109 protein-coding genes, 17 tRNA genes, 1 riboswitch and 1 other annotated feature (2 of these 128 cut by a window edge) are annotated in these 115343 nt (G+C 39.6%); of the genes, 28 read left to right on the top strand and 98 right to left on the bottom strand.

The annotated features are described in order from the left end of the window. Window positions 1-125: the final stretch of an aminopeptidase gene (locus A6754_RS06070; RefSeq protein ID WP_066442974.1), read on the top strand. The gene continues 991 nt to the left of window position 1, outside the view; the window shows 125 of its 1116 coding nt (coding positions 992-1116); the start codon falls outside the window, past its left edge; the stop codon is at window positions 123-125. Window positions 126-242: 117 nt separating this feature from the next. On the opposite strand, the gene murC is transcribed toward A6754_RS06070, so the two are convergent. The 5 genes from murC to A6754_RS06045 form a co-directional block, all read right to left on the bottom strand. Beyond that, window positions 243-1547: a UDP-N-acetylmuramate--L-alanine ligase gene (murC, locus tag A6754_RS06065; RefSeq protein ID WP_066442973.1), complete on the bottom strand. Its 1305-nt coding sequence runs from the start codon at window positions 1545-1547 to the stop codon at window positions 243-245. A 242-nt stretch (window positions 1548-1789) separates the two neighbouring features. Then, window positions 1790-2887: a nicotinate phosphoribosyltransferase gene (locus tag A6754_RS06060; RefSeq protein WP_066442972.1), complete on the bottom strand. Its 1098-nt coding sequence runs from the start codon at window positions 2885-2887 to the stop codon at window positions 1790-1792. 79 nt (window positions 2888-2966) lie between these two features. After that, window positions 2967-5534: a DNA translocase FtsK gene (locus A6754_RS06055; protein ID WP_066442971.1), complete on the bottom strand. Its 2568-nt coding sequence runs from the start codon at window positions 5532-5534 to the stop codon at window positions 2967-2969. 192 nt (window positions 5535-5726) lie between these two features. Further along, a complete protein-coding gene (locus A6754_RS06050) occupies window positions 5727-6530 on the bottom strand; it encodes a DUF1444 domain-containing protein (protein ID WP_066442970.1) in 804 nt (267 codons plus the stop codon). Between the two features lie 83 nt (window positions 6531-6613). Continuing rightward, window positions 6614-6931 (bottom strand): thioredoxin family protein, encoded by a 318-nt coding sequence (locus A6754_RS06045; RefSeq protein ID WP_066442969.1) that lies wholly within the window; start codon window positions 6929-6931, stop codon window positions 6614-6616. Window positions 6932-7249: 318 nt separating this feature from the next. Here A6754_RS06045 and A6754_RS06040 point away from each other — a divergent pair, with 318 nt between their 5' ends. Beyond that, on the top strand, window positions 7250-9328 hold the full coding sequence (locus A6754_RS06040; protein ID WP_066442968.1) for a methyl-accepting chemotaxis protein: 2079 nt from the start codon (window positions 7250-7252) through the stop codon (window positions 9326-9328). A 234-nt stretch (window positions 9329-9562) separates the two neighbouring features. On the opposite strand, the gene A6754_RS06035 is transcribed toward A6754_RS06040, so the two are convergent. Then, the gene (locus tag A6754_RS06035) at window positions 9563-10069 is read right to left on the bottom strand and encodes a hypothetical protein (protein WP_066442967.1); all 507 of its coding nucleotides are present in this window, start codon (window positions 10067-10069) and stop codon (window positions 9563-9565) included. 150 nt (window positions 10070-10219) lie between these two features. On the opposite strand from A6754_RS06035, the gene A6754_RS06030 reads away from it, so the two are divergent. Next, window positions 10220-10663 (top strand): YtoQ family protein, encoded by a 444-nt coding sequence (locus A6754_RS06030; RefSeq protein ID WP_066442966.1) that lies wholly within the window; start codon window positions 10220-10222, stop codon window positions 10661-10663. A gap of 47 nt (window positions 10664-10710) precedes the next feature. Here the strand turns inward: A6754_RS06030 and A6754_RS06025 are convergent, their stop codons facing one another. After that, window positions 10711-11229 (bottom strand): DUF84 family protein, encoded by a 519-nt coding sequence (locus tag A6754_RS06025; RefSeq protein ID WP_066442965.1) that lies wholly within the window; start codon window positions 11227-11229, stop codon window positions 10711-10713. Between the two features lie 59 nt (window positions 11230-11288). Beyond that, window positions 11289-12362: a M42 family metallopeptidase gene (locus A6754_RS06020; RefSeq protein WP_066442964.1), complete on the bottom strand. Its 1074-nt coding sequence runs from the start codon at window positions 12360-12362 to the stop codon at window positions 11289-11291. Between the two features lie 162 nt (window positions 12363-12524). On the opposite strand from A6754_RS06020, the gene A6754_RS06015 reads away from it, so the two are divergent. Continuing rightward, the gene (locus A6754_RS06015) at window positions 12525-12839 is read left to right on the top strand and encodes a PepSY domain-containing protein (protein ID WP_066442963.1); all 315 of its coding nucleotides are present in this window, start codon (window positions 12525-12527) and stop codon (window positions 12837-12839) included. Window positions 12840-13037: 198 nt separating this feature from the next. Here A6754_RS06015 and trmB read toward each other — a convergent pair whose 3' ends face one another. Beyond that, complete coding sequence (trmB, locus tag A6754_RS06010) at window positions 13038-13676, bottom strand: tRNA (guanosine(46)-N7)-methyltransferase TrmB (protein ID WP_066442962.1); 639 nt, start codon at window positions 13674-13676, stop codon at window positions 13038-13040. A gap of 208 nt (window positions 13677-13884) precedes the next feature. Here trmB and A6754_RS06005 point away from each other — a divergent pair, with 208 nt between their 5' ends. Further along, a complete protein-coding gene (locus tag A6754_RS06005) occupies window positions 13885-14163 on the top strand; it encodes a YtzH-like family protein (RefSeq protein WP_066442961.1) in 279 nt (92 codons plus the stop codon). On the opposite strand, the gene A6754_RS06000 is transcribed toward A6754_RS06005, so the two are convergent. From A6754_RS06000 to A6754_RS05945, 12 genes are all read right to left on the bottom strand, one after another. Further along, on the bottom strand, window positions 14160-14936 hold the full coding sequence (locus A6754_RS06000) for a phosphotransferase family protein (RefSeq protein WP_066442960.1): 777 nt from the start codon (window positions 14934-14936) through the stop codon (window positions 14160-14162). The genes A6754_RS06005 and A6754_RS06000 overlap by 4 nt on opposite strands. Before the next feature lie 259 nt (window positions 14937-15195). Continuing rightward, window positions 15196-17343 carry a type I pullulanase gene (pulA, locus tag A6754_RS05995; protein WP_066451416.1) on the bottom strand — a complete coding sequence of 716 codons (2148 nt, stop codon included), beginning with the start codon at window positions 17341-17343 and terminating at the stop codon, window positions 15196-15198. Continuing rightward, window positions 17340-18323, bottom strand: a complete 984-nt coding sequence (locus A6754_RS05990; protein WP_066442959.1) for a diacylglycerol/lipid kinase family protein — start codon at window positions 18321-18323, stop codon at window positions 17340-17342. Before A6754_RS05990 ends, pulA begins: the two co-directional genes overlap by 4 nt. Then, the gene (locus A6754_RS05985; RefSeq protein WP_066442958.1) at window positions 18316-19308 is read right to left on the bottom strand and encodes a hypothetical protein; all 993 of its coding nucleotides are present in this window, start codon (window positions 19306-19308) and stop codon (window positions 18316-18318) included. The genes A6754_RS05990 and A6754_RS05985 overlap by 8 nt, the downstream gene beginning before the upstream one ends. A gap of 106 nt (window positions 19309-19414) precedes the next feature. Further along, the gene (gene thpR / locus A6754_RS05980; protein ID WP_257297417.1) at window positions 19415-19966 is read right to left on the bottom strand and encodes an RNA 2',3'-cyclic phosphodiesterase; all 552 of its coding nucleotides are present in this window, start codon (window positions 19964-19966) and stop codon (window positions 19415-19417) included. Window positions 19967-20116: 150 nt separating this feature from the next. After that, complete coding sequence (dat, locus tag A6754_RS05975; RefSeq protein ID WP_066442957.1) at window positions 20117-20974, bottom strand: D-amino-acid transaminase; 858 nt, start codon at window positions 20972-20974, stop codon at window positions 20117-20119. Window positions 20975-21052: 78 nt separating this feature from the next. Then, a complete protein-coding gene (pepV, locus tag A6754_RS05970) occupies window positions 21053-22471 on the bottom strand; it encodes a dipeptidase PepV (RefSeq protein WP_066442956.1) in 1419 nt (472 codons plus the stop codon). A gap of 88 nt (window positions 22472-22559) precedes the next feature. Next, window positions 22560-23750, bottom strand: a complete 1191-nt coding sequence (locus tag A6754_RS05965; RefSeq protein WP_066442955.1) for an ABC transporter permease — start codon at window positions 23748-23750, stop codon at window positions 22560-22562. Beyond that, a complete protein-coding gene (locus A6754_RS05960) occupies window positions 23743-24456 on the bottom strand; it encodes an ABC transporter ATP-binding protein (RefSeq protein ID WP_066442954.1) in 714 nt (237 codons plus the stop codon). Before A6754_RS05960 ends, A6754_RS05965 begins: the two co-directional genes overlap by 8 nt. A 475-nt stretch (window positions 24457-24931) precedes the next feature. Beyond that, window positions 24932-26449 carry an osmoprotectant update ABC transporter permease/substrate-binding subunit OpuFB gene (gene opuFB, locus A6754_RS05955; protein WP_066442953.1) on the bottom strand — a complete coding sequence of 506 codons (1518 nt, stop codon included), beginning with the start codon at window positions 26447-26449 and terminating at the stop codon, window positions 24932-24934. Next, a complete protein-coding gene (locus A6754_RS05950) occupies window positions 26442-27398 on the bottom strand; it encodes an ABC transporter ATP-binding protein (protein ID WP_066442952.1) in 957 nt (318 codons plus the stop codon). Before A6754_RS05950 ends, opuFB begins: the two co-directional genes overlap by 8 nt. 403 nt (window positions 27399-27801) lie before the next feature. Then, window positions 27802-29109, bottom strand: coding sequence for a M48 family metallopeptidase (locus A6754_RS05945; RefSeq protein WP_066442951.1), 1308 nt, complete (start codon window positions 29107-29109; stop codon window positions 27802-27804). Window positions 29110-29521: 412 nt separating this feature from the next. On the opposite strand from A6754_RS05945, the gene A6754_RS05940 reads away from it, so the two are divergent. After that, window positions 29522-29743 (top strand): DeoR family transcriptional regulator, encoded by a 222-nt coding sequence (locus tag A6754_RS05940; RefSeq protein WP_066451410.1) that lies wholly within the window; start codon window positions 29522-29524, stop codon window positions 29741-29743. A 75-nt stretch (window positions 29744-29818) separates the two neighbouring features. Here the strand turns inward: A6754_RS05940 and A6754_RS05935 are convergent, their stop codons facing one another. Together A6754_RS05935 and A6754_RS05930 are read right to left on the bottom strand one after the other, a co-directional pair. After that, entirely contained in the window at window positions 29819-30535 is a 717-nt protein-coding gene (locus A6754_RS05935) for a pseudouridine synthase (protein WP_066442950.1), read from the bottom strand. Between the two features lie 22 nt (window positions 30536-30557). Continuing rightward, a complete protein-coding gene (locus A6754_RS05930) occupies window positions 30558-32171 on the bottom strand; it encodes a putative polysaccharide biosynthesis protein (RefSeq protein WP_066442949.1) in 1614 nt (537 codons plus the stop codon). Between the two features lie 345 nt (window positions 32172-32516). On the opposite strand from A6754_RS05930, the gene A6754_RS05925 reads away from it, so the two are divergent. Next, window positions 32517-33776: a BaiN/RdsA family NAD(P)/FAD-dependent oxidoreductase gene (locus A6754_RS05925; RefSeq protein ID WP_066442948.1), complete on the top strand. Its 1260-nt coding sequence runs from the start codon at window positions 32517-32519 to the stop codon at window positions 33774-33776. Window positions 33777-33812: 36 nt separating this feature from the next. On the opposite strand, the gene A6754_RS05920 is transcribed toward A6754_RS05925, so the two are convergent. From A6754_RS05920 to leuS, 3 genes are all read right to left on the bottom strand, one after another. Then, window positions 33813-33995, bottom strand: coding sequence for a sporulation protein Cse60 (locus A6754_RS05920; protein ID WP_066442947.1), 183 nt, complete (start codon window positions 33993-33995; stop codon window positions 33813-33815). Between the two features lie 230 nt (window positions 33996-34225). Next, complete coding sequence (locus tag A6754_RS05915; protein WP_066442946.1) at window positions 34226-34525, bottom strand: rhodanese-like domain-containing protein; 300 nt, start codon at window positions 34523-34525, stop codon at window positions 34226-34228. Between the two features lie 213 nt (window positions 34526-34738). Then, window positions 34739-37156, bottom strand: a complete 2418-nt coding sequence (leuS, locus tag A6754_RS05910) for a leucine--tRNA ligase (protein WP_066442945.1) — start codon at window positions 37154-37156, stop codon at window positions 34739-34741. A 192-nt stretch (window positions 37157-37348) separates the two neighbouring features. Continuing rightward, window positions 37349-37576 (bottom strand) — a binding site (T-box leader). A gap of 582 nt (window positions 37577-38158) precedes the next feature. Here leuS and A6754_RS05905 point away from each other — a divergent pair. Further along, window positions 38159-38503: a hypothetical protein gene (locus A6754_RS05905; RefSeq protein WP_066442944.1), complete on the top strand. Its 345-nt coding sequence runs from the start codon at window positions 38159-38161 to the stop codon at window positions 38501-38503. Between the two features lie 58 nt (window positions 38504-38561). On the opposite strand, the gene A6754_RS05900 is transcribed toward A6754_RS05905, so the two are convergent. The 18 genes from A6754_RS05900 to A6754_RS05815 form a co-directional block, all read right to left on the bottom strand. Beyond that, window positions 38562-39743, bottom strand: a complete 1182-nt coding sequence (locus A6754_RS05900; RefSeq protein ID WP_066442943.1) for an MDR family MFS transporter — start codon at window positions 39741-39743, stop codon at window positions 38562-38564. Window positions 39744-40863: 1120 nt separating this feature from the next. Beyond that, window positions 40864-42192: a 6-phospho-beta-glucosidase gene (locus A6754_RS05895; protein ID WP_066442942.1), complete on the bottom strand. Its 1329-nt coding sequence runs from the start codon at window positions 42190-42192 to the stop codon at window positions 40864-40866. Window positions 42193-42204: 12 nt separating this feature from the next. Beyond that, entirely contained in the window at window positions 42205-42516 is a 312-nt protein-coding gene (locus tag A6754_RS05890; protein ID WP_066442941.1) for a PTS sugar transporter subunit IIA, read from the bottom strand. Next, a complete protein-coding gene (locus A6754_RS05885; protein ID WP_082851621.1) occupies window positions 42504-43415 on the bottom strand; it encodes an ROK family protein in 912 nt (303 codons plus the stop codon). Before A6754_RS05885 ends, A6754_RS05890 begins: the two co-directional genes overlap by 13 nt. Window positions 43416-43429: 14 nt before the next feature. Next, a complete protein-coding gene (locus tag A6754_RS05880) occupies window positions 43430-43663 on the bottom strand; it encodes a hypothetical protein (RefSeq protein ID WP_066442940.1) in 234 nt (77 codons plus the stop codon). Between the two features lie 76 nt (window positions 43664-43739). Next, complete coding sequence (locus A6754_RS05875; RefSeq protein ID WP_066442939.1) at window positions 43740-45086, bottom strand: PTS sugar transporter subunit IIC; 1347 nt, start codon at window positions 45084-45086, stop codon at window positions 43740-43742. Window positions 45087-45109: 23 nt separating this feature from the next. Continuing rightward, window positions 45110-45418 (bottom strand): PTS sugar transporter subunit IIB, encoded by a 309-nt coding sequence (locus tag A6754_RS05870; protein ID WP_066442938.1) that lies wholly within the window; start codon window positions 45416-45418, stop codon window positions 45110-45112. Continuing rightward, window positions 45415-46890: a glycoside hydrolase family 1 protein gene (locus A6754_RS05865; protein WP_066442937.1), complete on the bottom strand. Its 1476-nt coding sequence runs from the start codon at window positions 46888-46890 to the stop codon at window positions 45415-45417. Before A6754_RS05865 ends, A6754_RS05870 begins: the two co-directional genes overlap by 4 nt. Window positions 46891-47013: 123 nt before the next feature. Continuing rightward, window positions 47014-47742: a MurR/RpiR family transcriptional regulator gene (locus A6754_RS05860; RefSeq protein WP_066442936.1), complete on the bottom strand. Its 729-nt coding sequence runs from the start codon at window positions 47740-47742 to the stop codon at window positions 47014-47016. A gap of 280 nt (window positions 47743-48022) precedes the next feature. After that, window positions 48023-48448 (bottom strand): cupin domain-containing protein, encoded by a 426-nt coding sequence (locus tag A6754_RS05855; protein ID WP_066442935.1) that lies wholly within the window; start codon window positions 48446-48448, stop codon window positions 48023-48025. 40 nt (window positions 48449-48488) lie between these two features. Next, a complete protein-coding gene (locus A6754_RS05850) occupies window positions 48489-49445 on the bottom strand; it encodes a sugar-binding transcriptional regulator (RefSeq protein WP_066442934.1) in 957 nt (318 codons plus the stop codon). 226 nt (window positions 49446-49671) lie between these two features. Further along, window positions 49672-51693: a transketolase gene (tkt, locus tag A6754_RS05845; RefSeq protein WP_066442933.1), complete on the bottom strand. Its 2022-nt coding sequence runs from the start codon at window positions 51691-51693 to the stop codon at window positions 49672-49674. Window positions 51694-51777: 84 nt separating this feature from the next. Next, entirely contained in the window at window positions 51778-52713 is a 936-nt protein-coding gene (locus tag A6754_RS05840) for a sugar-binding transcriptional regulator (protein WP_066442932.1), read from the bottom strand. A gap of 25 nt (window positions 52714-52738) precedes the next feature. After that, window positions 52739-53095, bottom strand: coding sequence for a PTS glucitol/sorbitol transporter subunit IIA (locus A6754_RS05835; protein ID WP_066442931.1), 357 nt, complete (start codon window positions 53093-53095; stop codon window positions 52739-52741). Between the two features lie 22 nt (window positions 53096-53117). Next, window positions 53118-54140 (bottom strand): PTS glucitol/sorbitol transporter subunit IIB, encoded by a 1023-nt coding sequence (srlE, locus tag A6754_RS05830; protein ID WP_066442930.1) that lies wholly within the window; start codon window positions 54138-54140, stop codon window positions 53118-53120. 30 nt (window positions 54141-54170) lie between these two features. Continuing rightward, complete coding sequence (gene srlA, locus A6754_RS05825) at window positions 54171-54686, bottom strand: PTS glucitol/sorbitol transporter subunit IIC (protein ID WP_066442929.1); 516 nt, start codon at window positions 54684-54686, stop codon at window positions 54171-54173. Window positions 54687-54777: 91 nt separating this feature from the next. Then, a complete protein-coding gene (locus A6754_RS05820) occupies window positions 54778-55212 on the bottom strand; it encodes a transcriptional regulator GutM (RefSeq protein ID WP_066442928.1) in 435 nt (144 codons plus the stop codon). Window positions 55213-55237: 25 nt separating this feature from the next. Further along, complete coding sequence (locus A6754_RS05815) at window positions 55238-56470, bottom strand: NAD(P)H-dependent oxidoreductase (protein WP_066442927.1); 1233 nt, start codon at window positions 56468-56470, stop codon at window positions 55238-55240. Between A6754_RS05815 and A6754_RS05810 the strand changes: the two genes are divergently transcribed. Further along, window positions 56469-56942, top strand: coding sequence for an NUDIX domain-containing protein (locus A6754_RS05810; RefSeq protein ID WP_066442926.1), 474 nt, complete (start codon window positions 56469-56471; stop codon window positions 56940-56942). The two genes, A6754_RS05815 and A6754_RS05810, sit on opposite strands and share 2 nt — an antisense overlap. Before the next feature lie 425 nt (window positions 56943-57367). On the opposite strand, the gene lpdA is transcribed toward A6754_RS05810, so the two are convergent. The 11 genes from lpdA to A6754_RS05755 all read right to left on the bottom strand — a co-directional run bounded on the left by lpdA (window position 57368) and on the right by A6754_RS05755 (window position 68158). Continuing rightward, window positions 57368-58744: a dihydrolipoyl dehydrogenase gene (lpdA, locus tag A6754_RS05805; protein ID WP_066442925.1), complete on the bottom strand. Its 1377-nt coding sequence runs from the start codon at window positions 58742-58744 to the stop codon at window positions 57368-57370. Between the two features lie 15 nt (window positions 58745-58759). After that, window positions 58760-60079 (bottom strand): dihydrolipoamide acetyltransferase family protein, encoded by a 1320-nt coding sequence (locus A6754_RS05800; protein ID WP_066442924.1) that lies wholly within the window; start codon window positions 60077-60079, stop codon window positions 58760-58762. 14 nt (window positions 60080-60093) lie between these two features. Beyond that, complete coding sequence (locus A6754_RS05795) at window positions 60094-61080, bottom strand: alpha-ketoacid dehydrogenase subunit beta (protein ID WP_066442923.1); 987 nt, start codon at window positions 61078-61080, stop codon at window positions 60094-60096. A 22-nt stretch (window positions 61081-61102) separates the two neighbouring features. Beyond that, on the bottom strand, window positions 61103-62086 hold the full coding sequence (gene pdhA, locus A6754_RS05790) for a pyruvate dehydrogenase (acetyl-transferring) E1 component subunit alpha (protein WP_066442922.1): 984 nt from the start codon (window positions 62084-62086) through the stop codon (window positions 61103-61105). A gap of 170 nt (window positions 62087-62256) precedes the next feature. After that, window positions 62257-62652, bottom strand: coding sequence for a transcriptional regulator GutM (locus A6754_RS05785; RefSeq protein ID WP_066442921.1), 396 nt, complete (start codon window positions 62650-62652; stop codon window positions 62257-62259). Between the two features lie 19 nt (window positions 62653-62671). Further along, window positions 62672-63676 (bottom strand): 2-hydroxyacid dehydrogenase, encoded by a 1005-nt coding sequence (locus A6754_RS05780; protein ID WP_066442920.1) that lies wholly within the window; start codon window positions 63674-63676, stop codon window positions 62672-62674. A gap of 33 nt (window positions 63677-63709) precedes the next feature. After that, a complete protein-coding gene (locus tag A6754_RS05775; RefSeq protein ID WP_066442919.1) occupies window positions 63710-64765 on the bottom strand; it encodes a zinc-dependent alcohol dehydrogenase in 1056 nt (351 codons plus the stop codon). Between the two features lie 69 nt (window positions 64766-64834). Then, window positions 64835-65845 (bottom strand): PTS glucitol/sorbitol transporter subunit IIB, encoded by a 1011-nt coding sequence (gene srlE, locus A6754_RS05770; protein WP_066442918.1) that lies wholly within the window; start codon window positions 65843-65845, stop codon window positions 64835-64837. 23 nt (window positions 65846-65868) lie between these two features. After that, window positions 65869-66408 carry a PTS glucitol/sorbitol transporter subunit IIC gene (gene srlA / locus A6754_RS05765; RefSeq protein WP_066442917.1) on the bottom strand — a complete coding sequence of 180 codons (540 nt, stop codon included), beginning with the start codon at window positions 66406-66408 and terminating at the stop codon, window positions 65869-65871. A gap of 23 nt (window positions 66409-66431) precedes the next feature. Then, window positions 66432-66791, bottom strand: coding sequence for a PTS glucitol/sorbitol transporter subunit IIA (locus A6754_RS05760; RefSeq protein ID WP_066442916.1), 360 nt, complete (start codon window positions 66789-66791; stop codon window positions 66432-66434). An 86-nt stretch (window positions 66792-66877) separates the two neighbouring features. Beyond that, window positions 66878-68158, bottom strand: a complete 1281-nt coding sequence (locus A6754_RS05755) for an NAD(P)H-dependent oxidoreductase (RefSeq protein ID WP_066442915.1) — start codon at window positions 68156-68158, stop codon at window positions 66878-66880. A gap of 186 nt (window positions 68159-68344) precedes the next feature. On the opposite strand from A6754_RS05755, the gene A6754_RS05750 reads away from it, so the two are divergent. Further along, on the top strand, window positions 68345-69292 hold the full coding sequence (locus tag A6754_RS05750) for a sugar-binding transcriptional regulator (protein ID WP_066442914.1): 948 nt from the start codon (window positions 68345-68347) through the stop codon (window positions 69290-69292). 72 nt (window positions 69293-69364) lie between these two features. Here A6754_RS05750 and A6754_RS05745 read toward each other — a convergent pair whose 3' ends face one another. The 3 genes from A6754_RS05745 to A6754_RS05735 all read right to left on the bottom strand — a co-directional run bounded on the left by A6754_RS05745 (window position 69365) and on the right by A6754_RS05735 (window position 70463). Beyond that, on the bottom strand, window positions 69365-69703 hold the full coding sequence (locus tag A6754_RS05745) for a hypothetical protein (protein ID WP_066442913.1): 339 nt from the start codon (window positions 69701-69703) through the stop codon (window positions 69365-69367). Between the two features lie 300 nt (window positions 69704-70003). Next, window positions 70004-70186, bottom strand: a complete 183-nt coding sequence (locus A6754_RS05740; protein WP_066442912.1) for a glycogen biosynthesis protein GlgD — start codon at window positions 70184-70186, stop codon at window positions 70004-70006. Window positions 70187-70199: 13 nt separating this feature from the next. After that, window positions 70200-70463 (bottom strand): YtzC family protein, encoded by a 264-nt coding sequence (locus A6754_RS05735; RefSeq protein WP_066442911.1) that lies wholly within the window; start codon window positions 70461-70463, stop codon window positions 70200-70202. Between the two features lie 357 nt (window positions 70464-70820). Between A6754_RS05735 and mnmL the strand changes: the two genes are divergently transcribed. Further along, on the top strand, window positions 70821-71786 hold the full coding sequence (gene mnmL, locus A6754_RS05730) for a tRNA modification radical SAM protein MnmL/YtqA (RefSeq protein ID WP_066442910.1): 966 nt from the start codon (window positions 70821-70823) through the stop codon (window positions 71784-71786). Continuing rightward, window positions 71783-72367: a tRNA 5-(aminomethyl)-2-thiouridylate-methyltransferase MnmM gene (gene mnmM, locus A6754_RS05725; protein WP_066442909.1), complete on the top strand. Its 585-nt coding sequence runs from the start codon at window positions 71783-71785 to the stop codon at window positions 72365-72367. Before mnmL ends, mnmM begins: the two co-directional genes overlap by 4 nt. Before the next feature lie 48 nt (window positions 72368-72415). Here mnmM and tbcS read toward each other — a convergent pair whose 3' ends face one another. Next, window positions 72416-73516 (bottom strand): tetraprenyl-beta-curcumene synthase, encoded by a 1101-nt coding sequence (gene tbcS, locus A6754_RS05720; protein ID WP_066442908.1) that lies wholly within the window; start codon window positions 73514-73516, stop codon window positions 72416-72418. A 22-nt stretch (window positions 73517-73538) separates the two neighbouring features. After that, the gene (locus A6754_RS05715; protein WP_066442907.1) at window positions 73539-74342 is read right to left on the bottom strand and encodes an alpha/beta hydrolase; all 804 of its coding nucleotides are present in this window, start codon (window positions 74340-74342) and stop codon (window positions 73539-73541) included. 162 nt (window positions 74343-74504) lie between these two features. On the opposite strand from A6754_RS05715, the gene A6754_RS05710 reads away from it, so the two are divergent. Continuing rightward, complete coding sequence (locus tag A6754_RS05710) at window positions 74505-75017, top strand: gamma carbonic anhydrase (protein ID WP_066442906.1); 513 nt, start codon at window positions 74505-74507, stop codon at window positions 75015-75017. Between the two features lie 236 nt (window positions 75018-75253). Further along, window positions 75254-76120, top strand: a complete 867-nt coding sequence (locus tag A6754_RS05705; protein ID WP_066442905.1) for a C39 family peptidase — start codon at window positions 75254-75256, stop codon at window positions 76118-76120. A 32-nt stretch (window positions 76121-76152) separates the two neighbouring features. Here A6754_RS05705 and asnB read toward each other — a convergent pair whose 3' ends face one another. The 3 genes from asnB to A6754_RS05690 form a co-directional block, all read right to left on the bottom strand. Further along, window positions 76153-78048 (bottom strand): asparagine synthase (glutamine-hydrolyzing), encoded by a 1896-nt coding sequence (gene asnB, locus A6754_RS05700; RefSeq protein ID WP_066442904.1) that lies wholly within the window; start codon window positions 78046-78048, stop codon window positions 76153-76155. Between the two features lie 781 nt (window positions 78049-78829). Beyond that, a complete protein-coding gene (gene metK / locus A6754_RS05695) occupies window positions 78830-80029 on the bottom strand; it encodes a methionine adenosyltransferase (protein WP_066442903.1) in 1200 nt (399 codons plus the stop codon). A 245-nt stretch (window positions 80030-80274) separates the two neighbouring features. After that, a riboswitch (SAM riboswitch) is annotated at window positions 80275-80391 on the bottom strand. Between the two features lie 98 nt (window positions 80392-80489). Further along, entirely contained in the window at window positions 80490-80864 is a 375-nt protein-coding gene (locus A6754_RS05690; protein ID WP_066442902.1) for a thiol-disulfide oxidoreductase DCC family protein, read from the bottom strand. A 214-nt stretch (window positions 80865-81078) separates the two neighbouring features. On the opposite strand from A6754_RS05690, the gene pckA reads away from it, so the two are divergent. After that, window positions 81079-82665 (top strand): phosphoenolpyruvate carboxykinase (ATP), encoded by a 1587-nt coding sequence (gene pckA, locus A6754_RS05685; RefSeq protein WP_066442901.1) that lies wholly within the window; start codon window positions 81079-81081, stop codon window positions 82663-82665. Between the two features lie 105 nt (window positions 82666-82770). On the opposite strand, the gene A6754_RS05680 is transcribed toward pckA, so the two are convergent. Together A6754_RS05680 and A6754_RS05675 are read right to left on the bottom strand one after the other, a co-directional pair. Continuing rightward, a complete protein-coding gene (locus A6754_RS05680; RefSeq protein WP_066442900.1) occupies window positions 82771-83013 on the bottom strand; it encodes a DUF2584 domain-containing protein in 243 nt (80 codons plus the stop codon). A gap of 39 nt (window positions 83014-83052) precedes the next feature. Continuing rightward, the gene (locus tag A6754_RS05675) at window positions 83053-83832 is read right to left on the bottom strand and encodes an alpha/beta hydrolase family protein (protein ID WP_066442899.1); all 780 of its coding nucleotides are present in this window, start codon (window positions 83830-83832) and stop codon (window positions 83053-83055) included. 123 nt (window positions 83833-83955) lie between these two features. Between A6754_RS05675 and A6754_RS05670 the strand changes: the two genes are divergently transcribed. The 3 genes from A6754_RS05670 (at window position 83956) to A6754_RS05660 (ending at window position 86727) form a co-directional block, all read left to right on the top strand. Beyond that, entirely contained in the window at window positions 83956-84951 is a 996-nt protein-coding gene (locus tag A6754_RS05670) for an ABC transporter substrate-binding protein (RefSeq protein WP_066442898.1), read from the top strand. Between the two features lie 212 nt (window positions 84952-85163). After that, window positions 85164-85943 (top strand): ABC transporter ATP-binding protein, encoded by a 780-nt coding sequence (locus A6754_RS05665; protein ID WP_066442897.1) that lies wholly within the window; start codon window positions 85164-85166, stop codon window positions 85941-85943. Further along, window positions 85921-86727 (top strand): ABC transporter permease, encoded by an 807-nt coding sequence (locus tag A6754_RS05660; RefSeq protein ID WP_066442896.1) that lies wholly within the window; start codon window positions 85921-85923, stop codon window positions 86725-86727. Before A6754_RS05665 ends, A6754_RS05660 begins: the two co-directional genes overlap by 23 nt. Before the next feature lie 113 nt (window positions 86728-86840). Here A6754_RS05660 and ytkD read toward each other — a convergent pair whose 3' ends face one another. Continuing rightward, the gene (gene ytkD / locus A6754_RS05655; RefSeq protein ID WP_066442895.1) at window positions 86841-87308 is read right to left on the bottom strand and encodes an RNA deprotection pyrophosphohydrolase; all 468 of its coding nucleotides are present in this window, start codon (window positions 87306-87308) and stop codon (window positions 86841-86843) included. Between the two features lie 199 nt (window positions 87309-87507). Here ytkD and A6754_RS05650 point away from each other — a divergent pair, with 199 nt between their 5' ends. Further along, on the top strand, window positions 87508-88362 hold the full coding sequence (locus A6754_RS05650; protein ID WP_367659852.1) for a DUF6612 family protein: 855 nt from the start codon (window positions 87508-87510) through the stop codon (window positions 88360-88362). 54 nt (window positions 88363-88416) lie between these two features. On the opposite strand, the gene A6754_RS05645 is transcribed toward A6754_RS05650, so the two are convergent. Further along, on the bottom strand, window positions 88417-88740 hold the full coding sequence (locus A6754_RS05645) for a hydrolase (RefSeq protein ID WP_066442894.1): 324 nt from the start codon (window positions 88738-88740) through the stop codon (window positions 88417-88419). 189 nt (window positions 88741-88929) lie between these two features. Between A6754_RS05645 and A6754_RS05640 the strand changes: the two genes are divergently transcribed. After that, window positions 88930-89187 (top strand): DUF6154 family protein, encoded by a 258-nt coding sequence (locus A6754_RS05640; RefSeq protein WP_066442893.1) that lies wholly within the window; start codon window positions 88930-88932, stop codon window positions 89185-89187. Window positions 89188-89375: 188 nt separating this feature from the next. Here the strand turns inward: A6754_RS05640 and A6754_RS05635 are convergent, their stop codons facing one another. After that, window positions 89376-89813: a Dps family protein gene (locus A6754_RS05635; protein ID WP_066442892.1), complete on the bottom strand. Its 438-nt coding sequence runs from the start codon at window positions 89811-89813 to the stop codon at window positions 89376-89378. Window positions 89814-89948: 135 nt separating this feature from the next. Here A6754_RS05635 and ytzI point away from each other — a divergent pair, with 135 nt between their 5' ends. Together ytzI and cls are read left to right on the top strand one after the other, a co-directional pair. Next, window positions 89949-90119: a YtzI protein gene (ytzI, locus tag A6754_RS22290; protein WP_082851616.1), complete on the top strand. Its 171-nt coding sequence runs from the start codon at window positions 89949-89951 to the stop codon at window positions 90117-90119. Between the two features lie 21 nt (window positions 90120-90140). Then, on the top strand, window positions 90141-91589 hold the full coding sequence (gene cls / locus A6754_RS05630; protein ID WP_066442891.1) for a cardiolipin synthase: 1449 nt from the start codon (window positions 90141-90143) through the stop codon (window positions 91587-91589). Window positions 91590-91662: 73 nt separating this feature from the next. Here cls and A6754_RS05625 read toward each other — a convergent pair whose 3' ends face one another. Further along, a complete protein-coding gene (locus A6754_RS05625) occupies window positions 91663-92136 on the bottom strand; it encodes an S-ribosylhomocysteine lyase (protein ID WP_066442890.1) in 474 nt (157 codons plus the stop codon). Window positions 92137-92328: 192 nt separating this feature from the next. Here A6754_RS05625 and yidD point away from each other — a divergent pair, with 192 nt between their 5' ends. Then, complete coding sequence (gene yidD, locus A6754_RS05620) at window positions 92329-92589, top strand: membrane protein insertion efficiency factor YidD (protein WP_066451402.1); 261 nt, start codon at window positions 92329-92331, stop codon at window positions 92587-92589. On the opposite strand, the gene A6754_RS05615 is transcribed toward yidD, so the two are convergent. Next, entirely contained in the window at window positions 92567-93130 is a 564-nt protein-coding gene (locus tag A6754_RS05615; protein WP_066442889.1) for a beta-class carbonic anhydrase, read from the bottom strand. The genes yidD and A6754_RS05615 overlap by 23 nt on opposite strands. Before the next feature lie 292 nt (window positions 93131-93422). On the opposite strand from A6754_RS05615, the gene A6754_RS05610 reads away from it, so the two are divergent. Both A6754_RS05610 and A6754_RS05605 read left to right on the top strand, forming a co-directional pair. Further along, entirely contained in the window at window positions 93423-94418 is a 996-nt protein-coding gene (locus A6754_RS05610; RefSeq protein ID WP_066442888.1) for a metal ABC transporter solute-binding protein, Zn/Mn family, read from the top strand. 468 nt (window positions 94419-94886) lie between these two features. Continuing rightward, window positions 94887-95528, top strand: coding sequence for a pentapeptide repeat-containing protein (locus A6754_RS05605; protein ID WP_066442887.1), 642 nt, complete (start codon window positions 94887-94889; stop codon window positions 95526-95528). 465 nt (window positions 95529-95993) lie between these two features. Here A6754_RS05605 and A6754_RS05600 read toward each other — a convergent pair whose 3' ends face one another. The 5 genes from A6754_RS05600 to A6754_RS05580 all read right to left on the bottom strand — a co-directional run bounded on the left by A6754_RS05600 (window position 95994) and on the right by A6754_RS05580 (window position 102437). Then, window positions 95994-97475: an o-succinylbenzoate--CoA ligase gene (locus A6754_RS05600; RefSeq protein ID WP_066442886.1), complete on the bottom strand. Its 1482-nt coding sequence runs from the start codon at window positions 97473-97475 to the stop codon at window positions 95994-95996. A 92-nt stretch (window positions 97476-97567) separates the two neighbouring features. Further along, window positions 97568-98389: a 1,4-dihydroxy-2-naphthoyl-CoA synthase gene (gene menB, locus A6754_RS05595; protein WP_066442885.1), complete on the bottom strand. Its 822-nt coding sequence runs from the start codon at window positions 98387-98389 to the stop codon at window positions 97568-97570. A 75-nt stretch (window positions 98390-98464) separates the two neighbouring features. Beyond that, on the bottom strand, window positions 98465-99283 hold the full coding sequence (menH, locus tag A6754_RS05590) for a 2-succinyl-6-hydroxy-2,4-cyclohexadiene-1-carboxylate synthase (RefSeq protein ID WP_066442884.1): 819 nt from the start codon (window positions 99281-99283) through the stop codon (window positions 98465-98467). Further along, window positions 99280-101034 (bottom strand): 2-succinyl-5-enolpyruvyl-6-hydroxy-3-cyclohexene-1-carboxylic-acid synthase, encoded by a 1755-nt coding sequence (gene menD, locus A6754_RS05585; protein WP_066442883.1) that lies wholly within the window; start codon window positions 101032-101034, stop codon window positions 99280-99282. Before menD ends, menH begins: the two co-directional genes overlap by 4 nt. Then, a complete protein-coding gene (locus A6754_RS05580) occupies window positions 101031-102437 on the bottom strand; it encodes an isochorismate synthase (RefSeq protein WP_066442882.1) in 1407 nt (468 codons plus the stop codon). Before A6754_RS05580 ends, menD begins: the two co-directional genes overlap by 4 nt. Window positions 102438-102831: 394 nt before the next feature. Here A6754_RS05580 and A6754_RS05575 point away from each other — a divergent pair, with 394 nt between their 5' ends. Together A6754_RS05575 and A6754_RS05570 are read left to right on the top strand one after the other, a co-directional pair. Further along, the gene (locus tag A6754_RS05575) at window positions 102832-103764 is read left to right on the top strand and encodes a 1,4-dihydroxy-2-naphthoate polyprenyltransferase (RefSeq protein ID WP_066442881.1); all 933 of its coding nucleotides are present in this window, start codon (window positions 102832-102834) and stop codon (window positions 103762-103764) included. 196 nt (window positions 103765-103960) lie between these two features. Next, on the top strand, window positions 103961-104719 hold the full coding sequence (locus A6754_RS05570) for a TraR/DksA C4-type zinc finger protein (RefSeq protein WP_066442880.1): 759 nt from the start codon (window positions 103961-103963) through the stop codon (window positions 104717-104719). Window positions 104720-104778: 59 nt separating this feature from the next. On the opposite strand, the gene A6754_RS05565 is transcribed toward A6754_RS05570, so the two are convergent. The 6 genes from A6754_RS05565 to glgB form a co-directional block, all read right to left on the bottom strand. Then, window positions 104779-104991, bottom strand: a complete 213-nt coding sequence (locus A6754_RS05565; RefSeq protein WP_066442879.1) for a hypothetical protein — start codon at window positions 104989-104991, stop codon at window positions 104779-104781. Window positions 104992-105255: 264 nt separating this feature from the next. Then, entirely contained in the window at window positions 105256-107664 is a 2409-nt protein-coding gene (locus A6754_RS05560) for a glycogen/starch/alpha-glucan phosphorylase (RefSeq protein WP_066442878.1), read from the bottom strand. Next, window positions 107654-109105, bottom strand: coding sequence for a glycogen synthase GlgA (glgA, locus tag A6754_RS05555; protein ID WP_066442877.1), 1452 nt, complete (start codon window positions 109103-109105; stop codon window positions 107654-107656). The genes A6754_RS05560 and glgA overlap by 11 nt, the downstream gene beginning before the upstream one ends. Further along, the gene (locus A6754_RS05550) at window positions 109102-110133 is read right to left on the bottom strand and encodes a GlgC family sugar phosphate nucleotidyltransferase (protein ID WP_156495707.1); all 1032 of its coding nucleotides are present in this window, start codon (window positions 110131-110133) and stop codon (window positions 109102-109104) included. The genes glgA and A6754_RS05550 overlap by 4 nt, the downstream gene beginning before the upstream one ends. A 35-nt stretch (window positions 110134-110168) precedes the next feature. Continuing rightward, window positions 110169-111308 carry a glucose-1-phosphate adenylyltransferase gene (locus A6754_RS05545; protein WP_066451397.1) on the bottom strand — a complete coding sequence of 380 codons (1140 nt, stop codon included), beginning with the start codon at window positions 111306-111308 and terminating at the stop codon, window positions 110169-110171. After that, window positions 111250-113187: a 1,4-alpha-glucan branching protein GlgB gene (gene glgB / locus A6754_RS05540; RefSeq protein WP_066442876.1), complete on the bottom strand. Its 1938-nt coding sequence runs from the start codon at window positions 113185-113187 to the stop codon at window positions 111250-111252. The genes A6754_RS05545 and glgB overlap by 59 nt, the downstream gene beginning before the upstream one ends. Before the next feature lie 252 nt (window positions 113188-113439). Here glgB and A6754_RS05535 point away from each other — a divergent pair, with 252 nt between their 5' ends. After that, complete coding sequence (locus tag A6754_RS05535; protein ID WP_066442875.1) at window positions 113440-113637, top strand: hypothetical protein; 198 nt, start codon at window positions 113440-113442, stop codon at window positions 113635-113637. A gap of 68 nt (window positions 113638-113705) precedes the next feature. On the opposite strand, the gene A6754_RS05530 is transcribed toward A6754_RS05535, so the two are convergent. The 17 genes from A6754_RS05530 to A6754_RS05450 form a co-directional block, all read right to left on the bottom strand. Continuing rightward, a tRNA-Glu gene (locus A6754_RS05530) sits at window positions 113706-113777 on the bottom strand. A gap of 4 nt (window positions 113778-113781) precedes the next feature. Beyond that, a tRNA-Ser gene (locus A6754_RS05525) sits at window positions 113782-113872 on the bottom strand. A gap of 3 nt (window positions 113873-113875) precedes the next feature. Continuing rightward, window positions 113876-113950: transfer RNA gene (locus tag A6754_RS05520), tRNA-Asn, on the bottom strand. 9 nt (window positions 113951-113959) lie between these two features. Next, window positions 113960-114036: transfer RNA gene (locus A6754_RS05515), tRNA-Ile, on the bottom strand. Window positions 114037-114043: 7 nt separating this feature from the next. Continuing rightward, window positions 114044-114117: transfer RNA gene (locus A6754_RS05510), tRNA-Gly, on the bottom strand. Window positions 114118-114135: 18 nt separating this feature from the next. Next, a tRNA-Phe gene (locus tag A6754_RS05505) sits at window positions 114136-114211 on the bottom strand. Between the two features lie 15 nt (window positions 114212-114226). Further along, window positions 114227-114303 (bottom strand) — tRNA-Asp (locus A6754_RS05500). Between the two features lie 3 nt (window positions 114304-114306). Continuing rightward, window positions 114307-114380: transfer RNA gene (locus tag A6754_RS05495), tRNA-Met, on the bottom strand. A gap of 178 nt (window positions 114381-114558) precedes the next feature. Beyond that, window positions 114559-114651: transfer RNA gene (locus tag A6754_RS05490), tRNA-Ser, on the bottom strand. Window positions 114652-114663: 12 nt separating this feature from the next. Next, a tRNA-Ile gene (locus A6754_RS05485) sits at window positions 114664-114740 on the bottom strand. A gap of 13 nt (window positions 114741-114753) precedes the next feature. Continuing rightward, a tRNA-Met gene (locus A6754_RS05480) sits at window positions 114754-114830 on the bottom strand. 24 nt (window positions 114831-114854) lie between these two features. Continuing rightward, window positions 114855-114930: transfer RNA gene (locus A6754_RS05475), tRNA-Ala, on the bottom strand. A gap of 19 nt (window positions 114931-114949) precedes the next feature. Beyond that, window positions 114950-115026: transfer RNA gene (locus A6754_RS05470), tRNA-Pro, on the bottom strand. A gap of 7 nt (window positions 115027-115033) precedes the next feature. Then, window positions 115034-115110 (bottom strand) — tRNA-Arg (locus A6754_RS05465). A 16-nt stretch (window positions 115111-115126) separates the two neighbouring features. Then, window positions 115127-115215: transfer RNA gene (locus tag A6754_RS05460), tRNA-Leu, on the bottom strand. A 7-nt stretch (window positions 115216-115222) separates the two neighbouring features. Then, window positions 115223-115297 (bottom strand) — tRNA-Gly (locus tag A6754_RS05455). A gap of 10 nt (window positions 115298-115307) precedes the next feature. Next, window positions 115308-115343, bottom strand: a tRNA-Leu gene (locus A6754_RS05450); it runs 49 nt beyond the window's last position.

Here is a 115343-nt window from a genome sequence, read left to right as displayed (position 1 = left end):
TGGTAAACATCCAGCGTCCAGACTACGGCGGTGGAGAAATTTACTTTGACGATGTTCTCATCCGAAAAGACGGCCGTTTTGTAATCCCTGAATTAGAATCTTTGAATCCGGAAAACTTAAAATAAGACATTCATTTCTATGATCGATCAAAAGCATAGTGCTAATGATTCTTCCCTAAAATGCAAAAAAGGATGCAGCCATTGGGCCAGCATCCTTTTTCATTGTATATACCTTGCTTACTATTAGTTCATTAATAATTGTTTCTCATAGGCAGCCTGGAATTTTTGAATATCCCCTGCTCCCATAAAAATGATGACACTATCTTCATGTTTCTTAAGAACAGCTGTATCTTCTTCAGTTAAAATTTCTGCATCTGAAATCTTCTCCTGGAGATCTTCAATGGAAAGCTTTCCATGATTTTCACGCGCAGAACCAAATATTTCACATAAATATACTTTATCTGCTGTATTTAAACTCTCAGCAAACTCAGATAAAAAGGTTTGCGTTCTAGTAAACGTATGCGGCTGAAAAACAGCAACAATTTCCTTTTCAGGGAATTTTTGTCTAGCAGCCTCTACTGTTACTTTTATTTCTGTTGGATGGTGTGCATAATCATCAATTATGACTTGAGACCCAATCTGCTTTTCAGAAAACCTTCTCTTTACTCCACCAAAAGATGAAAGCTGCTCCTGAATAATATCTGCATCAATTTCCTCATAATGGCAGACAGCAATTACACCAAGTGAATTCAATACATTATGATCTCCATATGCATTTATAGAAAAAGTATGATAGAACGTATTTCTGACAAAAACATCAAATGTCGTTCCTTCAGTAGATTTTACAATATTCCTGGCTTGGAAATCATTGTCCTCGCCAAAACCGTAAAATAATACCGGAACTTTCGCTTGAATTTTTTGCAGCTGCTCATCATCACCATATGCAAATATCCCTTTTTTCACTTGCCAGGACATTTCCTGAAAAGCTGAAAATACATCATCAATATTGGCAAAGTAATCGGGGTGATCAAAGTCAATATTTGTCATGATCGCATAGTCAGGAGAATACGAAAGGAAATGGCGTCTATATTCGCAAGCTTCAAATGCAAAATATTCAGCTTCTTCCTTCCCTCTTCCTGTTCCATCTCCAATTAAATAAGAAGTTGGTTTTGCCCCCTGCAGGACATGCGAAAGCAAGCCTGTAGTGGAGGTTTTGCCGTGCGCCCCTGTCACTGCAATGCTTGTAAAGTTTTGGAGAAAATCGCCAAGAAAACGGTGGTACCGAACAATCGGCAAGCCCAGCTTCATCGCTTCTTGAATTTCTTCATGTGTATCAGGAAAAGCATTTCCTGCAATTACAGTCATGCCTGGTTCAATATTTTCTTTTTGAAAAGGAAGAATTTTAATTCCAGCTTCCTCTAGTGCTGCTTGAGTAAAAAAACGTTTTTCATAATCGGAGCCTTGGACCTGTAAATTCATATCATGAAGCACTTGTGCAAGTGCGCTCATTCCAGATCCTTTAATCCCTACGAAATGGTAAATAGTCATATAAAGAACCTCCAACCATCGTATATCTGTAACACAGTATATGACATATATCTAGATTTGCTCATATCCTTTAAAGGACATGACTTAAACTTTTAAGAACATTACAGCATTAAAGTAAATTGTCAGTACATTTATCAGAATAGAGGGATAGTCTTTATCTACCCTCTATTCTGATCCGTGAACATAGTAATATGAAAATGCATTCATTCATTATATCATTAGTTGTTTTGAAAAACTATGCCCTATATTTCCTTCTCTAAACGAGGGTTTGGGCGATATCGCCGTCCGGCTTTTGCCACATGCTTCCCATCAATCATGACATTGTCGCCGGTAAAACCAATATTCACCTTTAATAAGCTGCTGCCGACACCATAAGTATCAACAGGAACTCCTTGCTTTTCAAACTCTAAAATACGGTCTTCATTAAAGCCACCGCTAACGACAATTTTCACATGCTGAAAGCCCTCATCATCCAATGCCTTCCTTAAGGCAAAGATCAATTCGGCATTAACTCCTCTAGGATCGAATGTTCCAAGCACATGCTGATTTCTCAGGAAATATTGATCAATCATCGTACGGGAGGTATCAACGCGGACTCCTTTTAAGTCCTTTCCAAACTCCCGTGCTACTTTTAACGAATCAGCAACTGCATCGTTATTATAATCAACCAATGCGATAAGATCATCATCAGGAAAAGTCTCTTTGTATGCTCTTGTAGCTGCAACTAGGTCTCCTTCAAATAGCTGGATTAAAGCATGCGGCATTGTCCCCATGCCCTGCTTGCCCCACCATTCATTCATCGCATGTGTTGCTTTTGCACTCGCACCGCCAATATGAGCGGCATAGCCATCGCCTGCTTGGGTCATGAAATGATCATCACGGTCTCCCATGAAAATAACTTCCTTCTGTTTACCGGATGCGCCGGCAGCTTTGACTACATTGTACACATTTGTAGCAACAGAAGTACGGCGTGCTAAAATCCCATCAATCAGACCTTCAAGATATCCAAAGGTTTTATAATTTCCTTTAATTGTTAACACCGTTTCAAACGGAGAAATCTTATCTCCATCTTTTAAAGAATATATTTCCAGTTCTTCAGGATTATCCGCAAATGTTTTAATTAGTGAGATAACCTCATCTGTACCGCAAAGAACCGCATGGTTTTTTTGAAAAAATTGCATCGTTACAATTTTTTCATAATGATATTTCTCTACAATTTGCTTTGTTTTTAAAAAGTAAACAGCCGAAAACCAGCCATCCCTGACACGCTCATCGAACTTAAACGTTTTATTTGTTAAACGGTTGATCTTGCCTTGCAACTTCAATTCAATTTCTTTCATTGTTAAAGCTCCTTAAGTCAATTCCACCTAAAATGTTATATTTATATTGTTTTCTAATGCAAATAAAGAATACCACGTATTAATTTATTGTACTAGCCTCTAAAATACTTTCAAGATCAGCTGCACTGATCAGTACATCTCTTGGCTTACTGCCGCGGTTCTCTGTAATATATCCTAATTGCTCCATCATGTCGATTAATCGGGCTGCCCTGCTGTAGCCGATTTTAAATCTCCTCTGCAGACTTGAAGTAGATGCAGATCCCTGGGCAACTATAAATTCACATGCGTCAAAGAAAAGCTCATCCTCTTCCTCAACAGCTTCTGCTTTTTTCAGCAATTCTTCCTGTTCGAACAAGTAATCCGGATCTCTTTCTTTTCTTACATGAGCCACAACCTCGTCAATTTCCTGATCCGATACAAAGGTTCCCTGCAGTCTGACAGGCTTTGAGGAGCCATTTTCCAAAAATAGCATATCTCCCCGTCCAAGCAGTTTCTCCGCTCCGCTAATATCAATAATCGTGCGGGAATCCACTTGAGAAGAAACAGAAAAAGCAACTCTTGTAGGGACATTCGCCTTTATCAATCCTGTTATAACATCCACAGATGGTCTTTGTGTGGCAATAATTAAATGAATTCCGCATGCTCTTGCTTTTTGCGCAATCCGGCAGATGGCTTCTTCCACATCAGCAGGAGACATCATCATTAAATCCGCAAGCTCATCAATCACAATCACGATATATGGGAGCTTATCCTTATATTGTTTGGCCTGCTCTGCAAGCTCATTAAATCGAGTGATATCACGGACACCAGTATGAGCAAAAAGTTCATAGCGGCGTTCCATTTCTTCCACAGCCCACTTTAAGGCAGCAGTGGCAGCTTTCACATCTGTAATGACTGGGCTGACAAGATGCGGAATTCGATTATATGGAGCAAGCTCTACCATTTTTGGATCTATAAGCAGTAATTTTAATTCATCTGGAGTTGACTTATATAAAAGGCTGATCAAAATCGTATTAATACAAACACTCTTCCCAGATCCTGTCGCACCAGCTATCAATCCATGCGGCATTTTCCGCAGATCCGTTACGATCGGATTTCCGGCAATATCGAGACCTAAGACTGCTGTCAGCGGAGATTTTGCCTCTTGAAAAACTGCACTGTTAATAATTTCACTGATAAAAACAGGACGGCTGGAATGATTCGGAACTTCGATGCCAATCGTGTGTTTTCCTGGAATTGGCGCTTCTATCCGAATATCCCTTGCTGCAAGACTTAATTTAATATCATCTGACAGATTCGTAATTTTATTTACTTTGACTCCAGGCTCAGGCTGCACTTCAAAACGTGTAACCGACGGCCCTTGAGTCACATTTACAACATGTGCACGCACATTAAAGTTAGAAAGTGTGGAATTCAAAAGCTCTTCCTGTTTAAAAAGCCATTCTGATGATTCTTCAGGAGCCACACCTGGGAGAAGCACATCCTTCGAAGGAAAAGCATAATAAGGCAATTCTTCGGCATCATCCAGCTGTTCCATTACCGGTTTAGGCGGATTATCAATCGTTTGCGCTGTTTGCGGTGCTGTATTAACAGCTCTTGGGACAATCTTTTGCTCCTGCTGATCAGCAGAGATCCTCTCTTTTTCTTCCTGAATCTTTGGCTCAGTATTCCCTCTAAATGGAACAGCAGACTGAGCTGCCTGCAGCTTTTGCCGATCCTTATTCAGCATGATGACATTAAACGGAATATGGCTGCGGGAATTTCTTGGTTTTTGCTCTGGTTCCACATTTAGCAAATCCTCTTCATGATTGCTTTCTGTGAGTTGTGGGGCCTCTGAATCTTCTTGTTTTTCTTGTGACGCCGCCTCTTCTAAAACAACTTCCTCGGAAAAAGGTTGCTCCTTCACTTCGATCTCACCTGGCTCGTCTATGTTTTCCTCAATGAGCATTGAATGCGAATTTGAAAGAGCCTCTGAGCTTACAGGCACATCCGTTACAGGTTCTATCTCTTCTTTATGTTCTTCTAAAATGGGGAGATCCATCTCTTTAGCTGCTGTATTTTCTTCATCATAATAGACTTTAGCAGGCTCTTCATTGCGTTTCACACTTTGAATAAGAGTGAGAGCACTTTCTAAGTGTGCCTCCTGCTTAGCTTGGTGTTCAAACTCATTAACTTTTAGCTCATCTAAGTTTGTTGTTATATCTTTTTTATCCATATTAATTTCAGAATTGCTCTTAAGTTCGAACTCTATTTGCTCTTTTACCGGGCGCTTAGCGAATCCATAGATTGGCGAAGGAATCTCTGTCGGATGAAATGGCCTCGTCATTTTAGCGGCAGCATTCCGTTCTGTTTTGACGCTTTCTTTCTGAACAGGATGTTTACGGTACGCTCTATTTGTTTCGTCTGTTTTTTTCTCTGGAGCCGTTTTGTGTATCTGTCTCTTTTCCTTCTGCTGTTTTGCTTCTTCATCTGGAATAAGCGGAAACCTGAATTTCCCTTTAGGATACTGATATAAAACCTTAGCATCTACATTTTTCCCATGATCCTTTTTCTGTTCCATATATGTGACCTTTTCAGGCTCAATCTGTTTTTGATCAACATCTTCCTCTTCTTGAAAAAATCCAAATATCTTTTTAAACCAACTCATATGTAACCATCTCTTTCTGCAAGTCTATCCTTCTTATTTTAGCAGTATTTTGGAGGAAGTGGGGATAAAAATCGATATTGGGTCTTTATGAGGTCTACCGATATGCAAAAAGTCTAATTTGTATCATCTAACTCAGACAAAATATGCCAAAAAATAGGCTGTCATCAGAAAGAGGACAGCCTAGAAATTCTTTTACTTTTTTGCGCGATTTTTTCCTAAAATAAAAATTGGTTCAAGCTCACCATCTTCATATAGAAATGATAGGGCGGTGATTGGCACACGGCCGCTCGCAAAGAAGCTCATAGTCATCTGTGCAAGGACGTCATAACCTGTATCATTTTTAATATCACAAATGATTAGGACATCCTGATGGGGAACAGCAATAGCCATTTTCCCATCGACCTTCTCTTCCATTTCTCTCAGAAACGATTCATTTAAGATCCTGCTGGCATCATATCCATCATTGCTATTTAGGAAATAAAAATCATTGCCTGCCACTTGATCCTTTTTAGCATTTACTGAAAGTGACCGGACATTGAATAGAGCAGTTTCCTTTATTCTTCCCCGATCCCAGCCTTCTTTTGACAGCAGCTCTTCATCAATCAGCCGATATGTGTTGCCCAGGTCTAAAGCATAATAAATCCTTGTCTCAGCCGTATGTTCATCTGTTAAAAAGGGAACGCCTTCTTTTGATTCTGATGGAAAGGAAGTAGAGCGTATGACTGGAAAAATATTGCGCTCATGACCTGATAAAACCGGCTCTCCTGTCATCGCCTCAAGTCCTTCTTCCACATAATAAACAACTTCATCAATGGCTTTTTCCTTTTGTTCCTGCCACTTAGCAATGATACCCGGCAGTGAGATCGTAATCCCTTTACCCGTTTCTTTATTGACAACACGAAGCTGATCTTTTTCACGATCAAAGCTAAACTCGCGATTGTCCTTTTCTAATCGATCCTGTAATGCCTTTTTCATTTTCTTGCTATCCATTTTCATCTGTTTCCCTCCTACTGGAGTATGTATTGACCTATACTTTAGAAAAAAACCTCCATCCATAGCATGGTGGAGGGTGAAATATCTTATTTACTTAAAGACTCAATAAATTTCTCAATTTCCTCTTGAGTCTTCCGATCTTTGCTGACAAATCGGCCAAGCTCATTTCCATCCTCAAAACCAATAAAGCTTGGAATCCCATAAACATCTAGCTGCACACATAAATCGATAAATTGATCACGATCTACGTAGACAAATGTATAATCAGCATACTTTTCTTCAACTTCAGGCATAAATGGATCTATAAATCGGCAATCGCCGCACCAGTCAGCTGAAAATAGAAAAATATGCTTGCCCTTTGCTTTTAACTCTTCAAACTGTTCCATAGACTCAAGTTTTTTCACTGTCTTCTCCTCCTGTACGTTAAACCTAATAGGATCATATCAATCTTCCCCTTAACAGTCCAATAAAATGCAAACAGAAGAGCTGAAGGTATTATTATGCTCACCTTTTAGTATAAATTACCTATTTTTTTCTGGAAACCCAGTCGAATTATGAAGAAAAATAGAATTTATCTAGGATAATTTATGTGTAATTGTATTGTTTTCCCAGGATCTAAGCACTATAATTAAATAAAAATTCAAATTATTTATATTTTTAGATTATTAAGTTCTAACCTGAAACTTAGGTTTTACAGCCAGACAATTTTAAGGGGGGATTTCATGAAGACCATACGAGCTAAATTAAGTTTTCTTCTGTATATGACCATTGGAGGGCTCGTTCTTCTATTAGCATTTATTATTCTTTTAAACACGGTTCAAGAAAGCAGCAGAGATCAGGAACAATTACTTCAAGAAACAGTCAGCAGCAGTAAGGAAATCAAGTACAATATGGCCATGACCAGAAAATATGAACAGCAATTTTTACGGGCACCAGACCAAAGCAGTGTTGACTTAGTAGCACAGACGATCGTTCGAGTGAAAGCCGAAGCAGAAAGACTTGGAAAGCTGCAGGATAACAAAGAAATTAAAGAACAGTTCGATTCTGTTGCCCTTATATCTGATACATATATGAAACTCTTCACTGAATTATCAGGCATGTATGAGCAAATTGGCTACAATAATCAGCATGGGTTAAAAGGTCAAATTGAAAGCAATGCCAAACAAATCACATCCCTGACACAATTCATGAATAACCCTGTAATTGATGAACAGCTGCTGCAAATGAGAATGTACGAAAAGCAATATTTAGCTGCAAGAGAGGAAGATTCATTCCAATCATTTTCAGAAACTGGCAGTAATCTGCAGTCTATTATTGATCGTGATGAGGATATTGAAGCAAGCTCAAAAGATTATTTAACAAGAAGATTATCGGATTATCAAAATGCCCTAACTACCATACACAGTTCCTACCAGCAAACGGGGGAATTTATTGCACAATTCGATGGACAAGCAAATGCAATTGAACAAGCGATTGCTGAAGCCGAACAAGCAGTCCTGTCCAATCAGCAGACTCTAGTTAGTGACATCAATAAACAAAATGAACTGATTAACTGGATCATTTACGGAATAAGCTTTGTCCTTGTTCTCGTATTAAGCCTAATTGGAATCTATTTGATGCGCAATATCACCAGTTCTATTTCTTCCTTGAAGGCAGGAGCAGAAAAAATCGGAAACGGGAACTTAGCCTATCGGGTTCCATTTAAGGGCAGCGATGAATTAAGCCTGCTCGCTCAAACCTTTAATGGCATGGCAGAAAAGGTGCAAAAATCCTTTTTTCAGATTCTTGATTCCTCTACACAGCTACAGGCGTCTTCCCAGCATCTAGCAGCCATTTCAGAGGAAACGACAGCACAGGCAAATGAGGTTGATAGCGCGATTAAACAAATTGCAATTGGAGCTGAGGAGCAATCCGTGCAGCTGGAGGACAGCAGAGCAGAAATTGAACGGGTTTCGTCCGCGATCAAACGAACTGAGAAATTAAGCTCCGAGATTTCAGCAGATGCTGATTTAACTGAAAAACAAGGCCAGCAAGGACTTCATACGGCAAGAGACTTACAGGAGGTTTCTGATCAATTTCTTCTTTTATCTAATCATTTAATTGAAAAAGTGGGCGAAGCATCTGCACACACATCTAATATTACATCCATTGTGGATACGATTCAGGATATTGCAGAAAGCACAAACCTATTAGCATTAAATGCTGCCATTGAGGCTGCCAGGGCAGGTGATTCAGGTAAAGGGTTTGCGGTGGTTGCTGCTGAAGTAAAAAAACTGGCTGAACGCTCTAAAACAGAGGCACAAACGATTCATCAGCTCATTATTTCCATGAATCAAAAAATGGATCAGCTGCTGCAGGAGTCTGAAAAATTTAATGATTATAAGACACGGCAAGGAGAAGCAGTTCAATCAACCAAAACGGCATTTGAATCCATCGTTTTGCATGTTCACTCGATAAGCGGGAAAACCAAGACGATTGAATCAGCCGTTAAGGAAGTACAAAATTCCAACCACCTTTTAACCAACCGGATAGAGGGAGTTTTCCTAGTATCACACACATCAGCTGCAACAGCTGAAGAAGTTGCTGCCTCAAGCGAAACCCAACTTGATGCCATTTCAAAAGTTAACCTTGCTGCAGTTGAACTTAGCCAAATCGCCAGCGATCTCCAGCAGGAAGTTAGTTTATTTAGTTTAGAGGAGTCAGCTGTGGAAGAGGCCGGTAAAAAAGAAAAGAAAAAACGTGGAGTTAGACTAAAATTTCCGAAATTAAAAATGAATGTGAAGTGGAGAATAAAAAAATAGCGATTTGTAATTGATCTCTCAAAATATAGTTTTAGCGTATTTTGGGGGATTTTTTTATGATTGTGTTTTAACTACCGAGCTGCGCCATTTCTCCTGAATTCGGTTGTTAAAACTCTTTTTTCACTACCCAACTCAGCCACTACGCTCGACTTCGGGCGTAATAACTCCAACACTATCTAAAAAAACACCCTTATGCCATTCAAACTGGACATAAGGGTGTTTCAGAAACACCTTTTATTTCACTGCAACGGATTGTGCAATTTCCATCATCGAAGAAGCCGTTTCAGACAGTTCACTTGTTTTTGCTTGGGTAGTAAGCTTTACACCGCCGATTCCTACCGTCATTTCATTTAGTTTCTCTTCAGCTTCTTTAATTAGTAAGAAACCAAAGCCGTCTTCTTTTTCAAACGTTTCATTGACTTCATAGTCACCTTGGTTAATTGTTGAATCATATACAACTTTACTGTCAGATGCTTCGTTTTGATTGTAAAAAAGAATATACGTTTTATTTCCATTGTTTAAAATGACATTGTTATCAGTTTCTTCTTCGATTTCATAGCCTTGAGGCAAGTAAAATGCAATATCTTCATTTTCATTGTTTGTATTTTCTGGTGATGTTTGAAAGGCGTCCTTAACTGCCTCAGTAATCGTACTTTTTTCTTCATTTAAAGAAGCGGAACAGCCGCTTATGAATAGGATACTGAGAAGTAAGAGCAAGGAACCGACCGAAATCTTCCTCATACTTTTTTCCTCCCTGTCAACATTTCAATTGTCCTATTCTATCATACATTTTCCAATATTCGTCTGACAACCCTTTAAAGAAAATTGGAGAGCGAATATATCGGCTGCCGAAGGAAAAAGTGGTAAGATGTTACAAAGGAGGTAGATCCCATGAAGCTTTCAATTTACTTAGCAGGGGAAATTCATTCTGACTGGAGAAAAGAGATCAAAGAAAAAGCGGAGGCATTAGAGCTTCCAGTTACATTTTATGGACCTATGGAAGACCATGACCGCTCTGATTATATTGGAGAGGAAATTCTGGGCACTCAGCCAAATGACATTCTTCGTGATGAAGCCGCATCAAGCATAAACAACTTGCGCACAGAGCTGTTATTACAAAAAAGCGACCTGGTAATTGCTTTGTTTGGCGAAAAATATAAGCAATGGAATACGGCTATGGATGCCAGCGCTGCCGTTTCACTTGGAAAGCCGCTCATTCTGATTCGCCCAGAATCATTGCATCATCCGCTTAAGGAATTATCCCAAAAAGCACATGTTACGGTAGAGCATGTAGATCAAGCTCTTCAAGTAGTTCAGTACGTATTTTCTAACTAATATAGAATCCGCAAGATTTACTTGCGGATTTCTTTCTGCTCTTTTAGCTAATCGGCCCGATTTCTGTATTCATATTGTCCAAGCAGCATGCAACAAATATGTGTAAACATATCAATCCGAGAAATGCGGCCTGAAGTAAAGATTCCTATAGCTCCATCTTTTTTCCGTACATTTTCCTTTTGGGCATACTCATCCATTACAGGACCCAGTTCCATACCTGCCCGCAGCTTTACAGCTATTTCTTCAGACAGCGGAATCCTTGCTCCTCCTGCAATAATAGGGGGCTGGCCTTCTTCATAAAGAGCTCCCCAATTGCAGAGATACAGACCATATTCTGTTTCGACAACTCCGCCCTCTAACCCAATGCCAATCTCTCCGCTGCCTTTTTGCATAGCATCGCGGGCACGGTTAATTGCACCGCTAATAGTCTCTTCATCAGAAAATGGCTGTTCGCTAACATTTGAAGCAGCATCAATGGAAAAAAGCTCTGCCGGATATTCTTGAAAAGCAGTTTCAGCCGCTAAAATTTTTGCTGGGTTTTTGCTGCCGATTATTATTTTTTTCATCTTCAAACCTCACTTAATATGTATAAATAAAGAGGCAGCCTAAGCTGCCTCAACAATCTTTAGCTATTTTGACGAATAGAGTCTACTGTCGCACGGTCACTTGCCTTCACTAGCTTTACAAGCAGTTCCTTCGCTGCAGCATAGTCATCGACATGGACAATGGATGCGTGTGTATGGATGTATCTTGAGCAGATTCCAATAACGCCGCTAGGAATTCCTTCATTCGAAACGTGGACACGTCCTGCATCTGTGCCGCCTTGAGAAACAAAGTACTGGTATGGAATGTTGTTTGTTTCTGCTGTGTCTAAAATGAATTCACGCATTCCGCGGTGAGTAACCATTGAACGGTCAAGAATTCGAAGCAATGCCCCTTTGCCAAGCTGGCCAAACTCATTTTTATTCCCTGACATATCATTGGCTGGACTTGCATCAAGCGCGAAGAAAATATCTGGTTTAATCATATTTGCTGCTGTTTGTGCACCTCTTAAGCCAACCTCTTCTTGAACAGTTGCTCCTGAATAAAGGATGTTTGGAAGCTTTTCATCCTTTACTTCTTCAAGAAGTTCAACTGCTAAGCCACAGCCATAGCGATTATCCCATGCTTTGGCTAAAATTTTCTTTTCATTTGCCATTGGAGTAAAGTCACATAATGGGACGATTTGCTGCCCTGGCTTGATGCCAAGTTCAATGGCATTTGCTTTGTCATCCGCACCGATATCAATCAGCATGTTTTTAATATCCATTGGCTTGCTGCGTTTTGCTTCATCAAGAAGGTGAGGCGGAATAGAGCCGATGACACCAATAATTGGACCGTTATCGGTAATGATTTGTACTCTTTGCGCCAGCAATACTTGGCTCCACCAGCCGCCTAATGTCTGAAAGCGCAGCATTCCATTTTCAGTAATGGAAGTGACCATAAAGCCAACCTCGTCCATATGACCGGCAACCATGACAGTTGGTCCATTGGCATCTCCGCGTTTTACACCAAAAATACTTCCTAAATGATCCTGTACAATCTCATCACTATTTTTGCTCAGCTGCTCACGCATAAATTTTCGAACAGCATGCTCATTTCCTGGAGCACCAGGAAGCTCTGTTAATGTTTTAAAAAGCTGCAATGTTTTTTCATTCATTTTTATTAGCTCCTTTATTTTGCACACTGCAAAAGAATGCATTATGTATAAATCCTATTTTACAGAACTTTCACAATGCTTGCCACCTTTTCAATTGATAGGTTTGTATCATTCGCTTTTTTTGATAAGATGAATATAGCAATTATCTTTGGAGGTGCTTTCATGAAATGGAGATCATTTTTACTTGGATTAGGAATCGGCCTTGTCAGCGGCTATGCAGCAAAAGAACTGCTGGCTGAAAAATCATTGCAGTCTGCTGATAAAGTATTGGATCATGCAAAAAGGCTGTTTAAAGAAGAAGGTCCAATCAGCGGTTCGTGGATACATATGAAAGCTGAGCCTTATGAAAAAGGACTGCTTCATTATGATGTATATAAGGGCGGTATTTCCAGACAGCAGGATGATGTCACTGAGCAATTTGAATTTATTGCAGACGCAAAAACAGGAACGATATTAGAAGTATTTAAGCTTGTATAATGAGTGCCGCGGCTGAATTTGCCGCGGTTTGTTGATTTTATAAGCTTCATCGATTTAAAAATTTTTAATTAAAACTCGTTTAATATTAAGGTGTACTAAAAGTCATTATTTTCGCCGTAAATATGATTTATTCAAGGCAATGTCAATTTATCTCCAAAAATAACCGGGACAAAAAAAACTTATCCAAAAAGGATAAGCTTATTGATAGCGAACCTCACAGCGATAAATTCTGCTGCCTTTATTTGAAAATTTTTCTTCATATTCTGTCATAATATTTCCTTCATAGTCGCTTTTATGCAGATCAAGACTTACATAAGTTAACAGCATTCCGTATTCTGAAAAGCTTGTTAAAGAGTACTCAAATAACCCTTGGTTATCTGTCTTGAAATGAATTTCTCCCTGATCAACGAGAATATTTTCATAAATCTGCAAAAAGCTTTTATAAGTTAGCCTTCTTTTAGCATGGCGTGATTTAGGCCATGGATCTGAGAAGTTTAAATATACGCGGTCAACATCACCTTTAGCAAAAAACTCTTCAAGGTCATTTGCGTTCACATTCATTAATTTAACATTCGGAATTTCTTCCTCAATAATGCGGTCCAGTGCTGTTACAATCACACTTTCTGCCAATTCAATGCCTATATAGTTTATATGAGGATTTGCCTTTGCCATTCCTGTTATAAATCTGCCTTTGCCTGTACCAATTTCGATATGCAGAGGCTGCTTCTGATCAAAAACAGTGTCCCAATTGCCTTTATGTTCTTGTGGCGAAGCGATCACATATTGTGGATATTCATTTAATTTATCTTTAGCCCAAGGCTTATTTCTTTGTCGCATACTGACACTCCTAAAAAATAATATCCTTCAAAACATATCATGCAGAACCTTTAAGCGCAACCCTTATAGAGTGTATTCAAGATTCTGCCACGTATAAATAAACAAGGGAATCACAACCTAGTTGTGATTCCCTTTTTCTCTGCTTTATAGAGCTTAGAAATAAACTATTCGCAAATGTAATCATTCTTAAGCAGAAAGGATGTCTGTTATGCCATTAAACCAGCAGGATCAGTTTTCATTATTAAAAGATATTTTAAGCAATCATCAAAATGATTGCTGCGGCTCTGTTGCAGAATGTGAACAGCTTGAACGATTAGTCAAATCTTTAATGGTTCAAACCAATTCAGATCGCCATATCCAGCCTGTTTTAGAAGAAATTTACCGCTATAGCCAAAATGGGATCGCTGCACCGGAATTAGATCAGCATATTGAATCTAATCAGCAGGAGCTCTCACAATGGGTGAGTGAAATCAATCAATATTCTTAGTCTAAAACAGCAGTAAGGAACTCTATCCACTTATCCATTTCAGAATAACGTTCCTTACTTTTGTGCCATTGTATAAAATGAAGCGTTTGAGCAATGACATACCACTTCATGCGCAGACGCAAATGATCCGTTAATTGTACACCATAACGCTGCACCCATTCTTCCCACTGGTCTTCAGGAATATACCAGTAAAGAAGCATGCCAAGATCAATGGCTGGATCTGCAATCATGGCACCATCCCAATCAATTAGATACAACTGGTTGTCCTCAGTCAGCAGCCAGTTGTTATGATTGACATCACAATGACAAACCGTTACCTCTTCACAATCAATTTGCTCAATGGATGAATGCAAAAATTGAAGGCCCTTTTGTACATGATCATGGTGCCTAAGTGAAGGATCTAACTGCGTATTAACCATATTTAATAAGCTTTCAGGCTGTAAAGGCGGTTTCCCGATCCTCATTAGCATAGCAAGCAGCGGCTTAGAGGAATGGATTTTGTTCAACAGCTTTGCCACTCGCTCATCATTCATGTCCGCTGCTTTCAGCTCTCTGCCATTCAGCCATTGCTGGGCTGTTACCACATCACCGTTTTCCATTCTCTTTGTCCAAACGAGCTTAGGGACAATACCCTCTGCAGATAATACAGCGAGAAAGGGGGAAGAATTTCTTTTCAGAAATAATCTTTGCTGTTCAAACTGAGCAAAATAAGCTTCGCCAGTTGCTCCCCCAGCGGGTACAATTTCCCATTCCTCTCCAAAAAAATGTTCCAAGATTGTTCACCTTCAATTTGCTATGCTTCAGCTTTACTCGATAGCTAAATTAGGCTTCAGCAGCTGAAGCCCAACGTTGCATGTATGCATTATTTTAATTTATTATTCAAGTTTTACTGCATTTGAACCATTAGGGCTTTGTAAAAGCTCCTTCAATTTTTCCAATAAAAAAAAGCTATTGATTCCATTTCAACAATAGCTATAATAGTAAATTTTATCTCTTTAGGGCTTTAGCCGTCAAGTCTATCTCCATAAGCTTTTATATTTCCTCCTGAATTAGAACGTACGTGCTGATAGGCTTCAATTTGAAATTTTCCGAAACAGCTTCAAGCTCATTTATTCCTGCATATTGATCGTTTGCGATTACAGACCACCTTCCTTCAGGAAGATCCGCAATACAAACATCATGAAAAGGATTGATGAACACCAGTATTTGGTTCCAGCTTCCAAACTCCTTTACTTCCTGCAGTGCAAAACCTAAAACAGGCTTCCGCTCTTCTAGAATACGGAGATGCTTTCGAATCCTCTCTGCCTCTCGGAAGCGAAATGCTCCGTGTTTTTTGCGGATTGAGAGAATTCCCTTAATGTAATCTACATGGTCAACATATTTTTCTTTTCTGCTCCAATCCATCTGATTAATATCATTTGAAGAACGGTAGCTATTTCCCACTCCTTGCTTTGTGCGGAAAAATTCCTGTCCGCTGTGAAGAAATGGAACACCTTGAGCCAAGATTGTCATCACGGTAGACAATCGATGGCGCAGCATTAATTCGTGTTCATCTTCATCCGGAAAACAGGCTGTGATCTTATCCCAGAGCGTATGATTATCATGTGCCTCCACATAGTTAATGGACTGTTCAGGAGAGAGGAATAATCCCTTCTCATCCAGCATTCCAATACTTCCGCAAATCACTTCCGCAGCATCCTGGTAATAACCTGCATTTCCTAAAGCAAAGCCTTTATCGTATAAATGAAATGTACTGCCTTTTATTCGATCCCTAAATCGATCATTAAAATGAGCAATTCCCGGCATCTTAGACTGATTCCGCATACTTGCTTTCTTCTCTGCCGGTATAGGAGTATTCAACTCCCACCCTTCTCCCAATAAAAGAACAGAAGAATCGTTTTCAACCGTTTTTTCTCTAATCAGGTTCATGGTTTCAACATCAAGGATTCCCATCAAATCAAAGCGAAAACCGTCAACATAATATTCTTTTTGCCAAAACAATACAGAATCGATAATGAATTTCCTTACCATTTTCCGCTCTGAGGCAATGTCGTTTCCGACCCCTGTTCCATTTGATGGCATACCGAAAGCATCATGCCGAAAAAAATAGCCGGGAACAATCTTTTCAAATGAAGAACTTTCCCGTTCGTATACATGATTGTAAACGACATCTGTTATAACCCTTAAACCTAAAGAATGGACAGTAGATATTAATTCCTTCAATTCTATAATTCGTGCGTAAGGATCTCCGGGATCAGTTGAATAGCTGCCGTCAGGTACATTAAAATGAAGGGGATTATAGCCCCAATTATATTCGTTATTACTCTTTACTTCATCTACACCTGCAAAATCATGAAAAGGAAGAAATTGAATATGAGTTACACCAAGATCAGCAGCATATGATAATCCTGTCAATCCTCCATCACTGCTTTTAGTGTTTATTTCACCCGCACCATTATATAAACCTTTTTGACTTACACCGCTATCATGATGGATCGTGAAATCACGAATATGTGTTTCGTAAATAATGGCATCTACAGGACTGCTTAACGCTGGCAGCTCTCTTTTCGTCATAGCTGTCTTTTTCAAATCAACAATCACACCATGCTCTCCGTTTGGCGTAAGCGCAACAGCATATGGATCCACAGACTCCTGCCAGCGTAAATTAACGCACACAAGATACGTATATTTTCTTCCTTCCAGGTCGCCATCGATTGTCAGCTCCCAAACTCCTTTATCTCCTCTTTTCATCAGCTCTTCTTGTGAATCACTGCCATCATCATTAATAAGTCTCAGTTTCACCTTCCCAGCTGTTGGAGCCCATAGAGCAAAAGACGTCTTTTCCTTTGCATAAGTAAAACCCAATTTGCACTCTGTATAAAATAATTCATCAAATTCCTCTGTGCGAATGACGGCACCTATTTGTAAATCAGTTTCATTTCCATGTTCATCTTCAATCCAATACTCCGATCCAATATCTATACTCTGATCCAGTCTGCAAGAATACTTTACATACTCCTCAATTGGCTCGCTGCCAAGCAATTCAAGCTGGACTCTTTCTTGATCTTTTTTGATGAAAAACGCAGCTGATTTTCCTTCATAATAATCATAAGGAAGCAGGATGGTTATTAAGCTGATTTCATCTAAATATGCTTCAAAATCTCTTTCAATCTTAATCAACACTGCCGAACCTCCTCTTTTTCCTTCTGATTAATTCCATTCAAAACTTGTACTTGCCGCGGCAAAAGAGCAACTGATATCGGGGTATTCCCGGCCGCCTCTCCATCTGCATGAACCGAAAGCTGGGAACGGGAGTCTAATTGAATCGACTTTCCCTTAAATATTTCAACACCTTTTATATGTACATGATTACCGGAAAAAACAGTTAGAAAAACAAATAAAAGCTTCAACCTGGACACATGATGAACAACGGTTATATCGAGCTTGCCATCTAGGGGAGAAGCCTTGGGCGCAATCTTCATACCTCCGCCGTAGTATGGCTGATTGGAAATCGCAACAAACCAAACGTTAGTATACTGATAGCGTTTACCGTCAATTGTTATATCTAATTCCGTTCTCTGGTATGTGAAAAGCCTTTTAAGCAATATCAATACATATGCCAGCTTGCCTAGTGAAAATACATTTAGCAGCTGTTTAAAAGGTGAATGGTTCGCCTCAAAAGCAACCTCCGCATCGAAACCGGCACCCATATTGTTAATAAAATAATTTGGTTCTTTATTGTTTTTTTCGTATATGACACCGATATCAACATATGTGCCTTTCTGATTTCTGATAGGCAATAACTCTTTTAAGGCTGTCATGGCATCACTGGAAACGTGAAAACCTTTTGAAAAGTCATTTCCTGACCCGCCTGGTATAAAGGCGATTTTTACATTCTTATATTTCACCGCGCCATTCATGACCTCGTGCATCGTACCATCACCGCCAACCACTGCAATGAGCACAGGTTTCCCCCGCTTCTGTTCTGCAATCTTCTTTGTCAGTTCGGCAGCATGGTTCTTTTCTTTTGTAAAATAAGCAATGTAAGAGACGTCTTCTGCTTTTAACTGTTCCTCAAGTTTTCTCCATATTTTAAGACAGCCCCCATTTTGCGCAGACGGATTCACGATACATATAAGCTGGTCAGTCTGCTCATTCATCCTGCTGCTCCCATTCCAGCCGTCGAATAGATGATGTTAGACAATATTGAAGCAGATGAGATGATGCTTTCATTTGAATATGCTTTAAAGGTGAACGCAGACCCCTCATACTCTGAAACCATTCTTCATATTTTCTTGATTCTATAAACTCAATATCGATTGGCGCTGCCGGGAAATCAATGTAACCATTTCTGCTGATGATTGCTTTTTTGATCGGCAATTCAATATCATGAAGTTTAAAAATTTGTTTAGCAATCTTTTCGGTCCGATTTAAGGCAAGCATCGGATTTAATATTTTCTTTTCGCCATTTTTACCGCGCTTTAGCCAAAAATGTTCCTGAGACCCCACAAACACTGTATTTTCCTCTTCTTCTAAGAAGCTGATGCACCATAATTCAGTCGGTGTGATGACCATCGTTTCTGTTTCGACCGGAGCATTTTTCAGCAGAAAAATCGGGCGGAATAAGACAAGAAAAGTGTCTGGAAAGCGCTGCAGAAAATACTTTAACTGTTCATTATAATAAAATGTTTTATCGACAAATGATTTTTCCATTAAGGTGGAACTCGCCCATTTCATTTGGAATCGAAAAATCTGATCGAGAAATTGCTGTTTTAAAAGTTCAAGTGAATGCGGTCTGCTGCTATAAGTAACACTGAATTCCAGCTGTTCAGCTTGGTCTTGATCTTGATTTTGCTTTTCGCCGCTTGATTCCGCAGCATGTACCTCCATCAATTCTTCCGCTTTGCGATCATTTTTAAAAAGCCCTTTCAGTTTCTGCAGAATCTGCTTTTCCTCTGCTTCAGGCGTCCAATTTTCTTCCAATAAAGCTCTTTCAAAGAAAGGTGATGGCTCATCTTTGTTTTCCCAGGCTGCCTGCAGTTTTTCCCATTGCTGCTTTTTGAGCCTGACATATCTGGAAGGATATAAATATATATTCTGCTCATATCTTGACACATAGTCTTGTAATTTAATTAATTGTCCCATTTCTGCCCCTGCCTTGTTTCTTTTATTCTTAGGCTATTTTTCGTTTTTTTAAATGCGCAAACTTACTGCATGGTATTCGCATAACTGCCTATATCTCATTATATATCTACCGTAACGGAAAAATGGCTATTCTTTCGTATTTTGGTGTTTGATGCATATTTGTTTTGTATAACACAACTTCCTTTGCCATAAACATCCATTCTTTAGGCTCAAGAAGTTCTTTTGAATAGGCTGACTGATCTTGCCATCTTCTTGCCACTGTTATATGGGGCTTGAACGGACGAGTCTCGAGCTGGAAGTCTGCTTTTAAACAAGCATCGTATACTCTCTTTCTCACCGTATGCAAGGGCGGGCTTTCTTTCAATCCCGCCCAAAATATGCGCGGAGAATCAGCTTGGCCAAATACACCAAGCTTATCTATATGTAATGAAAAAGACCCTATTTCTTCCTGCTGCAGAGAACTCCTCACTAGATCGATCGCTTCTGCCAGCATGTTTTGCTCCGCTCCGCCAAGAAAGGCAAGTGTAATATGATAGTCTTCCTGGTGAACCCATGTTTTAAATGGAAGGTTTACTTTATATGTTTCAAAATAACTCCACATTTCCCTTTTTAGATCTTCTGGCAAACTTAAAGCAAAGAAATAATGATCTCTTCCCACAAAATAACCTCCAAAATACATTTTTTTCATTTTAGCAGATGAAGGAGGCAGTTTCCAAAAAGGCTGGGTATTTTATTCTGTGCTGCTTATTACTACTTTCGGAAAGAATAAAAAAACTCCTCCTAGAATATCTAGAAGGAGTCTCTATCCTTACATAATCTTCCCGCACTGTTCTTCGATCTCTTGCTGGAACAGCTCTTGCAGTTTCTTTGTTACCGGTCCAGGCGCACCTGCTCCGACTGGCTTATCATTGATCTGAATGATCGGCATAATTTCAGCTGTGGTACTTGATAAAAACACTTCATCAGCCTCTGATAGGTCAGTAAGTGTGAAGGCTTCCTCTGCAAATGGAATCTGATTTCTTTCACACAGATCAAGAAATACTCTTCTTGTAATTCCATTTAGAATGAGATTTGTAGCAGGGTGTGTAAACACTTTGCCGTCCTTAACAATAGAAATGTTGGAGGCACTGCCTTCTGTCACCGTTTCGCCTCGGTGCTGAATGGCTTCAAAACAGCCTGCTGCAACTGCTTCCTGTTTAGCTAAAAGATTGCCAAGAAGATTTAAGCTTTTCACATCGCAAAGCAGCCAGCGAACATCTTCTTTTAATAGAGCTTTCACTCCGTTATCCATGTTTTCAGAAGGACGTCCGACATGTTTAATATTTGCGGTAAAACCCGGTACAATTGTTTCAGCGGGGAACGGATGATTCCTAGGTGAAACCCCTCTTGTGAACTGCATATAGATCGTTCCAAGTTTTAAATCATTCTTGATGATCAGCTCTGCAAGCTGTACTTTAAGTTCTTCAACGGAATAGGGAATCTTCAGACCAATTTTCTCTCCGCTCACATGGAGGCGTTCTAGATGTTCATCTGCCGTAAACATTTTTCCATTATATACGCGAATAACTTCATAAACACCGTCACCAAATTGAAAACCTCTGTCCTCAATATCTACTTTTGCTTGTGAACGTTCTACGAATTCTCCATTAACAATGACATATTCCATTTTTCCAGCACCCCTCACTAATAATTGCCAACACCCTTTAAAGCACTAAACTTTCTGCTATCTTAACAGCCTATTCTCTTATTTGGCAAGCTCAAAAATAGCATGAGCATAAATCGCGGCAGCCTTCACCAGATCCTCAATATACATATATTCATCCTTTTGATGGGCAATGTCTTCTCTTCCAGGGAAAAGCGGACCAAAGGCAACTCCAGATTTTAACGACCGTGCATATGTGCCGCCGCCGATTGAAAGCAGCTCCGGTTCTTCCCCTGTCTGTAATTGATACACCTTTTTGAGTGTTTGAATAAGAAAATCATCTTCAGCAACATGATGAGGTTTTGAATCTGAAAAATTTTCAATGGCAAACTGATTTTCTTCTAATAGCTGGTCCAGTTTTTCTTTTGTTTGATCCATCTCATTCGTAACAGGGTATCTAACAGTTAAACCAAGACGGCCGCCATCTTCTTTTGTATAAGAGAGTTTTCCAACATTAACGGTTAATTCGCCTGTGATATGATCCTCAAACGCAATTCCAAGCTTTTTCCCGCGTGAATCGCCGCAGAAATAGCGGTTTGTAAATGTAATAAAATGCTGAGATTCTGCATCAAGCTGAATACCCGCAAGGAAATTAGCCATCAGCAAGCCGGCATTCTTCCCATTTTCAGGCTCTAATCCATGAGCAGATACGCCTTGAAGTTCTAAAATTAACATTCCATTATCCATATAATATTTACCTTCTAGATCTCCATCCCGAAGAAAATCAGAGTACTTTTGCACAATCTCGGTTGGTTCAAAGTGGATCAGCAATGAAGCCTTCGCAAAATCAGGGACCATATTATATCTCAAGCCTGAATGAAAGCTGTTCACTTCTGCCTGAACATTTTCAGCTTCCTTCAGTTCCTTTTTCAGCTGCACAATATCGAAATCGGAGATCCCTTTCTCCGCATAAATGATTGGAAAATCAGCGTCTGGTGCAAATCCAAGTGTTGGCATTTCTTCATGCTTAAAATAATGATCCACACAGCGCCAATTGCTTTCTTCATCTGTGCCTATAATCATGCGAACTCTTTTGGAAAGAGGCAAGTCCAATTCCTTCACAATCTTCATCGCGTAATAAGCTGCCATTGTTGGTCCTTTATCGTCAATTGCTCCTCTGGCAAAAATTTTGCCATCACGAATTTCAGCTCCAAAAGGATCACTTGACCACCCATCACCTTCTGGAACAACATCCACATGACATAGAATTCCGACGATCTCTTCTCCTTCTCCAAACTCTAAATGGCCTGCCAGATTGCCGACATTTTTGGCTGTAAAGCCGTCCTTTTCACCAAGTGTCAGCATGAAATCCAGTGCCTCTTTTACCCCTTGTCCAAGCGGCGCATCTTTCGCTGCATTTTCTTCGTCCAGCACACTTTTAATTTGCAGAAGACCTTGTGTATCCTTAATCAGGCTTTCTTTTCGATTATTAACTTCCTTGTTCCAGTCAAGCACATTCATGATTCATCCTCCTCGAAATCTTTATATGTATTTTTTATAGGTTTTTCATTCTCATCACATTATAAAACAAAACGATGAAAATAGTTGATTATTGCATTTGATACAGTATAGAGAAAGAGGAATATATAAACAATCCCACTGAGGAGATTCCGATCAGCAGCAAAATCGCAATAAAGTATAAAATCAAAATCGTTCTTTTTCTTGCTTTAAAGTAATCATCAGCTTCTGTATATTTCTTTGTAATTGGATTAACCTGAAAGACTTTATCCCAAACAGACTGAAGCCATGTATACATCATGAACAAGTAAGCGAAAAAGATAATGGATTTAATCCACATCGGCGGTATAACAACTATAGCGGCCGCACCAACGGACGTCATCTGAAAATAACTGAGCCAATAAGAGAAATTACGTATAAATGCCTTTATAAATAGTTCTGTAAACCCATTTGCCTTTGTTCTCTTTTGGAACATCCTTTTCGATCTTCTAAATAAAAGAGGACGTTTCCTTTTTGTGATGACAGGCTTCTCTACATCCTGAGAAATGGTAAAAATCATATTTATACCTGAGTTTTTGCTGTCTTGTCCCATCTTGATGTCATGATCAATCGTTGAAATGCGCTGCAGCGCCCGATAGGAAACGATCACACTGCCAACCAGCAGGATAAAACTCAGACCAGCCAGTGCAAAATTCAACAGGTCTCCACCCACAAATAGAGAATAGGCACCCAGATGTATTCCGCCAAAAACAGCAAATAACCATATTCCTGTGAACATGCCGATCCAGCGGCTTTCTATCCTTTTCCAATAATATTTACAAATTAGGATCGTGGAGCGAAATGAAAATAAATAGAAGAATAATAAAAAAATTAGCCCGCTCCCAATATTAAATTTCAGAATAAGAATGGGTGAGAGAATAATCAGTATAGCAATTGTGCTCAAAGCCTCTGCTGCCAATGAATAACCATAGCCAAAAACTTTTACACCCAGAAAAAGCTTTCTTTTTTTCACTAAAAACAATTTATCTGCTTCTTCCACATATGTCTGAATATTGCCGTACCACGACAGCAGGAATAATCCGAAAAAGAAGATTGATAGAGGGAGAGGCTCTGCCCATGATGGCGTCTCCTGCCACCATGAAATAAATCTAAAAATACCAATAAGTATGGCTGGTATGATGATATAAACAACAACAGTCCAATCTGCCACAGTTCTCCAGACTTTGCGTTTGTATCGCTGGTTTTCCCTCAGTCTTCGAAGAAAAATACTGCTGCTATTCATTGGACTTACCCTCCGCTATTTGGTGAAAACAATCAAAGAGAGAAGCATTCGGCAAACTGCACTGCTCTCTTATGTCTGCCAATGTGCCTTCCGCCTGCAGCTGTCCTTCATGAATCATTAAGAAACGGTCACAAACCTTTTCTGCTGTATCCAAAACATGTGTTGACATTAAAATTCCCGCGCCTCTTTTTCTTTCTTCTTCGATCGATTCAAGAAAAAGTTTCATTGCATTAGGATCTAATCCGATAAATGGCTCATCAATAATATAAATATCCGGGTCTGTGATCATCGATAATACTAATATAGCTTTCTGCTGCATTCCCTTTGAATATTTTCCAGGAAATTCATGGGCATGCTCTGCTAATTTATATTGCTGCAGCAATTTATTCGCTTTCTCTTTATATGTGCGATCATCCAGTCCTTCTACTGCTGCAACAAAATCAAGGTGCTCCCATAATGTTAATTCATCGTAAAAAATGGGCCGCTCAGGAATGTAAGAATACGTTGCATTTTCTTTAAATAATATTTCTCCATCTTTATAGGGCAAGAGTCCAAGCAGTGTTTTAATGGTTGTACTTTTTCCAGCACCATTTGGTCCAATCAGTCCGATGAGCTCGCCCCTCCCGATTGCAAAGTCAATATCCTTTATTTTTGCTTCATCTTTTTCATAGCCAGCAGCTCTAATATTTACTTGTAATAGATTCATTCATTTCCCTCCCTATCATTTATACGAATTAGAAAAGAAATGGTTTTGGTAAATTTGTATTTTTTTGATAATGATATAAATAATTAACTGATTTCGCTTAGTATGCAGTCCGTTTCACATACACTGCCGAGTCTAGCTTTCCCAAGCTGAAAAACTGAGCCTTCTCGGCACGCCTACGGGTCTTACCCTTTCAACAAGACCGTGCCACCTGCGCTGCGGACTCTTGCTTTCCGAGGGGAGGAAGCTGAGCCTCCTCGGGACGCCTGCGGGGTCTCACCCTTTCCTCTATTTCCCTCCGGAGTCGAGATCCTCCGCTCCATTTCACTCATGTTAAAAAGATATATTTTAAAATAACAAAAAAACTGAATGATTAGAAAGATGAACTTCCTAACCATTCAGTTCTATGGTCGTGTTAAATACTTATGTCCATGCCACTTTAGTTCTCAAGATCTTGTCTGTTTCTTAATATAGCCTACTATTCCAACAATCCTTCACTTTTTAAGTAATCCTCAGCTACTTCCTCAGGGCTTTTGCCTTCCACATTCACTTGGTAGTTCATTTCGCGCATTTCAGCATCTGTGATTTTGCCAGCTAGTTTGTTTAATGCATCAACCACTTCGGGATAAGCTTCTGCTGTTTCCTCTCTCAATAGAGGTGCTCCCTGATAGGGTGGAAATAGTCCTTGATCATCTTCCAGCACTGTTAAACCATATTGCTCGAGTTCACTGTCTGTTGAATAGGCATCAACCATATTGATTTCTCCATTTTCAACAGCCTGATAACGAAGCTTCGGTTCCATTGTTATGACTTCTGGAAACTCGATGCCATATAGCTCCTGAATGCCCAGGTATCCATCCTCCCTGTCTGCAAACTCTAATGTGAAGCCTGGTTTAATCTGCTGCTGCACAGGAATGACATCTGAGATTGATGTGATTCCATATTGATCGCTCACCTCTTTGGGAACTGCCAGTGCATACGTATTGTTATAGCTCATTGGCTCTAATAAAGTCAGATTATATTGTTCCATCATGCCTTCTTTTGCCTGTTCATACACTTCTTCTCCATCTGTGCTCACTGCCGTTTCTTTCAGGAATTCTGCAATCGCTGTACCCGTAAATTCTGGATACACATCAATATCTCCCGATTGCAAGGCATTAAATACGAAAGAAGTTTTACCAAAACCAGGTTTTAACTCGACCTGGAGATCTGTTTCATCTTCAATCAGCAGCTTATACATATTTATAAGGATTTCTGGTTCAGCGCCAAGCTTCCCCGCGATTACAAGATCACTTTCTTCCTCAGCAAAAATTAGAGGTGAAAGAATAATTAACAGTGCTGCTGCAGCCATAATGGTAAAGGCAGTGACAGACTTTTTAAAGGATAATTGCTCAATTTTTTTCAAGATAAAATCAAAAAATAAAGCTAACAGTGCTGCTGGTACAGCACCTAAAATAATGAGCAGGATATTGTTTCGGTCAATTCCAAGCAGTATAAGATCTCCCAGACCTCCTGCACCAATTAAAGCAGCCAAAGTGGCTGTTCCAATAATCAGGACCATTGCCGTTCGAATTCCCGCCATTATAACCGGCATTGCAAGCGGCAGCTCAACTTTTCCAAGTCTTTGATATGTATTCATACCCATGGCACGTGCAGCTTCCAAAAGGGAAGGATCTACTTCTTTTAAGCCTGTATAGGTATTTCTTAGAATTGGCAGCAGTGCATATGCAACCAGTGCAATAATGGCAGGCACACGGCCGATGCCAAATAGCGGAATTAATAAACCAAGCAGAGCAAGCGATGGAATGGTCTGCAGAACTGCCGTTATCCCAATGATGCTTTCGGCAAGTCTCTCCTTCCGTGTTAAAAAGATTCCAATCGGAATTGCCAGCAATACTGCAAAAAAGAGCGCGATAAACGAAATTTGCATATGTTCAATCAGCGCTTGAAGAAGCTCTCCCCTTCGATCTGAAAATACATTCATAAAATCATTCACTTAAGCTTCCCCCTTTTACCGCAACACTCGCCAGGTAGGCAATAACTGCCTGCCGGTCAATGTAACCGAGTGCTTGATCATCTTCTATTATGACAACCTGCTCATCCTCTTTTAAGGTATGAAGAAGCTCTTGTATCGTAAATCCTGTATGTATTTTCCTAACAGTCGACAGCTCTATTTCTGGAGAAAGCGGTGATAGAAGCTCTTCCAAATTGATAGGAGTTTCATCATTACTTCTGCCAATAAAGCTTTTTACAAATTCATTTTGCGGTGCATTCAGAAGTTCTTCTGGTGTGCCGATCTGAACCATCTTCCCTTCATTCATAATACCGATGCGATCGCCAAGCTTCAGAGCTTCGGATATATCATGTGTAACAAAAACAATTGTTTTCTTTATCGCTTTTTTCAGCTCTAAGAGATCATCTTGAAGCTTTTCCCTGCTAATCGGATCCAGCGCACTGAAAGGCTCATCCATTAAGATCAGCTTCGGATCCGCTGCCAAAGCACGCGCCACCCCGATTCTCTGCTGTTGTCCGCCAGAAAGCTCATTAGGCTTTCGGTCCTTAAATTCCTCTGGGTTCAATCCCACCATGGCCAGAAGTTCTGATACTCTTGCTTGTATATCCTGCTCATTCCATTTTTTCAGCTGAGGTACAATAGCGATATTCTCTTCAATCGTCATATGCGGAAACAGAGCAATCTGCTGCAGCACATAGCCGATATTGTAACGCAATTTATGTATATCATAATCAGTTATTCTTTTATTATCGATCAAAATGGTACCGTCAGACGGATCAATCAAACGATTCATCATCTTCAGTGTCGTTGTCTTCCCGCAGCCGCTCGGTCCAATTAAAACAAAAAACTCCCCCTCCTCAATGGCAAAATTGAGATCATTCACAGCTACAGAACCATCATATTGCTTTTTAACATCCTCAAAACGGATCATCACTCACAGCCCCTTTAATATTTAACACACATGAAAAAACAGGGACCCATGCTTGTGCTTTTCATACATAAATGTAATATGATCAGCCATCCCCTTATATTTTATAAGTATGATCAATTGTTTCTTCCTATATGTCATTCTATATTTACTCTATCACTCTTAAATGGATTGCAAAAATGTAAAGCCTGCAGACTAACCAATTCCACAAAAATGATAAATGAATAATGTATCCAAATCTTCATAAAGTGAATTTTTTTCTTGCTAACTAACTTGTTTATAATTCTTTTATCCTTATTACTATTTTTATAAACGTCAGAAGGTACAAACTAATTTCTATATTAGTTTAAAACTGCATAAATAAAGAAAAAGCCAGAGGAATTCCCCTGGCTTTCTGTATGTTGTTTTAATCGTTTGCGAGCAAGGCAGCGACATCATTATATCCATATTCCATAGCATAGTCATATGCTGTAGAACCCGAAGCGTCGATGTAGGCTGAGTCGGCGCCATAGTTCAACAGTTGTTCAGTCAGTTCCGCGTTGCCATTTGCAGCAGCAGTAATTAATGGAGTAGAATCTGTATAATCTACTGTATCAGGATTTGCACCAGCTTGAAGAAGCACCTCTGCAGCTTCAAGATTATCTCCATATACAGCCCAATGCAGAACAGAAGTATCCTCAGAGTCCACAGCGTCTATATCCTCCCCTTCCTCGATTAAAGTGAGAATGGAAGCTGTATCATTATTAAAGGCAGCATCCATAAGGGGCGTAACGCCTTCAACAGGGATTTCTTCTCCAGTAAAACTATAATCCTCTTCATATAAGGAATCCGAAAAGAGATCGAGCTTTTCCAGTTGGCTTATTGAAAACCAAACTGCAACACTTAAAAGAATGAATACAAAAAATGAAATAATGACTCCAATAACAACCTTGCCTTTTGATTCTTTTAGAACAGGCGTCATTTCACTCGAGAAGAAACGTGACAAAGCATATAATCTTTTTGGCAAATGCGGATGAGTTGAGAGTTTTTCATTTAACCAGACAAAAAATCCGCTTTCAGTTTCCAGTTGCTTCATATATGCTTCTTTGTTTACTTTCGGATACAAGCTGGAACCAATGGCAAGCATCGTAAGTGCGTCCTTAGCGGCTTCATATGATTGTACATAATAAGCAGCATAGCGATCACAAGTATATTCACAAGCACGCGAATAAGCTGTCCCCAAGAACGGCACCCACATTGCTGGTAAAATAAGCGTATTGACCAGCACATGGTTTCTCTTTAAGTGGGCGAATTCATGTGCCATCACAAACAGTACTTCTTTCTCCGCGCCTCTTTCTGCCATCTCAAAAATACTGGAATATAAAACAACCATATTTCTTCTGAAAAATCTGGTGGCAAAAGCATTTAAAACGCCTTCTGACTCCATAACATAAATATCAGGAACAGATTTCAGTTCCATATCTGCAGCCGTTTGTGCAGCCAGCTCATATAATCTTGGAAACTGCTCCTCACTAAGCTTTACGGCATTCCTTCTAATACCAGCCATCATAAGACCTTGAAGAAAAACAGAAAGCAAAAGTAAAACGACTATAATTGCTATACCTATGATTGAAACAGCAAGAAGCACATACGTTAAAATACTGAATAATATTACAAGTGCAAAATAAATATTTTCCTTAGGATGCACTAATTGCTGACGTAATGATTGATCCATACCATTCTCCTTCTATCATTTTTTTACAATACTTATCGATTATAGAATAATATACAGCAGATGGAAATAGTGTTTTTTAATTACTTTTTACATTATCCTGACAACATATTTTCCGAAATTTTCAGACATATTTTAAGCCTCTCCAGCCATATAGATGTATTAGAAGGACATTGAGAGGAGGTTTCAGCAAGTTTTGTTAAAATTCGATTAATATTTTGCGTCTAAGTGGAAATTATCAGACAATGAGGGTACAATTAGGATAGTAGTACGACATCTTAGATTGTGTGACATTTTGTAAAGGGGTTGTCTGAGGAAAAAAACTACATATGCTTGAAGGACACGTTTCTTCTTTGAAGGCTGTCGGTTGCAGAAATTTTGCCATTGGTTTGAAAAATGGATAGGGAGTGGTTTTTTGAAACCTTCGACTAACCGGATGTTAAACCGTATCAAATCCGTTTACATGTTTATCAGCAAACACGGAACTGTAACAACTCAGGAGCTTGTAGAGGAATTTGGTATAACACCTCGAACGATACAAAGAGACCTTAACGTCTTGGCCTATAACGACTTAGTTAAAAGTCCAAGCCGGGGCAAATGGACGATTACACAAAAGAAGGTGAAGATGTCATCTTAAGCATCACAACACATAAATTATAACCATAAAAAAATCGCCTAAATGGATAGGCGATTTTTTCTGCATTCCTATATATTACGATTCGTACGATAATAGCAATTCAAGCTCATCATCCGTTAATTCCCGATATTCACCAAGTTCTAACGAAGGATCAAGCTCAAGCGGTCCCATTGACATTCTTTTCAAATACATCACACGTTTTCCAACCGCTTCAAACATTCTTTTCACTTGATGGAATTTTCCTTCTGTGATCGTCAGTTCAATATCCGAAGTAAGACCAGATTTTAATATTTTTAAGGTGGCAGGCTTCGTTTCATAGCCATCATCTAAGATGACACCTTTTTTAAAGGCTTCCTGGTCCTCCTCTGTTACTTCAGAGTTAATGACAGCAAAATACGTTTTTGGAACATGCTTTTTTGGCGATAAAAGTTTATGTGAGAGCTGACCGTCATTAGTCAAAAGAAGTAAACCTTCCGTATCCTTATCTAAACGGCCTACTGGAAAAGGAGAAAAAACAACATCTTCTGCTTCTAAAATATCAATGACCGTTTCATGCCGGGTATCCTCTGTAGCAGAAATAACCCCTTGCGGCTTGTTCATCATCAGATAGATATATTCCTTATATTCTACTTGTTCTCCATGAATCATCACTATATCATTCTCAGGGTCCACATGCTGTTTTCCGTCTTTAACAGCCACCTCATTAATGGTTACAGAACCATTTTTCAAAAGCTTCTTTACATCCTTACGGCTTCCGTAGCCGAGATTTGCAAGCATCTTATCAATTCTCATGAAACTGATCCTCCTTCCTCCATTATTTTAATTTCAATTTGCTTAACAGACGATCGACTTTGTCACCAAAGAGGAAGTACACTAGTCTCGATTTAATTCCGAGGTAAAAATAAACTCCCGATCCGATTACACCGCAAAGGATTACAATCATAACAGACTGAGCAACAGACTCTGGTGATAAAAAGATCGTTAACACTTTATATAAGAAAAACGTAATAGCTAACATAATGCCTGTAAAAATAACAATTAGCAGGCTTCTTCTAAAAACGAACCGAAAACGGTATCCAGAGAATTTCTTTATCACATAGAAATTAATAGTGATAGCTGTTAAATAGCCAATAGCAGTTGCATAAATGGCCCCCTCTGTTTGCATCCAACTGATGAAAGGGACATTCAGGCTCAGCTTGACTAAAATTCCAACCAGCAAGCTTAAAACAGTAAATCGCTGCTCATTGATTCCCTGCAGAATAGCTGCGGTCACAGAAAACAATGCGAATAAAACAGCAACCGGAGCATATGTACGCAGAATTGCTGCACCTTCTATATCTGCTGTATAAAATAGCGTATAAACAGGTTCTGCCAGCAAAGCGACACCAACAGCTGCAGGCAATGTCAGAAAGAGCATAACCTGTAAGCTTTGATTCATCTGCCGATTAAGTGAAGCCTGATCTTCATCCACAAATGCTTTTGTGATACTTGGAATCAGTGTTAGCGAGAACGAAATCGCCAGTGTCACTGGAATGATAACAATTTTATGGGTTTCAAAGTTTAAAATGTTCAAAAGATATTCTGATTCATTTATATCAATTCCAATGCCATCCATAGTTCTATTAAACGTCATCAAGTCAATCAGCTGAAATAAAGGATTAGCAACGCCAACAAAGATGAATGGAATAGAATAAATAATGATTTCTTTGTACATGTCCCTTAGGGAGATATCTGCTGTGCCCCTATCATGCTGCTGCAGCTGATCCAAATGCGGCTTTCTTTTATACCAATACCAGAATAAGACGGAAAGACCGCCAATTCCTCCAATAAATGCTGCAAATGTAGCGACACTAGCCGCCTCCACAATAGATCCATCCATCATGTAAAGTACAACATAAGCTCCGCCAAGCAAGAAAACAATACGGACAATTTGCTCCACTACTTGTGAAACCGCAGATGGCCCCATAGACTGATGCCCTTGGAAAAACCCGCGAATTAAGCTCATAAAAGGAATAATAATAAGCGCAAAACTGACTGCACGTATAACTGTTACCGTTTCCTCAAGCTTCTGGTTCTCTTTTGCATCGGTAAACACTGCCGCAAACTCAGGAGCAAAATACATAAGGATCGCAAACCAGATGATCCCGCTTGCCAGCATAACCCAAATGCCTGATTTAAACAGCCGCCTGCCGACTGAGTATTCTTCAATAGCATTATATTTGGCAATAAACTTAGAAATAGCAAGAGGAATACCAGCGGTGGACATACTTAGAAAAATGGTATAAGGAACATATGCGTATTGATAAAGGATCGTTCCCTCAGGCCCTACAATACGAGAAAATGGGATCACATATAATAACCCCAGGAGCTTAGAAACAAAAGTACCAAGTGTTAAAATAAACGTACCGCGCAATAGCTTCGAAGACATAAAACCCCTACCCTTATCAGAAAAGCGGAAGGCGCTTGCCCAGGGGCGACACCTCGAGCCCCTAGCGCCTGCAGCTAGACACTGTTTTTTAAGAAAAGCGGAAGCGCCTTGCTTCGTGTTTCTTAGTTATAATCAAATAAACTTGGCCAATAGCCAAGTGTAATTTCTAAACATGCATAAATCTAGTGCTTCCATTTTTTTTGGCACACTATTTGTAGTGTACTCTTCTTTTTTACAGAATGCTACTTTCAACTGGAAATTTCCTTCTTTATTTTTATGATTGTGACAAATAAAGTATAATAAAAGATGTTGCATATAACGAATCAAAATAAGTTGGTGGATAGAATGAAATTTGACGTAATTGTAGTTGGCGGAGGACCATCTGGTTTGATGGCCGCAATTGGAGCAGCTGAGAACAAAGCAAAAGTGCTTCTTATAGATAAAGGTGAGAAACTTGGAAGAAAGCTGGCGATTTCTGGCGGAGGGCGCTGTAATGTAACAAACAGACTGCCCGTCGATGAGATTATTAAGCATATTCCCGGCAATGGAAGGTTCTTGTATAGTGCCCTCAATATCTTCAGCAATGAAGACATTATCGCTTTCTTTGAGAACCTGGGGATTCGCCTAAAGGAAGAAGATCATGGCAGAATGTTTCCTGTCAGTGATAAAGCACAATCTGTTGTTGACGCCCTTCTTAATAGGTTGAAAGAGTTAAATGTACAAATAAAAAAGAATAGTCCCATTAAAGATATTCATTACAAGAATGATTCTGTTCAATCAGTCGAGCTTCATAGCGGCGAAATTTTTGAGACTGAATCTATAGTGATAGCTGTTGGAGGCAAATCTGTCCCTCATACAGGATCAACCGGAGATGGTTATGCTTGGGCAGAAAAGGCTGGGCACACCATCACAGATCTTTTTCCAACAGAAGTACCGCTCACTTCGTCTGAATCTTTTATTAAAGAGAAAACGCTGCAGGGGTTATCTCTTCGAAGTGTTGCATTAAGTGTATTAAACCCTAAAGGCAAAGCGCTGATTACACATCGAATGGATATGCTTTTCACCCACTTTGGCATCAGTGGTCCAGCCGTTCTGCGCTGCAGTCAATTTGCTGTTAAAGCTATGAAAAAAGAAAAAGGGCCCGTGACGATGAGTATTGATTGTATGCCCGATGTAAAAGAAGAGCCTCTCTTTCAGGATACAGTAAGAAAAATGAAGGAAGAACCGAAAAAAAGTATTAAAAACACACTTAAAGGTTTTATTCCGGAAAGATATTTGTTATTCCTTTTAGAAAAAAGTGAAATTGATCCTGCAGAACAAAATGCGACCATTTCAAATGAAAAGATCCGCACATTTATTAAGAATGTTAAATCCTTTCAATTCACAGTTAACGGCTCCTTGCCGCTGGATAAAGCATTTGTAACTGGAGGCGGAGTATCTGTTAAAGAAGTCGAACCGCAGACAATGGCCTCTAAGAAAATGAATGGATTGTATTTTTGCGGAGAAATTCTAGATATACATGGTTATACCGGGGGCTACAATATTACGTCAGCTCTTGTTACAGGCAGACTTGCAGGGACAAATGCTGCTTTATTTTCAAGGTAACCATTAACAAGCATAAATGGCCTAATGAATAATTCATTAGGCCTTATAAATAACCATTGCTGAAAAACAATAGATTTGTTCATCATCTTCCTCTTGAACAGCCGCCACATTATACTTTATATCGAGCAGCTTTTTTTCATCCATCTTCTCTAAGAACTTATTCATTTCAACCTCTAAATCCTTTTCATGTTCATGATCAAATAGTTTTACTTTAATCATTTGACCTCTCCCTCATTTGCCTTTTTTCCTCATTATGGTCAAAATTCAAACATAGTATTCTATTGTTTAACGAATATCACATTCCAAGAAATCAAGATGATTTATATTTAACATTTCCTATCTAACTTGCAATTACTAGCTTTTGGCTGGATTGGCTAGACCATGAGGTCCCTAGCGCTTGGAGCTAGACATAAACAAAGCACCCAAGTCAGTTTGGGTGCTTATGCTATTTATTCAGTTTCGCCGCTCCAGTCAAGCATGCCGCCTTTCATGTTGACGACCTTATAGCCTTGGTCCTGCAGGTAATGACAGACATTAGCGCTTCGTCCGCCAGAACGGCAGATAAAGATATATTCCTTTTCTTTGTCCAACTGATCAAGATTTTCAGGAATTGTCCCCATACGAATATGTTTTGCGCCAGGAATTATTCCCCCAGCAACCTCTTCATCCTCACGCACATCAATCAATTCAAGCTTTTCACCAGCTTTAAGCTTTTGTTCTAATTCTTCTGTTGTTATTTCTGGAATCATTTCACATACATCCTTTCTATTGCCGATTTCACTATTCCTATAGTAAAGAAAACTTGCCGACTGGCAAGCCTGCAAGGCACAGCCAGAGGCTTAGTTGCACTTATACTACATTCCTAAATGAGCCACAGCGCCGAAATTTATCCTTGCTGCTCATTTATAATACTGATAGTGTAAAAAACATTCCCTGAAAAAGCAATCAGGGAATGTTTTTTATTAATTTGCAACGATATTAACTAATTTTCCAGGTACAGCAATCACTTTTCTAACCGTTTTTCCTTCAATTTGCTCTTTGACCTTGTCATCATCCATTGCTATTTGCTCAAGGATGTCTTTTTGTGCATCTGCTGGAACCATTAGCTTTGCTTTTACTTTTCCATTCACTTGTACAACGATTTCAACTTCATCGTCTGTCAGTTTTGCTTCATCAAATGCCGGCCAAGACTCATACGTAACCGTACCGCTATGACCCAGCTTCGCCCAAAGTTCTTCTGCAATATGTGGAGCAATTGGAGAAAGCATTTTAACAAAGCCCTCTGCATAGCCTACTGGCAGATTTTCTGCTTTGTATGCATCATTGATGAAGACCATCATTTGAGAGATCGCTGTATTAAAACGCAGCCCTTCAAAGTCCTCAGTTACCTTTTTAACAGTCTGATGGTATACCTTTTCAAGCTCTCCGCCTTCTTCATTCCCTTTAATACGGGAGGATAGCTGACCATTCTCCTCAATAAATAGGCGCCAGATACGGTCAAGGAATCTTCTTGCTCCATCAAGACCATTTGTTGACCAGGCAATTGAAGCTTCCAGCGGTCCCATAAACATTTCGTATAGACGCAGTGTATCTGCTCCATGACTTGAAATGATATCATCCGGATTAACAACATTTCCTTTTGATTTACTCATTTTTTCGTTATTATCGCCAAGAATCATTCCTTGGTTAAATAGTTTTTGGAACGGCTCTTTTGTATGCACTACTCCAATATCATATAGCACCTTGTGCCAGAATCTTGCATATAGCAAGTGAAGCACGGCATGCTCCACACCGCCGATATAAATATCAACTGGAAGCCATTTTTTAATTTTTTCAGGATCAGCAATTTTTTCGCTATTTTTCGGATCGATATAACGAAGGTAGTACCAGCTGCTGCCTGCCCATTGCGGCATTGTATTTGTTTCACGTCTGCCTTTTTTGCCTGTTGCCGGATCCTCAACATTTAACCAGTCTTCAATATTAGCAAGCGGTGATTCACCTGTTCCTGACGGCTTGATTTCTGTTGTTTTAGGCAGAATAAGCGGAAGCTCTTCTTCCGGTACAGCTGTCATTGTGCCATCTTCCCAATGGATAATTGGAATTGGCTCACCCCAGTAGCGCTGGCGGCTGAATAGCCAATCACGCAAGCGGTAAGTAATTTTCTTCGTGCCAATCTCTTTCTCTTCAAGCCATGCAATCATTTTAGTAATCGCTTCTTCTTTGTTAAGACCATTTAGGAAATCAGAGTTCACATGCTCGCCATCGCCAGTATATGCTTCCTTGCTGACATCTCCGCCTGCCACAACTTCTACAATCGGCAATTCAAACGCTTGTGCGAATTCATAATCACGCTCATCATGTGCAGGTACTGCCATGATCGCACCAGTTCCGTAGCTGACAAGAACATAATCCGCGATCCAAATTGGCATTTTTTCGCCGCTTGCCGGGTTAATCGCATAAGCACCAGTAAAGACACCTGTTTTTTCTTTCGCTAGATCCGTACGCTCAAGATCGCTCTTCGATTTAATTTTCTCGATATATGCCTGAACTTCAGCTTTTTGAGCTTCTGTTGTAATTGAATCAACTAACGCATGTTCAGGTGCTAAAACGGCATATGTTGCACCAAATAGTGTATCAGGGCGTGTTGTAAACACAGTAAATGTATCGTCATGACCATCAATGCTGAAAGTCACCTCAGCACCTTCAGAACGGCCAATCCAATTGCGCTGCATATCTTTTAGACTTTCAGGCCAATCAAGATCATCTAAATCGTCAAGAAGACGATCAGCATACTCCGTAATTTTCAATACCCATTGGCGCATCGGTCTGCGTTCTACAGGATGCCCGCCACGCTCACTTTTTCCATCAATTACTTCTTCATTTGCTAAAACAGTTCCTAGTGCTGGACACCAGTTTACCGCCACTTCATCGATATAAGCTAAGCCTTTTTCATAGAGCTTGATAAAAATCCATTGTGTCCATTTGTAATAGTCTGGATCTGTTGTATTAATTTCGCGATCCCAATCGTAAGAAAAGCCCAGTGCTTTAATTTGACGGCGGAATGTATTGATATTTTTTTCGGTAAATTCTGCAGGATCATTTCCTGTATCAATCGCATATTGCTCTGCTGGCAATCCAAATGCGTCCCAGCCCATTGGGTGCAGGACATTGTAGCCTTGCATTCTTTTCATACGAGAAAGGATATCTGTAGCCGTGTATCCTTCCGGGTGCCCAACATGCAAGCCGGCGCCTGATGGATATGGGAACATATCCAACGCATAGAATTTACGCTTGCCTTCTTCTTCGCTAGTTTTGAATGTTTTATTTTCTTCCCAATATTGCTGCCACTTTTTTTCAATCTCCTGATGATTGAAGTTCATGTCTGTTTCCTCCTAAATCATAATAACTGCTAACTATAAAGAACAAAAAATAGTTATTCCGCTTCAGGGTACTCGCTTTCCGCGGGGAAGTAGAGAGCTTGCTTGGCGAGTGCCTGCGGAGCTCACCTTCCCACTTCCGCTTTAGTTAGCTGTTGAAAAACAGCAAAAATAAAAAACTCCCGTCCCTTAAAAATAAGGGACGAGAGATATATGTATTATTACTCCCGCGGTACCACCCACATTAGTGACAAAGTCACCCGCTTCATTCATCCTTAACGCGGAATACGGCAAGCATTACTGAAGGTTCATGCTTGCTGCTCAAAAGGCGAGTTCATGATGTGCCAGGCTGACTTTCACCACCCGTCAGCTCTCTATAGGTCAAGGCAAGCGATCATTACTATTCCTTATCATAGCAGTTCAATATAAATATATTGACATTGTAATTTATTTCCCGCCAGGATGCAAGCAGGCTTTTCCAGAAGAAATATAGTACATAGGATATGCAGTGCTGATTAATGGTGTGACTGTGAGATGGCGTGGAATTTAGAAGCATAGCCAACAAGGGGGAGTACCGAAAGCCGTAATGGTTGATTAGATGCAGATAGTCGAGTTCGCCATAAGCGGAGAAATTCCCTTTATTTAAGATATTGCTCGAAAAACAGCTAAAATAGAGGGAGAAATTCCGACTATTCCTTCAAAACACATGAAAATGACCGATTTATCTGTACATAACCGGAAAAACTCCCCTTATTTTCTCCTAAAAAAGCTCCAAAATGCTAATAAGCGGAAAACCTCCGCTTATTTTATCTACTGCAGATGATTTCCGTGATCCAGTCTGGCTGGTACTTTCAGCAAAAGGTGCTCTAGTCATTGTGATCACAACCTTGAATAAAGTTTTTGGCTGAATCGTGTTCTAAGGTGATAAAAACACTGTTCCTCCACCTCACAAACGTATATCATGCGGAATTTTAGGCCAAACATATAGTGAGGATGTGATTCTAAATGAATGCGATCATGCTAGTCAATGAAAATCTAAGTTTACAAGGTTTATCAAAGGCAGAAAGCAAACAATTACAAATAAATTGCCTTACAAATTATATGAAAACACAACATTTAAAAGAAAAAACATTAAATCCTTATCAGCTTAATCCTTATTACACTATTCCCCATGCGCTTTTTTATGATATTAAAGAAACAAGACAGCCTGTAGATTATTTACTAATTCATTCATATGAAGCCATGCAGTCCTTCATCAGCATGTATCCAGCACGGTGGATCCTTTTGAAAAGCTTCTTCCGTCATACGATTTATATAGAAGATGACAGCCGCCTAGCTGATCTTTCTTAATCCTATAATGTAAAAAAAGGACGTGAAATGAAAATTCATTCAGCGTCCTTTTTTAAATTTATGATGCATGTGCAAGCTGTTTATTTTCCTTCAGTTTCCGGTCATAAATAAGCGTTGTAAAAATGGATACGACCAGAAGCACAATTAATAACATAAATAACATTGAAATACCGTAGAAGTCGACTAGTAAACCTCCAAGAAGTGGTCCGATCATGCGTCCGCCAGTTGCGGTGCTGTTGACAATTCCTTGATAAAAACCTTCTCTGCCTTTAGGAGCAAGAGAATTAGCAATGGTAGGAACTGCCGGCCAAATCAGCATTTCACCAATTGTTAAAATCACCATGGCTGCCATAAATGCTGAAAATTCCTGAGCACCTGCAGCAACACCAAATGACACAATAAAGATCACAATACCAATATTAATCTGAAGCTTTAATGAGCTGATCCGCTTAACCAATTGATTTACAATTGGCTGTCCCAATACAATCAGCGCACCATTTACTGTCCATAATAAACTATAGTGACTTAACGATATATTGAGCTCTTGTGTATAGGCAGAAATAGTGGATTGCCATTGTACATATCCAACCCAGCACAGTAAATAGCCAATACATAAGGTTAAAAGAGCATATAATTTTGTATGACTTTTAACTGCTCCGCTCTCAGCAATCACGGATGTCTGACTGCTGGCAGAAGCACTGATTCCTCTATAGCCGAACACAGCAATACATAAGAAAATAATATACATTAACGTATTTGCCGCAAAAATTAAATCAAATGAAAAGGATGCTACAATTCCGCCCAAGGCAGATCCAATCGCAACACCTAAGTTTTGCGCTACATAAATGGCATTAAATGCTTTCCTTCCGCCTTCCTTCCAGGCAGAACCGGCCATTGCATACATGGATGGAAACACAATACCTGAACCGAAACCAACAATGGTTAAGAAGATTACATAAGGCAAAAAGTCATTCCATAAAGACAGACCCATTAACGCTGAGACGGTTATGCCGATTCCGAGGAGTACAGACTTAAAACCGCCAATCTTATCAAAGAGCGTACCGCCGATCAGATTGCCGACAACACTTGCTCCCGCATTCAGCATGAGCACTATTCCAGCGACCGATAAGGATTTTCCTAAATGATCATGAATATAGATCGTATTAAGGGGCCATAAAAAACTAGAACCTGTTACATTCACAGCCATACCAATTACCAAAAGCCATACTACACGAGGCATACGCAACCTCCCTTATATATTTTAAAAGTTCATAAAAACCGTACTTTATTTCGAATTCCAAAGTAATTCTATGTCTTTTTTATATGTATTGCAATAGGTTTTATTACTTACATTATTTTCGGAATTTTACAAGAAAAAGGAAGTAAGCATGACCGTTTTATAAACATTGACTCAAAGCATCTTGTTCGGTGGTAAATGTTTGAATAGATCAGCATTTCGAGGTTTTAATATGATAAATGAGGCACAATGAAGTAGCCGGTTGTTTTCGCGATAAGATGAGGGGATTGGTTGCTTGTAGCCGTAATTACGACACCTTTTTCCATATACAGGACTATTGTGTCGCGTTTAGCTCGGAATCACGACTCTGTTTTCCATATACTGGATTATCGTGTCTTGTTTACCCCGTAATCACGACTCTGTTTTCCATATACTGGACTATCGTGTCTTGTTTACCCCGTAATCACGACTCTGTTTTCCATATACTGGACTATTGTGTCTCGTTTAACCCGTAATTACGACACCTTTTTCCATATACTGGACTAGTGTGTCTCGTTTAGCTCGGAATCACGACTCTGTTTTCCATATACTGGACTATCGTGTCTTGTTTAACTCTTAATCACGACTCCATTTTCCATATACTGGACTATCGTGTCGTGTTTACCCCGTAATCACGACTCTGTTTTCCATATACTGGACTATTGTGTCGCGTTTAGCTCGGAATCACGACTCTGTTTTCCATATACTGGACTATTGTGTCGCGTTTACCCCGTAATCACGACTCCATTTTCCATATACTGGACTAACGTGTCTCGTTGAACCCGGAATCACCACTATTTTCCATATACTGGACTAACAAGTCACATTTAACCCAAAAACACGATATAAAATTCCCTATCTCGGATTACAGAGTCCCATTAACCCACAAATCCCCCAAATCCCCCCAGTTATCGGACTAGCAGGACTAAAACAATCTACTAAAAATACTACTTCACCAAAAAATAAACTAGCACTTGAAAAACTTTCTAATTTCAATCCTCTCAGCAAGCATTTAAATAAAAAATACAAAAAAGCCTGAAGCAAGCATCTCCATACTTTGCTTCAAGCTCTTGCCAAAACAATATTATGATTTAATCTCCGAAAAAAACTGAGGCAAGTCTTCTTTATGCGCTTCGAGCATTTCATCCAGGATTTTCTTTGCTATCGTATCTGAAGGCACTAGTGGATTGATGGTCATTGCTACTAAAGCTGTATGGTAATTTCCTGTAACAGCCGCTTCTGCAGCAACTCTTTCAAACGATTTAATCTGCTGTACAAGTCCACGGACTGGCACAGGCAGATCACCAATTCCAATCGGTTTTGGCCCCTCTTTCGTAATGACACAGTTGATTTCAATTGCAGAATCATCTGGAATGCTGGCAATGGCCCCATTATTCCGTGTGTTAACTGGCTGAATATCGCGTTTATCATTATAGATTGAGTTAATGAGGCTGCAGGCCGCATCACTGTAGTATGCTCCGCCTCGCTTTTCCAGCTGAGGAGGTTTGATGGCCAGATTTGGATTTTTATAGAGCTCAAACAGCTCAGCTTCAAGCTTTTGAACAACTTCTGCTCTCGTTCCTTTTTCAATTGATGCTTCCTTTTCTTCCTGAAGCATTTCATCGGTTTTGTAGTAATAACGGTGGTAGCCGCATGGAATGACACCCATACCTTTAATAAAATCGGCATCCCATGCAAAGCCGGCAATGTTTTTCATCGTCATCTCATTCTCCGGGTTGCCGAGGGCAGCGATGACTTCATCTAGTACGCTTTTTCCATCGACATAAACATCCAGCCCAAACACCATATGATTCAAACCTGCAAAGTCTACTTGAACTCGCTCTGGCTCAACTCCAAGAGCTTTTGCTATGCCCATTCTCATTCCAATTGGGACATTACACAGCCCTACTACTCTCTTAATATTGCTATAACGAAGAACTGCTTCTGTCACCATTCCCGCAGGATTAGTAAAGTTGACAAGCCAGGCGTCTGGACAAAGTTCTTCCATATCGCGGCAAATATCTAACACGACTGGAATCGTGCGCAGCCCTTTAAATAAGCCGCCAGGACCATTGGTTTCCTGTCCGATGACATCATACTTAAGAGGAATGCGCTCGTCTTTTGCTCTAGCCTCCAGCAGCCCTACTCTAAATTGAGTTGTGACAAAGTCTGCATCCTTCAAAGCTTCACGGCGATCTAATGTAAGATGAATGTCGATGGGCAGACCGGCTTTTTCCACCATTCTTTTTGCTAAGTTTCCAACTATATTCAGTTTCTCTTTTCCCTTTTCAATATCAACAAGCCACAATTCTCTTACTGGCAGTTCATCATATCTTTTAATAAAACCTTCGATAAGCTCCGGTGTGTAGCTTGAACCTCCGCCAATTGTTACAATTTTAATTCCATTTTTCAAGATAATTCCTCCTTAGCTTCGCATTTCCTTATACATAAGAATCATTTCTGAAACTAAATCCCTGATCGTTTCTGCACTCATCATTTGGTCCTCTGCGTGCATCAGCAGCAGCGAAAATGGCAGCTTTTCTCCGGATGCCTCCTGTTGAATCAGGTCCATATGAGCGTGATGCCCTTCATTCATATATTGCTTTGATTCTGTTAATTTCTCCTCTGCTTCTTGGTAATTTCCTGCCCGTGCAGCAAAAAGCGCTTCCATAATAAGACTTTTTGCTGTTCCCACATTACTAATAATCTGAAATGCTGCAGCTTCTAACCCTTCCATACAGTCTCATCCTTTTTTTCAGTTTTATATTGTTCTAGATGGTGGTACAAAGCACCGATTAATCCAGCTTCATTTTTAAAATGGCAAATATCTATGATGTTTCCATCGATATAATCATTCAGTTTATATACTCTTTGGCGGACTTCTTCTAATAACTCTGTGCGGGAACTGATCCCTCCGCCGATTAAAATCTTTTCTGGATTAAACATAAAATACAGATTGTAAAGCCCCGTAGATAAATGGTCATAGAAGGATTCAATCTCACTGATCGCATCTTCATCACCTTGATCTGCTGCTTCAAAAATCTCTACCCCTGTTATATCCTTCATTGAAATCCCTTTTATATCTGCGTACCTTTTTCGCAGACCATATACAGAAGCGGTTGAACTTAATGTACTTTTATCGATTGAGCCCCCCTGCAAGCCATGTGTAATCATGTAGCCAAACTCTCCAGCTGCAAACGATGCTCCTCGATATAGTTTATTATCAAGGACCATTGCACCGCCGATTCCAGTGCCGATCGTCAAACAAAGAAAATGTTCGAGCTTTTTTGCTTTTCCCTGCCATTTCTCTGCGAGCGCCACACAATTGACATCATTTTCAACGGTGACAGGTAATCCCGTTTTTTCTTCTAAATAGTCCTTCATATTAAAACCATCAAAATCTGTTATGGCTCCGCCTTTTTCGATAAAGCCTGTGTAAGCATTCACAAATCCGGGTGCACTAATGGCTATTCCTGTTAATTCCTTATACTGTGATAGTACATCCAGCATCTGATTTAAAATCAATTGTCCATTGTCTCTTTCTGTTAGGAAGCTTCCTCTATGAAGAAAATCTCCATCCATCGAAAGCATTGCATACTTCACTTCTGTACCGCCTATATCAAAAGCTGCATACAAACCTACCACTCCTTCTACAGCACCTTGATGGAATAATAAAGACCTGGTCCAAACTTTGATTCTTTGAATACTTGTTTTAAATGTCTTTCTGCGTCGTCTTTCTCTAGTTCAGTTGAAACAGAAAAAACCGCTTGGACCCTATTAGAGGATTGCAGATCGGTTTTCACATGATCATCCTGGTAATCTTTAAAAAAATCACAAATATATGAGATTTGTCCACAGTTCATCTGCGCGTGATAAGTTTCCATCGTTCTCTCCTTCCAATACATATCCTTAATGCTCCCGCCATCTGTTCATGGCGGGAGCACCAGCTTTTAATGAAAATTACATTGATACATTTTTAGAATCTGTTTCTACTGACTTCTGAGCATTTGCTGCTTTATTTGCCGCAATAACAAATGGCAGGTAAATGAGTGTAGAAATCGCTAAGCACACAAACCCTATAATTAACGCTAGCCAGTTTCCGCCTGTGCCAAAGAAGGCGATCAGCGGTCCTGGAGTGGTCCATGGAACCGAATACGCGATTGGCGGTATGAGCTCTGTCGTAATCGCTATATATCCGATGATGATATTAATCGCAGGTACAAGAATAAATGGCACAATTAAGATTGGATTTAACACAACCGGCAATCCGAAAATGATCGGTTCATTAATATTAAAGAGACCCGGCGCGATGGAAAGCTTTCCGATATCCCGATAGTCTTTCCTTCTTGAGGCAATAAAGATGGCGATAATCAATCCTAGCGTCATTCCAGATCCGCCGTAGTTGGCAAATGCATCATTAATGGCCCAAGTAACAGGATACGGTGCTCCCCATGCTGTTCCATTTGCTGCAACAAACTCTAAATTTTCAAGACCAGCTTCTGCAAACATGCCCTCACGTATAGCTGCAATCGTATTTGGTCCATGAATACCAAATACCCAAAGCAAGTTAGAAACAATTGCTAAGATGACCAAAGAAACAATATTGGTGCCTAAATCTTTTAAAGGCGTTTGAATTAATGTGTAAATTAATTCATGAATGCCATCTGGGAAAATCGCTAAGATGATAGCGTTACCAATTGAGAAAAGAATCGTAATGATTACAATCGGGAAAAGTACTAGAAACGTTCTTGAAATGGCTGGAGGCACAGATGCAGGCATTTTAATCTGCAGTCTCTTTGCTTTTGACAGCTTACTGAAAACTTCTCCTACGAGCAAACCAATCAGCATCGCCACAAATAACCCTTGAGCACCCACCCATTGGGTAGATAGCAGGCTTGCACCATCAACAATGATATATTCAGGATATACGATAAAAAATACAGATAAAGCCGTCAGTCCACACAACAAATCATCGGCCTTTAAAGCAATGGCTATATTCCTCGCTATCAGAAAGACGATGAAAATAGATAGAATACTAGTTGAACCATTTAAGACAGGTGCAAAAACCTGCTGAAAATCTGCCAGATTAGGAAATAATTTATGCAAAAATAGCATCTTAGCAATAAAGCCATCTGGTGCAAGCACCGCAAAGTTTAATAGAACAATTAATGATCCAGCAAGCGTGATCGGAAATGCCAATATAAACGCATCCCGAATGGCGACAATATGACGCTGAGAATTCAGCTTTGCTGCTACTGGCACAAGCGCCTTTTCCATTACACGTTCAAAGCGATCCATGAATCCCATGATTTACCCCCTATATTCTTTTTTTATTTTCCATCAATCAGCTCCAAAGCTCTTTCAAGTACTGCTCCTCCATTCATGGTTCCATAAGCTCTCATATCGATTACTTCTACCGGCACCCTCCCTCCTACCATCGTGTCCACCTGAGATTTCTGATACCTGACCTGAGGACCAAGCAGGACAACATCTACTTCTGCGGCTGCTTTTTCACATTCAGATACAGGCAGAGCAACTATATCTATTTCAACACCTTTGCCGCTGGCTGCTTCATTCATTTTGTTAACCAGCAGGCTGGTGGACATTCCAGCTGCACAAACTAATAATATTTTTTTCATTGATGCTCCTCCTTTAATATCTTTGACGGAATATTCTGTAAGTTATTCCCATTCGTCTCTATGACTTGTTTATACCAATAAAAGCTTTTCTTCTTAATCCGGCGAAGATCTTTTTCACTATGTTCATCCCGGTTCACATACACAAACCCATAGCGTTTTTTATAACCATTCAGCCAGCTTAAAATATCTGTAAAGGACCAAGTACAATAACCAAGCAGGTCCACACCATCGCTAATCGCATTTTGGCAGGCTTCTACATGTGCCTTTATATAGTCGATCCGATAGTCATCTAACACATACTCTCCTTCTAACAGCGTGTCATACTCACCGAGACCGTTTTCGGTAATTAAAATCGGCAATCCATACCGGCTTGTCAGCCTTCTAAGACCAATTCGCAATCCTTCAGGATCAATTTCCCAATCCCAGTTTGTTGCTTCAAGATGCGGATTTTTTTTTGATTTATATAACCCGGGTACTCCGCTTTCTTCTGAAGTGCCTTTTTTTCCTGTCGTATTCATCGCCCCAATGCCAATGCCGTCTAAAGGATTCATTTCCACAGTGCCTGAACGATAATAATTCACACCAATAAAATCCGGGCGTCCATAAGCAAGAAGCTCCATATCTCCATCTAAGATCGTCGGTGCTTCACCAATATCCTGCAAATAATTCAGACTGACCTTTGGATATGTTCCCCAGCAATAGATGTCCAGCCACCAGTGATTGTTCAGATCTTCCGCATTTTCATAGGCAAGAATATGATCTGGATGACATGAGTATGGATATGTTGGACCAAATGCAAAACTCGGACCTACTTTTCCGTCAGGTACATACCTTCGAAAAGATTGAATCGCTTTCGCATTAGCAAGATTTGCAATATGATTTGCTTCATACATTCTTTTATTATCCCTGACTCCTGGCGGATGAAGTCCTGTACGATATCCTAGCCCAATAAAGACATTCTGTTCATTCAGAGTCACCCAATACTTCACTCTGTCGCCGAATCTTTTGTATAGAGTTATACAGTACTCATTAAAGTCTTCAATAATTTCTCTGGATTCCCATGCGCCATATCGATCCATAAGTGCCTGTGGAACATCCCAATGATATACCGTTAAAATCGGTTCAATCCCATGCTGAATCAGTTCATTTATTAAATCATCATAAAACTGTAAACCAGCTTCATTCACTTCTCCTGTCCCGTTTGGATATATACGGCTCCAGGAAACAGAGAATCTGTAAGCTTTTAAACCCATTTCTGCCATTAATGCTACATCTTCCTTGTAGCGATGATAATGGTCAACCGCTACGTCACCATTCGTTCCCTCATACGTTGTTCCTTCAAGCTTTGTATAGATATCCCAGACAGAAGGCCCTTTGCCATCCGCACTCCATGCTCCCTCAACTTGATATGCAGCCGAGGCAGATCCCCATAAAAAGTCTCTTGGAAAAGATTTTTTAGTTGTATGGATCATTTAATCACCTCTTTCTATATATAATATTGTATACGCTTTCATTTACAGAGTAAATACAAATTTTAAAATTTGTATTTTGTATCATACATTGTTACTTGTTCCAAGATTGAAACAGGATGTTCCTTAACTGTTAGCCTGTTTATAAATTTCCTTTGCGATCGTTTCCAGTAAATAGACAACTGGAATTTGTGTAGTAATATTCGATTTGCTCCGGTATTCTTCTGTGACATAATAGGAAATATTTAAATCTGAAATTCTCGCAATCGTGCAATCTTTATGATTGGTGATGCTCACAATTGTACTGCCTTCTTCCTTTAATTTTTTAATCAAATCAATGATTTCCATTGTTTCTCCTGAGACACTGAGGGCAATGGTTACACTATCATTAGAGTATTTTGAATGAATGGGAAAGAAAGGGTCTTTAATATAAAGAGAGAACTTCCCAAGACTCGACAAATAGCGTGACCCATATTCCGCCATAATTCCTGAGCTGCCAATACCTAAAAAAATCACACTTTCTGCTTTTGAAATAAAGGAAGCTGTCTCTTCTATATAAGACTCAAAGCTGCCTTTTAACGTCCGCTCAACAAATTCTGAGAGGGCATGCTGAGTGCTTTTTAACTCTTCAGGCTGGTTTTTCGCAATATAGAGCTTAAGTTTCACTTTAAACTCTGAAAATCCCTCGCAATCCAGCTTTCTGCAGAAGCGCAAAATAGATGAAGTTGATACATGTGTTTCATCTGCCAATTCTCTTATTCTCATATAAGTGACCTTTTCAGCATTTGTTATGACATATTTGTATAACGAGCATTCCATTTCATTGAACGATGAGATGATTTTGTTTGAAAACATTTGGTCCTCCTTCCGTAAGAAGCACTTACACTTTCTTACATAATTGCGACTATCATTCCATGTACTAAATCAGAAGTATTTGCTTTATATTTCTATTTTTATTCAGGTATTCCTCTTTCATGGGGTCTAAGTAATTTCAGACTGCCGAGGAATATGCTAAATCATTTGTTTTAATCAAGTCATCTCTCTCACCAATAAGTGGGGCATTACCTGCATTACGTGTGAATAATTTCAAAAATAAAAAGGAGCAAAATGTATTTTTGCCCCTTTTTTTACCTGCTTATTTAACTTGCTGATTCATCCAATCTCTTACTTCTTGTGTTGCTTCTATCGAGACTTTGTCATTTCCGCCTGGTGACTTGATAAAAAATATGGTTGTACCTGGCAGTGATCTTTGCGCATACTTAATTCCTGGAGGAGTTACGTAAAAATCTCCTTGTTCAAATCTGTAGGTTTCACCTGTATCCAGATCAAGATACTCTGTTACACCGCTGACTAAAAACTGATATTCATGAGCTTTTGTATGATAATGCGGCATTTCTGCAGATGCATCTGAGTAGGATGTAATGCCAATTTCTAATTTTTCATCTTCAAAGTAATTTAACTCTTGCGGAAGTGCTAACTTACCTGTTAAATATTGTCTTGTACTATTGAGAAGAGCATTTTGAATTTCATCATTTTTAACTATAAACATTTTTTTATCCATACGTACCTCCCTCTGGGCGATTTTTTAGTTCAAATACTATTTACAATCCAGCACTGTCCTTATTCATTAAAGCACCGGCTGTCATTTCATCCGTAATTAAGATATCAATAAAACCGCCTTTAAGAGCTCCAAGCAGACTATCTACCTTATGGGTTCCTTCTACAATACAAATGACCTTTTTAATTTCTTTAAATTCTTCTAATTCCACACCAATAATTTTGGATGTAAGTGAGTCGTTGATAGACTGACCACTGATATTAAAAAAGCGGAAACCAATATCACCAACAACTTCTTTCTTTTCTAACTCCTGCAGATCCTGCTCTTCTATGTATCCTACTTTTCTGAGTGTTGAATCTTCGAAAGGATTCCCTATCCCAACAATCGCGATATCCACGTTTCGGGCAATTTCCAATACTGCTTGTATATCTTGAGTTGACATTAATCGCTGCTTTAATTCTTCGTTTTCGACGATTGCAGGTGCATATAGATAAGTACAATTGCCATGCAATTTTTTAGCAAGTTCATTCGCAAGCTGATTGGCATGTATGTTTACATTTTTAATCCCCATGCCGCCTTCTAATGGGACAACGGTAATATCATCTTTTTTCAGGAAGGGAAATTCATTGACGAAATGAGCCAGCGTCTCTCCCCAAGAGATTCCAATATTTTCGACATTTTTTAGATTTTGTGAAATATAATGTGCTGCAGCTTGTCCAATAGCACGTCTGGCCATTTCACCAGATAATCCATTATGCGGGATGACAACAGCATCAGCCAGTTCGAACTTATCTTCCAATTCTCTTTCTAATTCAACCGTGCGAACACTTTCTTCCATTATATATACTCGCACAATCCCCTCATCTTTCGCTTTTTGAAGCAATTTAGAAATAACGGGTCTGGACACACCTAATTTTTTTGCGATTTCTGCTTGTGTGAGTCCATCATGATAATACATACTGCACACTTTCACCATGTAACGTTTTTCCTGCCAGTCCATTCTTCTATTCTCTCCTTTTAATACTGCCCAACATTTCCTAATATCTTCATTTTACAACACGATTCATGGAAAAGCACTGACCATGGTATGTCGTTCGAAAACATCACGGACATTAACTGAACAATAGAGAGAGAACTTCCGCTATCTTATATTTTCTCATAAAAAACCGAAACCACATTAGAATGGCTTCGGTTATAAATGTTTTAATGATTAAATCAGTCTACATCTATACTCCTGCAGCCACGTTCTTTGATAGTTGCTGCTTCACTTTTTCCACCACATTTTCTACAGTAAAGCCGTATTCTGCTACAACCTTATCTCCTGGTGCAGATGCTCCAAACGTATCAATGGAAATGATATCACCATCAAAGCCGAGATACCTTTCCCAGCCAAATGATGTGCCCATTTCAATAGCAATTCTTTTTGTTATATTTCTTGGTAAAACGGACTCCTTATAGACCGAAGACTGTTTGTCAAAACGATCCCAAGAAGGCATGCTGATAACTGAAACATCAATCCCTTCTGCAGAAAGGGCTTTTTTAGCTTCTATTGCCAAGCTGACTTCTGAACCGGAAGCCAGTAAAAGGACATCTGCTTCTTCCCCTTTACTTGGTGATATAACATATGCTCCTTTTTCAACATTATCGTGCACCCCTTCAACTGTTCCTTCTAGTACAGGAAGGTCCTGGCGTGATAGTACTAGTGCTGTTGGTGTATCACTTGATTCTAAAGCAATTTTCCAAGCTGCTGTTGACTCGTTTCCATCGGCGGGACGGATCACGGAAAGTCCAGGCATTGAACGCAATGCTGCTAATTGTTCTACAGGTTCATGTGTAGGACCGTCCTCTCCAACAGCTATACTATCGTGTGTGAACACATAGGTAACAGGTAATTTCATTAGTGCTGCCAGACGAATAGCTGGTCTTAAGTAATCTGAAAATACAAAGAAAGTACCGGCATATGTTTTTAATCCACCGTGCAGAGCGATTCCATTCATTGCTGCACCCATAGCAAACTCACGAACACCATACCATATGTTTTTTCCGCTGGCATCTAACTTAGAGAAATCACCTTTTTGATTCATATAAGTTTTATTAGAGCCAGCTAAGTCAGCAGATCCTCCAAAGAAAAATGGAACCATCTCAGCTATTTCATTAATCGTCTTGCCTGAAGATGCCCTTGTCGCCATAGACTTTCCAGCTTCATACGTTGTTAATTTTGTCTCCAGTTCACTTGGCAGCTTCTGAGTAATTGCCTTCTCCAGCTCTGCCGCCAGTTCAGGGTAGGTTTTTGAATAGGATTCAAAAGCAGAATTCCAATCTTCCTGCTTGGCTTTACCTGCTTCGTGTACTTCTATATCAAAATGTTTATATACTTCTTCAGGAACATAAAATGTCTCATATTCCCATCCATAAGATTTCTTTGTCAATTCGGCTTCTTCTAAACCAAGTGGCGCGCCATGCGAAACCGATTTTCCTGATTTATTGGGTGAGCCAAATCCAATTGTTGTTTTCACCTCTATTAGAGTGGGACGATCAAGATCTTTTTGTGCTTCTTGTATAGCTGAAGAAATTTCGGCCACATCATTTCCATCTTCAACTCGAATGACTTGCCAGCCATAGGCCTTATAACGATTTTCAACACTTTCAGAAAAAGATTTATGTAAGTCTCCATCTAGTGAAATATCATTTGAATCGTATAAAACAATTAATTTTCCCAGTCCTAAGTGGCCTGCTAGTGAAGACGCCTCAGAGGAGACTCCTTCCATTAAATCCCCATCTCCGCAAATAACATATGTAAAATGGTCAATGATAGAGTAATTTTCTCTATTGTATCTTGCTGCTAAATGCTTTTCCGCCATTGCCATCCCCACTGCTGTCGCAACACCTTGACCAAGTGGTCCCGTTGTTGCATCCACTCCAGGTGTGTGACCATATTCAGGGTGGCCAGGAGTTTTACTTCCCCATTGGCGGAAAGACTTTAACTCATCCATTGATAAATCATAATGAGACAAGTGAAGAAGACTATACAAAAGCATTGATCCGTGCCCCGCAGATAACACAAATCGATCTCTATTAAACCAATTAGGATCTGATGGATTTTGATTCATAAACTTTGTCCACAGTGTATAAGCCATTGGCGCTGCACCCATTGGCATCCCCGGATGACCTGAATTCGCTTTTTCAACTCCATCTATTGAAAGTGTACGTATCGTATCAATTGACAGCTGATCTATAAATTTTGTCATTTTCAAACTCCCCCATTAACGAAAAGAATAAGATAATAAATAATGAGGTGATATGTTACTTCATCACCTCATTTCCTAATTGCTTCAATCTAATAGTTCTTTCGCTGTATTTTCATCTGTAATAAGAACATCAATTAATTTTGCGACCAGTGAAGTTCGTATGGCTTCAACTTTTTCCTTACCGCTTGCAACACCAATAACCAAAGGTATTTTCTTTAGATTTTCCAACTCCATTGTAATGACCTTATCATTCCACGGGTTAGAAAATGCTTCACCATTACGGTCAATAAAGTTGTAGCAAATATCTCCTACTATGCCTTCATAATTAAATTCTTTTTGTTTTACTTGGTGCAGATACGATTTCACCATTGTAGAGTGTTCAGGTGTACCGCCAATCCCTACTACTGCAATATCCGATTTACTGGCAATATCAAAAATGGTTTTAATAAAAGATTGTTGTACAATGACTTCCTTTGCCTCTTTTGAATCTACCAGCACAGGTGCATGCAATAGTTTATAGTCGGCATGAAAGCTCTCCGCCACTTTTGCCACAATGCTGTTAGAGTGGATGTCTACCCGTTCATCCCCCATCCCGCCAACGAGCGGTACAATGGTGAGACCTGAAAAATGCTGACTGGGAAGGGATTTTGCTACTTCATTCAGGGTTGTTCCAGATGAAATCCCGATCGTTTGACCATCCTTTATGATTCGCAATAAGTACTTGCTTGCAGCGGCACCTAAGCGAGCTTTAACACTCTCTCCTTCTCCACTTGAAACACAAACCACTTCTCTCAGGTCATATCTTCGCTCAACCTTTGATTCAAGAGCCATATACGGATGTGCTTCATCATCATGTATAATGATTTCGACGACTCCTGATTCTTTTGCTTTTGCCAGATATTTAGAAATAAGCGATCGGCTTACACCGATTGATTTAGCAATTTCTGATTGAGTTGCTCCTTCTTCATAATACATATTGGCCACTTTGACCAACAATCTTCTATCTTCAAGTGAGGACATAAAAATCATCCATTCTATTCATTCTTTATTTAGTGAATTTAATTTCTTCTCCTTCATTAAATACCGGAAATTCAGAAGGACTAACAAAAACGGCTCCAGGCAGAATATCTCCGTCAGGCTCTTGAAAATAGATTGAAATATGTCCTAACTCTTTGAAATTTGCATTGGCTGCAGAACCAACAGCTGTGACAGTGTATTCTTTATTGCCTACAATAAACTTTACACCCTCTTGGATGAAATCATCTGCTACTTCTTCCTGCTCATGAATAACTGAAATTTCCCGTAACTCAGCTGGAGCTGAAGGACCAAATAAAATAACTACTTTTTCCGCTTCAAAACTAGGAACTAATGGACCAACTTCTTTAATAATCGATTTACTCATTGTATTACCCCCTGTGTTCATTTTAATTATACATGCCAAAGCTAGCAAAGTAAGCGATAACAACAGCTAAAACACCAGTAATCAAGCGGCTGTATAATACAGCTGGAACACCATATTGTACAGTTTCAGGCTTAGCTTCACCAAGTGATAAACCTACCGGAACAAAGTCTGCACCTACTTGACCGTTAATGGCAAATAGTGCTGGAAGCGCAAAATGCGGTGGAATGTTTCCTAATGCAATCTGACTTCCGATTAATACCCCAATAACTTGAGCGATTACTGCACCAGGTCCAAGAACTGGTGATAATAATGGAATCGTACAGATAATAACGATCACGATTAATCCCCAAATGGAACTTGCCAGCGGTGACATTGTATTCGCAATGATATCGCCAATGCCAGTATAATTGATTATACCAATCAGCATGCTGACGAAGGCCATAAATGGGATAATATTCTTTAATAACATTTCGACTGAGTCTCGGCCTGCTTGATAAAACGTTCCTGTTACTTTACCAATTCCTTTAGAAAAACGCATTAAGAAATTTTCATCGCTTCCTTGCTGCTCTTGTTTGACCTTTTTATATTCCTCTTGGAATTTTTCTTTATCAGATGTATCAAATCTGCCATTAGATTCTTCAGTATTCTCTTCAATTGCAGCAGCAGAACTGGCACCATCTGCAATTGAAATCTCTTTTTCTGTTACACCAGAAACAAAGATATCTTCGGTAATATGCTTAGCAAGCGGACCTGAAGGAGAAGATCCTAAAATATCTACTGTAGGAATTCTTTTCATTGGATATAACCCAATTCTGGCTGTACCGCCACAGTCAATGACCACACACATCATTTGGTCTTCTGGTACAGAGTTTTTAAAACCATCAATCGCTTCTGTATTTGCTAATTCTGCAATTCTTCTTGCGACAGGGTGAATACCTCCGCCAGTAATAGAAACCACTTTAACTTTTTTACCCTTTGGCTCTATTGTCAGCCCTTTTCCCCAACCGCCTGAACCTTTATCTACAAAGACAGCTTTATATGCCATCGTTCATCTCCCCTTCTTAGTAGAATACGCTTACATCCGATTTGCTAAGTATTTTGTAATTTGTTCAGTGATAATCCCTCTAAGGAACATAACTACTATACCTACCAAGAAAAATCGTACTGCTAATTCTGAAGTTGCATACCCAGCTTGTGTTAAGCCGTTAGCGATTCCTAGATAGACGAACAGCTCACCTGCGTTTGCATAAGGAAACAATGCTGTTACTGGGTGTAAAAACGAAACGAGCGAGTCATAAAAGGCAGGTTTTTGCTTTTCTTCTACAAAGCGTCCAAATGTATAAGCCATTGGATTAGTAAGAAGGAGTATGGATAAGATCGGCATTAATGTATATCTCAAAACCGTATATTTGGATGCAAACTTAATTGCTCTTGTTACTCTTTCTTCCCCAATAAACTTAATCATTGCATAAGTAAAGGTTAATAATACGACAAGTGTAGGAACAATTCCCGTAAGCAGCCCCATAAACTGTTCTCCACCAGCATTAAACATTCCAATAAAGTGTTCTCCAAACCATTGAATCCATTCCATGGTCACACACTCCTTTGTTCGTATTTTCCTATTTTGAAAGAAGCAGCTTCCTCCGTCGGCTTTGCAAGGAAGCTGCTATCATTTTCAACATTTAGGCATTTGGCATAGCTTTTCGAGAGATGGATAACAATGCACTTTCTGCAGCTGTATTCAGAGCATCACTTATAGCAGGCATTTTTTGTTTCTTTTTTGACTTTTTCACTTGTTTGGCTGATTCATGAAGAGTATCGAGCATGGAGCCTACATGGAGACCTTTATACTTTTCAATTTCTTTAAAAGTGGAAAGTACAGTAATCCCTTTCATCACTTGGCATTCCATGACCATATAATTTTCATCAACAACAAGCATGGCAATTGAACCGGCACCAAGTTTTCTTCTTGATTGACCAGAGAACAGATAATACCCTTGTTTGCCTTTATACTTCTTAATCATTGTTTCCATTGATTTTTTGTAGCTTCTGACCTGGAAAAAAGTCAGAATATAGTTCATTACCAAGATGCCGCATGCTATAAGGATTAATTGCATTTGTTATCTCTCCTCCCGCAAAAAATTACTTAATAATAATTTCAGAAGCCTTTCCTCCTGAAAACAGATGATCCTGCAGAGATCTAAGTTTCCAAACTGTAGTAGTTGGATCTAGTTCGATATCATCTTCTGTTAAAAACTGTCCTTCTCTGATATCTTTCTTAGCCACAACTTTACCGCTGATTAAACCAATTGGAATGTGGCCGTTTGTTTTCATATCTTCATGTGTTTCTAAAACACCTCTTACAGAGTAGCCGCCAATTCCGTCCAGCGTTTCTCCCGCTTTAATATCTCGTTTAGCTACTGTAACTGTCTCTGAAATCGGTGCTCCCAGCGGATTAATGGATGTATCATGATTTAATACAGCTTTAGCGATCGTTACAGGTGTTTCAAGACTTGCCAGATGGTAAGGGCGATATAAAGTATAGTGTGAACCATGGTTTTCACTAACTTTTAATAAGTAGCGCAGCTCTTCATCTACTGGCTCTAATTCACTCTTCACAATAACAAAGACCCCTGGCGCAAGACCGTTAACATAATCAACAACACCTGTTTTCTCAAGAACTCCGCCATTTTCTTTTGTATTAAGGATGTCTGCAACGTTGTCTAAGTTGGCTTCAACTCCATGCATGCCTACTTTGTCTGGAATAAGACCGATCGCATTACTCAAAAGGTTCATTTCTGCCATTGTTTTTGTTCCATCCTGGAAAGCAGCCAGCATGTGAGCACTCATATTTTTTCGCTTTGCTTCTGCTGCACAAGTATCAGGATTTGCTGTTGGAATCAGCGGGTTATTTTTCCCTTTACCAGCAACAACAACTTCTAAGCCCATTGTCTTTGCAAATTCGTACAGTTCAACGATTGCTGCCGGCTCATCACCAGCTGAACCTGTATAAACGAGGCCAGCTGAAGTAAACAATTGATTCATAACCGACCCGATTGTTATATCTACTTCTACATTCAGAAGAACTAGATGTTTCTTAGATCTTAAAGCTTCTAAGGAAATATTAGCTCCAACTTCAGGTACTCCAGTTGCATCTACCACAACTTCTACATTCTGAGATTGAATGATTGCGCGGTAATCCGTTGAAACAATCGTATCAATTGCTCTTTTTTCCTGAGAACGATAAAAGTCTTTTGCTCTATTCGCATTTTCTAAGTTCACATCACAAATTCCGCCAACTACCATTCCGGGAATTCGGGAAATTTGAGAGATTAGACCAAAGCCCATTTGTCCGGCTCCAATAATTCCTAAGATGGCAAGAGTTGATTACTATTATGATGGCCACGCACCCGTTCCCAATAGCATTGTGCCAGCTGTTTCAGCCGTTATATTGTCGGAAGATGGAAACAAAATATTATTGCAGGAGCGGGTGGACAATGGAAAATGGTCTTTGCCTGGAGGTGGGGTGGATCCAGGTGAATCTGTTGAGGAAGCAGTTAAGAGGGAAGTGAGCGAAGAAACAGGAATACATATCGAGGTTTTAAAAATGATCGGTGTTTATAGCGATCCAAATCACGTTATTTCTTATTCAGACGGAGAAGTACGGCAGCAGTTCTCTATTTGTTTTTTATGTAAGGCACTAACCAGCGAGTTAACTGTCAGTCATGAATCTAAAAGAGTATCTTATGTGTTACTTGATCAATTACATATGCTTAATATGCATGTTACACAGAAAATCAGGATTGAAGATGCTTTAAAAAATCAGGCGGAAGCTTTTATCAGATAGACTAAGAGGGGGAATTGGCTGGAGATTAACAATAGCAAATAAAAAAGAGGCTGGGACAAAACAAAATTAATATTTCTAAAACACGAATATTCAATATCTTGGTTTCGGTATTTAATCAAGACCGTTCCATTGCGCTGCGGACCCTCGCTTTCCGCGGGGAGCAAGCTGAGCCTCCTCGTCACTTCGTTCCTGCGGGATCTCACCCTTTGCTCTGCAGCCCGCAGGAGTCGAGGGCCCTCCGCTCCATTTCACTCATGTAAATAAAATATATTTTATAATTATAAATAAAAAACCGAATGATTAGAAAGATGACCTTCCTTACCATTCGGTTCAATAGGTGTGTTAGTTACTTATGTCCCAGCCTCTTCGTAGTTGCCTAAAAGAATTAGGTCTCTGGCTCTTCCAATCTATTTAAATGTCTATTGTCAATGTTTTAGAATCCTAACTGCTTCTTGTGCTGCTTCATTGAATGTTTCTGAAATGGTTGGGTGCGGGTGGATCATTTTTGCAGCTTCCTCAATGGTTCCTTCTAAATACATGAATGCAGAGGCCTCAGAGATCATTTCCGTTACATGTTCTCCTACCATAACGGTGCCTAGAATTTCACCATATTTCTTATCAACAATTATTTTTGTAAAACCTTCTGGTGCTCCGCTGCTCCATGCCTTCCCGCTTTTAACGAAATCATATTTTACAACCTCGAAATCCAAACCTTTTTTCTTCGCTTCTTCTTCATTTAATCCAACTGCGGCGATTTCTGGTTTCGTATAAACACAGCGCGGCATCACATGATTGTTCATCATTTCATTTCCGCCAAATGCATTATTAACCGCAACAATTCCTTCAGCACTAGCAGCATGGGCTAATTGATATCCGCCGATCACATCTCCAATTGCATATACATTTGGCATGCTCGTTTCCATTTTTTTATTCACTTTAATAAAAGGTCCGTCTGTATCCAGCCCAATCTCATTTACTGCAGACATGTTAGGTCTCCTGCCTGTGCAAACTAAGATATGAGAAGCATCAAATTGTATACTCTGTCCATTAGATTCACAATGTACTTTTTTATTGTTATTTATTTCTTCTACTTTTTTGACCGGTGTGTTTGTGCGTATATTTATATTCTTCTTTTCCAGCTCCCGCTTTAAATAAGATGCTGCCTCCTGATCTTCAGACGGCAGGATCATTTCCGCAGATTCAATGATTGTTACTTTCGTATCAAGAGAAGCAAATATGGTAGCCAGTTCGACACCAATAACACCGCCACCAATAATGATTAAGGATTCTGGTATTTTTGTTAAGTCAAATATGGTGTCACTTGTTTCATAACTGACTTCTGATAAGCCTTCTATAGGAGGAACAGCTGGCATAGAACCTGTAGCAACGATGATCTTCTCCGCCTGAAGATTCTTTTCGTTCTCTGTCTCCTGCACCCTTACTGAACCATTAGGCTGGATGTAGCCATATCCTTGATAGACGTCAATTTTACCTTCCTTGAGCAGATATGAAATCCCTCTTCGCAGCCTCTGGATCACATCGTCTTTTCGTTTTTTTAATTTTGGAAAAGAAAACGTTAAGGACTCTGTTTCAATTCCCCATTCTTTTGCTTTTTTGATTTGTTCTATGACTTCACTATGCTTTAAATAGGTTTTGGAAGGAATGCAGCCTCTATTTAAGCAAGTTCCTCCAACAAAATCAGCTTCAATTAAAGCTATTTTTTTCCCCGTCTCAGCGGCATGAAGAGCAGATACATATCCTCCCGGGCCCCCGCCGATAACAACAAGATCATATTTTATCATTGCCTCTTCACCCCTTTAAACGAGTAATTCATAAGGATTCTCTAAGATTTGCTTCAATTCTGTTAAAAAGGCAGCTGCCGGAGCACCGTCTATTGCTCTATGATCAAAAGACAAACTAACTGCCATCATGGATCTGACTTCTATGGACCCATTTACAACAACTGGTTTCTCCTGAATGCGGCCTACTCCTAAGATGGCTATTTCAGGTAAGTTTATGATTGGAGTAAATGCGTCGATTGCATACATTCCCAGATTGCTAATTGTAAAGGTAGCGCCTGTTAAGTTTTCAGATGTAAGCTGATTACTCCTGGCTAATTTCCCAAGCTGCTTCGATTGTTTAACGATTTCAGCAAGTCCTTTATGTGCTGCATCATGAATGACCGGAACAATCAGTCCGTCTTCGATCGCTACAGCTACTCCAATGTTTACCGAGCTGTGCTGAATAATTTCATCACCATCAATTGAAATATTGATTTGCGGATGACGGGTCATTGCACTTCCTACCGCCTTAACCAGGATATCTGTATAAGTGATCCGCAAATCCGTTTGCTTTTCAATGATTGGAAGCAGTGACTGGCGCAGCTCTTTTATATTTGTCATATCAATTTCAGATGTTAACGTGACATGTGGCACGCTCTGTACACTATGCAGCATCCGTTTAGAAATAACCTTCCTAATTCCGGACATTTTGCGGCGTGCACTTGTTATAGCAGTCTGTGATTCTGCCGGTGCCGGGATAATATCCTGCTTTGTAATTTTCCCATTACTTCCTGTGCCCTTTAAAGTGCTTATGTCAATCTCCTGCTCTTTAGCTATTTTCTGAGCAAGTGGAGTAATTTTCACTTTCTCTGCATCTGAATTCAGATAGTCCAGCAGATCCTGCTGCTGAATTCTGCCATTAGGACCGCTTCCTTGAATAATCGATAGATTCAGATCGTTTTCTTTTGCTATCCTTCTGGCCGCTGGAGTAGCCCGAACTTTTTCTTCAGGTGGTGAAGATTGTTCCGCTGCAGCAGGCTGGGATTGTTTGATCTCTTCATCACTTTCATCATGCTCTGATGCTGATTGCCCTGGTGAAGAGTCTGGCACCTGCTCATCCGCTTCACCAATGTAGCCAATGATTTGATTAACAGGAACTTCATCATCCTGCTTAAAATATTTTTTTAATAATATTCCCTCTTCATATGCCTCTACTTCTATCTCAATTTTATCTGTTAAAATCTCAAAAAGCGGTTCACCAATTTCAACTGAATCGCCTTCTTCTTTAAACCATTGAATGAGTGTGCCAACTGACATGGTGCTGCTCAATTTTGGCATGAAAATTTCTTTAGCCATCATGTACGCTCCTTTTATTTTCTCACAGTCTTTTTCACTGCAGCGATAATATCTGGTACTTGCGGGATAGCTGCCTTTTCCAGATTCGGGTTATAAGGAATTGGCACTTCCTTTCCGCCAAGACGGATAATAGGTGCGTCTAAATAATCAAAAGCTTCACTTTCTGCTATCACTCCGACAATTTCTCCGCCGATTCCGCCGCGTTTTACCGCTTCATGCACGACAATAAGTTTGCCGGTTTTTTTAACAGATTCAATGATCGTTTCCTTATCCAGAGGAACAATCGTACGAGGATCAATCACCTCTGCACTGATGCCGTCTTTTTCAAGTACTTCCGCTGCTTCCAATGCTTTATGAACCATGATAGCGGTTGCAACAATAGTGACATCTGTTCCTTCTCTTTTAATATCTGCTTTTCCTAACTCAATTTTGTAAGATTCCTCTGGAACATTAGAGCTAGTTTTATAGAGTAATTTATGTTCATAAAAAATAACTGGATTATCATCATCCATCGCTGCCTTTAATAATCCTTTGGCATCATACGCAGTAGAAGGCTGGACCACCTTTAATCCTGGAATATGAGCCATCCATGCCTCTAAGCTCTGTGAATGCTGTGCCGCTGCACCTGTTCCCGAACCCGCAGGAGTCCTTAACACCATAGGCACTTTGCCTTTTCCGCCAAACATATATCGTGTTTTAGCTGCCTGATTGACAATCTGGTCCATTGCTATTGTAATAAAGTCTGAGAATTGCAGTTCCAGAATCGGTCTCATTCCTGTAAGGGCAGAACCGACAGCTGCTCCTGCAATGGCTGCTTCCGAAATCGGTGTATTTCTAACTCTTTCGGGACCGAATTCTTCAATCATCCCTCTTGTTACACCAAAGGCTCCACCATAAACACCAATGTCTTCTCCAAGTATAAAGACATCTTCATTTTCCCTCATTTCTTGACTCATCGCTTCTCGAACGGCTTCTAAATACGTTATTTCTCTTGTGGTCATCTCTATTAACCTCCCAAAATGATTATGCAAATACATCTTCTTCTAATCGTTCAATAGACGGCTCAGGACTATTTGCAGCAAATTCTACAGCTTCCTCAATAGAAGTCTTTGCCTCTTCCTGCAGCTGCTTTGCTTCTTCTTCCGTTAGAACTTCTGCGTCAATTAAGGCATCCTTAAAGCGTTTGATGCCATCTTTGGCTCTCCACTCGTTTTCTTCTTCTCTCGTACGGTATTTTTTCGCATCACTCTTTGAATGACCTTTCCACCTATACGTCTTCATTTCAATTAATGTAGGTCCGTTGCCACCCCGTGCATGTTCAACAGCTTCATGAACGGTATTCATAATTTCAAACATATCTAATCCATCAACAATCTTGCCTGGTATTCCATAACCTTCACTGCGCGTTGCAATATGCTCAATTTTCGTCATCTCTTTTACTGAACCTGACATGCCGTATTGGTTATTTTCACAAATAAAGATAACAGGGAGATTCCAGATTGCTGCTAAATTTAATGATTCATGAAAGCTGCCTTCATTCGTTGCTCCATCACCAAAGAAGCAGAGAACAACATAATTTTCATTTTTCATTTTTGAAGTTAAGGCCGCACCAACCGCTAATGGAATTCCTCCGCCAACAATTCCATTTGCACCCAAGTTCCCCTTCTCAACATCAGCTATATGCATGGATCCGCCTTTTCCTTTGCAGTAGCCTGTTTCTCTTCCAAATAACTCAGCCATCATTTTATTGATATCACCTTCTTTGGAGATACAATGTCCATGTCCCCGGTGGGTACTTACAATCTTATCCTTTCCGCCTATCACTGCGATGGATCCGGAAGCAGAAGCCTCCTGACCTACACAAAGGTGGGTAGTTCCGTGGATCATTCCTTTTGCAAAAAACTGGTCAACCTTCTCATCAAAATAACGTATAGTCCACATTTCTTTATATAAATCTTTTAATTTTTTCTCAGTAATCATGCTGGGAATCTCTAAATTTTTAAGCATTTTATCTTCCTCCTTATCATTTGTTCATATCAGTTACATTTGTAATTATCATAGCACATATTTTACAAATGATCAATAATAGAACATTTGTAAAAAGCAAAAAAAATACCCTTAAATAAGAAGGACTATTCATGCTTCTTGTTAAGGGTTTTTAGATAAAATTGAGATTTTTAAATTGCGCTTGCTGTATTCATATCAAGCTTTTTCTGCATTTCTTTTTTGATCATCTTAATAGCGTTGGTTGCTACTTCCTGGTATTTTTCTTTGCCGGACCAGTTTATTTGGTGGATGCTTTCCCCAACGAAACGATGGTCCTTTTTAAACATTGAGAAAATCGTAAGACCTGATAAAATTCTAAACTCAGAGATCTCCCCATCTTTATTTGCGACGATTATGCAAACCTGGCCGCCTTTAAATTTCCTTTGGTTCATTCCTACTCCAAGATAGCCTTCACTATATTCTTTTCCTAGCCTTCTAACTGTACCTTGGTAATATTTAATGTGGATCATACTGGTGATAAATTGCATGACTGCAATAAAAACGACGATGATTAATAACTCTTTCATATATAAGTTTCCTCCTTCTTTAGTTCTTTACTTCAGATAAAGCAGGAATAATTCTTCTTGCCAGGATATTTGGCGAATTAGCAAAGTTTCCAATGGTGGACCCAGCGATATGAGGAGTAATTGTAATATTATCTAACTCCAAGTATGGATGATCCTTTGGCAATGGTTCTATATCAAATACATCAACTGCTGCACCCGCTATTCTTTTTTCTTTTAGGGCAGAGATCAAATCTGTTTCGCTTATTAAGCCAGACCGTGCACTGTTAATCACTATTGCATTCTTTTTCATTTTCTCAAAGTGATTTTTATTCAGCATATGTTTTGTTTTCTCTGTCAGCCTATAATGCATCGTAATAATATCAGCAGTCTTGACAAGTGTGTCTAAGTCGACCTGAGAATCCTCTGTATCACCAGTAAAATAGTCATCAAAGAAGATAATATTCGCCCCAAAAGGTCGCAGAAGGTTTGCCACCCGCTGACCAATGGCTCCATAACCAATGATTCCAACCGTTGAGCCGCTAATTTCAGGTGAGAGGACTCCGGAAGAATAATTTTTTTCCCATATGCCATTCTTTAAATAATCGTGCCCTCTGGCAATGTTTCTAATCTCAGATAGAATTAATCCAACCGTAAATTCCGAGACACTTGTATTACTTCTGCCTGGTGTATTAAAAACATCAATTCCTTTACTTTCAGCATATTTGTAGTCCACATTCTCAATCCCTGCCCGAAGAATACCCAGAACCTTTATACTTTTGCACTTATCAAGAGTATCTCTTCCTATTGGTGCAAACTGCGTGATGATGATATCATAATCCTCAATACCTTCTAAAATATCATCCGGCAATGCCACCGCACTGCTGCCTTCCTGCTCGAGTTTAATATTATCCTTTTGCAGTGCTTCAAGATCCTTATGAAGCCACTCTTTTACCGTTAATTCAACTCCGAGATCTGTCAGCTCTTCCAGACCTTTGATCATCATCTCTTTGGTAATAAATAAATCCGCAATTGCTAAGCATTTCATTTTTACCCTCTCCCATTCTATTTCTTGTCAGTCCTACTCCTGAAGCATAACCGAGATTCTGAATTTTCCTTTTTGACTGGCCAGCTCAAATGCCTCTTGGATTTGTGATAAAGGAACTTTCTCTTCAATTAAATAGGAAACATCAATTCGTCTTTCGCTAAGCATTTTCCCGGCATTTATAAAATCTGTTAACTCAGAACCAAAAGTTCCGATTAATTCAAGGTTTTTATAATGAATAGCATTAGAGTCAATTTCTAAGCCTGGTGCCGGATAACCTGCGGCATAAAAAAGTATTCTTCCGTGTTGTGCTTTTACCATTTCAATAGCTTGCTGATTTGCTGAAGCCGTTCCGGCAGATACAATAACAGCATCCACTCCTCTTCCTTCAGTGAGTCTCTTTATTTCTTCAACAGCGTCACAGTTGCCTGCATCGATCATTTCAAAGCCCATACGGCGACCAATCTCAAGCTTTTTCTCTCCTCTGCTTGAAACAAAGACTTTTGCCCCCATTGCTTTGGCTGCAGCTGCATTTAATAGACCCATTGTTCCTCCGCCAATAACCGCAATGGTGTCATAACCTCCCCGAAGGCGAAGCTTATTTAATCCATGCAGTACAGATCCAAGCGGTTCCACAAACCCAGCCTCTGAAGGTGATAATGCTGAATCCATCTTTACAAAGCTTTTTTCGTTTCGTATAAAATAATCAGCAAAACCAAAAATGCCGTAATAGTCTTCTGAGTAATTTTTTCCAAAGATTTTCTTGTTCTGGCAAATTGTAATCATGCCAGCTACACAGTTTTCACACGTCCCGCAGTAATCATATAAAACGCTTACCCGATCTCCTGCCTTAAATTTCTTAACATCTTCACCAACCGAAACAACGATACCTGAGCATTCATGTCCTCCAGCCATCGGATATCCCTGATGCTCCCTTAAGCCTTGCCATTGCTGATAATCTGTTGTGCATATGTTACATGCTTCTTGCTTTACCAGCAGTTCATTTGGCAAAAGTTCTCTTAGTTCTCCTTCTTTAATCACTGCCTGCCCTTTTTCCATTAAAGCTCCGAATTTAAAGGTTGCTGGAATCATTTTTTCCTCCTTGAAATGATATAAAGTTAAAAAGAGGGAATTTTTTGGTCTTCCCCCTTTGTTTTTCTTTTATAAGAAGAACGAAAAACCGTATGCAATGACGACCGCTAAAGGACCAGTAATAACACGCGAGAAAAGGATGGATGGAACTCCAACACTAATGGTTTCTGCCTTTGCTTCTCCAAGTGTTAAACCAACTGGTGCAAAGTCACAGCCAACTTGAGCATTGATCGCGAACAAAGCTGGTAATGCATATGCAGCTGGAATGTTACCGCTTGCAATTTCGTTCCCAATTAAAACACCGATAACAGCTCCAATAACTGCTCCAGGCGCTAACATAGGTGAGAGGAATGGCAGTCCGCCAATTAGACCTAATAACAATAACCCGCCAATGCTGCCCGCTAAAGGTGTTAAGACATCCGCAATGATATTGCCTATACCTGTATAGTTAATGATTCCGATCAAAGCTGCTACAAAGGCCATAAATGGAAGGATATTTTTTAAAACTGTATCAATCGTGTCTCTTCCCGATTGGTACATGATATTCATAAACTGTCCTGCACCGCGTCCAATAACATCGATCAGCTTCATAAATGGATTTTGCTTTGCTGCCGGCTCTGCCTGAACTTTGGAAGCAGTTGGTTTTGCTGCTGGCTCTTCCTCAATTTCTTCAGCAGAACTTGCTGCTACCTGTGATTCCCCTTCTTCTCCAGCTATTGAAACATCATTGACTGACACCCCAGATAGGAAAATATCTTCTGTCATAAATTTGGCCAGAGGTCCAGATGGACTCATCACTTTTACATTAATTGTAGGAACTCTAAGGCGCGGATAGGTTCCGCAGCGGGCTGTACCTCCACAGTCAATTACCGCACACAGCGTTTCCTCTTTATCTACTGGATTTTTAAAAGAGTCAACTGCAATTGCTCCTGTTAAATCTGCTATTTTCTGTGCGACCGGGTGAATTCCCCCTCCGGTTACACTAATAACATATTTCTTTTCCTCATCTGGCTTCAGAATAAGTGAAGTTCCCCAACCATGCGTACCCCTTTTAACTTGAACTGTATTATATTTAGCCATTTCATCTCGCCCCCTTTGTTCGTTTATGCAGCGGCACCGCGTTTGGCTGCTTCTTGTCTTTTCATTTGGAACTCAGTAATTTTCTCTGTCACGATTCCCCTAACTAAGCAAACAATTAACCCAACTACCAGGTACCATAATGCCAGCTCACTTTGATTGCCGACTTGAGCAAATCCCTGTGCAATGCCAAGGAATATAAATAGTTCGGCCGCATTAGCATGTGGAAATAGCCCTGTAATTGGATGCACAAATGATACGGCAGAATCATAAAATGCCGGCTTTTGTTTTTCTGGCAAAAACTTGCCAAACGTATAACACATCGGGTTTGTTAAGAAAAATACGGAGAATAGTGGAATCAATGTATATCTGAAAATAGTAAACTTTGCAATCGCTCTCATAAATCCAAAAATTCGCTCTTCCCCTACGATTTTTATAAAAGCATTAACAACAGTGATCAGCACAATCAAGAGTGGAATAATTCCTGTAATAAAGCCCATAAATACTTCTGCACCTTCTTGGAACATTCCGATAAAGCCATCAGCTAAGTTTATAAAGAAATCCACTAGCGTTCCCTCCTATACAAGGATTATTTTTTAAAAATAATGCTGTCTTCCTCTTGAATTTCAGGATAGACTCCTGGAGAAACTAAGATCGCCCCAGGCAGCAATTCCATCGACTCATCATCATTAAAGTAAATAGATAAGTGGCCCAGTTCTTCAAAGTTCTTATTAGCTAGACTGCCAACCTTACTAATCTGATAAACTTGAGTTCCTACTTCCAGTACCCCCCCTTCCACAATAGCTCCATTTGGATTTTCATCAACCTCATGAATAACAGATATATCTTTCAATTCAGGAGGAGCTTCTGGTCCAAATAAGATTAATAGGTTTTCTTCCTTAAAATCCGGAACGATCTCACCAATTTGTTTTACAACTGTTCTAAGCATAATAAAGATTCATCCTTTCAAGCTTCTTCTTTAAAATTATCCAAATATTACGAAAATTATTGACAGTTTACTAATTTGTATAAAAATCAGATTAATATCTTAGATATAGACTGGCTTGTTTCTGTATTGGCAAAAACCTCATCCTGAAGCTTGCGAAGCTTCCAGACTGTTGTATTTTCATCCAGCTCAATATCATCGGCCGTTAAGAACGTTCCTGCTTTAATATCTCTTTTAGCAACGGTATTTCCTGCAATTAACCCAATGGGAATGTGAGCATTCTGTTTCATTTCTGAATGAGTTTCCAACACTCCACGGATACAGTAACCGCCTATGCCATCTAATCTCTCTCCAGCTTTAATCTCTTTTTTAGAGACTGCTACTGTTTCTGAAACGGGAGCTCCAATTGGTGCAATTGCATATTCCTGATTTAAGACAGCCTTGGCAATGGTGATAGGCGTCTCCAAGCTTGCCAGGTGATAAGGACGATATAGGATATGATGATCACGATCTCCCTTTTTCATTAGATAATTCATTTCGTGTGCCACTGCCTCATTTTGGCCTTTCACAATGACAAACACTCCAGGAGCCAGACCATCAACATATTCCACAACACCATGCTGACTTAAAATGCCTCCATTGCTTTTTACATCCAGATCATTGATAACTGAATCTAAATCACCTGAAATACCATGCATGCCAACTACATCTGGGACAAAGCCAATTGCATTTGATAATAAATTCATCTCTGCCATTGTTTTCGTTCCATCCTGAAAGGCTGCAAGCATATGTGCTGCCATTTTGTTTCTTTTTGCTTCTTCCCTTGTACTGTCCGGGTTTGCCGAGATTTTTAGTTTATTATTTTTCCCTTTTCCGGCCACTAAGACTTCCATGCCCATTGTTTTCGCGAATTCATATAGCTCAAAGGTTGCTGCAGGTTCATCTCCATCTGATCCTGTATAAATGAGACCTGCTGAATCATACAGCTTTTTCATTAATGGGCCAATTGTGATATCAACTTCAACATTTAATAACACAAGCTGTTTCTTAGCAAGAAGACATTCCAGTGATATTTTTGCACCAACCTCAGGAACACCTGTTGCATCTACAATTACTTCGATATCCTCTGACTGAATCACATCTTTAAAGTTTGAAGAAATGATTACCTCTTGTTTTTTATGAAGATTATAAGCATCCCTGGCTCTGGCGGCTGCCTCTACATTTATATCACTTATTCCAGTAACTTCCATTCCAGGGATTTGAGCAATTTGTGAGATCATCCCAAAACCCATTTGCCCTGCTCCAATGACACCAACTTTTATCGGATTTCCGTCTTTTTCTCTTACTAAAAGCTGTCTATATAGACTCATTTTTTTCTCCCTCCTGCCTTTCTGAACATTTGATCTAACACTGAACAAATTTCCTTTGATTAAAAAAATAACATTGTAAGCGCTTTAAGTCAAGAAGATACTTTTCATTTTTTTCGACAATTGCGATAATTTTTAGTAAAATTCATTTTGTTCAGATACAGAAATAAATTTCAAAGGGTGAGTTGGTTGAATTGGGAAGAGCGCAAGGAAATTGTGAAAATCGCAATCTATTATTATTACCAAAACCTAACACAGGAACAAATAGCGAAGAAATTAAATGTTTCGCGGCCAGCAATATCCAGAAGTTTACAAAAGGCGAAGGACTATGGAATTATAAACTTCTACATAAAAGATGAAAGTTTTCAAATTGTTAATCTGCAGAGCTCTTTAGAAGAAAAATATGGTCTAAATAAAGTCATCATTGCTCCTGCCTATCACTTAAGCGAACACGAAGTATTCAATCTGGTCGTCAAAGAAGCAGTCCATTATCTAAAAAATGCCTTAAAATCGGTCAGTACCGTTGGGGTATCATGGGGAAATACACTGAGCACGCTTGTTAGAGAATTTCCATTTGAAGAAATCAAACATCTTACACTTTTGCCGCTAATCGGGGGAATTAGCAAGATGCATATTGAATTACATTCCAATCAAATATGCTATGACTTAATGAAGAAACTATATTGTAATAGTAATTTCTTAAATGCTCCAGCACTTGCAGAAAACACTTTAATTAAAAACGCCTTTTATGATAGCCCCCCTATTTTAGAAGTCCTGGAAGCGGGCAAAAATGTAGATATGGCGATTCTGGGGGTTGCAAGTCCCTACTCAAGTGATAACCTGATGAGAAAGATTGGGTATACAGGGAATCGCGATTTAAAAGAATTTGAAAGGTTAAATGTTGTTGGGGATATTAATTCACGTTTCTTTAACAGAGAGGGAAAAGAAGTGGATTGCAGAATTAATAACAATGTTATTGGAGTAAGCTTAGAAGATATTAAAAACATACCAAATATTGTACTGATCGCCAGCGGAGTGCAAAAAAGTGAAGCTGTTCTAACTGCGGTTAAAGCTGGTTATGCACATACATTAATCATTGATGAAAAGATAGGCAATTATTTAATGGAAAAGAACTGAAGCGCCATTTTTGGAAGCGTTACCATGTTTATTGATAAATAAAAAGGCTGTTTTCAATTAAAAAACAGCCTTTCATTTATTGCCCTTAATCTTTTTATAAGCTTCCTTTGTTTCATGTAAATATTTGACAAGCCGATAAGGTTTTGTGAAAACTCTTCTAGGCAAGGCTTCAATCAATTTAATCCGATCGTCATTTTTATATTCTTCAGACATTCTAGAAGGCTTAGAAACAACTCTTTTATACACTTCTTTATATAATTCTCTCTTAAAGTCCAGGTCCATTTCATTGGTGCGCTTACATTTCTCGCATTGTACCCGATGCAGTTTTCCATTCAGATAACTTACATGATGAATGGTTTCATCCAAACATTTAGAGCAAAAAAGGTAAGTATCTATTTCTGTAAACTTCATACCTCGCCTCTCCTTTAGAAGTGCTTGTTTTACCCTATTTTACGAAAAAGTGTTTAAACTTAAAAGGAATTTTTATAAATATTTCTCAATCTATGTTATGTAAAACATCGTTATATGTTTTATTAATATTCTAATTCCACAAACATATTTAAAGAAAACTTCTGACAGGCAACTGAAGAAAAGAGGCTTAGTTGACTTAACTAATAATTCCACTGCGTACATTGAGTATAGCTCTATGCTGTTCAATTGTCATTTCCGATTATATGAATAAACCCCGCAAATGCGGGGTTTTCTTTTCAGTTATCTTGACTGTTCTGGCTCCGGATGAAATTTTGATTTTACCGGCTGGCCGCCTGTTTTTTCATAGTTTTTCTTTGACTTCTTTATAATATCAAAATCCCGGCCCAGCTCCAAATCAGCATTATTGATTCCATTGCGCGTCTTTTGTTCCGGATTGTTTTGCTTTGAACGTTTTTTGACCATTTTTAGTCACCTCTTAATGGGGATTAATAATCATTTTATTTTGAAGCTGCTGCAGCTGGAGTCTCATACGGTGCAGCTGTTCCCGCTGCTGAGAATTTGCACTATGTGCCAGCTGGCTTAAATCATTATAGGCATTTTCAAGTGCTTCAAGGGCATTGGTATACCCGTCATCATTATAATGCTCCTGAAGACGTCCATCCTGAAGCTGATCGCCGGCGAAACGAATTGCATCTTCACATTGCTGTAAAAGCATATCAACAGATTCACGAGTTGCCATTCTGTTCTCCTCCTCAAGTCATTGCTCTGAAGCGTGTGCTTCATTCATTATTGTGTGCAATACGATGACTTCTTACTTACAGTTTCAAAAAGTATAAATTAGCAGTGACGAATTGCATACGAAGCGGGATATAGTATTGGGACAGCAGTCCTAATCACACCAAGCCGGTTTGCCAATCCTCAGATTTACTATTCGAAGTTGCTTCCAATTGCATTGGATAACCTGTTTACTTCATGATAAGATTATTCGTATGTTTATATTAAAAGCAGTTTGCTGCAGCGATTTCGGCATGGGAGAACTTGTAATTGCTCCTGTTTTCATTAATCGGACAGATCAGCAATAGGAGGTATTTTTCATATGAATGGAAATCCCTTTCCATATGCTACTGATGATAAAAGGTATCATACATGGAATTACCATTTACGTAATGAATTTGGACATAAAGTGTTTAAAATTGCCTTAGACGGAGGATTTGACTGCCCAAACCGTGATGGCACTGTGGCATTTGGAGGCTGTACTTTCTGCAGTGCTGCTGGCTCAGGGGATTTTGCCGGTAATCGGGCAGATGATCTCTCAAAGCAATTTCATGATATAAAAGCAAAGATGCATCATAAATGGAAAGACGGCAAATACCTTGCTTATTTCCAGGCATTTACGAATACTCATGCACCAGTTGCTGTGTTAAGAGATATGTACGAGCGGGTGCTGCAAGAAGAAGGGGTTGTCGGCCTTTCTATTGCTACACGGCCAGACTGCCTTCCTGACGATGTTGTTGAATATTTGGCAGAGCTGAATGAAAGAACGTATCTTTGGGTTGAGCTTGGACTACAGACCGTCCATGAAAAAACAGCTGCCATTATTAATCGAGCCCACGACTATGCCTGTTATACAGAAGGCGTAGAAAAGCTAAGAAAACATGGCATTCGTGTATGTTCACATATCATTAATGGCCTGCCGCTGGAATCAGCTGAAATGATGATGCAAACAGCCCGAGAAGTTTCCAAACTGGATGTGCAAGGAATTAAAATTCACTTGCTTCATCTTTTAAAGGGTACTCCAATGGTAAAACAATATGAAAAAGGATTACTGCAATTTTTAGGCCAGGATGATTACGTAAGCTTAGTTTGTGATCAATTAGAAATTTTACCACCGGAAATGATTGTTCATCGCATTACAGGAGATGGACCGATCGATTTAATGATTGGCCCAATGTGGAGCGTAAACAAATGGTCGGTATTAAATGCAATTGATGCTGAATTAAAACGAAGAAATAGCTGGCAGGGAAAATACTTCGATACAGCTGGTCTGGAGGTAAAGGCATGAAGCTTGAAAGAGTGCTGCCATTTGCACGAACATTGCTGGAGCAAGCCATTTCCCCTGGAGATATTGCCATTGATGCAACATTAGGAAATGGTCACGATACCTTATTTCTCGCACGGTTAGTTGGTGATTCAGGCAGAGTATATGGATTTGATATCCAGGATGACGCTTTGCTCTCCACAAAGACACAGCTGATGCAGCATGAGTTAGCTGATCGTGTTACGCTTTTTCATAGCGGTCATGAAAACCTATCAAGCTGTATACCGCCCATCCATTACGGAAAGGTTACGGGAGCCGTTTTTAATCTCGGCTATTTGCCTGGAGGAGATAAGTCCATTGTTACTCGCCCGGATACCACGATCTCTGCCATTGAACAGCTGCTTGACATGCTGGCCCCGGAAGGAATCATTGTACTTGTTATTTACCATGGACATCCGGAAGGAGCCGTTGAACGCGATTATTTAATACGCTATGTCAAACAAATTGATCAAGCAAGAGCCAATGTATTACTGTATCAATTTTTAAATCAAAAGAACCATCCTCCATTTATTGTAGCCATTGAAAAGAAAAATGATTTAAGCTAAATCTTATAAAAAGGCAATCCGGTTACCGGATTGCCTTTTTGAATGGATCTATTCGTTCCGCACAGGTTTTAAATTTTGAAGAGGCAGCCACTTTTGCAAGGTGCGATAAATTCTCCCATTCCAATAAAAGAAATAGCTTACCATTCCGCCTGTTTTAATCATATTTTTTGCTACTCTTTTAATATTGATGTCCTTACGAACCTTATCGTCCGATAGATATACACCAAGCAGCCCTCTATTAATAAGATGATGAAACTTGCTGTGCGGAAGCAGGCTTGTCTGCTTGTCCGCCTCTTGCACAAAATGTCTTAAACGATTAAAAAGCATTTGTTCATTTTCATAATAAAAACAAAAGTTTAAATCCCCACCTGCACGATCTTCCTCTTGATCAATGAGATAATCAAGCAGAATATGCAGTCCTTGAATATATGGAAAATACCCTTCTCTTATATGATCTGCATATTGGGGAAGAAAATCCTCTCTCAATGCATAAGATACCAGACAAAAGATCCCCAAGGTAGATCCTGAGCAAGCTGAAAACTCATACCATTCCATGTGTGGTATTTGTTCTTTATTCTGGCTGAACCACTTTTGAAGACGAGGAACCCTTTCGTCTGGTGTTACGTGCTTATGTATTTGCAGATCACAATAATATCTGCATAATTCAAGTAAATACTTCTCGATATTGTCATAATTCTTTAGTTTGCCCAGCGCATCTCTGCAAGAGGCAACAAGAGCTTCTAAATACCCCCCATCATTTTGATCATCCCGAAAGCGATAATATTGATTTCCAGGAGCAGAATCTAATGTCAAGGCATCCTCCATCGCATCGTGTAAGGCAGAAAAATCAGCAGGATCAAGTGAAGTGCTGCGGTCGCATAAGTTATCCAGATAATCACTGATGGTCTGATAGGCTACAATAAATTGAATGGCATCTTTATAATTTTCCGCTGCAATTAATGCCATTATTGATCCGCCTTCACAATGAAATGTTTTGCTTTCTATACTGGCCAAAGCCTGCGTGCGCAGTTCATGATTCGGAATGGCTTCCGCACGTATTTTCCATTTCTTAAGCTCAGCATGAACTTCAGGAAATATTTTTCTGTATACATTTGCCATTAAGCTAATGGGCATGGAAGGTACACTCATGATTCTCCCCCTTTCAAAAAAATTAAATAATATAACCAATCGCTTTCAGCTGACTTTCCACAAAATCTTTTGCGTATTCAAATACTTCTTCTCTTCCTTCTTCATTAAAAATCTCATGATAATAGTTTGGCCATTCTTTAAAACGCTGTTCAGATAAAGGAGCCTTATTAAACCAATCTCTTACAAGCGTTTTATTCACGATTAGGTCGTCCCCTCCCTGCATAAGGAGAAGGGGAACATTCTGGGTTTTTTCAATTTTTTCAAAGGCAGTTTTCATCGCTGAAACCAGTTCTCTATACCACCGTACAGAAACCTTTTGTATATATAAAGAATCATTTTGATCTGCTTCTCTGACATCGGGATTGCTTGTTGCCATTTCAACTGTAATGCCTGAGCTAATCCTCATTCTAGGAATTACCTTGTTTAAAATAACTGAAGCAAATTGAATCATTTTCGGTGTTTGACGAACCAGCCCTAAGCATGGAGAAGATAAAATAACTCCTGCTAAATCAGTTTTTTGCTCTTGGAGCAGCCGGATAGCAATAAGACCGCCCATACTATGGCCTAAAAGAAAAACAGGCAAATCAAATTGATATGCTGCATCAACCCACTGTTCTGCTTCTTTTATATATTCATCAAAGGAGTCAATATGCCCTCTTCCTGATCTTGTCGTTAACCCTTGCCCAGGCAGATCTCCCATGATGACATGAAAACCAGACATGCGCCATTTTTCTATCAGCCAGCCATAACGGCCATGATGTTCCATCGCACCATGAATCATGACAATCACAGCTTTTGCATCTCCTTCGGCTTCCCATTTCCACATCTGCAATTCCTCCCCGGACTACTTCTTTCTTTCCTATTATAGCTTAGAAGCTTTCTTACTTCACGATTAAACCTATCTCGATAGTTTAAGCCTTCATGCAGTCCTATTTCAATCATTGTGATAAAATATGGGCAAGACATTAAATGAAAGGCAGGTCTAAATATGATCTATCCTTATCAGGAAAAATATCCAAAAATCCATGAGTCAGTCTATTTAGCGGATAATACAATTATTACAGGCGACGTGATCATAGACGAATTTTCCAGTGTGTGGTTTAATTCAGTTATTCGCGGTGATGTCTCCCCTACTATTATTGGAAAACGGGTGAATATCCAAGACAATTCTGTATTGCATCAAAGCCCAGGCAGTCCTTTAATTATTGAAGATGAAGCTACAATTGGACACAGTGTTATCCTCCATAGCTGTAAAATCCGAAAAAAGGCTTTAATTGGGATGGGATCGATTATATTAGATGATGCTGAAATTGGCGAAGGTGCATTTATAGGAGCAGGCAGTCTTGTACCTCAAGGAAAAATAATCCCGCCGAACACACTAGCTTTTGGAAGACCAGCAAAAGTCATCCGTGAACTAAACGAAGATGACCTTAAAGATATGGAGCGTATCACTAGAGAATATGCAGAAAAGGGACAATACTATAAATCACTGAAGAAATAACTGCGCTATCCAGCGGGCTATTTTATGCTAAACACGTAAATTGAGAAATAAACCTTGAAGGCATATGCTGTCAAGGTTTATTACATCTAATAAAAGAAACTTTATCATATAGTTACCCCAAAATTTTCAAATTTATCCCTAATTACTTCTGTGATTGTGTTCACATTTATTGAAAGAAACCGATATTAAATAAAAGACCTCTAAAAAGGATTGTTCTACAAAGGCGGTGATGCGGAATGGGTTTATTGATAGGATCTTTGCTTATTTTGATCATAATGAGCATTCTTGTCCTATTGGCAAGAAGGTCCCGTTCACGTTTATATAAACCATCTCTATTTATTTTATTTCTAATCGCTGCAACGGTTATTTCCTCTCTTGCAGGAAAGCAAAAGATTGTATTAGCAATGGAAAATTTCAGAAATTGGCTGGATGGACCTGTACTATCTTCTGCATCATTGGAGACTGAGAAGGAAGAGCCTTTCATCATAAAATTGAAAGAGAAGATTTTAATTGATGTGGCAGCACTCAATCAGTTTCCACAGCTTCCCCGCGGCTGCGAGGTAACTAGTCTCGCCATGTTGCTTACACATGCTGGGGTAAAAGCAGACAAGCTTACACTGGCAAAAGAAGTAACAAAGACGGATGTCCCTTATATAAATAAGAATGGACAAATTTCATTTGGCCATCCAAATGATGGATTTGTCGGTGATATGTATTCATATGACAATCCTGGATTTGGCGTATATCATAAGCCAATCAAAAAATTAGCGGAACAGTATTTGCCTGGAAGAATTATGGATTTAACCGGTTCCGACTTTACGGAATTGAAAATCCATTTATCCGATCATCGCCCTGTATGGGTGATCACGAATACAACGTATCAAAAGCTCTCTAAGAACATGTTTGAAACTTGGCAGACACCCAGCGGAAAAATTGATATTACCTATAAAGAGCATTCTGTTCTTTTAACAGGCTACGATCAATCATATGTCTATTTTAACGATCCGCTAACTGGTGAAAAAAATAAAAAAGCGCCGATTGATTCGTTTGCAGAAGCTTGGGTTCAAATGGGCAGCCAAGCAATCACCTATTTATCGGAATAACAAAAAGCCTGGGCATATGCCCAGGCTTTTTCTTAATGCTGCATCTGTTTAGCTTTTAGCGCTTCTTCTTCAAACGAGTATTTCTTTTCAATATAGACTGCATGCCAAACCATAAACATAAGCACTGTCCATATTTTACGGCTGTAATCTGCTTTATTTTGGCAATGATCTTCAAGAAGCCTTAAAACATAATCCTTTTGAATTAAATGATCTGTTTGGCTTTCACGAATGATATTTTTCGCCCATTCATTCATTTCATTTTTTAGCCAGTGACGAATTGGAACTGGGAATCCAAGCTTTTTCCTGTTCAAGACGTGATCAGGCACAACACCTTCAGCAGCTTTACGTAGAATATATTTAGTCGTGCCATTCGCCGTTTTTAAGCTGGTCGGAATAGTTGAAGCCACTTTAAACACTTCTTTATCAAGGAAAGGCACACGAAGTTCAAGAGAATGTGCCATTGTCATTTTATCTGCTTTAAGAAGAATATCTCCGCGCATCCAAGTATGAATATCAATATACTGCATCGTATCAACTGGGTCATAACCGCGGCTTTCCGCATAAAGCGACTTTGTGATGTCTGTATATTTCAAACCATCGTTATACACATGAAGGAGATTTTTCTTTTCCTGTTCTGTAAACATCTTGGCATTTCCAATATAGCGCTCTTCCATTGGCGTTACGCCGCGTTCAATAAAGCTTTTACCTTTCATGCCCTCTGGCATCATTTTTGCTATTAAACGCAAAAACGATTTTCCGACCGCAGGAATTTTGTTGAACATTTCTAGCGATTGAGGCTCTCGGTAAATATTATATCCGCCAAATAATTCGTCTGCACCTTCACCAGACAGCACAACAGTAACGTGCTTTCGTGCTTCACGCGAAACAAAATAAAGCGGTACACATGCTGGATCTGCAAGCGGATCATCCATATGCCACATAATCTTTGGCACTTCATTCATATACTCTTCCGGCGTAATAATATAGCTGATATTCTCAACACCGAGCTTTTCAGCCGTTTCCTGTGCCACATCTACCTCACTAAAGCCGTTGTGCTCAAAACCAACTGAGAACGTTTTAATGGATGGATGATATTCTTTAGCAATGGACGCAATAATAGAAGAATCTATACCGCCCGATAAGAAGGAGCCAACCGGCACATCACTTCTCATATGCATTTTAACTGAATCGAACATTACATCTTTTATTTCTTTAATAAAATCTGTTTCTGATTTTTGAACAGGGTGGAAGGATGCTTTCCAATAACGCTTAATCTCCATCTTTTCGCCCATTTTTTTCGTGAAATAATGGCCAGGTTCAAGCTTATGGATACCATCTGTCATCGTAAACGGTTCAGGCACAAATTGATAGGTTAAATAATGCTGAAGCGATTCATAGTTAATAACATCATTTTGCTGAGCCAGCATAATACTCTTCTTTTCAGAAGCAAAGAATGTTTTCTCTCCATCATCAAAATAGAAGAACGGCTTGATGCCAAAAGGATCACGCGCGCCATATAAACGTTCTTCCTGCTTATCCCAAATAACAAATGAAAACATGCCGCGAAGCTTTTCAACGGCCTTTTCCTTATAATAACTGAACAGCGCAATGATCACTTCCGTGTCGGAATGCGTTTCAAATGTCAGTCCCTCTTGAATTAACTCTTCACGGAGTTCTACATAGTTATAAATCTCTCCATTGAAAATAATCCAGTAGCGTTCATTCTCATATGTTAGGGGCTGATGGCCGCTTTCAATATCAATAATACTCAGTCTGCGGAAACCGAACTGAACATAATCATCGTAATAATAGCCAGAATCATCTGGACCTCTATGTGTAATCACATTGTTCATTTTTGTAAATTGCTCTTTAGCTTCATCACGGATTTGCTGTGCCTGATTATGCACGCAACCTATAAAACCACACATGTATGTAGCACCCACTTATCTTTTCAGTCTTTAAACTTTCAACACAAATACCTTCTAATACTACCACTAAATAGCTGAAAATGGCACTATCTAATGTATTAAATTCGTGTTACTTTCATTGGAAATGGAAGGAAATCAGGAAGTTGTATCATTCTTAGCTTTGACGATTTACGAAAAGGATAACCATCTGCCGTTACACCTATATACATTTGACGTAAAAAGATGTGAAAATGTTTCATTAATTATGGTTTGTGGCTGCGATGACTTAATTTAGGATTTGGTCGAGTGTTAAAATGTAAAATTCACTGGTAGAGGCCTTTTGGCACGACTGCATTTTTCTTTTTTTGGATTATAGAGGGGTGTTTCTGTCTTTTGCGCGACACTGTTTTCCTGTTTCTGGATTATAGTGGGGTGTTTCTGTCTTTTGCGCGACTCTATTTCCCTTTTTCTGGATTCTGGAGGGGTGTTTCTGTCTTTTACGCGACACCATTTTCCTTTTACTGGATTATAGTGGGATGTTTCTCCCTTTTACGCGACTCCTTTCTCCTTTTTCTGAATCCTAAGGGTGTATTTCTCCCTTTTCACCCTCTGTTTCCCTATATCTAGATTAATAAGCCCTGCATACCAACCTCTTTCGCTCCCCTCTCCTCATTCCAAAAGAAAGGCATCCCTCCTCACTTTCAAAGACCTAAGCCCTTGAAAATCTCTCTCCACAATAAAAAAAGCTAACCATCGGCATCTAAACCAATGATTAGCTTCTTTCGCTAATTGCTATCTGCTATTACTGAAGTGCTTCAGCACGAAGAGCGTCAGCTTTGTCAGTGCGCTCCCATGGAAGATCTAAGTCTGTACGGCCAAAATGTCCGTATGCAGCAGTCTGCTTGTAGATTGGACGGCGCAGATCAAGCATATTGATAATGCCTGCTGGGCGCAAGTCAAAGTTGTTTCGGACAACATCAACAAGAACATCCTCAGATACCTTGCCAGTTCCAAATGTGTCTACAGAAATGGATACAGGCTGTGCTACACCAATTGCGTATGCAAGCTGAACTTCAACCTTATCAGCTAATCCAGCCGCTACAAGGTTCTTCGCAACATAACGAGCAGCATAAGCAGCAGAACGGTCCACTTTAGTTGGATCCTTACCAGAGAATGCGCCGCCGCCATGGCGTGCATAGCCGCCGTACGTATCAACAATAATCTTACGTCCTGTTAAGCCAGCGTCCCCTTGAGGTCCGCCGATTACGAAACGGCCAGTAGGATTAATGAAATATTTAGTGTTTTCGTCAATTAACTCACTTGGTACAACAGGGTTAATGACATATTCTTTTAAATTGCGCTGAATTTGCTCTAATGTCACTTCAGGGTGGTGCTGAGTAGAAATAACAATTGTATCAATGCGAACTGGTTTGTTGTTTTCATCATACTCAACTGTTACCTGTGTTTTACCGTCAGGGCGCAGGTAAGGAAGAATTTCCTCTTTGCGAACTTCAGTTAAACGGCGTGATAATTTATGAGCCAATGAAATAGGAAGCGGCATAAGCTCCTTTGTTTCATTACAAGCAAATCCGAACATTAAACCTTGGTCTCCTGCTCCAATTGCTTCAATTTCTTCATCGCTCATTTGGCCTTCACGCGCTTCAAGCGCCTGATCAACACCCATAGCAATATCTGCAGACTGCTCATCAATGGATGTTAAAACAGAACATGTTTCAGCATCAAATCCATATTTCGCACGTGTATAGCCAATTTCTTTAACTGTTTCACGAACAATCTTTGGAATATCTACATATGTAGAAGTTGTAATTTCTCCTGCAACTAATACAAGCCCTGTTGTGACAGACGTTTCTGCAGCTACACGTGCATTTGCATCCTTTGAAAGAATAGCATCTAAAATAGCATCAGAAATCTGGTCACAGATTTTATCCGGATGACCTTCAGTTACTGATTCAGAAGTAAACAAACGGCGTTTTGTTGACATCTGGGTTCCTCCCTAACTTCAAATTGGCAAGATTATTGTATGACAATGAATCTTAAATTGATACGGAACTCATTCCCTTAGTAGTATGAAATAAACATGGCGATTTTATTATAATTGGTCGAAAATCAGCGGTTACAGAAAGTTAAATCCGCTTGATTCTGCCGCCATAAAAAAGCGTCTGACTGCAAAATAAAAAACCTTCCCACAAGTGAAAAGGTTGAAAGCAAATCAATTCGCGCCTTTCACTCTTATCGTTCAAGGACTAGATCCTTGCTTCAGGTTAGCACCTTTGCCTTATTTTAAAAAATAAGCAGGTTGCTGGGTTTCATAGGGCCTGTCCCTCCACCAGCTCGGGATAAGAGAGTATCCGTTCAACTGTAAATATTAGCGCACAAGTCTAAAGAATGTCAATTTATTTTTCTAAACTAATTCTAATTCCTTATTAAACCAATCGGATTTATTACAAAGCACAGCTTCCATCATCACATTTTCGTCTGAAGAATTTATGTCTATTTTTAGCAACCATCTTATAAATAGGCTTTCCAATAAGGGGCACGAGCGGGAAGTACATCAATAGACCGGGCACAAAAGCAGGCGGGCATTGAAGCATAATCAATCTTACAGCATAGAAGCCTTTCAAAACTTTTCCACTGCCTGTAATCAGATGAATTTCTTTGCGCAATTCTTTTTGATTGTACCCTGTTTCCCCATTTGTTTTTTCATATTCCTGCAGAGAAACCCAGTTTATTTTATCCAGCCAATCGAGCTTTTCGAAAAGACGTCTCGACTCCTTGCATAATGAACAAGTTCCATCATATAAAACGGTCATTTTCATTTTGATCAGCTCATTTCGTTGTTTTCTTTATTTTAACATTTCCATTATAAGTATGTAAAAAACAGTCCGGGAGGGTTGCACATTTATTTAATTCTTTTTCATAACACACACAAATAGTATAGACTATTCATATAAATGTGTTATACTATTCGAGAGATGTAATCACTTTCATACTTTGTACTACTAATTCTAAAAAAAGGAAGGTATTCATCAGATGAACTCTGTTAGCCTGTCGAACGGATTATCACAACTATTAAATTCCGAGCATACTCAAACTCAGCTTTCTGTCCCGCAGCTTGTTGAAAAAGTATTAAAAAGGGGCGAAGGTGTGTTAACCTCTACCGGCGCAGTTCGTGCCACTACTGGAACATATACAGGACGTTCCCCTAAAGATAAGTATATTGTTGAAGAAGCTTCAGCGATTGATAAAATTGATTGGGGCCCTGTAAACCAGCCGATTTCTGAAGAAGCATTTTCCCGTTTATATGACAAAGTCCTGACTTATTTAAAAAATCAAGATGAAGTTTTTGTCTTTAAAGGATATGCAGGTGCAGATGCAAAACATCGCCTTCCCATTCAAGTAATCAATGAATACGCATGGCATAATTTGTTTGCACATCAGCTCTTTATCCGACCAGCCGCTGATGAGCTGCCTGGTCATAAGTCTGAATTTACTGTTATTTCAGCTCCAAACTTTAAAGCAAATCCTGAGATTGACGGCACAGGATCCGAAACTTTTATTATTATTTCTTTTGAACGGCGCACGGTGCTGATTGGCGGAACAGAATATGCTGGAGAAATGAAAAAATCAATTTTTTCAGTTATGAATTATATACTTCCTGAAAACGGAATTCTCCCGATGCATTGCTCAGCCAATGTCGGAAGAGAGGGCGATGTTGCCTTATTCTTTGGATTATCCGGAACAGGAAAAACGACCTTATCAGCTGATAACAATCGTCGTTTAATTGGAGATGATGAGCACGGCTGGTCACCGAATGGCGTATTTAATATCGAAGGCGGCTGCTATGCAAAATGCATTAATCTTGCAGCTGAAAAAGAGCCGCAGATTTTCAATGCAATCCGTTTTGGAGCAGTTCTTGAAAATGTTGCACTAGACCATGAAACTAGAATAGCTGATTATGATGATAACACGCTGACAGAGAATACGAGAGCTGCCTATCAATTACAGGCAATTAATAATATTGTTGATCCAAGTGTCGCAGGGCATCCAAATACAATTATCTTCCTGACGGCTGATGCGTTTGGCGTACTGCCTCCTATTTCTAAACTTACGAAAGAACAGGCCATGTATCATTTCTTGAGCGGCTATACGTCCAAGCTGGCTGGCACAGAGCGTGGCGTTACGTCACCGCAGGCAACATTTTCTACCTGCTTCGGTTCGCCATTCCTGCCGCTTCCAGCAGTACAATATGCTGAAATGCTCGGCAAAAAAATGGATGAACATAATACAAAAGTTTATTTGGTCAATACGGGCTGGACTGGCGGAGAATACGGTACTGGAAGCCGCATGAAGCTTGCCTATACAAGGGCAATGGTAGAAGCAGCATTGGAAGGCGAATTAAACAATGTTGAAACCATCAAAAATGAAATCTTTGGTTTAGATGTTCCGCTTCATGTAACAGGCGTTCCAGATGAAGTACTTCAGCCTCACAAAACGTGGTCAGACCAAGAAGCTTATAATAAAAAAGCGAAAGAACTTGCAGCCAAATTCCGCGACAACTTTAAAAAGTTTGATCATGTGGCAGATGACATTATTGTAAAAGGCGGACCAGCGGTGTAAAGAAACTTTGCCGCTTCGAAAGAAGAAGACAAAAGATTATTTGCATGGATACTCCAAATGAAAATAATAAAACAACCCCAATCCATTGACGGATTGGGGTTGTTTTTAATTAGTGCTTTTTAAGGCAATCAGTTTGTAGGTAATCGTGGTCTGATTATCTTCAAGTGTCAATGTTTGAATGATGCCCGTTCCGCTCAGTTCACCGTCTTTTGTTTTCTTCACTTCAAGAGGGATGTCTAGCGGATAAAGGCGATATCCGTCTTTCGTCAGCTTAAAATTATTTTCATCAAGTCTTTTTTCTTTCCCTTTTGTCACAATCATTGTATTTAATTCTAATGGCATTCCCATTATGATCGCTCCTCCATATTACTCATTTATGTTATTTTATCATGTCTGGGTTTGTTTTTTCATCCAGGCGGTTAAGTCTTTGACTATTTTCCTGTTCATAGCTGGAGGGAAATAGTGTGTGTATTCTTTAAAATACCAGCTATCATATGGTTTCTGAAGCTCAGTTAAACGCTTCTCAAGCCGATAAGAGTGTTCTATTGACACATTCTGATCTTTAACACCGTGAATGATTAATACAGGTGCTGCCACCTTCTCCAACTCATATAAAGGAGTTCGGGAACGGTATTCATCAGGAAATTTTGCTGGTGTTCCCCCAATCACCCTTTTCATCATTCTGCGGAGGTCCTTGCGTTCCACATATGTCAGTGACATATCACATACACCGCCCCAGGTGACAACAGATGCAGTCTGAGGGAATTGAATGGCTGTTAAAAGCGCCATTACACCGCCTCTTGAAAATCCAAAGACATGGACATTTTTTACACGAGGATGCGATTCTACTAATTCAAAGGCAGCAAAGGCGTCGCCCCTGTCTTCTCCTGCAAAATCCTCATTCCCTTCTCCCCCTTGATTTCCTCTATAAAAAGGGGCAAAAACAATAAATCCCTCTGACGCAAATTGGGTAATCCTTGATGGTCTTACTTTACCTACGTTTTTGATTCCGCCTCTTAGATAAAGAAACCCTTCATACTGTCCATCTGCTTTAGGCTCTGCCAACAGGCCTTTCATCAGCAGCCCATCACCGTAAAAAGTGACGAGAAAGAGATCAACCTCTGGATGCGGCGATGGAAAACGAATTTTAGAATGTAAATGTTTCATGTAAGTCAGCTCCGTCAGATAACAATAATTTTTCTTTTATAGGCAATCACACATTCCGCCCTTATTCATACGATATTTTAGGCATTTACACCAAGTTAGTTTGTAAAGGAGGATTATTTACTTATGAAAAAATCTCTAAAAATCAGTTTCTCTATTTTGCTTATATTTGTACTTATTATTCCACTGGCAGCCTGCGGAAGCAGCGATCTGCAAAAAGTAAAAATTGGCGAGGTTACGCGCTCCATTTTTTATGCACCTCAATATGTCGCCATTGAAAAAGGCTTTTTTGAGGAAGAGGGGCTTGATATCGAGCTTACCACAACAGCAGGCGGAGATAAAACAATGACTGCATTGCTCTCCGATAGTATTGATGTTGCACTTGTTGGTTCTGAAACTTCTATTTACGTTGCAGCTCAGGGAGCAAATGATCCGGTCATTAATTTTGCACAGCTTACTCAAACAGACGGTACTTTTTTAGTTTCCCGTGAAAAAATTGATAATTTTTCTTGGGATATGTTAGAAGGCAGCACCTTCCTTGGCCAGCGTAAAGGCGGTATGCCGCAAATGGCTGGTGAATTCACATTAAAAAAACATGGAATTGATCCGCACAATGATTTAAACCTTATCCAAAATATTGACTTTGCAAACATTGCACCATCCTTTTCTTCGGGAACAGGAGAATTTGTTCAATTATTTGAACCAACTGCAAGTGTTTTTGAAAAAGAAGGCATCGGCCACATTGTCGCTTCGTTTGGGGTTGAATCAGGTCATTTGCCTTACACAACTTTTATGACAAAAGACAGTTATATGGAAGAAAACAAAGAAACTGTTGAGAAATTTACAAGAGCAATCTACAAAGCACAGCAATGGGTAGATTCGCACAGTGCAAAGGAAACTGCTGAAGCCATTAACGGCTACTTTGAAGACACAGATACCGAAATCATCGAAATGGCAGTCGATCGCTATAAAAGTCAAGGCTCATTCGCGACAGATCCGATCCTTGACGAAGAAGAATGGGATAACCTGCAGAACATTATGGACGAAGCAGGAGAACTACCAAAAAGAATTGATTATGAAGAACTTGTTAACACCGAATTCGCAGAAGGTGTTATGGAATAAGAAAAGCACAGGCGGCTTGACCAGCCGCGACAAGCATAAGGCGAGCTGGCCCGAAGGTTGTTCTTTAACCTTTTGGACAGATTGACTTATGACCTCGAGCGGCTAGCCGCCGGAGCTAGACAGTAGAAAAGCTCCGGCGGCTTGACCAGCCGCGACAAGCTAAAAACAATTTAATAGAATGCTATATCACTTAGAAAAAGAGGAGGCCGATGATGGATTTCTTAAAAATTGATCGAATACATCACACCTATTTTACAAAGACCAGTGCAGTTACGGCCCTATCCGATGTTTCGCTCACGGTCGAAGAAGGGGAATTTGTTTCCTTTCTTGGCCCAAGCGGATGCGGGAAAACGACGTTGCTATCAATCATCGCCGGACTGCTATCTCCAACGGAAGGAGATGTAACACTTAAGAATCAGCCTGTTCAATCGCTTCAGCATGATATTGGGTATATGCTGCAGCAGGATTATCTTTTTCCCTGGAAAACAATTGAAGAGAATATTTTACTTGGTTTAAAGGTTGCGGGCCGTTTAAATGAAGAAAACAGAGAAACGACCATTCGTTTACTGGAAGAAATGGGCCTTGTAGGGGTTGAGTCACAATTTCCGAAACAATTATCAGGAGGCATGCGTCAAAGAGCAGCTTTAGTAAGAACGCTCGCAACAGAACCGAAGCTGCTTATGCTGGATGAACCTTTTTCTGCGCTCGATTATCAGACAAAACTCAAGCTCGAGGATCTCGTTTCAAACACGCTAAAATCATTTAAGAAAACGGCTATTTTAGTCACCCATGATATAGGAGAAGCAATTGCAATGAGTGACCGGGTATTCCTATTTTCAGCTGGACCAGGGCAAATTCATAAAACGTTTATCATTCCAAAGGAATTAAGAGACAGCACCCCATTTGATGCACGAAATCATCCTGCCTATTCTGATATTTTCCAAACGATATGGAAGGAGCTGGAATCCCTTGGAACAAAAGACGAATACTAAAATTTTGCATAACCAATACATCCAATCATTAAAAAAAGAGAAGAGATGGATTCGTTTCTATCAAATCGTTATTTTTATCGTCTTCTTTGCTATTTGGGAGATTGCCAGTCAACTGCAGTGGATCGATCCCCTCATTTTCAGTTCACCTTCTAAAGTATGGGCATTATTTCTTGATAAAATGGCAGATGGGAGTCTTTTGGCTGATTTAAGCTATACATTAGGTGAAACGGTTCTTGGGTTCATATTAGGAACACTTTTAGGAACTTTGCTGGCTGCTGTCCTCTGGTGGTCGCCTATGCTCTCAAAAATACTGGATCCTTATTTAGTAATCTTAAATTCCATGCCTAAGGTAGCGCTTGGCCCTATTTTAATCGTTGCTCTCGGACCAAGCTTTACATCTATTGTGGCAATGGGTGCCATCATTTCAATCATCATCACAACCATTGTTGTATATACCGCCTTTAGGGAAGTTGATCCAAACTATGTGAAGGTTATGCAAACCTTCGGAGGTACCAGAAAACAGATTTTTAAAGAGGCCATTCTCCCATCCTCATTTCCTGTCATTATTTCCACATTGAAAGTGAATGTCGGGTTATCGTGGGTTGGGGTTATTGTCGGAGAATTTCTCGTTGCTTCCAAGGGATTAGGGTATATGATTATTTATGGATTCCAAGTATTCAATTTTACATTAGTGATGCTTGCACTGCTTGTCATTGCTGTTCTAGCAACCGTTATGTATCAGCTTGTCGAATTGCTTGAAAAAAAGCTGATTCGAAATAACTGATGATCCTTTTCACTACGCTTAGGAGGCGGCCACTCCCTTATGCACCGATTCCGGCTGCTGGAGATGACCGCCTCTTCATATGATGAGGAACTTAAGGATAAAACGATCTTTGTCTACTGCAGGGATTGCCATCTTTTTATAAATACTTCTACAATATCATCCTGCATAATAAAACTGAATTGAGGTTCCCATCTTTTATGCAGAATGTCTCCTTCAATTAATGCAGGACCGTTTGTTTCCAGGTAAGATTCCATTACGGACAAGGCTTCTATTTCTGCGAAAAAAACTGCTTTCACATAAGAAGAACCATTTATATTTAGTTCGTATTCTCCCAGATGCGTCAGGGCTGCAATCCTTCCTCCCGTTTCTTCCCATACCTCCCTAATGGCTGCTTCTTCAATGGTTTCACCCTTTTCTGCCTTACCTCCGGGAAACTCCAGACCTCTTTCTTTATGTTTGGTCAGCAGCCACTGATTATTATAGGATGTTAACACTAACACATGGGATGCAGGCTGATGAAAACTGTCTTGTGAAAAAGACCAGCTCAGCACTTCTCCTTTTCTATTATGAAAACCGACCATCAAAATCACTACTTTACTTGAAATATTTTCATTATTTTATCATGATTTTCAATTTGGTGCTTAATACACATTTTTCTTGGGTAATAGAAAAATAAGTTCATATTTACATAGGAAATATGGAACATTTTTAACAGTTTTGAAACTTTTCTGGAAAAAACAGCGTATAGTTTAAGTGAAAAAACAAAAGGAGATGTATATCTTGAAAAAAAAGCCGTTTATACTTATTAGCTTCCTCACAGCCTTTATGCTGTTTTTGGCAGGCTGCGGGCAGACAGCTGACCCTGTAGGCAGTGAAGACGAAGAGCAGAATCCAGAAGAAGTTTCTGAATTAACACTCGAAGAGGTATTCGAGAAATCAGCAGCTGCTTCTGAAGAATTGAAAAGCTTCAGTGTTGATATGAATTTAGTCCAGGATATTAGCCTTGGTGAAGAAAGCATGGAAACAAACTCTGATATCAGCATGGATGTAACAGCTGAGCCTTTAGCTTTTTATCAGAACATGACGATGAGTCTTGCAGGCGAATCAATGGAAACAGAGAGCTATTTTACTGAAGATGGAATTTTCATTTATGATACAGCAAGTGCACAGTGGATGAAATTCCCGCAGGAAATGTCAGATCAGCTTCTGCAATTATCCGATCAGCAAACAAACCCTGGAGCAGAATTAAATAATCTGCAGGAGTTTGCGGATGATTTCACATTTGAACAGGATGATCAAAATTATATCTTAACGTTAGATGCCAGCGGTGATAAGTTTAACGAATTCATTAAAGAAACAGCTATGGAAAACCTGCCGCCTGAATTAGCGGCTGGTGCTGGAGAAGATGCATTTGAAGGCCTAAACATCAACAGTGTGCAGTATGAGATTTTAGTTGATAAAGAAACTTTTTATCCAAATGTTCTTAATATGACAATGGATATGGAAATGGGTGTTGAAGGCGATACCGTTAATGTTATTCAAACGGTGAAAGGTGAATACACAGACTTTAACAATATTGAGAGCATTACAGTACCGCAGGAAGTTCTTGATTCAGCGGTTGATATGGCAATATAATATGGTGCTCCAGCATTTCTAGAGAATGCTGGAGCTTTTTAATCGCTCTGCACTTTATTTTTCTTCAGGAAGAATGCCCATGCTTTCAATATGCCTTTTAGCCGTATCATCGCCATGCTTGTAGATAAAACCATAGATCATCTGTAATGTTGAGTCATAAGCATCATTTTCCCGATCGTAATGATATTGCACATAAGGAACATGTGCCCGGTAGAAATTTTGCCATTCGGTAGAATAGTTCTGATCGAAATATTCACGAAGAGTGATAATCTCTTCATCATTTGCCTCGATTTTAAAATCCCAAGGTGAGCTTGTAGCGCTTTGTGAAATTTCCCCGTTGGCTAACCCAATGTAATAGGTTTTTCTTTCATTCATCATTTTTACCGCTCCATTCCAAACGTTTTCTCTTAGTATGAAACGGAATCGAACATTTCATGAAAATAATTTGAAAAATACGATCAAATGAAAAGTTAATACATATACTAACGTAAGACTTGCGCTTCAAAGGCGCATATATTATCCAACTTCAGGGTAAAAACATATTAAAGAAAACGGAGGTGAATAGACATGAAGCTAATCGACGAACTGTATGAGCTATACCGCGATAAGCTCACAGGAGATGAAGAAGACATTGACATGCTCGCCTTTGCTTTCCTGGAAGAAATGAATCGGGACGATCTGCTTGCCATCATTCATGATCTAGATAACCAAGAGCTAAATAATCTGATGGGCATCTACTTAATTGAAAGCTTAAAAGGTAAATTCGCAAGTGAAGACTATGGGCAAAAAAGAGTACTTCCTGTACATCAGCGAAATATTCATTGATTTACATAAAGCTGAAAAAAAGTGTGGCTGAAAATAAAATGGGAGGAGGCTCAGCTTCCTCCCCACTTAAAAAGAGCTCCGCAGCGCAAGTGGAACGGCTTGTTTAAGTTTAACTTTCTTAATGTATACCTTTTTGAGGTAGAAAAAAGGCTGATTCAACTCATTGTTGAATCAGCCTTTTATACTAATTATCCTAAGTATGCTTTCAGCATCCAAATATGTTTTTTCAAGCTTTGTTTGACGGCAATAAGCATATCGCCAGTGCCCTCATCATTCGCTTCCTCTGCCAGTTCAATGGCTTCTTGAAGCTCGTCCACCATTTTTTCAAAGTCTTCACAGATGCTTTTCACCATTTCATCATCTGTTTCATTGCCAGTAGCTTCTTTTATAGAAGACGTTTCTAGGCAATCTTTCATTGTGGCAACTGGTTTTCCTTCTAGTGCCAGTATTCTCTCTGCCAATTCATCAATATGCACATTTGCTTCATTATAAAGTTCTTCGAATTTTTCATGTAGTGTAAAGAAATGACGTCCTTTAATGTACCAGTGATAATTATGCAATTTTACATATAGAATGGTCCAGTTTGCAACTTGCTGATTAACTGCTTTAATTAAGTTATCGTTCATTTTTATCATCCTCCCTTTTTATATTACCCATTTCCCAAAAAGTAAAACGGAAATTTAGCAGCAAGAAGGGTATTTGATTTTATCATGAATGATTCATTTCATGGTAGAATAGCATGTGTAAAGGGGGACGATCAGATGTATATAGCTATTGTAGTTATTGCCATACTAATTGTATTTACAATATTGATTTTAAGTGTAGTGACAACGTCTAAAGCATACACGATTAAACATACGGTTGATCCGCTTCAGGAGGAAAACATTTCTGATCCTTCTTCAGATCATCAGCCAAGACAAAAGGAACAATAAAATAGAAGGGACTTACAATAAATGGATATATATTCCATCCTTCTTGGGGTGCTATTCTTTTTAAATATTGTGCTTGCGGTTATTGTTATTTTTCTTGAGCGCAAAGATGCAGCATCAACTTGGGCATGGCTAATGGTTTTATTCTTTATTCCTTTTCTCGGATTTATTATGTACCTTCTATTTGGACAAAATTTGACGAGAAGAAAGATGTTCCAGTGGGAAGATCGTAAAAAAATTGGGATAGATAAAATGCTTTCTGATCAAATTATTGGAATTAGTACACGAAATTTTGAATTCCATAATGAAGTCATTGAAGATAGCCGTGACATTATTTACATGCATTTAGTCAACAACGATGCAGTCTTAACACAAGATAATGATGTCAAGCTTTACACAGATGGCGATGACAAATTTGCTGCATTATTCAATGATATCGGAGCAGCCAAGGATCATGTTCATTTGCAGTACTATATCCTAAAAAGGGACAATCTCGGAAAAAGACTGCTAAAGCTTCTAACCGAAAAAGCAAAGCAAGGTGTTAAGGTGCGGGTTCTTTATGACGACCTTGGATCCAGGAGTCTAACGAAGGGCTTTTTTAAAGAGTTACGAGCAGCCGGCGGTGAAGTCGAAGCCTTTTTTCCGTCGCGATTCCATTTTATTAATTTGCGGTTAAATTACCGTAACCATCGTAAATTAGCTATTATTGATGGGAAAATTGGTTATGTCGGCGGATTTAATGTAGGAGATGAATATTTAGGGTTAAATCCTAAATTCGGCTATTGGCGCGATACCCATTTACGTATTGAAGGCAGTGCGGTGTATCCGATTCAGACAAGGTTTATTCTAGATTGGAACCAAGCTTCACACCGGCATGATATCCATTATGCTCCTTCTTATTTTCCATTCCTTGAAAACACTGGATCTGTTGGCATGCAAATTGTCACGAGCGGTCCAGATTCAGAATGGGAGCAAATAAAAAATGGTTATTTAAAAATGATTTCTTCAGCTAAGGAATCGATCCTGATTCAAACGCCATATTTTATCCCTGATGCAAGTGTTCTTGATTCCTTAAAAGTAGCAGCTTTATCAGGAGTAGATGTTAGAATCATGATTCCTAATAAGCCTGACCATATGTTTGTGTATTGGGCTACTTATTCTTATATTGGCGAGATGCTCAAAGCAGGTGCTAAGATCTTTATTTATGACAATGGCTTTATTCACGCAAAGACCATCATTGTCGATGAACAGATCTCATCGGTCGGTACAGCAAATATTGATGTACGGAGCTTCCGTCTGAATTTTGAAGTGAATGCTTTTATCTATGATCAGGAAATTTCAACTAAACTCGTTGACAGCTTCCTTGAGGATGTTGCCCTTTCAAAAGAACTGACACAGGAAGATTATTTACATCGCCCGTTATGGATCCGCTTTAAGGAATCCATCTCAAGGCTGCTTTCTCCGATTTTGTAGGAGAACGAGAGGATCTAAACTATAATAAACAAAAAAGGACGGAATGCCTGGGGCGCTCCGTCCTTTTTAACACTTATGCAAATACTTGCTTTAAATCTTCTTTTGATTGCTGAAGCCAAAAACGCATAAGACGCTTTGCACCTTCTAGATCATGAAGTTTTGCCTGACCGCACTGCTTCTCATTGGCAGCAGGAATCTCGACTGTTTCTAATGCATCTGTTAAAGTTGCTTCAAGCAAATCAATAATTTCCTCGACAGTCGGCTCTCCGCTGACTACTAAGTAATAGCCTGTTTGGCAGCCCATTGGCGAGATATCAATGATATCAAAATGATCGTATTTCTCAGAATGTGTACGAATATTGAAGGCAAGCAAATGCTCTAATGTATGAATAACATCTGGCTTCATTGCCTGTTTATTTGGCTGGCAGAAGCGGATATCAAATTTATTAACAACACCGTCTGAACCTACCTTATGCACTCCGCAATGTCTTACGTAAGGCGCTTTAACGGCATTATGGTCTAATTCAAAGCTTTCAACTGAAGGCATTGTATTCACTCCTTAATATTATAGCTAACATTGTCTCTTTGCTGATGTTAACGTACTGATTTCTATTATACATTAAATTCCGAGTAATTTCATCAACTTAATCGTAATTTCTATAATTTAGACGGATACACTAATATATGTTATCGTTTTAGCATACATGATAAGTTGAATATAGAGGATTGATTGAATATGATTTTCAAAAAAATGTTAATAGGAATTTTTCGCTTTTACCAAATCGTCATTTCACCATTAAAGCCTCCTACTTGCCGTTTCTACCCAACCTGCTCTCACTACGGGATTGAATCTGTCAAGCGCTTCGGAGCCATTAAAGGCGGCTGGCTTGCTATTAAGCGTATTTTAAAATGCCACCCATTTCACCCGGGCGGTGTTGATCTAGTACCCGAGGAATGGCCAGATAAAAAGAAAACAATTAAGACTGATAACCATCAATAACCAAATCAAGCTTGCCTGTATCAGGATGGATTACTAAACCATGTACAGGAACATCATTAGGCATTAACGGATGCTTCTTAACCATATGTACACTGTGGGCAACGCTATCTTCCACTCTTTCGAAACCGTTTAGCCAATCTTTCACATCAATTCCTGAATAAGTCAGTGAGTCTAGCGCATCATCTGATATTCCTCTATCTTTCATGCTTTCAATGACTGCATCTGCTTTCATCCCGCTCATCCCGCAATCATGGTGACCAATGACAAAAACCTCATCTGCCTGAAGCTGATACACTGCCACAAGGACACTGCGCATAATACTGCCAAAAGGATGCGTCACTAATGCACCTGCATTTTTAACAATCTTCACATCGCCATTCCTTAAGTTCAGTGCTTTAGGCAATAGCTCTACAAGCCTGGTATCCATGCAAGTAATGATTACCATTCTCTTATTTGGGAACTTTGTCGTTGAGAAGTCTTTAAATCGTTCCTCCTTAACAAATTCTCCATTATACTCTAATAATTCATTTAAAAGCTTCATTGTCTTTACCTCCAGAATCAAACTAAATTAAAAATGCTTATACACATCATACAAAATCCTTCCTTTCTAGACAAATTTAACACTTGCAATTAAGTGCGGGATTTTGTAAGATAACATAGTTAAAATCGTAATCATTACGAGCCGCAAATCGGAATAACTACGATAGCGATCGATTGGTGCATGTTTTGTAAAGCGAGCTGTTAGCTTAAGAGGAAACCTTTTGCACATGACAGATTCACAGTTTACGAGAAAATTCGTTTGATCGTTTTATATAAAGGAGAAAAGATATTTTATGAAAAAAATCATATATACACTTATACTGCTGCTTAGCTTGGTCCTATCAGGCTGCGCTAGTAATAATACAACAGCTGAAAATGAAGACGGAAAGTCCATCATCTATACAACGGTGTACCCTCTTCAATTTTTTGCGCAAGAAATTGGCGGCGACTATGTAGAGACAAAATCCATCTATCCGCCAGGAACAGATGAACATACTTTTGAGCCTTCTCAAAAAGATATGATCTCTTTAGCAGATGCTGATCTTTTCGTATACATCGGTCTAGGTCTTGAAGGTTTTGTTGAAAAAGCAAAGGATACACTTAAAAATGAAGATGTTACACTCATTTCAGCAGGAGAAAACGTATCCATTCAATCTCAAGAACATGAAGAAGAGGATCATGGGGATCATACCGATCATGAGGAACATGACCACGAACACGATCACGAAGGTCATGATCATGAAGAACATGATGGTCATAACCATGGTGACATCGATCCGCATGTATGGCTTAATCCACAATATGCAAAAGAGCTGGCAGATTCTATTAAAAACGCTCTAATTGAAAAAATGCCTGAACATAAAGCAGTGTTTGAAGAAAACTATGAAACTCTTACGAGAGAATTAGAAACTTTAGATCAAGAATTCAAAACTGCGATTGAAGCTGCACCTAAAAAGGAAATTCTTGTTTCACATGCTGCTTACGGATATTGGGAAGAACGTTATGGTATTGAGCAAATTAGCGTTTCAGGACTGAGCACATCTAATGAACCATCCCAAAAACAGCTGCAAAATATCATTGAAGAAGCAAAAGAACATCAGCTTGAATACATCTTCTTTGAACAAAATGTCAGCTCTAAATTAACTGAAATCATTCGCACAGAAATTGGCGCAGAAGCTTTGACACTTCATAATTTAGCTGTATTAACAGATCAAGATATTCAAAATGAATCAGATTATTTTACACTTATGAAAGAAAACCTGAAACATTTAGAGAAAGCTTTACAGTAGGACTCCAAACTCTTGAACTGCGCCCTGTTGCTAGACTCCTTCTAGCAACAGGGCGCAGTTTTTGTATGCTTCAGAGCTAATATTAATAATCAAAATACAAAGATGAATAGTTTAATTTTTAACCAATATCCAACAATTTGTTTAATCGCTGATAAATCGGGAATGATACTAGTAACAACAAATAACAGGAGTGAATTAATAATGATCACAACATTTATCACACTTGGAATTGCATTTGCTGCTGCGGCCGGTTTAAGTTCAATTGCTGTAAAAGAAGAACATTTCTTATCCGAATAATCTTTTAAAAGATGCCAAATATGGCATCTTTTTTGTTTATAGAAAGTCTTTCATCGCCTGCATTTGAAAGACTCTTACATGCAAAGTCTTTAAAACACTTCCAGCGAAGTATGAAGGGGCAATGATTATTATTTGTTATAATAATAGAATCAATTGGAAAGAAGGAATATCATGAAAAAACAAGCCTCCATACAGCCACCGAAAATGCCTGCTGCACTTACTGAATTTAAAGAATTAGAGTATGATGATTATTTTATACATGCTTGCATCTTTTCTCATACAGATTTTCCATTATTCAACACAGACAGACTTACCCTTGAGCAAGTTAAATTCCAGAATGTAAGATTTACGGATGAAGAACTGCCACAGTTAAACCTTACAGATGCCATCTTTGAAAGCTGTGATTTATCGAATGCGGACTTATCAAATGCAGTGATTCATAGAACGGTATTTAAGGATTGCAAGCTGACTGGTGTCAATTTTTCGGATGCCACTTTACGAAATGTTGTCTTTGAAAATTGTCATTGTAATTATATTTCATTTGGGTTTGCAGATTTAAAACAAACAAAGTTTCTTCATTCTGCATTAAGACAGGGGGATTTCTTTGAAATGAAGCAATCTCAACTCCTATTTCAGCAATGTGATTTAGAAGCTGTTAATTTTACTGGAACTGAATTAGATGGGATTGACCTTACTACCAGCACATTTGATGAATTAGTCATTACGCCAGAATTGCTCAAAGGCTGTATCATTACTAGCACGCAGGCAGCCTCATTTGTGAGTGCTTTTGGAATGCTCGTTAAATATGAATAGCACTTGTTAATCATCTTGATAGCTTTTCTGAGCTTAAGAGGAACCTTTTCATGGGCAACTGGAGATGATTATTTAACAGGAAAAGGGACTCAGGATCTGCGTGGTGTAATTCCTGAGTCCCTTTTAACATGCTTTTTTCCATTATTCTTCTATAAATCATTTTTAGGCAATTCTCTTTGAGGCTGGGACAAAACGAAATTAATATTTCTAAAACACGAATATTCAATATCTTAGTTTCGGTATTTAATCAAGACCGTTCCTTTGCGCTGCGGACCCTCGCTTTCCGCGGGGAGCAAGCAGGAGTCGAGGGCCCTCCGCTCCATTTCACTCATGAAATAAAATATATTTTATAATTATAAATAAAAAACCGATTGATTAGAAAGATGATCTTCCTTACCATTCGGTTCAATAGGTATGTTAGTTACTTATGTCCCAGCTTCAGTATTCCATTTCCCCATCAATTCACTACGCGTCTATTAGTTTTCTAAGTTCTCTCCTCAAAATCTTTTTAGCCGCATTTCGGGGAATCTCTTCAATAAAGTACATATTCTTTGGGATTTTATATTTTGCCAGACGCCCAAGGCAATAAGTCTTAATATCTTCTTCTGTCAACGTTTTGCTGGAGGCTTGGATAAAAGCAATTGGCACCTGACCCCACCGCTTATCTACCATGGCAATAACGCCTGCATCAGCTATCTCGGGATGAGCTGTTAAGACACCTTCTATTTCGGCTGGATACACATTCTCCCCGCCAGAAATGATGAGGTCCGAACGCCGATCTAAAACAAACAAAAATCCATCCTCATCCATATAGCCAAGATCACCAGTCGCAAGCCAGCCATTTTTAATTTTCTCTTGGGTGTCCTTCTCTCTGTTTAAATAGCCTATCGTAACGTTGAAGCCCTTTACGATAATTTCCCCTGCTTCACCTGGGCTGGCTTCTTTTTCATCATTATTCATTATTTTCATTTGTGCAGGGAAAAGCGGTTTTCCTGCCGATCCCAGCTTTGTGAGACTATATTCAGGTGATAATGTAGCAACCTGCGATGAAGTTTCCGTCATTCCATAGGTTTGATAAACAGGTATTGATTTTTCCTTACAGCTTTCAAGAAGACTTAGTGGTGCTGGCCCTCCTCCCAGCAGCATGCAGCGAAAATGCTTGGGAAGCCGCTCCTGGCCCAATTCCTCCAGTATCTGAGTAAGCATCGTACTCACAACTGACATGACCGTTATATTCCTTTTTTCGATAACTTCAATGACTTCTCTAGCATGAAAACGCTCTAAGATATGTATGTTAATTCCGTAAATAACAGAGCGCATTAAGATAGAATAACCGCTAATATGAAATAGCGGAACTGTACATAACCATGAATCATTTTCAGCCAAACCAAGGTTTAAAGCTGATCCTGCAGCACTCCACCAATGATTTCCGTACGTTTGCAGTACACCTTTCGGATTCCCGGTTGTCCCTGATGTATACATGACTGTACAAACATCATTCAAGTCCAATTCTCTTACTATTAGTGCTTCACTATATGGAAGGGTATGCAATTTTTCTTTCTGCAATACAATGACGGCCGGGCAGCTCTCTTTTACTTCTTCAGCAGCGGAAATGAATGAATCCTCAGTTATTAAATAGGCTGAGTCTGAATCTTGAACCTGCCAGGAAAGTTCACTTGCAGTAAGGCGGCTGTTTAAGATTACTGCTTTTACTCCCAGCAGCTGAAGTGCAAATAAAATGATTGCACTGTCTGCACTGTTTTTTAAGAGAACTGCAGCAAAATCATTCTTTTGTATACCTTGTCCTGCCATTCTGCCTGCAAAATCCACGGCACGGTCATATACTTCCTTAAAAGAAAATTGCATTCCTTCAAACTCAATCGCAGTGCGATCAGGTGTTAAGAAAGCACGCTTAATTAAAAAGTTTTCCATGAGCTGCTCTCCCATTCCAGCACGCTCCTTTCTTCGATGCTCATTTATATCTTCTGATATTACAAAAAAGCTTGATGGAGTTCACCATCAAGCCTTGTTTATTGACATTAAGGGAAACGCGGAAATTGACCAAAGTCCGGTTTGCGTTTTTCTTTAAACGCATCTCTTCCTTCTTTTGCCTCGTCAGTTGTGTAGTAAAGAAGCGTTGCATCACCAGCGAATTGCTGAATACCAGCAAGACCATCTGTATCTGCATTAAATGCTGCTTTTAGGAAACGGATCGCTGTTGGGCTTTTCTCGAGAATTTCCTCACACCACTGAATAGTCTCTTCCTCAACCTTTTCAAGTGGAACGACTGTATTGACAAGTCCCATATCCATTGCTTCCTGTGCATTATATTGACGGCATAAGAACCAAATTTCGCGCGCTTTTTTGTGGCCGACAATTCTTGCAAGGTAACCGGAACCATAACCAGCATCGAAACTGCCGACTTTCGGGCCCGTTTGACCAAATACTGCATTATCTGCTGCAATCGTTAAATCACAAACAATATGCAGAACATGTCCGCCGCCGATTGCATATCCCTTTACCATTGCAATAACTGGTTTCGGAATAACACGAATTAAGCGCTGCAGGTCAAGAACATTTAGACGTGGAATTTGGTCGTCACCGACATATCCGCCATGACCGCGAACTTTCTGGTCTCCACCGGAACAGAATGCTTTATCTCCAGCACCTGTTAAAATAATAACACCAACATTTTCATCATCACGTGCATACGCAAATGCATCAATTAGCTCCATTACCGTTCTTGGAGTGAAAGCATTATGTACTTGTGGGCGATTGATCGTAATCTTTGCAATCCCATTATACGTTTCGTATAGGACTTCCTCATATTGGCGTCCTGCAACCCATTCAACTGCTGACATTTCTATTGCCTCCTTTAATGTAAAGCTATAAAAGGACAAATCATTCTTTTATCCTCTGTTATTTTTGCTTTTCGACTATTTATTCATGCGCGAAAAGAGAAACTCCTCTACTATTGTACCAAATTTTTCAGGTTTCTCCACATGAATTGCATGACCGCAATTTTTAACCATCTGCCACTCGCAATTTGGCAGGGATGCTGTCATTCTATCTGCTATTTCGCAAAATTTCTTGTCTAATTCTCCGGTAATGAGGAGAACATTAAGTGATAGCTTAGCTAAATCCTCCCACCAAGACGGCTGAGAGCCTGTACCCATTCCCATCAAGCTGTTGCTCAATCCTTTAGGATCGTTATGCAGTCGCTGTTCGCGAATACGGTTCCGCTTATCCATAGGAAGAGCTTTTTGACTGTCAAACATCGGGATATTCTCCCAATAATCCACAAAGTGAAAAACGCCTTTCTCCAAAATCATATGAGCTAATTTCAGATCATTTGCTCTGCGGATTATTCTCTCTTCTTCTGTACGAAGGCCAGGGGTAGCACTCTCCAAAATAAGACGGTCCACCAAATGCTGATGTTTCAGAGCAAAGGTTAAGGCAAGCCGTCCTCCCATTGAATAGCCGAGTACATCTGCCTTTGAAATGTTTAAGTGCTGAAATAATTCTTTAAGATGCTCTGCTGCCTTTTCAACCGTATAGAAACTGACGTCATCTGGTGACTCTGTCTGACCATGACCAATGATATCAACGGCAAAAACAGATCTATTAGATGCCCAAAAAGGATGGAGCTCCCGCCACCCAGTACTATTGCCAGTGAAGCCATGCAATAAAACCAGTGGTTTTCCTTTTCCCCAGCAATCGACATGGTAGCGAATGCCGTCTATAACAAAATTCATCGGTATTCGCCTTCCAAAAACCGACTTATTTCCCGGGAAACAGCATTTGTCAATTCTCGATGCTCTTGTACATTTTCGTCACGGTTTGTCGTAATTTCCAGAACGTTCAAGCCCTTATTCTCCAAACTTCGCGCCAAAGAGGAAGAAAGGTGAGTCCAATCTTCAATAAGGTTATAATGCCCGCCAAACATGCGAATACTGTGCTCAAATTGAATGTCTAGCGGAGTACCAAAGAGCCTCTCAAAGTTTTTTGGATGCTCAGATTGAGGAAGGAAAGAAAAGATTCCGCCGCCATTATTATTAATGAGTAGAACAGTTAAGTTAATATCATATAGCTTAGAGGCAATGAGACCATTAAGATCATGGAAAAAGGTTAGATCTCCGACAATTAAATATGCAGGCTGTGTAATGGAAGCCGCACCTAAAGCGGTTGAAACAACCCCGTCAATTCCATTGGCACCTCTGTTTGCCATAACCTTAAACGACTTCTGATTAAAATGGAAGAACGTATCAAGATCTCTGATTGGCATGCTGTTCCCTACAAATAGAAGTGACCCATTAGGCAGCAGCTTTGAAAGCTGTGCAAATAATTTTCCTTCGCTTAAAGATTCAGTCTGATTAATTTCCTGCAGGCATTCTCTTGTTATTTCATTTAATGATCTCCAAAGAGAAAAGTAAGTATCATTTTTATTTTCACTCAAAAGTGGAAGTAATTCTGAGCAAAAAAGTGTTTCATGACAGTAAATCATATCTGTTGATACGAGTCCCTGATCACGCCATCCGGCACCTCCATCAATGACTAATTGGCGTGCATGGGCATGCTCTTTTAAAAAGATGGACAGAGGTTTTGAAACAGGCATTGCTCCAAAACGGATGACAATCTCAGGCTGCAGTTCCTGCAGTGCCTTTTTATTCTTCAAAATCGTATCATATGTATCGATGATAAATGCTCCATCATGATTTCCGCTGCGCAGTTGGGATAACGGATCTGCCAGGATAGGGAACTTCAGCTTTTGAGCAAGCTTCACCACTTCTCCGGCAAACATCTCTTCTTCCAGCGGTCCGCAAATTATGATCCCATTCTCAGTTTTGGAGATTGTTTCGGCGATTTCAGCGAATTCATCTTGTGACAGAGTATACTCACCTGTTTGAACCTTCACATATCGCTCCTCACGTTCATGGGATAAAAATAAATCTTCTTGATCTAAGAGAGGAATTAATGGCTCTCTAAAAGGAAAATTCAAATGAACAGGTCCGGAAGGTGCTCTTTTCGCAGCTGCAGCAGCACGTGCACAAACGGTCCTTGCATATCGAATCATTTCCTCTGAACTTTCAGGCGGTGCCATTTCCACGAACCATTTGACATGATGACCATATAAGCGGATTTGATCAATCGCCTGTGGTGCCCCAACATCTCTCAGTTCATGTGGCCGATCTGCTGTCAGCACGATCAGAGGAACTCTTGAATAAAAAGCTTCCACAATTGCCGGGAAGTAATTCGCTGCTGCCGTTCCAGAAGTGCATAGTAACACAACAGGCTGTTTTGATGCTTTTGCCAGTCCTAATGCAAAAAAGGCAGCAGACCGTTCATCCACATGAATGTGGATGTTTAAGTCTGGATGCTCTGCCATTACCATCGCCATAGGGGTAGAGCGGGAGCCAGGACTGACGACTGCATTTTCAACCCCATTTTTGACAAGCTCCGCAACAAATGCAGCAATATAGGAAGTTAAGGCTGCTTGATGATTCATTGTTTCATCCCTCCAAGAGCTGACCGCATTGGCCGGAATTTAATTTTTGTTTCCTCATATTCACTTAGCGGTTCGGAATGCTGCACAACTCCACATCCAGCAAAGATGGATGCTTCATCCCCCTGAATTAATCCTGAACGTAACGCAACAGCAAACTCTCCATCCCCTCTATAATCCAACCAGCCAATTGGGGCGGCATAAAATCCACGGTCCAATTCTTCCCGTTCACGAATCACTTTAATAGCTGATTCAGTTGGGACACCGCCAAGCGCGGGTGTAGGATGCAATCGTTCCACAAGCGAGAGTAATGAAGTATCATGCTTGGCTGTTCCAGTTACAGGTGTATATAGATGCTGTATATCTTTTAGCTTCATTAATACAGGCTTATCTGGTATGCTCACAGACTCGCATGTTTCCTTCATAGCGGCCGTGATCATTTCAACTACATAGTGGTGCTCAACTGTATTTTTGGGATCTTGTAGCAATTCTTTGCCCAGCTCTTGATCCTCGTCTTCTGTAACTCCTCTGCGGATGGATCCTGCAAGACATGCAGAAAACAAAGTCTTTCCTTCTTTTTTTACTAAGCGTTCAGGTGTCGCTCCTATAAAACAGTCGCCGCTTGCTTCAAACGCAAAAATAAAACTATTCTTTTGCCTTGATAATAAGTTTCCAAGTACATCTTCAATTGAAATCTGCTGTGAAAATGCCAGCCTTTCTTCCCGTGCAAGTACTACTTTCTGATAAAGGCCATTCATCATGTCATTGACAACGCTCTCAACTGTCTCCATCCAAGCTTCCGGATTTATTTCTTCATCTTTTAGAAGGGTATTTGACCTTGCAGGAAGACCTGATGGCAGATCAGTTAAAATGGCCTGACGGTTGGCTTCTATTTTTTTGTATAGTGATAAATCATCATGCTGTGTACAAATAACATTGGTCGTTAAAAAGGCTTCACCATCAACGATGCTATACGTAAATAAAGGAAGATGGAAAAGAGAATGTGAAAATTTGGACCACAGCTTTGTCTTTTCTTTATTTGGATCGAAGGAAAAGCCTCCGAATAATAGTGGACCTGTACCTTTATTGGAATATGAATTATAAATAACCATATCTTGCAGTAAAGCTTCCCACTCTTTTTTCACAAGAAAAAAGCGGTCAGCTGCCTGATCCGACTGAATTTGTCCACATATTCCCATTCCAACAAAAACCTCATTGCCGGAATCTTCTTTCCAAAAAAATCGTTCTCCTTCATATCGAGCCTGTCCGGCATGAAAGAAAAGTAAAGGATCTATTTCATTTATTTTTTTTACTTCGCTCACTAAAATGGGCTTTGATAAAGCTTTTGCCTTTTCAATCGCTTCATGGATCCCTTCTTTTAGTTCCGTGTCATGAATCGTAACCAAAAAAATCCCTCCAATAGCTGCATTAGCGGCTATTCTTCATTCCTTTAAGATACACCTCAATCGCTTGACATGTCAATGATTCAGGATGTTTCGCCTATCTATCATACCATATATATTGAAGAAAACGAGTTCGTAACTTCTACTATTCCCATTAATAGAGCTTTTTTAAAAGCCGTTTTCTGTTGATTAAATTGAAAATAAATTGATCACGCTCTAGTCATTGATTTTGCAGGGCTGCTTCTGCTGGGAATTACCGCCACTGCTTCTTGTAAAATTTCATTGACACCCCATCAAACATTTCCTAAACTTATGATTGTAATGTTAATAATATCGTTTTATTTGGCATATTTCATTAACAATTGACACATATATACAACAAAGGGAGAGTGTAATCATGCAACCTGAAGTGCAGACGAGCTTTAAGCCTGCAAATGGGGCAAAAGGCTGGAAAGTATGGTGGCAGTTAACAAGACCACATACATTAACTGCAGCGTTTGTCCCAGTCCTAATCGGAACAGCATTAGCGATCAGTGACACTGATATACATTTCGGATTATTTCTTGCCATGCTGCTGGCAAGCTTGCTTATTCAAGCAGCAACGAATATGTTTAACGAATATTACGATTTTAAAAGAGGACTGGATACGGAAGAATCTGTAGGAATTGGCGGAGCGATTGTACGAGATGGAATCAAACCAAAAACCATTATGCAGATTGCCTTAAGCTTATACGGCATTTCCATGCTGCTTGGAGTCTACATTTGTATGCAAACAAGCTGGTGGCTCGCTGCTGTTGGTCTTGTCTGCATGGCTGTCGGTTATTTGTATACGGGTGGACCGCTTCCAATTGCCTACACACCTTTCGGAGAACTTTTTGCTGGCTTTTTTATGGGGATGATGATTATCCTGATTTCATTCTACATTCAAACCGGTACTGTTTCTTTAACAAGTGTGCTTGTCTCTTTCCCAATCCTGCTGCTTGTTGGCGCCATTCTGTTAGCCAACAATATCCGCGATTTTGATGGAGATAAGGCTTTTGGCCGTAAAACTTTAGCTATTTTGATTGGCAGAGAGGGAGCTGTAAAGCTTCTTGCCGTTATGTTTATTGTTTCTTATGCATGGGTGTTTATTTTAATTTTTACGGGTGTCAGCTCGCCATGGCTTGCTCTTGTTGTTTTAAGCACACCGAAAGCAATTAAAGCCACAAAAGGCTTTATCGGAAAATCAATTCCTGTTACAATGATGCCAGCTATGGTTGCAACCGCACAAACTAATACCATTTTTGGTTTCTTACTGTCAATTGGCTTATTTTTAGGTTACTTTTTATAATAATTCAATCCCTTCGCACACATGTGGCAAAGGGATTTTTTTTGTGTAATCAGGCAATAATAGATCATCCTCTATTCTAAAACATGGTTAACTTTTTTGAAATCAGGGTATTTTCAAGATATGACAATAAAAAGGACAAGTACCGTTCATAATAAAAAGAACCAGAAATTTAAGTTCAAAAGAGGATGTGGATTGTTTGCTTACGAATACACAACTAGACCAATTAAAAAGTACACTGCTTGAGGAAAAGCAGTCACTCGAAAACCAGCTCCAGGATAATAAAGACGGCAGTTTAGAGGGTGTAAATGCCCGCGAAACAGTTGGTGAGCTTTCACTATATGACAATCATCCTGCTGATATGGGTTCTGAGCTCTACGAAAGAGAAAAAGATTTCGCCTTAGAGGAACATCATGATTCACAGGTAAACAAAATTAATGCTGCATTACAAGCTATTGAAAATGGAACATACGGAAAATGTAAAGAATGCGGTACCGAGATTCCTTTTGAAAGGCTAGAAGTTGTTCCTTATACTCTATACTGTAAAGAACACAGTCCTGAACAAAGTATTAAAGGGGATCGGCCGGTTGAAGAAGAGGTACTGGAGCCCGCTCACGGAAATACTTTTCAGCATAAACAATTCAGAGAAGTTGTTGATAATGAGGACAGTTTCCAAGAAGTTGCTCGATACGGGACATCAGAAACACCTTCTGATTTAAGAGGGGATTACGAAGATTATAACTCTCTATACAATGAAGGACATGATGATGAAGGATTTACTGAGGATTATGAGACCTTTATAGGCAATGATATGGAGGGGAAATCCCGAAAAATCTATCCTTCCAAAAAGCATGAAGAGTATGAAGCAATGCTTGATTCTGAGGATATCGATGCACCATTTGGCGATGTGCCTTATCATCAATCAGACGGGTATGTGGATGACAAAAAAGATGAGTAAATAATAATTTAAAAAAGCGATACCATTCTTCCTAATGGTATCGCTTGTATTTATTATCTCTATATACTTGATTCAAGATCGCCAATAATTTCGTCAATGGTTTCCGTTACATCGTTTGTCCTTCTAGCAATATTAATACTAAATTCTAATAACTCTTTGTAGCTTTGCACAGGAATGACAGCATTGCTCTTCTCATATTCGTTCAACTGCAGGCCAATATTTTGCAAGTGAAGAAGTACCTCTTCCATTGAGCCTTTTTCCATTTCAAACATAATGCTACCCCCTTTTCTCTTGTATCCATTATTACCATAAAATATAAATTTTTATAGTGGTAATAATTTCATCTTCCTCTTATCACATGGGTATGTCCGCATTCGTCCTTTTATTCTACCTAAAAGTTTCCAGTTAAAATACAGATGATAACCTTATTTTCCTAAAAATTAAAATAGAAAGCGGAAGAAAAAATTGCCTCTCCCGCATCAGTGATGAATATATTAAGACATTCAGCAACATACAATTTGCCGTATTTTACGGTTCTATACCTTAATATGAGATGAATGAATTCCCCATATATCGTCTGCATATTCTCTAATTGTTCGATCACTTGAAAAGAAACCAGACGTCCCAATATTTCTTAAACTCATTTTTAGCCAGCGCTGCTGATCAGCATAAGCTACCCCCGCTTTATGCTGGGTCTTGGCGTAAGCATCAAAGTCTCTTAGTACATAATATTGGTCATTTTCCATCAATAAGGAGCTCGCGATCGCTTCAAATTCTCCAGCAGTATCTGGAAAAAATCCGTTTGTTAATTGACCCAATACCTTGCTAATTCGATTATCGTGATGATAATATTCCATTGAATTGTAGCCGCCTTGACGTTCGTATTTCAAGACTTCCTCAGCTGTAAGGCCAAATATGAAAATATTCTCCTCCCCAGCCTTTTCTTTAATTTCAATATTCGCTCCATCCAGCGTTCCAACAGTAATGGCACCATTCATCATAAATTTCATATTGCCTGTGCCAGAAGCTTCTTTTGTTGCTGTTGAGATCTGCTCACTAATATCTGCAGCAGGAAATACCAGTTCAGCTAATGATACTCGATAATTTTCCAGAAAAACGACCTTCAGCTGATCTCGTGTTTGCGGGTCATTATTCACTTTTGCGGCCACAGAGTTTATTAATTTAATGATTTTTTTAGCATAATAGTAGCCAGGAGATGCTTTTGCTCCAAAAATAAAGGTTCTTGGCGGCATACTGAAACTACTATTCTCTTTCAATTGATTGTATAAGTACATGACGTGAAGGATATTTAAAAGCTGTCTTTTATAAGCATGAAGCCTTTTTACTTGAACATCAAAAATAGATGAAGGATCAATTTGAAGCCCTGCCTGCTTCCTGATCACTTCGGCCAGACGCTCTTTGTTTTTCTTTTTAATAACTGAAAGCTGTTCCAGAAAAGCTGGGTTGTTCTCATAAGCAAGCAGCTTTTGAAGTTCCTCTGGCTGTCTGATCCACTCCTTTCCGATGCTGTCATTTATCAGGTTTGTTAACAGCGGATTGGATTTGATCAGCCATCTTCTATGGGTAATTCCATTTGTCTTGTTATTGAATTTATCAGGGTAATATTGATAAAACTGATTCATTTCCCTCAGTTTGAGTATCTCCGTATGCAAAGCTGCAACGCCATTAACACTATGACTGCCGCAAATGGCTAAATGAGCCATCTTCACTTGACCATGTGCAATAATGGCCATGTTTTCTATACGTGTCCAGTCTCCTTCGTACTCTTGCCATAGTTCCTGACAAAAGCGTTCATTTATTTCATTGACGATCATGTATATCCTTGGCAGTAAAGGCTGAAATATACGTATCGGCCACTTTTCCAATGCTTCTGCTAGTGTAGTATGGTTCGTATACGAAATCGTATTCACAGTAATATTCCAAGCTTCCTCCCAGCTCATCCCCTCTTCATCGAGCAGAATTCTCATCAGCTCAGGGATTGCCAGTACAGGATGGGTGTCATTTATATGAATACTGACATATTCGTGAAAGTCTCTTAAATTATTATGCTGTCTGCGGTAGTTTTGAACAATTGATTTCAAACTGGCACAAACAAGAAAATACTGCTGCTTTAATCTCAATATTTTTCCTTCATCATGCGTATCATCCGGATACAAGAATTCAGACACCTGCTCAGTTTCGCGTTTGTAATTTAATATATCTTTATTTACAGGATAAGGGGCCGGCTCCGCACTCCATAACCTTAACGTGTTAATAGTATCAGTTTGATAGCCTGCAACAGGCATATCATAAGGGACAGCAGTAATAAGTTCCGAGTTCAAGTGCCGAAAAGCGAGAGAACCGTCTTCTTTTGTCCAGCTTTCAACATGTCCCCAAAAGGGCACTTCAATAGCTAAATCTGGTTTTCTTACTTCCCAGACATGCCCATTGCGAAGCCATTGCTCCGGCAATTCTACTTGATATCCATCGACAATCTTCTGCTCAAACAGGCCATGCTTATAGCGAATACCAAAGCCATGACCTGCCAAATTTAAGGATGCAAGCGAATCAAGGAAGCAAGCGGCCAGACGCCCAAGTCCACCATTGCCTAAACCGGCATCTACCTCTATCTCCTCAAGATTCTTAAAATCGATCCCTAAATCATGTAACCCTTCTTCTACTACGTTCTCAATGCCTAAGTTCATTAAGTTTTGCCGAAGCAGTCGGCCAAGCAGGAACTCAATCGAGAGATAATACACTTGTTTTTCCTTATCAATACGATATCGTTCATTGGTGTTGATCCATTCTGTACTGATATGTTCTCGAACAAGCTGCCCTAAAGCAAAATACCGGTCTTTTTCAGTGCTTTCTCCAAAACTTTTACCGCAAGTCATCTCAAGCTTTTTTAGAAAAGCTTCCTTAAATGCATCCTTATCAGAAAACATGAGTTTCACTCCTAGTAATAAGACTTGCGTACAATCTATTATATTGAAAAGCAGACTGCGCCCAGCTAAAATCCTTCTTCATCGCATTGGTCATCACTTGGTCCATATCATTTTCATTCTGAAAAAAGTCCAAAGCCCTTCGAATCGTATAGAGCATATCATGAGCATTAAAATTGGTAAACGTAAAGCCGTTCCCTTTTCTCGTTTCTGGGTCATATGAAAGAACCGTATCTTTTAATCCTCCAGTTTCGCGGACAATTGGAACTGCTCCGTATCGCATCGCAATCATTTGGCCAAGTCCGCATGGTTCAAATTGAGATGGCATAAGAAATAAATCTGCACCAGCATAGATCCGGTGAGCAATACTCTCATCAAAACCAATATAGGCTTTGCATTTTTGCGGATATTTCTGCTCCATAGCCCGGAAAAATTGCTCAAATGGCTCATCGCCTGTGCCCAGCAATATAAACTGAATATCCTCCTGCATTAATTCATGAAAAATACATGTAATTAAATCAAGACCTTTTTGCTTCGTTAATCTGGTAACCATCGCAATAATAGGGATCTCAATATCTTCTTCCAATCCAAATTTCTGCTGAAGATCCAGCTTATTTTCTTTCTTCCCACGTCTATTACTTACATGAAAAGATTGCTTTAATGCAGGATCTGATGCAGGGTTATAAAATTCATCATCAATTCCATTTAGAATGCCTTCTAAATGATTGGCTCTTTGCTTTAGCAGACCATGCAGCTTTTCTCCATAATATTCACTTTGAATCTCTTCCTTATAAGCTTCACTTACTGTTGTAATGGAATCTGCAGCCACTAATCCGCCCTTCATAAAATTCATAGCTCCGTAAAACTCTAATTCTTTACTATTAAAATGCTTATAATCCAGTTCAAATAAATCTCCAGCAGCCTCTTTAGCGAAGATCCCTTGAAATTGCAGATTATGAATGGTGAATACCGACTTAATATGCTGATACCCCTGTCTATGCTGATACTTTATTCTCAATAAATAGGGAATCATCGCAGTATGCCAGTCATGACAATGGATAATATCCGGAAGAAAGTCAATATGCCCCAGACTTTCAAGCACAGCTTGATTGAAGTAAGCAAACCGTTCTCCATCGTCATCATATCCATATAGATTTTCTCTATTAAAATAATACTCGTTATCAACAAAATAATAGGTGATATTCTTAAACACTAACTGTTCAATGCCACAATATTGTTTTCTCCAGCCGACTTTCACATCGAACTGCTTTACAGGATTCATCTCTTTTTTATACTGCTGATGGATTGTTCCATATTTCGGAAGAATTACTCTTACATCTGTTCCTTGCTTTATTAATTCATTAGGCAGTGAGCCAGCAACATCAGCTAAACCTCCAGATTTTACAAAAGGCACACACTCTGACACGACAAATAATACGTTCACGAATTCATCAGCGCTCCTTGTACCGTGCCTTTGCGAACTACGAATGGATTTTCTTCTGTTCCAATTAGGCTGGTATTTGGTTGTACCTTTACATCTTTATCTAAAATTGCGGACTCTAATACACAATTTTCTTCAATCTCACATTTTTGCATAATAATACTGTTTCTCACCACGGTTCCTTTACCAATGACAACACCGCGGGATATAATGCTATTTTCTACCGTTCCTTCAATCCGGCATCCGTTCGCAATGATTGAATTGCGAACAGAGCTTCCTGTTAAGTAACGGGTTGGCGGTTCATCCTTGACCTTTGTATAAATAGGCTGATCTTTTAAAAAGAGGTCTTTCCATGTTTGAGCCTGCAAAAGCTTCATATTTGCCTGGAAATACGTTTCAATTGAATCAATAGCAACATAAGAACCTGTATACTCATACGTACAAAGTGTATAGTTATTATAATCTTGATCAGCTACAACGTCACACATGCATGTGTATCCTGTTTCATCTCTTGTACTTATCAGCTCAATTAAAAGGGATTTTTTCACTAAGAACATTTCTAATGATTGCTCTTCTTTACAAATAACTGTGATGTCACAGCCAGTATTGATATGGCGATCAAGAACTGGTTGAAAATCCATATTAAAGACAGTAAAGCAGTTAGAAATAAGTGCATATTCCTGTCTGCTTCTATAAAAATAATCCATATTGGCTGCAAAGTGGTTAAATGAGCCAATGCCTTTATGAGGGCTGTCTAAATTAGGGGAAGGAAAAAAGAAAAGGCCATCCCGTTTACGATTTAAGTCCCAGTTCTTTCCTGATCCCAGATGGTCCATTAAAGAACGATATTGGTATTTGGGGAATATGGCTACACTGACAATTCCTGAGTTCACCATATTGGAAAGAATGAAGTCAATTAACCTGTAACGTCCCGCAAAGGGTATCGCAGCTAAAGAGCGGTGAAGGAACAGCTCCTTAAGCCCATCATGGTAGGTCGTAGCGTCGATAACGCCAAGCAACATATTATTCACATGTATCCCTCCTTCTTTTTATCAGCCTGTTTTGATTAGTTTGCAAGCAATTCAAGCATATCCTCTGTTACTAAAACAATTTTGCCGTCTAGGGATCTGATGACAGTTCCATCAGGTATATTAATGTCAGGCGGAACAATCGCTTTTTCTATTAAGACATTCTTGCCTACAACAGCCCCCGGCATCACAACAGATTCCCTAATTACCGTTCCATTGCCTACGGTAACTCCTTGAAAGAGAACCGACTTATGAATATCGCCTTCAATTATACAGCCTTCATTGATTAAAGACTGAGACACGGCAGCATCTGGTGAAATATATTGGGGTGGATGATTTGAATTTACAGAATAAATCCTCCAGTCATAATCAAAAAGACTTAACTCGCTATTTTCTTCCAGCAGATCCATATTTGCCTCCCATAGGCTTTCGACAGTTCCAACATCCTTCCAATATCCTTTAAAAGGATAGGCAAATAACTTACATTCATCTTTAAGCATTTGCGGAATGATATCTTTGCCAAAGTCATGGCTGGAAGTATGATTTAAATCATCTTCTCTTAATAGCCTTTTTAAAACACTCCAGTTAAAAATATAGATGCCCATGGATGCAAGATTGTTCTTTGGATTTGCCGGCTTCTCATCAAACTCAATAATGTTCAATTCATCATTCGTGTTCATAATGCCAAATCGGGAAGCTTCATGCCATGGCACTTCAATAACGGATATAGTGGCATCTGCTCCTTTGTTTTTATGGTATTCAAGCATAAGATCATAGTCCATCTTATAAATGTGATCACCAGATAAAATGAGTACATATTCTGGATCGTATTGTTCTAAGTAGTTTAAATTTTGATAAATGGCGCTTGCTGTTCCTGTATACCACTTTACCTCTGAAGATGCGCTGTATGGCGGCAGCACGGTTACACCGCCATCTTTTCTGTCCAGATCCCATGCACTGCCTATGCCAATGTATGAATTCAGAACAAGAGGCTGATACTGTGTCAAAACACCAACTGTATCAATGCCTGAATTTGTACAGTTGCTTAAAGCAAAATCAATGATACGATACTTTCCTCCAAAAGGGACAGCTGGCTTAGCTAAGTTTTTTGTTAAAGAATTAAGCCTGCTTCCCTGTCCCCCTGCTAACAGCATGGCTACGCAGTTTTTCTTTCCCATTTCCTTTTCTCCCCTTTCTTTTTTTTACATGTCTTAAAATTGAAGCTCCAAAAGGAGGGATGGTCATTTGAATACACCATTGTTTACCGTGAAAAGGGATTTCCATTGATCTCAGCAATTTCTTATTGATTTGGTTTGTTCCTCCGAACACCTCCAAATCACTATTAAATATCTCCCGGTATTCACCCTCGTATGGCACACCAATCTGATAGTCAGCATAAGAGCGATCTGTAAAATTGCAAACAACTACATAAAACTCCTCTGGATCGTCCCCTCTTCTGATAAAAGAAAAAATCGACTGCTCCTTATTATCTGCATCAATCCATTCAAAGCCTTCATGACGCTGTTCAACCTCATAAAGCTGCTTTGATCTCTTGTATAACTTAATAAGCTCTTTGACATATCCATTCATTTTTTTATGCATATCATATTTCAGTAAGTGCCAATCCAGCTGATCCTGATCTTTCCACTCAGAAAACATCCCTAGCTCAAATCCCATAAAAAGAAGTTTTTTTCCAGGATGAGCAAACATAAAAGCCAAAAGGAGCCGCATCTGGGCAAACTTCTGCCAATAGTTTCCCGGCATTTTATCTAACAATGACTTTTTCCCATGCACGACCTCATCATGTGAAAAAGGTAATATGAAATTCTCCGAGAAAGCGTACATAAGCGAAAAGGTCATTTTTCCATGCTCATGTTTTCGATCTGCTGCATGAGTTTCCATGTAAGAAAGAACATCATTCATCCAGCCCATATTCCACTTATAACTGAATCCTAACCCGCCATAATGAACTGGAGCGGTTACTTGCGGCCAGTCAGTTGAATCTTCTGCAATCATCAGCACACTCGGGTCATATAGTGTTACCTGTTCATTCAGTTTACGCAAAAATGCTGTTCCAAATGGATTTTCCTCCGTGCTCTGGCGATTCGGCCAATAGATTATATTGGACACAGCATCTACGCGGAATCCGTCAATATGATATTTTTCAAGCCAAAAAATAGCATTAGAAATCAAAAAACTTTGAACTTCATTTTTAGCAAGATTAAAATTTGCTGTTCCCCAAACAGGATTCTCACGATCGGCTTCCGTTTCATATTCATATACATTGTCACCATCAAAGGCATATAGTCCATGTGCGTCTTTACAAAAATGACCTGGAACCCAATCCAGTATGACTCCGATTTCATGCTGATGACATTGATCAATGAAATACATTAAATCTTTAGGAGATCCATATCTGCTAGTTGCCGAAAAATAACCTGTACCCTGATACCCCCAGGAAATATCGAGCGGATGCTCAACAAGAGGCAATATTTCAAGATGAGTAAAACCGTGTTCTTTAATATATGGTATGAGTTCTGCTGCTAATTCCTGATAACTTAAATATTTTCCATTTTTCTTTTTCCAAGTTCCTAAATGGACTTCATAAATGACCATCGGCTTTGCTAAAGAATGGCTCTTTTCTCTTTTCTGAAGCCATTTCACATCATTCCATTCATATTCATCTAACCCGTATACAATGGAAGCAGTCCGTGGCCGCAGCTCAGAAAAAAAAGCATACGGATCGGATTTTAATAGTACCTTTCCTTCCTTTGTGACAATTTCATACTTGTAAAGCTGACCTTCCAAGTTCATCTGAATAACAGTAAACCAGACACCTTCCTGATTTACTTTTTGCAGCGGGTGCGCCTCTCCATTCCAGTTATTAAAATCCCCTGCGATTCTAACTTCTGCGGCATTCGGTGCCCACACGCAGAATCTAGTCTGAACTCCCTCCTCACTCTGTAGCAGATGCGAACCAAAAAGCTTATAGGCTTCAAACAATGTACCTTCATGAAACAAATGTAGTTCGTAATCAGTAGGAAATACTGTATCCATGCTTTTTATCACCTCTGCTGGTTCTATTTCACGTACTCCTTATAAAAGAGGTATTCGATAAGAAATGCCAAATCCCTTGCATTTATCTATCATAATCTTTTGACAATTTTATGCATATTTCGCCAGCTTTCATTATATTGCATCCAAATCTCTTAAAAATAGTCAGATCTTTTAGAGGTGAAGTTCTTTAAGGATAATTTTTTATGTTCATTGCATAATAAATAGAAGAGATTGAAAGGAGCGTGACCGTTGATGAGCAATCAGGAAGAAGAGTATCTTTTAAACGAAGCAAATAAAAATCAAACCAAAATCCCTATTTTTGATGCACCAGATGGAAAAATTATGGCGACCGGAGATATGTTTAGGGGGCCTTATACAGGCGTGACGTCGGAGATTGATTTAAATAATCCGGGACAAAAACTAGTAAGAAAAGAAGAAAATATGGATTAACTCCTTATTTGCACTTTCTTTAAGCACAAAAAAGCTGTCAACTTAAGTTGACAGCTTTTTTAGTATAATGACCCCTACGGGATTCGAACCCGTGTTACCGCCGTGAAAGGGCGGTGTCTTAACCGCTTGACCAAGGGGCCAATATGGCGGAGAAGGAGGGATTTGAACCCTCGCGCCGCTTACGCGACCTACACCCTTAGCAGGGGCGCCTCTTCAGCCTCTTGAGTACTTCCCCATATGGCTCCGCAGGTAGGACTCGAACCTACGACCGTTCGGTTAACAGCCGAATGCTCTACCACTGAGCTACTGCGGAACAATTGTATGGTGGGCCTAAATGGACTCGAACCATCGACCTCACGCTTATCAGGCGTGCGCTCTAACCAGCTGAGCTATAGGCCCATAAAATTGGAGCGGGTGAAGGGAATCGAACCCTCATCATCAGCTTGGAAGGCTGAGGTTTTACCACTAAACTACACCCGCATATTTTTTATATTAAAATGGTGGCTCAGGACGGAATCGAACCGCCGACACAAGGATTTTCAGTCCTTTGCTCTACCGACTGAGCTACTGAGCCATACTATATTTAAAATGGCGGTCCGGACGGGACTCGAACCCGCGACCTCCTGCGTGACAGGCAGGCATTCTAACCAACTGAACTACCGGACCAGATTGCGGGGACAGGATTTGAACCTGTGACCTTCGGGTTATGAGCCCGACGAGCTACCGGACTGCTCCACCCCGCGATAATGTTATTTGCACAAGCATTGCTTATGCTCTTTGTTACCAAATGACTGTCCCGATTTCAGGAAGTGATTTCAAGAAGCAGCTCAATCGGTACAACTCGCAGTGAATTCAACGATGTTTTGCTCGTTGCTCCACCCCGCGATAATAATATTCATTGTTTTGCCATATATAAAATCATGGCGGAGGAAGAGGGATTCGAACCCCCGCGCGGTTTAACCCGCCTGTCGGTTTTCAAGACCGATCCCTTCAGCCGGACTTGGGTATTCCTCCGCATTTCGAAAATGGTGGACCTTGTAGGACTCGAACCTACGACCGGACGGTTATGAGCCGTCTGCTCTAACCAGCTGAGCTAAAGGTCCATTTATATTATTTTGGTAGCGGCGGAGGGGATCGAACCCCCGACCTCACGGGTATGAACCGTACGCTCTAGCCAGCTGAGCTACACCGCCAAAATAAATATAAAGGATAATTTATGGTGGAGCCTAGCGGGATCGAACCGCTGACCTCCTGCGTGCAAGGCAGGCGCTCTCCCAGCTGAGCTAAGGCCCCATATGGGTATTTAAATGAATGGTCGGGAAGACAGGATTCGAACCTGCGACCCCTTGGTCCCAAACCAAGTGCTCTACCAAGCTGAGCTACTCCCCGAAATATATGGCGCGCCCGAAAGGAGTCGAACCCATAACCTTCTGATCCGTAGTCAGACGCTCTATCCAATTGAGCTACGGGCGCATATTAAAATGTTTACTGGTGCCGAGGACCGGAATCGAACCGGTACGGTAGTCACCTACCGCAGGATTTTAAGTCCTGTGCGTCTGCCAGTTCCGCCACCCCGGCAAAAACTTGGAGCGGAAGACGGGATTCGAACCCGCGACCCCCACCTTGGCAAGGTGGTGTTCTACCACTGAACTACTTCCGCAATTTATAAATGGTGCGGGTGAAGGGAGTCGAACCCCCACGCCTTG

Source organism: Cytobacillus gottheilii (assembly GCF_001636345.1).
Taxonomy (GTDB): domain Bacteria; phylum Bacillota; class Bacilli; order Bacillales; family Cytobacillaceae; genus Cytobacillus; species Cytobacillus gottheilii.
This window is presented reverse-complemented; position numbering and strand designations above follow the sequence as displayed.

What these genes read in the sequence shown, in the direction of transcription:
- murC (WP_066442973.1), bottom strand. Translation starts at nt 1,547, where the DNA reads ATGACTATTTACCATTTCGTAGGGATTAAAGGATCTGGAATGAGCGCA.
- A6754_RS06060 (WP_066442972.1), bottom strand. Translation starts at nt 2,887, where the DNA reads ATGAAAGAAATTGAATTGAAGTTGCAAGGCAAGATCAACCGTTTAACA.
- A6754_RS06055 (WP_066442971.1), bottom strand. Translation starts at nt 5,534, where the DNA reads ATGAGTTGGTTTAAAAAGATATTTGGATTTTTTCAAGAAGAGGAAGAT.
- A6754_RS06050 (WP_066442970.1), bottom strand. Translation starts at nt 6,530, where the DNA reads ATGAAAATGGATAGCAAGAAAATGAAAAAGGCATTACAGGATCGATTA.
- A6754_RS06040 (WP_066442968.1), top strand. Translation starts at nt 7,250, where the DNA reads ATGAAGACCATACGAGCTAAATTAAGTTTTCTTCTGTATATGACCATT.
- A6754_RS06035 (WP_066442967.1), bottom strand. Translation starts at nt 10,069, where the DNA reads ATGAGGAAGATTTCGGTCGGTTCCTTGCTCTTACTTCTCAGTATCCTA.
- A6754_RS06030 (WP_066442966.1), top strand. Translation starts at nt 10,220, where the DNA reads ATGAAGCTTTCAATTTACTTAGCAGGGGAAATTCATTCTGACTGGAGA.
- A6754_RS06025 (WP_066442965.1), bottom strand. Translation starts at nt 11,229, where the DNA reads ATGAAAAAAATAATAATCGGCAGCAAAAACCCAGCAAAAATTTTAGCG.
- A6754_RS06020 (WP_066442964.1), bottom strand. Translation starts at nt 12,362, where the DNA reads ATGAATGAAAAAACATTGCAGCTTTTTAAAACATTAACAGAGCTTCCT.
- A6754_RS06015 (WP_066442963.1), top strand. Translation starts at nt 12,525, where the DNA reads ATGAAATGGAGATCATTTTTACTTGGATTAGGAATCGGCCTTGTCAGC.
- trmB (WP_066442962.1), bottom strand. Translation starts at nt 13,676, where the DNA reads ATGCGACAAAGAAATAAGCCTTGGGCTAAAGATAAATTAAATGAATAT.
- A6754_RS06005 (WP_066442961.1), top strand. Translation starts at nt 13,885, where the DNA reads ATGCCATTAAACCAGCAGGATCAGTTTTCATTATTAAAAGATATTTTA.
- A6754_RS05990 (WP_066442959.1), bottom strand. Translation starts at nt 18,323, where the DNA reads ATGAATGAGCAGACTGACCAGCTTATATGTATCGTGAATCCGTCTGCG.
- A6754_RS05985 (WP_066442958.1), bottom strand. Translation starts at nt 19,308, where the DNA reads ATGGGACAATTAATTAAATTACAAGACTATGTGTCAAGATATGAGCAG.
- dat (WP_066442957.1), bottom strand. Translation starts at nt 20,974, where the DNA reads ATGGAATATGTCATTGTTAATGGAGAATTCGTAGAACGTTCACAAGCA.
- pepV (WP_066442956.1), bottom strand. Translation starts at nt 22,471, where the DNA reads ATGAATGTGCTTGACTGGAACAAGGAAGTTAATAATCGAAAAGAAAGC.
- A6754_RS05965 (WP_066442955.1), bottom strand. Translation starts at nt 23,750, where the DNA reads ATGAATAGCAGCAGTATTTTTCTTCGAAGACTGAGGGAAAACCAGCGA.
- A6754_RS05960 (WP_066442954.1), bottom strand. Translation starts at nt 24,456, where the DNA reads ATGAATCTATTACAAGTAAATATTAGAGCTGCTGGCTATGAAAAAGAT.
- A6754_RS05950 (WP_066442952.1), bottom strand. Translation starts at nt 27,398, where the DNA reads ATGATCCGTTTTGAGGATGTTAAAAAGCAATATGATGGTTCTGTAGCT.
- A6754_RS05945 (WP_066442951.1), bottom strand. Translation starts at nt 29,109, where the DNA reads ATGGATCAATCATTACGTCAGCAATTAGTGCATCCTAAGGAAAATATT.
- A6754_RS05935 (WP_066442950.1), bottom strand. Translation starts at nt 30,535, where the DNA reads ATGAGAATTGATAAGATGCTTGCAAATCTCGGCTACGGAAGCCGTAAG.
- A6754_RS05930 (WP_066442949.1), bottom strand. Translation starts at nt 32,171, where the DNA reads ATGTCTTCGAAGCTATTGCGCGGTACGTTTATTTTAACACTTGGTACT.
- A6754_RS05925 (WP_066442948.1), top strand. Translation starts at nt 32,517, where the DNA reads ATGAAATTTGACGTAATTGTAGTTGGCGGAGGACCATCTGGTTTGATG.
- A6754_RS05920 (WP_066442947.1), bottom strand. Translation starts at nt 33,995, where the DNA reads ATGATTAAAGTAAAACTATTTGATCATGAACATGAAAAGGATTTAGAG.
- A6754_RS05915 (WP_066442946.1), bottom strand. Translation starts at nt 34,525, where the DNA reads ATGATTCCAGAAATAACAACAGAAGAATTAGAACAAAAGCTTAAAGCT.
- leuS (WP_066442945.1), bottom strand. Translation starts at nt 37,156, where the DNA reads ATGAACTTCAATCATCAGGAGATTGAAAAAAAGTGGCAGCAATATTGG.
- A6754_RS05905 (WP_066442944.1), top strand. Translation starts at nt 38,159, where the DNA reads ATGAATGCGATCATGCTAGTCAATGAAAATCTAAGTTTACAAGGTTTA.
- A6754_RS05900 (WP_066442943.1), bottom strand. Translation starts at nt 39,743, where the DNA reads ATGCCTCGTGTAGTATGGCTTTTGGTAATTGGTATGGCTGTGAATGTA.
- A6754_RS05890 (WP_066442941.1), bottom strand. Translation starts at nt 42,516, where the DNA reads ATGGAAGGGTTAGAAGCTGCAGCATTTCAGATTATTAGTAATGTGGGA.
- A6754_RS05880 (WP_066442940.1), bottom strand. Translation starts at nt 43,663, where the DNA reads ATGGAAACTTATCACGCGCAGATGAACTGTGGACAAATCTCATATATT.
- A6754_RS05875 (WP_066442939.1), bottom strand. Translation starts at nt 45,086, where the DNA reads ATGGGATTCATGGATCGCTTTGAACGTGTAATGGAAAAGGCGCTTGTG.
- A6754_RS05870 (WP_066442938.1), bottom strand. Translation starts at nt 45,418, where the DNA reads ATGAAAAAAATATTATTAGTTTGTGCAGCTGGAATGTCCACCAGCCTG.
- A6754_RS05865 (WP_066442937.1), bottom strand. Translation starts at nt 46,890, where the DNA reads ATGATCCATACAACTAAAAAATCTTTTCCAAGAGACTTTTTATGGGGA.
- A6754_RS05860 (WP_066442936.1), bottom strand. Translation starts at nt 47,742, where the DNA reads ATGTTTTCAAACAAAATCATCTCATCGTTCAATGAAATGGAATGCTCG.
- A6754_RS05855 (WP_066442935.1), bottom strand. Translation starts at nt 48,448, where the DNA reads ATGGATAAAAAAATGTTTATAGTTAAAAATGATGAAATTCAAAATGCT.
- A6754_RS05850 (WP_066442934.1), bottom strand. Translation starts at nt 49,445, where the DNA reads ATGGACTGGCAGGAAAAACGTTACATGGTGAAAGTGTGCAGTATGTAT.
- tkt (WP_066442933.1), bottom strand. Translation starts at nt 51,693, where the DNA reads ATGACAAAATTTATAGATCAGCTGTCAATTGATACGATACGTACACTT.
- A6754_RS05840 (WP_066442932.1), bottom strand. Translation starts at nt 52,713, where the DNA reads ATGTCCTCACTTGAAGATAGAAGATTGTTGGTCAAAGTGGCCAATATG.
- A6754_RS05835 (WP_066442931.1), bottom strand. Translation starts at nt 53,095, where the DNA reads ATGAGTAAATCGATTATTAAAGAAGTTGGTCCATTAGTTCCTAGTTTT.
- srlE (WP_066442930.1), bottom strand. Translation starts at nt 54,140, where the DNA reads ATGGCATATAAAGCTGTCTTTGTAGATAAAGGTTCAGGCGGTTGGGGA.
- srlA (WP_066442929.1), bottom strand. Translation starts at nt 54,686, where the DNA reads ATGGAATGGATTCAATGGTTTGGAGAACACTTTATTGGAATGTTTAAT.
- A6754_RS05820 (WP_066442928.1), bottom strand. Translation starts at nt 55,212, where the DNA reads ATGCAATTAATCCTTATAGCATGCGGCATCTTGGTAATGAACTATATT.
- A6754_RS05810 (WP_066442926.1), top strand. Translation starts at nt 56,469, where the DNA reads ATGGCAAGAGTTGATTACTATTATGATGGCCACGCACCCGTTCCCAAT.
- lpdA (WP_066442925.1), bottom strand. Translation starts at nt 58,744, where the DNA reads ATGATAAAATATGATCTTGTTGTTATCGGCGGGGGCCCGGGAGGATAT.
- A6754_RS05800 (WP_066442924.1), bottom strand. Translation starts at nt 60,079, where the DNA reads ATGGCTAAAGAAATTTTCATGCCAAAATTGAGCAGCACCATGTCAGTT.
- A6754_RS05795 (WP_066442923.1), bottom strand. Translation starts at nt 61,080, where the DNA reads ATGACCACAAGAGAAATAACGTATTTAGAAGCCGTTCGAGAAGCGATG.
- pdhA (WP_066442922.1), bottom strand. Translation starts at nt 62,086, where the DNA reads ATGCTTAAAAATTTAGAGATTCCCAGCATGATTACTGAGAAAAAATTA.
- A6754_RS05785 (WP_066442921.1), bottom strand. Translation starts at nt 62,652, where the DNA reads ATGAAAGAGTTATTAATCATCGTCGTTTTTATTGCAGTCATGCAATTT.
- A6754_RS05780 (WP_066442920.1), bottom strand. Translation starts at nt 63,676, where the DNA reads ATGAAATGCTTAGCAATTGCGGATTTATTTATTACCAAAGAGATGATG.
- A6754_RS05775 (WP_066442919.1), bottom strand. Translation starts at nt 64,765, where the DNA reads ATGATTCCAGCAACCTTTAAATTCGGAGCTTTAATGGAAAAAGGGCAG.
- srlE (WP_066442918.1), bottom strand. Translation starts at nt 65,845, where the DNA reads ATGGCTAAATATAATACAGTTCAAGTTAAAAGGGGTACGCATGGTTGG.
- A6754_RS05760 (WP_066442916.1), bottom strand. Translation starts at nt 66,791, where the DNA reads ATGCTTAGAACAGTTGTAAAACAAATTGGTGAGATCGTTCCGGATTTT.
- A6754_RS05755 (WP_066442915.1), bottom strand. Translation starts at nt 68,158, where the DNA reads ATGAGTCTATATAGACAGCTTTTAGTAAGAGAAAAAGACGGAAATCCG.
- A6754_RS05745 (WP_066442913.1), bottom strand. Translation starts at nt 69,703, where the DNA reads ATGAAGTTTACAGAAATAGATACTTACCTTTTTTGCTCTAAATGTTTG.
- A6754_RS05740 (WP_066442912.1), bottom strand. Translation starts at nt 70,186, where the DNA reads ATGGTCAAAAAACGTTCAAAGCAAAACAATCCGGAACAAAAGACGCGC.
- A6754_RS05735 (WP_066442911.1), bottom strand. Translation starts at nt 70,463, where the DNA reads ATGGCAACTCGTGAATCTGTTGATATGCTTTTACAGCAATGTGAAGAT.
- mnmL (WP_066442910.1), top strand. Translation starts at nt 70,821, where the DNA reads ATGAATGGAAATCCCTTTCCATATGCTACTGATGATAAAAGGTATCAT.
- mnmM (WP_066442909.1), top strand. Translation starts at nt 71,783, where the DNA reads ATGAAGCTTGAAAGAGTGCTGCCATTTGCACGAACATTGCTGGAGCAA.
- tbcS (WP_066442908.1), bottom strand. Translation starts at nt 73,516, where the DNA reads ATGAGTGTACCTTCCATGCCCATTAGCTTAATGGCAAATGTATACAGA.
- A6754_RS05715 (WP_066442907.1), bottom strand. Translation starts at nt 74,342, where the DNA reads ATGTGGAAATGGGAAGCCGAAGGAGATGCAAAAGCTGTGATTGTCATG.
- A6754_RS05710 (WP_066442906.1), top strand. Translation starts at nt 74,505, where the DNA reads ATGATCTATCCTTATCAGGAAAAATATCCAAAAATCCATGAGTCAGTC.
- A6754_RS05705 (WP_066442905.1), top strand. Translation starts at nt 75,254, where the DNA reads ATGGGTTTATTGATAGGATCTTTGCTTATTTTGATCATAATGAGCATT.
- asnB (WP_066442904.1), bottom strand. Translation starts at nt 78,048, where the DNA reads ATGTGTGGTTTTATAGGTTGCGTGCATAATCAGGCACAGCAAATCCGT.
- metK (WP_066442903.1), bottom strand. Translation starts at nt 80,029, where the DNA reads ATGTCAACAAAACGCCGTTTGTTTACTTCTGAATCAGTAACTGAAGGT.
- A6754_RS05690 (WP_066442902.1), bottom strand. Translation starts at nt 80,864, where the DNA reads ATGAAAATGACCGTTTTATATGATGGAACTTGTTCATTATGCAAGGAG.
- pckA (WP_066442901.1), top strand. Translation starts at nt 81,079, where the DNA reads ATGAACTCTGTTAGCCTGTCGAACGGATTATCACAACTATTAAATTCC.
- A6754_RS05680 (WP_066442900.1), bottom strand. Translation starts at nt 83,013, where the DNA reads ATGGGAATGCCATTAGAATTAAATACAATGATTGTGACAAAAGGGAAA.
- A6754_RS05675 (WP_066442899.1), bottom strand. Translation starts at nt 83,832, where the DNA reads ATGAAACATTTACATTCTAAAATTCGTTTTCCATCGCCGCATCCAGAG.
- A6754_RS05670 (WP_066442898.1), top strand. Translation starts at nt 83,956, where the DNA reads ATGAAAAAATCTCTAAAAATCAGTTTCTCTATTTTGCTTATATTTGTA.
- A6754_RS05665 (WP_066442897.1), top strand. Translation starts at nt 85,164, where the DNA reads ATGGATTTCTTAAAAATTGATCGAATACATCACACCTATTTTACAAAG.
- ytkD (WP_066442895.1), bottom strand. Translation starts at nt 87,308, where the DNA reads ATGGTCGGTTTTCATAATAGAAAAGGAGAAGTGCTGAGCTGGTCTTTT.
- A6754_RS05645 (WP_066442894.1), bottom strand. Translation starts at nt 88,740, where the DNA reads ATGATGAATGAAAGAAAAACCTATTACATTGGGTTAGCCAACGGGGAA.
- A6754_RS05640 (WP_066442893.1), top strand. Translation starts at nt 88,930, where the DNA reads ATGAAGCTAATCGACGAACTGTATGAGCTATACCGCGATAAGCTCACA.
- A6754_RS05635 (WP_066442892.1), bottom strand. Translation starts at nt 89,813, where the DNA reads ATGAACGATAACTTAATTAAAGCAGTTAATCAGCAAGTTGCAAACTGG.
- ytzI (WP_082851616.1), top strand. Translation starts at nt 89,949, where the DNA reads ATGTATATAGCTATTGTAGTTATTGCCATACTAATTGTATTTACAATA.
- cls (WP_066442891.1), top strand. Translation starts at nt 90,141, where the DNA reads ATGGATATATATTCCATCCTTCTTGGGGTGCTATTCTTTTTAAATATT.
- A6754_RS05625 (WP_066442890.1), bottom strand. Translation starts at nt 92,136, where the DNA reads ATGCCTTCAGTTGAAAGCTTTGAATTAGACCATAATGCCGTTAAAGCG.
- A6754_RS05615 (WP_066442889.1), bottom strand. Translation starts at nt 93,130, where the DNA reads ATGAAGCTTTTAAATGAATTATTAGAGTATAATGGAGAATTTGTTAAG.
- A6754_RS05610 (WP_066442888.1), top strand. Translation starts at nt 93,423, where the DNA reads ATGAAAAAAATCATATATACACTTATACTGCTGCTTAGCTTGGTCCTA.
- A6754_RS05605 (WP_066442887.1), top strand. Translation starts at nt 94,887, where the DNA reads ATGAAAAAACAAGCCTCCATACAGCCACCGAAAATGCCTGCTGCACTT.
- A6754_RS05600 (WP_066442886.1), bottom strand. Translation starts at nt 97,475, where the DNA reads ATGGGAGAGCAGCTCATGGAAAACTTTTTAATTAAGCGTGCTTTCTTA.
- menB (WP_066442885.1), bottom strand. Translation starts at nt 98,389, where the DNA reads ATGTCAGCAGTTGAATGGGTTGCAGGACGCCAATATGAGGAAGTCCTA.
- menH (WP_066442884.1), bottom strand. Translation starts at nt 99,283, where the DNA reads ATGAATTTTGTTATAGACGGCATTCGCTACCATGTCGATTGCTGGGGA.
- menD (WP_066442883.1), bottom strand. Translation starts at nt 101,034, where the DNA reads ATGAATCATCAAGCAGCCTTAACTTCCTATATTGCTGCATTTGTTGCG.
- A6754_RS05575 (WP_066442881.1), top strand. Translation starts at nt 102,832, where the DNA reads ATGCAACCTGAAGTGCAGACGAGCTTTAAGCCTGCAAATGGGGCAAAA.
- A6754_RS05565 (WP_066442879.1), bottom strand. Translation starts at nt 104,991, where the DNA reads ATGTTTGAAATGGAAAAAGGCTCAATGGAAGAGGTACTTCTTCACTTG.
- A6754_RS05560 (WP_066442878.1), bottom strand. Translation starts at nt 107,664, where the DNA reads ATGTTTTCTGATAAGGATGCATTTAAGGAAGCTTTTCTAAAAAAGCTT.
- A6754_RS05545 (WP_066451397.1), bottom strand. Translation starts at nt 111,308, where the DNA reads ATGGGAAAGAAAAACTGCGTAGCCATGCTGTTAGCAGGGGGACAGGGA.
- glgB (WP_066442876.1), bottom strand. Translation starts at nt 113,187, where the DNA reads ATGGATACAGTATTTCCTACTGATTACGAACTACATTTGTTTCATGAA.
- A6754_RS05535 (WP_066442875.1), top strand. Translation starts at nt 113,440, where the DNA reads ATGAGCAATCAGGAAGAAGAGTATCTTTTAAACGAAGCAAATAAAAAT.